At 47.7% G+C, this 115,343-nt stretch carries 91 protein-coding genes, 1 tRNA gene, 1 other RNA gene and 14 pseudogenes (2 of these 107 cut by a window edge); 51 read left to right on the plus strand and 56 right to left on the minus strand.

The window, feature by feature from the left end; genetic code table 11:
• The 3 genes from ATN88_RS23160 to ATN88_RS23170 form a co-directional block, all read left to right on the plus strand.
• A protein-coding gene (locus ATN88_RS23160) for a Mu transposase C-terminal domain-containing protein (protein WP_067419871.1) crosses the window boundary here: on the plus strand, window positions 1–943 show its 3' portion. The gene continues 938 nt to the left of window position 1, outside the view; only the last 943 of its 1,881 coding nucleotides appear in the window; its start codon lies beyond the left edge, outside the window; it ends in the stop codon at window positions 941–943.
• Window positions 944–951: 8 nt separating this feature from the next.
• Window positions 952–1,962: a TniB family NTP-binding protein gene (locus ATN88_RS23165; RefSeq protein ID WP_269748233.1), complete on the plus strand. Its 1,011-nt coding sequence runs from the start codon at window positions 952–954 to the stop codon at window positions 1,960–1,962.
• A gap of 92 nt (window positions 1,963–2,054) precedes the next feature.
• Window positions 2,055–2,357, plus strand: a complete 303-nt coding sequence (locus tag ATN88_RS23170; protein ID WP_067419873.1) for a helix-turn-helix domain-containing protein — start codon at window positions 2,055–2,057, stop codon at window positions 2,355–2,357.
• A 608-nt stretch (window positions 2,358–2,965) separates the two neighbouring features.
• Here the strand turns inward: ATN88_RS23170 and ATN88_RS23175 are convergent.
• Window positions 2,966–3,661 carry a DUF2971 domain-containing protein gene (locus tag ATN88_RS23175; protein WP_067419874.1) on the minus strand — a complete coding sequence of 232 codons (696 nt, stop codon included), beginning with the start codon at window positions 3,659–3,661 and terminating at the stop codon, window positions 2,966–2,968.
• 554 nt (window positions 3,662–4,215) lie between these two features.
• Between ATN88_RS23175 and ATN88_RS23180 the strand changes: the two genes are divergently transcribed.
• The 6 genes from ATN88_RS23180 to ffs all read left to right on the plus strand — a co-directional run bounded on the left by ATN88_RS23180 (window position 4,216) and on the right by ffs (window position 9,641).
• Complete coding sequence (locus ATN88_RS23180; RefSeq protein WP_067419875.1) at window positions 4,216–5,451, plus strand: TniQ family protein; 1,236 nt, start codon at window positions 4,216–4,218, stop codon at window positions 5,449–5,451.
• 2 nt (window positions 5,452–5,453) lie between these two features.
• On the plus strand, window positions 5,454–7,517 hold the full coding sequence (locus ATN88_RS23185) for a type I-F CRISPR-associated protein Csy2 (RefSeq protein WP_198158443.1): 2,064 nt from the start codon (window positions 5,454–5,456) through the stop codon (window positions 7,515–7,517).
• Window positions 7,518–7,526: 9 nt separating this feature from the next.
• Entirely contained in the window at window positions 7,527–8,078 is a 552-nt protein-coding gene (locus ATN88_RS29035) for a type I-F CRISPR-associated protein Cas7f/Csy3 (protein ID WP_067419877.1), read from the plus strand.
• Complete coding sequence (locus ATN88_RS28470) at window positions 8,075–8,563, plus strand: type I-F CRISPR-associated protein Cas7f/Csy3 (protein ID WP_067419878.1); 489 nt, start codon at window positions 8,075–8,077, stop codon at window positions 8,561–8,563. The genes ATN88_RS29035 and ATN88_RS28470 overlap by 4 nt, the downstream gene beginning before the upstream one ends.
• Window positions 8,560–9,162 (plus strand): type I-F CRISPR-associated endoribonuclease Cas6/Csy4, encoded by a 603-nt coding sequence (gene cas6f / locus ATN88_RS23200; RefSeq protein ID WP_067419879.1) that lies wholly within the window; start codon window positions 8,560–8,562, stop codon window positions 9,160–9,162. The genes ATN88_RS28470 and cas6f overlap by 4 nt, the downstream gene beginning before the upstream one ends.
• 382 nt (window positions 9,163–9,544) lie before the next feature.
• An RNA gene (ffs, locus tag ATN88_RS23205) (signal recognition particle sRNA small type) lies at window positions 9,545–9,641 on the plus strand.
• A 21-nt stretch (window positions 9,642–9,662) separates the two neighbouring features.
• Here ffs and ATN88_RS23210 read toward each other — a convergent pair.
• From ATN88_RS23210 to ATN88_RS23235, 6 genes are all read right to left on the minus strand, one after another.
• Complete coding sequence (locus tag ATN88_RS23210) at window positions 9,663–10,508, minus strand: hypothetical protein (protein ID WP_067419880.1); 846 nt, start codon at window positions 10,506–10,508, stop codon at window positions 9,663–9,665.
• Window positions 10,509–10,577: 69 nt separating this feature from the next.
• Window positions 10,578–10,976: a hypothetical protein gene (locus ATN88_RS23215; protein WP_232313497.1), complete on the minus strand. Its 399-nt coding sequence runs from the start codon at window positions 10,974–10,976 to the stop codon at window positions 10,578–10,580.
• A gap of 26 nt (window positions 10,977–11,002) precedes the next feature.
• Entirely contained in the window at window positions 11,003–11,929 is a 927-nt protein-coding gene (locus tag ATN88_RS23220) for a zinc dependent phospholipase C family protein (RefSeq protein ID WP_067419882.1), read from the minus strand.
• Window positions 11,930–12,047: 118 nt separating this feature from the next.
• The gene (locus tag ATN88_RS23225) at window positions 12,048–13,169 is read right to left on the minus strand and encodes an SAVED domain-containing protein (protein ID WP_067419883.1); all 1,122 of its coding nucleotides are present in this window, start codon (window positions 13,167–13,169) and stop codon (window positions 12,048–12,050) included.
• 1 nt (window position 13,170) lies between these two features.
• On the minus strand, window positions 13,171–13,644 hold the full coding sequence (locus tag ATN88_RS23230; RefSeq protein ID WP_232313498.1) for a hypothetical protein: 474 nt from the start codon (window positions 13,642–13,644) through the stop codon (window positions 13,171–13,173).
• A gap of 16 nt (window positions 13,645–13,660) precedes the next feature.
• Complete coding sequence (locus ATN88_RS23235) at window positions 13,661–14,923, minus strand: nucleotidyltransferase domain-containing protein (protein ID WP_067419885.1); 1,263 nt, start codon at window positions 14,921–14,923, stop codon at window positions 13,661–13,663.
• Between the two features lie 178 nt (window positions 14,924–15,101).
• Here ATN88_RS23235 and ATN88_RS23240 point away from each other — a divergent pair, with 178 nt between their 5' ends.
• The 3 genes from ATN88_RS23240 to focA all read left to right on the plus strand — a co-directional run bounded on the left by ATN88_RS23240 (window position 15,102) and on the right by focA (window position 18,514).
• Window positions 15,102–16,004: a WYL domain-containing protein gene (locus ATN88_RS23240; protein ID WP_067419886.1), complete on the plus strand. Its 903-nt coding sequence runs from the start codon at window positions 15,102–15,104 to the stop codon at window positions 16,002–16,004.
• 364 nt (window positions 16,005–16,368) lie between these two features.
• Window positions 16,369–17,217: an AbaSI family restriction endonuclease gene (locus ATN88_RS23245; RefSeq protein WP_067419887.1), complete on the plus strand. Its 849-nt coding sequence runs from the start codon at window positions 16,369–16,371 to the stop codon at window positions 17,215–17,217.
• 454 nt (window positions 17,218–17,671) lie between these two features.
• Entirely contained in the window at window positions 17,672–18,514 is an 843-nt protein-coding gene (focA, locus tag ATN88_RS23250; RefSeq protein WP_067419888.1) for a formate transporter FocA, read from the plus strand.
• 63 nt (window positions 18,515–18,577) lie between these two features.
• Here focA and ATN88_RS26265 read toward each other — a convergent pair whose 3' ends face one another.
• The 4 genes from ATN88_RS26265 to ATN88_RS23260 all read right to left on the minus strand — a co-directional run bounded on the left by ATN88_RS26265 (window position 18,578) and on the right by ATN88_RS23260 (window position 21,284).
• Window positions 18,578–18,724, minus strand: a complete 147-nt coding sequence (locus ATN88_RS26265; protein ID WP_198158445.1) for a hypothetical protein — start codon at window positions 18,722–18,724, stop codon at window positions 18,578–18,580.
• Window positions 18,725–18,868: 144 nt separating this feature from the next.
• The gene (locus ATN88_RS28475) at window positions 18,869–19,093 is read right to left on the minus strand and encodes a 2Fe-2S iron-sulfur cluster-binding protein (RefSeq protein ID WP_269748231.1); all 225 of its coding nucleotides are present in this window, start codon (window positions 19,091–19,093) and stop codon (window positions 18,869–18,871) included.
• Window positions 19,090–19,983: an FAD-binding oxidoreductase gene (locus ATN88_RS23255; protein ID WP_269748232.1), complete on the minus strand. Its 894-nt coding sequence runs from the start codon at window positions 19,981–19,983 to the stop codon at window positions 19,090–19,092. The genes ATN88_RS28475 and ATN88_RS23255 overlap by 4 nt, the downstream gene beginning before the upstream one ends.
• A gap of 44 nt (window positions 19,984–20,027) precedes the next feature.
• Window positions 20,028–21,284: an aromatic ring-hydroxylating oxygenase subunit alpha gene (locus tag ATN88_RS23260; protein ID WP_067419889.1), complete on the minus strand. Its 1,257-nt coding sequence runs from the start codon at window positions 21,282–21,284 to the stop codon at window positions 20,028–20,030.
• A gap of 275 nt (window positions 21,285–21,559) precedes the next feature.
• Between ATN88_RS23260 and ATN88_RS23265 the strand changes: the two genes are divergently transcribed.
• Window positions 21,560–22,528 (plus strand): hypothetical protein, encoded by a 969-nt coding sequence (locus ATN88_RS23265; protein ID WP_067419890.1) that lies wholly within the window; start codon window positions 21,560–21,562, stop codon window positions 22,526–22,528.
• Between the two features lie 68 nt (window positions 22,529–22,596).
• Here ATN88_RS23265 and ATN88_RS23270 read toward each other — a convergent pair whose 3' ends face one another.
• Entirely contained in the window at window positions 22,597–23,808 is a 1,212-nt protein-coding gene (locus ATN88_RS23270; RefSeq protein ID WP_067419891.1) for a pyridoxal-phosphate-dependent aminotransferase family protein, read from the minus strand.
• Between the two features lie 259 nt (window positions 23,809–24,067).
• On the opposite strand from ATN88_RS23270, the gene ATN88_RS23275 reads away from it, so the two are divergent.
• From ATN88_RS23275 to ATN88_RS23285, 3 genes and pseudogenes are all read left to right on the plus strand, one after another.
• Complete coding sequence (locus ATN88_RS23275; RefSeq protein ID WP_067419892.1) at window positions 24,068–24,397, plus strand: hypothetical protein; 330 nt, start codon at window positions 24,068–24,070, stop codon at window positions 24,395–24,397.
• Between the two features lie 162 nt (window positions 24,398–24,559).
• Window positions 24,560–25,405, plus strand: a complete 846-nt coding sequence (hdfR, locus tag ATN88_RS23280) for an HTH-type transcriptional regulator HdfR (RefSeq protein WP_067419893.1) — start codon at window positions 24,560–24,562, stop codon at window positions 25,403–25,405.
• A gap of 301 nt (window positions 25,406–25,706) precedes the next feature.
• Window positions 25,707–27,331 (plus strand): annotated as a pseudogene (locus tag ATN88_RS23285) (methyl-accepting chemotaxis protein).
• Between the two features lie 64 nt (window positions 27,332–27,395).
• Here the strand turns inward: ATN88_RS23285 and ATN88_RS23290 are convergent.
• Window positions 27,396–28,283 (minus strand): LysR family transcriptional regulator, encoded by an 888-nt coding sequence (locus ATN88_RS23290; protein WP_067419894.1) that lies wholly within the window; start codon window positions 28,281–28,283, stop codon window positions 27,396–27,398.
• Between the two features lie 105 nt (window positions 28,284–28,388).
• Here ATN88_RS23290 and ATN88_RS23295 point away from each other — a divergent pair, with 105 nt between their 5' ends.
• The 4 genes and pseudogenes from ATN88_RS23295 (at window position 28,389) to ATN88_RS23310 (ending at window position 33,582) form a co-directional block, all read left to right on the plus strand.
• Entirely contained in the window at window positions 28,389–28,892 is a 504-nt protein-coding gene (locus ATN88_RS23295) for a lactoylglutathione lyase family protein (protein ID WP_067419895.1), read from the plus strand.
• A gap of 169 nt (window positions 28,893–29,061) precedes the next feature.
• A pseudogene (locus ATN88_RS23300) lies at window positions 29,062–30,251 on the plus strand (putative manganese transporter).
• A 359-nt stretch (window positions 30,252–30,610) separates the two neighbouring features.
• A pseudogene (locus ATN88_RS23305) lies at window positions 30,611–31,919 on the plus strand (dicarboxylate/amino acid:cation symporter).
• 106 nt (window positions 31,920–32,025) lie between these two features.
• Complete coding sequence (locus ATN88_RS23310) at window positions 32,026–33,582, plus strand: cryptochrome/photolyase family protein (RefSeq protein ID WP_067419896.1); 1,557 nt, start codon at window positions 32,026–32,028, stop codon at window positions 33,580–33,582.
• Here the strand turns inward: ATN88_RS23310 and ATN88_RS23315 are convergent.
• Complete coding sequence (locus tag ATN88_RS23315; protein ID WP_067419897.1) at window positions 33,579–33,968, minus strand: BLUF domain-containing protein; 390 nt, start codon at window positions 33,966–33,968, stop codon at window positions 33,579–33,581. The genes ATN88_RS23310 and ATN88_RS23315 overlap by 4 nt on opposite strands.
• A 229-nt stretch (window positions 33,969–34,197) precedes the next feature.
• Here ATN88_RS23315 and ATN88_RS23320 point away from each other — a divergent pair.
• The 5 genes and pseudogenes from ATN88_RS23320 (at window position 34,198) to ATN88_RS23340 (ending at window position 41,359) form a co-directional block, all read left to right on the plus strand.
• Window positions 34,198–35,826: pseudogene (locus tag ATN88_RS23320) on the plus strand (BCCT family transporter).
• A 523-nt stretch (window positions 35,827–36,349) separates the two neighbouring features.
• The gene (locus ATN88_RS23325) at window positions 36,350–37,957 is read left to right on the plus strand and encodes a BCCT family transporter (protein ID WP_408607735.1); all 1,608 of its coding nucleotides are present in this window, start codon (window positions 36,350–36,352) and stop codon (window positions 37,955–37,957) included.
• 124 nt (window positions 37,958–38,081) lie between these two features.
• A complete protein-coding gene (locus tag ATN88_RS23330) occupies window positions 38,082–39,965 on the plus strand; it encodes a DUF294 nucleotidyltransferase-like domain-containing protein (RefSeq protein WP_067419899.1) in 1,884 nt (627 codons plus the stop codon).
• 10 nt (window positions 39,966–39,975) lie between these two features.
• Window positions 39,976–40,712 (plus strand): annotated as a pseudogene (locus ATN88_RS23335) (3'-5' exonuclease).
• A gap of 188 nt (window positions 40,713–40,900) precedes the next feature.
• Complete coding sequence (locus tag ATN88_RS23340) at window positions 40,901–41,359, plus strand: FKBP-type peptidyl-prolyl cis-trans isomerase (protein ID WP_067419900.1); 459 nt, start codon at window positions 40,901–40,903, stop codon at window positions 41,357–41,359.
• 83 nt (window positions 41,360–41,442) lie between these two features.
• On the opposite strand, the gene ATN88_RS27955 is transcribed toward ATN88_RS23340, so the two are convergent.
• Together ATN88_RS27955 and ATN88_RS27960 are read right to left on the minus strand one after the other, a co-directional pair.
• The gene (locus ATN88_RS27955) at window positions 41,443–42,003 is read right to left on the minus strand and encodes a hypothetical protein (protein WP_232313499.1); all 561 of its coding nucleotides are present in this window, start codon (window positions 42,001–42,003) and stop codon (window positions 41,443–41,445) included.
• A 5-nt stretch (window positions 42,004–42,008) separates the two neighbouring features.
• Window positions 42,009–42,857 carry a hypothetical protein gene (locus ATN88_RS27960; protein WP_232313500.1) on the minus strand — a complete coding sequence of 283 codons (849 nt, stop codon included), beginning with the start codon at window positions 42,855–42,857 and terminating at the stop codon, window positions 42,009–42,011.
• Between the two features lie 110 nt (window positions 42,858–42,967).
• Between ATN88_RS27960 and ATN88_RS23350 the strand changes: the two genes are divergently transcribed.
• Window positions 42,968–43,567, plus strand: a complete 600-nt coding sequence (locus tag ATN88_RS23350) for a sugar O-acetyltransferase (RefSeq protein WP_067419901.1) — start codon at window positions 42,968–42,970, stop codon at window positions 43,565–43,567.
• Here the strand turns inward: ATN88_RS23350 and ATN88_RS23355 are convergent.
• On the minus strand, window positions 43,550–43,798 hold the full coding sequence (locus tag ATN88_RS23355; RefSeq protein ID WP_198158448.1) for a YkgJ family cysteine cluster protein: 249 nt from the start codon (window positions 43,796–43,798) through the stop codon (window positions 43,550–43,552). The genes ATN88_RS23350 and ATN88_RS23355 overlap by 18 nt on opposite strands.
• Before the next feature lie 221 nt (window positions 43,799–44,019).
• Here ATN88_RS23355 and ATN88_RS23360 point away from each other — a divergent pair, with 221 nt between their 5' ends.
• The 5 genes from ATN88_RS23360 to dusC all read left to right on the plus strand — a co-directional run bounded on the left by ATN88_RS23360 (window position 44,020) and on the right by dusC (window position 47,775).
• The gene (locus tag ATN88_RS23360) at window positions 44,020–44,460 is read left to right on the plus strand and encodes a YcgN family cysteine cluster protein (RefSeq protein ID WP_067419903.1); all 441 of its coding nucleotides are present in this window, start codon (window positions 44,020–44,022) and stop codon (window positions 44,458–44,460) included.
• Window positions 44,461–44,746: 286 nt separating this feature from the next.
• Window positions 44,747–45,085 (plus strand): hypothetical protein, encoded by a 339-nt coding sequence (locus ATN88_RS28695; protein ID WP_332308963.1) that lies wholly within the window; start codon window positions 44,747–44,749, stop codon window positions 45,083–45,085.
• Window positions 45,082–45,630, plus strand: a complete 549-nt coding sequence (locus tag ATN88_RS28700) for a hypothetical protein (RefSeq protein ID WP_332308964.1) — start codon at window positions 45,082–45,084, stop codon at window positions 45,628–45,630. Before ATN88_RS28695 ends, ATN88_RS28700 begins: the two co-directional genes overlap by 4 nt.
• Before the next feature lie 459 nt (window positions 45,631–46,089).
• Window positions 46,090–46,518 (plus strand): helix-turn-helix transcriptional regulator, encoded by a 429-nt coding sequence (locus ATN88_RS23370; RefSeq protein ID WP_067419904.1) that lies wholly within the window; start codon window positions 46,090–46,092, stop codon window positions 46,516–46,518.
• Window positions 46,519–46,815: 297 nt separating this feature from the next.
• Window positions 46,816–47,775: a tRNA dihydrouridine(16) synthase DusC gene (dusC, locus tag ATN88_RS23375; protein ID WP_067419951.1), complete on the plus strand. Its 960-nt coding sequence runs from the start codon at window positions 46,816–46,818 to the stop codon at window positions 47,773–47,775.
• Window positions 47,776–47,862: 87 nt separating this feature from the next.
• On the opposite strand, the gene ATN88_RS23380 is transcribed toward dusC, so the two are convergent.
• A complete protein-coding gene (locus ATN88_RS23380; protein WP_067419905.1) occupies window positions 47,863–48,537 on the minus strand; it encodes a Rossmann-fold NAD(P)-binding domain-containing protein in 675 nt (224 codons plus the stop codon).
• A gap of 242 nt (window positions 48,538–48,779) precedes the next feature.
• On the opposite strand from ATN88_RS23380, the pseudogene ATN88_RS23385 reads away from it, so the two are divergent.
• Both ATN88_RS23385 and ATN88_RS23390 read left to right on the plus strand, forming a co-directional pair.
• Window positions 48,780–49,420 (plus strand): annotated as a pseudogene (locus tag ATN88_RS23385) (YecA family protein).
• 2 nt (window positions 49,421–49,422) lie between these two features.
• Window positions 49,423–49,812, plus strand: coding sequence for a (deoxy)nucleoside triphosphate pyrophosphohydrolase (locus ATN88_RS23390; protein WP_067419906.1), 390 nt, complete (start codon window positions 49,423–49,425; stop codon window positions 49,810–49,812).
• A gap of 41 nt (window positions 49,813–49,853) precedes the next feature.
• On the opposite strand, the gene dsbB is transcribed toward ATN88_RS23390, so the two are convergent.
• Both dsbB and nhaB read right to left on the minus strand, forming a co-directional pair.
• Window positions 49,854–50,393 carry a disulfide bond formation protein DsbB gene (gene dsbB, locus ATN88_RS23395; protein ID WP_067419907.1) on the minus strand — a complete coding sequence of 180 codons (540 nt, stop codon included), beginning with the start codon at window positions 50,391–50,393 and terminating at the stop codon, window positions 49,854–49,856.
• 89 nt (window positions 50,394–50,482) lie between these two features.
• Window positions 50,483–52,068, minus strand: a pseudogene (gene nhaB / locus ATN88_RS23400) (Na(+)/H(+) antiporter NhaB).
• 662 nt (window positions 52,069–52,730) lie between these two features.
• On the opposite strand from nhaB, the gene fadR reads away from it, so the two are divergent.
• Window positions 52,731–53,582, plus strand: coding sequence for a fatty acid metabolism transcriptional regulator FadR (fadR, locus tag ATN88_RS23405; RefSeq protein WP_067419908.1), 852 nt, complete (start codon window positions 52,731–52,733; stop codon window positions 53,580–53,582).
• A 68-nt stretch (window positions 53,583–53,650) separates the two neighbouring features.
• On the opposite strand, the gene ATN88_RS23410 is transcribed toward fadR, so the two are convergent.
• The 5 genes from ATN88_RS23410 to gap form a co-directional block, all read right to left on the minus strand.
• Window positions 53,651–55,195 (minus strand): SpoVR family protein, encoded by a 1,545-nt coding sequence (locus ATN88_RS23410; protein WP_067419909.1) that lies wholly within the window; start codon window positions 55,193–55,195, stop codon window positions 53,651–53,653.
• Window positions 55,196–55,241: 46 nt separating this feature from the next.
• Window positions 55,242–56,510 (minus strand): YeaH/YhbH family protein, encoded by a 1,269-nt coding sequence (locus tag ATN88_RS23415; RefSeq protein ID WP_067419910.1) that lies wholly within the window; start codon window positions 56,508–56,510, stop codon window positions 55,242–55,244.
• Between the two features lie 39 nt (window positions 56,511–56,549).
• Complete coding sequence (locus ATN88_RS23420; RefSeq protein WP_067419911.1) at window positions 56,550–58,484, minus strand: PrkA family serine protein kinase; 1,935 nt, start codon at window positions 58,482–58,484, stop codon at window positions 56,550–56,552.
• A gap of 352 nt (window positions 58,485–58,836) precedes the next feature.
• Complete coding sequence (locus ATN88_RS23425; RefSeq protein ID WP_067419912.1) at window positions 58,837–59,700, minus strand: D-hexose-6-phosphate mutarotase; 864 nt, start codon at window positions 59,698–59,700, stop codon at window positions 58,837–58,839.
• A 120-nt stretch (window positions 59,701–59,820) separates the two neighbouring features.
• Complete coding sequence (gap, locus tag ATN88_RS23430) at window positions 59,821–60,816, minus strand: type I glyceraldehyde-3-phosphate dehydrogenase (protein ID WP_067419913.1); 996 nt, start codon at window positions 60,814–60,816, stop codon at window positions 59,821–59,823.
• A 509-nt stretch (window positions 60,817–61,325) separates the two neighbouring features.
• On the opposite strand from gap, the gene msrB reads away from it, so the two are divergent.
• Window positions 61,326–61,712: a peptide-methionine (R)-S-oxide reductase MsrB gene (gene msrB / locus ATN88_RS23440; protein ID WP_067419915.1), complete on the plus strand. Its 387-nt coding sequence runs from the start codon at window positions 61,326–61,328 to the stop codon at window positions 61,710–61,712.
• Between the two features lie 44 nt (window positions 61,713–61,756).
• Here msrB and ATN88_RS23445 read toward each other — a convergent pair whose 3' ends face one another.
• A complete protein-coding gene (locus ATN88_RS23445; protein WP_067419916.1) occupies window positions 61,757–62,623 on the minus strand; it encodes a DUF2989 domain-containing protein in 867 nt (288 codons plus the stop codon).
• A 218-nt stretch (window positions 62,624–62,841) separates the two neighbouring features.
• Window positions 62,842–64,611, minus strand: coding sequence for a calcium-binding protein (locus ATN88_RS23450; RefSeq protein WP_067419917.1), 1,770 nt, complete (start codon window positions 64,609–64,611; stop codon window positions 62,842–62,844).
• 376 nt (window positions 64,612–64,987) lie between these two features.
• On the opposite strand from ATN88_RS23450, the gene ATN88_RS23455 reads away from it, so the two are divergent.
• The gene (locus ATN88_RS23455) at window positions 64,988–65,272 is read left to right on the plus strand and encodes a YeaC family protein (protein WP_067419918.1); all 285 of its coding nucleotides are present in this window, start codon (window positions 64,988–64,990) and stop codon (window positions 65,270–65,272) included.
• A 63-nt stretch (window positions 65,273–65,335) separates the two neighbouring features.
• Here the strand turns inward: ATN88_RS23455 and ansA are convergent, their stop codons facing one another.
• Together ansA and sppA are read right to left on the minus strand one after the other, a co-directional pair.
• On the minus strand, window positions 65,336–66,346 hold the full coding sequence (gene ansA / locus ATN88_RS23460; RefSeq protein ID WP_067419919.1) for an asparaginase: 1,011 nt from the start codon (window positions 66,344–66,346) through the stop codon (window positions 65,336–65,338).
• Between the two features lie 86 nt (window positions 66,347–66,432).
• Entirely contained in the window at window positions 66,433–68,289 is a 1,857-nt protein-coding gene (sppA, locus tag ATN88_RS23465; protein ID WP_067419952.1) for a signal peptide peptidase SppA, read from the minus strand.
• 161 nt (window positions 68,290–68,450) lie between these two features.
• Here sppA and ATN88_RS23470 point away from each other — a divergent pair.
• The 3 pseudogenes from ATN88_RS23470 (at window position 68,451) to ATN88_RS23480 (ending at window position 73,160) form a co-directional block, all read left to right on the plus strand.
• Window positions 68,451–70,459, plus strand: a pseudogene (locus tag ATN88_RS23470) (oxidoreductase).
• 106 nt (window positions 70,460–70,565) lie between these two features.
• A pseudogene (locus tag ATN88_RS23475) lies at window positions 70,566–71,113 on the plus strand (NAD(P)H nitroreductase).
• 114 nt (window positions 71,114–71,227) lie between these two features.
• Window positions 71,228–73,160: pseudogene (locus tag ATN88_RS23480) on the plus strand (DNA topoisomerase III).
• Here ATN88_RS23480 and ATN88_RS23485 read toward each other — a convergent pair.
• The 6 genes from ATN88_RS23485 to ATN88_RS23505 form a co-directional block, all read right to left on the minus strand.
• Window positions 73,142–74,737, minus strand: coding sequence for a diguanylate cyclase (locus ATN88_RS23485; protein WP_067419920.1), 1,596 nt, complete (start codon window positions 74,735–74,737; stop codon window positions 73,142–73,144). The pseudogene ATN88_RS23480 and the gene ATN88_RS23485 overlap by 19 nt on opposite strands.
• A 213-nt stretch (window positions 74,738–74,950) precedes the next feature.
• Window positions 74,951–75,709, minus strand: coding sequence for a sulfite exporter TauE/SafE family protein (locus ATN88_RS23490; RefSeq protein WP_067419921.1), 759 nt, complete (start codon window positions 75,707–75,709; stop codon window positions 74,951–74,953).
• Window positions 75,710–75,826: 117 nt separating this feature from the next.
• A tRNA-Pro gene (locus tag ATN88_RS23495) sits at window positions 75,827–75,903 on the minus strand.
• Window positions 75,904–76,072: 169 nt separating this feature from the next.
• Window positions 76,073–77,194, minus strand: coding sequence for a sulfatase-like hydrolase/transferase (locus tag ATN88_RS29040; protein WP_408607732.1), 1,122 nt, complete (start codon window positions 77,192–77,194; stop codon window positions 76,073–76,075).
• A complete protein-coding gene (locus tag ATN88_RS29045) occupies window positions 77,155–77,895 on the minus strand; it encodes a DUF3413 domain-containing protein (RefSeq protein ID WP_408607733.1) in 741 nt (246 codons plus the stop codon). The genes ATN88_RS29040 and ATN88_RS29045 overlap by 40 nt, the downstream gene beginning before the upstream one ends.
• Window positions 77,896–77,948: 53 nt before the next feature.
• Window positions 77,949–78,170, minus strand: coding sequence for a YejL family protein (locus ATN88_RS23505; RefSeq protein ID WP_067419922.1), 222 nt, complete (start codon window positions 78,168–78,170; stop codon window positions 77,949–77,951).
• A gap of 76 nt (window positions 78,171–78,246) precedes the next feature.
• Between ATN88_RS23505 and yejK the strand changes: the two genes are divergently transcribed.
• The 5 genes from yejK to ATN88_RS25705 all read left to right on the plus strand — a co-directional run bounded on the left by yejK (window position 78,247) and on the right by ATN88_RS25705 (window position 83,672).
• A complete protein-coding gene (yejK, locus tag ATN88_RS23510) occupies window positions 78,247–79,260 on the plus strand; it encodes a nucleoid-associated protein YejK (RefSeq protein WP_067419923.1) in 1,014 nt (337 codons plus the stop codon).
• A gap of 217 nt (window positions 79,261–79,477) precedes the next feature.
• Window positions 79,478–80,758, plus strand: a complete 1,281-nt coding sequence (locus ATN88_RS23515; RefSeq protein WP_067419924.1) for an Hpt domain-containing protein — start codon at window positions 79,478–79,480, stop codon at window positions 80,756–80,758.
• A gap of 41 nt (window positions 80,759–80,799) precedes the next feature.
• A complete protein-coding gene (locus ATN88_RS27965) occupies window positions 80,800–82,080 on the plus strand; it encodes a cache domain-containing protein (protein WP_232313501.1) in 1,281 nt (426 codons plus the stop codon).
• Entirely contained in the window at window positions 82,053–83,261 is a 1,209-nt protein-coding gene (locus tag ATN88_RS27970) for an ATP-binding protein (RefSeq protein ID WP_232313502.1), read from the plus strand. Before ATN88_RS27965 ends, ATN88_RS27970 begins: the two co-directional genes overlap by 28 nt.
• 147 nt (window positions 83,262–83,408) lie before the next feature.
• Entirely contained in the window at window positions 83,409–83,672 is a 264-nt protein-coding gene (locus ATN88_RS25705) for a nitrous oxide-stimulated promoter family protein (RefSeq protein ID WP_232313503.1), read from the plus strand.
• Between the two features lie 184 nt (window positions 83,673–83,856).
• Here the strand turns inward: ATN88_RS25705 and ATN88_RS23525 are convergent, their stop codons facing one another.
• Window positions 83,857–84,789 carry an NADP-dependent oxidoreductase gene (locus ATN88_RS23525; protein WP_067419925.1) on the minus strand — a complete coding sequence of 311 codons (933 nt, stop codon included), beginning with the start codon at window positions 84,787–84,789 and terminating at the stop codon, window positions 83,857–83,859.
• Window positions 84,790–84,934: 145 nt separating this feature from the next.
• Here ATN88_RS23525 and ATN88_RS23530 point away from each other — a divergent pair, with 145 nt between their 5' ends.
• The 4 genes from ATN88_RS23530 (at window position 84,935) to ATN88_RS23545 (ending at window position 89,018) form a co-directional block, all read left to right on the plus strand.
• Window positions 84,935–85,831 carry a LysR family transcriptional regulator gene (locus ATN88_RS23530; RefSeq protein WP_067419926.1) on the plus strand — a complete coding sequence of 299 codons (897 nt, stop codon included), beginning with the start codon at window positions 84,935–84,937 and terminating at the stop codon, window positions 85,829–85,831.
• Window positions 85,832–86,031: 200 nt separating this feature from the next.
• Entirely contained in the window at window positions 86,032–87,018 is a 987-nt protein-coding gene (locus ATN88_RS23535) for a TRAP transporter substrate-binding protein (RefSeq protein WP_067419927.1), read from the plus strand.
• A gap of 45 nt (window positions 87,019–87,063) precedes the next feature.
• Window positions 87,064–87,618 carry a TRAP transporter small permease gene (locus ATN88_RS23540; protein WP_067419928.1) on the plus strand — a complete coding sequence of 185 codons (555 nt, stop codon included), beginning with the start codon at window positions 87,064–87,066 and terminating at the stop codon, window positions 87,616–87,618.
• Window positions 87,615–89,018, plus strand: a complete 1,404-nt coding sequence (locus tag ATN88_RS23545) for a TRAP transporter large permease (protein WP_067419929.1) — start codon at window positions 87,615–87,617, stop codon at window positions 89,016–89,018. The genes ATN88_RS23540 and ATN88_RS23545 overlap by 4 nt, the downstream gene beginning before the upstream one ends.
• Window positions 89,019–89,061: 43 nt before the next feature.
• Here the strand turns inward: ATN88_RS23545 and ATN88_RS23550 are convergent, their stop codons facing one another.
• The 4 genes from ATN88_RS23550 to nhaC form a co-directional block, all read right to left on the minus strand.
• On the minus strand, window positions 89,062–90,183 hold the full coding sequence (locus ATN88_RS23550) for a M20 family metallopeptidase (protein WP_067419930.1): 1,122 nt from the start codon (window positions 90,181–90,183) through the stop codon (window positions 89,062–89,064).
• 67 nt (window positions 90,184–90,250) lie between these two features.
• Window positions 90,251–90,712, minus strand: a complete 462-nt coding sequence (locus tag ATN88_RS23555) for a YjiG family protein (RefSeq protein WP_067419931.1) — start codon at window positions 90,710–90,712, stop codon at window positions 90,251–90,253.
• Window positions 90,712–91,440, minus strand: a complete 729-nt coding sequence (locus tag ATN88_RS23560) for a nucleoside recognition domain-containing protein (RefSeq protein ID WP_067419932.1) — start codon at window positions 91,438–91,440, stop codon at window positions 90,712–90,714. Before ATN88_RS23560 ends, ATN88_RS23555 begins: the two co-directional genes overlap by 1 nt.
• Before the next feature lie 326 nt (window positions 91,441–91,766).
• Complete coding sequence (gene nhaC, locus ATN88_RS23565) at window positions 91,767–93,206, minus strand: Na+/H+ antiporter NhaC (RefSeq protein ID WP_067419933.1); 1,440 nt, start codon at window positions 93,204–93,206, stop codon at window positions 91,767–91,769.
• Window positions 93,207–93,798: 592 nt separating this feature from the next.
• On the opposite strand from nhaC, the gene asd reads away from it, so the two are divergent.
• Window positions 93,799–94,917 carry an aspartate-semialdehyde dehydrogenase gene (asd, locus tag ATN88_RS23570; RefSeq protein WP_067419934.1) on the plus strand — a complete coding sequence of 373 codons (1,119 nt, stop codon included), beginning with the start codon at window positions 93,799–93,801 and terminating at the stop codon, window positions 94,915–94,917.
• 138 nt (window positions 94,918–95,055) lie between these two features.
• Here asd and sodB read toward each other — a convergent pair whose 3' ends face one another.
• Window positions 95,056–95,640: a superoxide dismutase [Fe] gene (gene sodB, locus ATN88_RS23575; protein WP_067419935.1), complete on the minus strand. Its 585-nt coding sequence runs from the start codon at window positions 95,638–95,640 to the stop codon at window positions 95,056–95,058.
• 264 nt (window positions 95,641–95,904) lie between these two features.
• Between sodB and ATN88_RS23580 the strand changes: the two genes are divergently transcribed.
• Window positions 95,905–96,243 (plus strand): Grx4 family monothiol glutaredoxin, encoded by a 339-nt coding sequence (locus ATN88_RS23580; RefSeq protein WP_067419936.1) that lies wholly within the window; start codon window positions 95,905–95,907, stop codon window positions 96,241–96,243.
• 79 nt (window positions 96,244–96,322) lie between these two features.
• Here ATN88_RS23580 and ATN88_RS23585 read toward each other — a convergent pair whose 3' ends face one another.
• The 5 genes from ATN88_RS23585 to rnt all read right to left on the minus strand — a co-directional run bounded on the left by ATN88_RS23585 (window position 96,323) and on the right by rnt (window position 104,218).
• Entirely contained in the window at window positions 96,323–97,645 is a 1,323-nt protein-coding gene (locus tag ATN88_RS23585) for a Na+/H+ antiporter family protein (protein WP_067419937.1), read from the minus strand.
• Window positions 97,646–97,833: 188 nt separating this feature from the next.
• Window positions 97,834–100,224, minus strand: a complete 2,391-nt coding sequence (locus ATN88_RS23590; RefSeq protein ID WP_067419938.1) for a VolA/Pla-1 family phospholipase — start codon at window positions 100,222–100,224, stop codon at window positions 97,834–97,836.
• Window positions 100,225–100,257: 33 nt separating this feature from the next.
• Window positions 100,258–101,505, minus strand: coding sequence for an outer membrane protein transport protein (locus tag ATN88_RS23595; RefSeq protein WP_067419939.1), 1,248 nt, complete (start codon window positions 101,503–101,505; stop codon window positions 100,258–100,260).
• A 449-nt stretch (window positions 101,506–101,954) separates the two neighbouring features.
• Complete coding sequence (locus ATN88_RS23600; protein WP_067419940.1) at window positions 101,955–103,268, minus strand: outer membrane protein transport protein; 1,314 nt, start codon at window positions 103,266–103,268, stop codon at window positions 101,955–101,957.
• 281 nt (window positions 103,269–103,549) lie between these two features.
• Window positions 103,550–104,218 (minus strand): ribonuclease T, encoded by a 669-nt coding sequence (gene rnt, locus ATN88_RS23605; protein ID WP_067419941.1) that lies wholly within the window; start codon window positions 104,216–104,218, stop codon window positions 103,550–103,552.
• Window positions 104,219–104,384: 166 nt separating this feature from the next.
• Here rnt and motY point away from each other — a divergent pair, with 166 nt between their 5' ends.
• On the plus strand, window positions 104,385–105,272 hold the full coding sequence (gene motY, locus ATN88_RS23610; protein WP_067419942.1) for a flagellar protein MotY: 888 nt from the start codon (window positions 104,385–104,387) through the stop codon (window positions 105,270–105,272).
• Window positions 105,273–105,348: 76 nt separating this feature from the next.
• On the opposite strand, the gene ATN88_RS29115 is transcribed toward motY, so the two are convergent.
• The 10 genes and pseudogenes from ATN88_RS29115 to ATN88_RS26270 form a co-directional block, all read right to left on the minus strand.
• Window positions 105,349–105,525: a hypothetical protein gene (locus ATN88_RS29115; protein WP_232313504.1), complete on the minus strand. Its 177-nt coding sequence runs from the start codon at window positions 105,523–105,525 to the stop codon at window positions 105,349–105,351.
• Between the two features lie 33 nt (window positions 105,526–105,558).
• Window positions 105,559–108,251: pseudogene (locus ATN88_RS23615) on the minus strand (HD domain-containing phosphohydrolase); the annotation flags it as partial.
• Between the two features lie 153 nt (window positions 108,252–108,404).
• Window positions 108,405–110,764: pseudogene (locus tag ATN88_RS23620) on the minus strand (HD domain-containing phosphohydrolase).
• Window positions 110,689–111,363, minus strand: a complete 675-nt coding sequence (locus tag ATN88_RS27985; RefSeq protein ID WP_232313507.1) for a hypothetical protein — start codon at window positions 111,361–111,363, stop codon at window positions 110,689–110,691. Before ATN88_RS27985 ends, ATN88_RS23620 begins: the two are co-directional and overlap by 76 nt.
• A gap of 192 nt (window positions 111,364–111,555) precedes the next feature.
• Window positions 111,556–111,972, minus strand: a complete 417-nt coding sequence (gene gloA / locus ATN88_RS23625) for a lactoylglutathione lyase (RefSeq protein ID WP_067419943.1) — start codon at window positions 111,970–111,972, stop codon at window positions 111,556–111,558.
• Between the two features lie 58 nt (window positions 111,973–112,030).
• A complete protein-coding gene (nth, locus tag ATN88_RS23630; protein ID WP_067419944.1) occupies window positions 112,031–112,672 on the minus strand; it encodes an endonuclease III in 642 nt (213 codons plus the stop codon).
• A gap of 32 nt (window positions 112,673–112,704) precedes the next feature.
• Window positions 112,705–113,397 carry an electron transport complex subunit E gene (locus ATN88_RS23635; RefSeq protein WP_067419945.1) on the minus strand — a complete coding sequence of 231 codons (693 nt, stop codon included), beginning with the start codon at window positions 113,395–113,397 and terminating at the stop codon, window positions 112,705–112,707.
• Window positions 113,394–114,026 (minus strand): electron transport complex subunit RsxG, encoded by a 633-nt coding sequence (gene rsxG, locus ATN88_RS23640; protein ID WP_067419946.1) that lies wholly within the window; start codon window positions 114,024–114,026, stop codon window positions 113,394–113,396. Before rsxG ends, ATN88_RS23635 begins: the two co-directional genes overlap by 4 nt.
• Window positions 114,023–115,083 (minus strand): annotated as a pseudogene (gene rsxD, locus ATN88_RS23645) (electron transport complex subunit RsxD). The gene rsxG and the pseudogene rsxD overlap by 4 nt, the downstream one beginning before the upstream one ends.
• A 2-nt stretch (window positions 115,084–115,085) precedes the next feature.
• A pseudogene (locus ATN88_RS26270) lies at window positions 115,086–115,343 on the minus strand (electron transport complex subunit RsxC); its annotated part runs 96 nt beyond the window's last position; the annotation flags it as partial.

A 115,343-nucleotide genomic window follows, 5' to 3' on the forward strand; every position in this document is an offset into this window, starting at 1 on the left:
TAATGGGGCAGAGTTTTGGAGCGAGAGCTTAGCGCAAGCATGCTTGGAGTCAGGGATTAACATTCAGTTTAACCCTGTTAGGAAACCTTGGCTCAAACCATTCGTTGAACGACTGTTTGGCACGATTAACCAGAAATTTCTCGACCCTTTTCCTGGGAAAACCTTCTCCAGTGTGTTGGAAAAAGAGGAATACAACCCTGAAAAAGATGCTGTTATTCGATTCTCTACTTTCATCGAGTTATTTCATCGCTGGATAGTGGATGTGTACCATCACGACGCTGATTCCAGAAAAACTCGCATACCTGCAAAGCTTTGGCAGCAAGGATATGAAGATTATCCGCCGCTAGCCATGTCTCAGGAAGATATCGACAAACTCACCGTAGTAATGGGAGTGAAGTGGCAACCGACATTGACCAGGCTTGGTTTTAAAATTAAGCATTTGAGGTATGACTGCCCTGAGCTTTCTGAGTATCGAAAACGCTATCCCCAAACTGAAAGTAGCCGCAAGAAGTTGGTGAAAATTGACCCCGATGATATATCCAGAATATTTGTCTATCTGGAAGAGTTAGACGGCTACTTAGAAGTCCCTTGCGAAGACCCTATTGGCTATACAAAGAACCTTTCATGGCATCAACACCAAGTGCTTGCTCATTCACATCATAAGTTTATTGAAGGGAGTATTGACGTATTGAGTTTGGCGAAGGCTAGATTGGCTATTCATCAACGTGTGCAGCAAGAGCAAGAAGAATATAGGTTGTTGCCAAGCAAGGTAAAACGAGAAAGAGGGCAGAGGAAGTTGGCCGAATTTTCTGGTGTAGAGCAGGGGGGAAATTCAACCGTTGCTTTACCCTCAAAGGCCGCAAAGAAAGATTCAAAGGATGAAGGAGTTAAAGGTTTACTCGACGATTGGGACGATATGATCAGTAATTTGGATGGCTACTAGTGAAAGCGATGACAGAAGAGCAGAGCGTTAAACTCAAAGCGTTTTTGAACTGCTTTGTCGAATACCCGCTGTTGACTGAAATTATGGGGGATTTTGACAGACTTAGGCAGAATCGATTGCTCGGCGGTGACCAACAATGCATGTTACTGACGGGGGACACAGGTTGCGGTAAGTCGCATCTCATTCGGTACTATCAAAGCCGAGAGCAGTCTGAACCAAAAGGCAGATTTGATTCCTCCCCCATTCTTGTAAGCAGGATTCCCAGCAAGCTAAGCCTTGAAGAAACGGTTCTGCAGCTCTTAAAGGATCTTGGCCAATTCGGTACAACGACCCGAGGCAGATCGAGAATTACGACTGATTCCAGCCTCACACACTCGCTTGTCGAACTACTTCGAAAAAAGCAGGTTGAGCTCATTATCATCAATGAGTTTCAGGAGCTTATTGAGTACAAGTCAGCTGAGAAAAAACAGGCGATTGCTAATCGTCTGAAGTACATATCAGAAGAAGCTGGCGTTCCGATTGTTCTTGTCGGTATGCCTTGGGCTGAGATGATCGCAGAAGAACCCCAATGGTCTTCAAGATTGGTCACCCGCCGCTCTCTCCCATACTTCAAACTTTCGGAAGACCCCGTCCACTTTGTTCAATTCTTAAAAGGCTTGGCTAAAAAAATGCCCTTTGATAAGCCACCAAAGCTGGAAGATAAGAAAACATCTATCAGTCTCTTCGCTGCAAGCAGAGGTGAGCTAAGAGCCCTTAGGCATTTGATTAACGATGCTGTGAAAGATGCAGTGTTGGAAGATGAACGAGAGTTTAATGTGCAAAGGCTCCACCATTCGTTCACCAAGTTGAATCCTCAAGTGCGGAACCCTTTTGAACTCCCACTCAATGAGATAAAGCTGTCTGAAATAGAACACTACTCAGGCTACAACCCCAGAGCCATGAGCAATGACGATGCACTAACTAATCGCATGTTCAGCGAAAACATCCCACTAAAAGAGCTTTTGAAGAAAAAGGGTTAGCTAGAGACTTTAAAAGCTAAGTATTCCTTAGTACATTTGTGTGCGTGATACTAAGAAAATCTTAGTTACTTATTCTAAGTAGCTGAAGATTTATGGAATCACCTTTCCCAATTAGACTGCGTGCTGCGCGTAAAGTCGCAGGTATGACTCAACAACAGTTAGGCATAAATCTCGGTATGGATCCCAATACAGCCAGTGCGCGCCTCAATCAGTACGAAAAAGGTAAACACGCACCAGATTACCAAACAGCCAAGAGACTGGCTGATGAGCTAGGCGTGCCTGTGGCGTATCTTTATTGTGATAATGATCTGTTGGCATCACTGTTACTAGCCTTGGGCAAACTTCCCCCCAATAAACAGCAGGAGCTGCTGGATGAAATTCGGGCAGACTTCTGATCATTGTCTGCCAGAGTTGAAAAATTTAATGGCTTAAAATTGGACAGAAACGGCTTGGAGCGTGCGCACTAAACCGATAATTTCGGATAAGCTGCGTTTTGGAAGGTCTCAAATGTGTCTACTGAGTCGACGGCTATTCAGACCATGTATTTTCAGTATATTAGAAAAATCGAGTACATGATTCATGTATCAGATAGAAATTGATAAAAAACAATATCATAAACCAGATACATGTTTTATGTATCACGATTCATGTATCTACTTTTGCTAAAGTAGTAACAATAAATATAGTACCTATGCATTTACTTTAATATGCAGTAAAAACAGTATATTAAATTAAAATAGCTCCTAATAATGCGATGGGAGCGACATACAATTCTATGTGTAGATACAACCAAAGCCTAATCTAATGAAGTAGGTAGACCGATCTACTCAAGTGTAAAGAATAGGGCCTAAACGTGCCAGAATTGGTCGGACTGACACAGGTTTGGACAGGAATGTGTTTGAGTTGATGCACTAAACCGTCGGTTTCAGATAAGTATTGTTTGGGCAAATTATGACTTCCGAAATGTCTATCAATCGGTGGCTATTCACCGCCGTTTGGCAGTTCATCTATAAGAAGAGCTAGAGTCGTTTATCAATACGTGCGGGTATCCACTTTGGCGCAAAAACAATTTTAACTCCTCCTTATTACACCTGCATTTGGGTCCAAGTGTTATTGACTTTACTTCATTAGGAAAAAATCCAAACGTAAAATAGGATGCAATTGAACCACAAACGACTCTATATTTGATGTCACTTAAAGCATCTTCAAATTTAATAGAATCGACAGTTGGTGTATGAACCAAACGTGCTTCTTTTTCTTCTATGAAAGCAGGGTTTTTACAAACAAATGAACTTGAAACTATTTCATAAATTACCTTGGTCATTACTCGATGTATGTCATCTAAAGAGGGGCTATTACCATATAAGCTAACAATTTTCTCACATTGTTCAGTGACTAAATTTAGTAATGTGCTTAAGTCATAGTCAACAGGATACAAACCGACATTTGGGAGTTGATCTAGTCTATCGTATTCGATCTCAAAACCTATTGACACGCCAAAACCATCATCAGCATAACCTCGCCATTGAGAAAGCAAGTCTGAATCTGCTGAAAAAGATGCTATGTAAGCGTGTTGATGATTCGCATTCAATGAACTCAACAAGTTTTCAAACGCAAAGCTTGTTCGTGGACAATCAACTGACTGCCGATACTTCTTAACAATCCCTTCAACTGCTCGATATGTCCACAACACTTCCATATCGTCATTCATATTTCTTGTAGACGTTAACCATAAAGATTTGGAACTTAGGATTCCAATTAGGCCATTCATATCTGTGTAATGGTAAAGCAACTTTCAAGCCTCTAAATGTTTTGGATAAATTATCACATTCTGCATAAATTGGCTGCATTTGGATGATTTGCTCCCAGTAATAAATCACAGGGACAGGCGAGTAGCATTAGAGAAATGGATAACTTCTAATAAGCCAAAAGTGCATGAACCGGATATGAACGAGTAAAAGCACTAAGTGGAAATGGGGCAGAAATGAGCCAGAGCAGTTCGGTTCGACACGCTTTAGCGGTGTTTTAATCAGTATCTCAATTTGTGGTAAGTTGTGGTAAATCATTTCCCACAACTTACCACAAACCATTTTGGGACAGATTTGTTCCTGCGCCTTTAAAGGAAAATCGTCGAGTAAGCAGCTATCTAGAGTCTCATAGCGGGATTTGGCATCATAGATTTCTCAAAAATGATCCAACTTTGCTTGCTAGAGTTGATAGTCTTTACTAAGTAATCCTTAGTGTGTGGCGTGAATGTCTAAGCTTTCAATCAGAATCGAACATCGGATAGATGAGTCCCTCGAAAGTTACCTACTTCGTCTAAGCCAAGCTAACTACTTCGAGTCTTATCAATTGCTTAGTAGGGCTGTTAAAGACTGGCTGTATGAGCACGACGAAGAGGCATTTGGGGCGTTCCCACTCCAGTTCAAGACGGTGAATGTATACCACGCTGCACAAAGCAGTGGGTTTCGCGTTCGCGCTCTCCGGTTAATCGATTGGCTTGCTGATACAGAACTACCCCTGTTGCAGCTTGCCTTGTTGGGTTCCTCGACTCGCTTTTGCTTCGCTCACGCCTCCGTGTTTAGGCAAGGCACACACATTCCTTTGTGTTTTGTTCGAAAGGCTGGTGTACCGATATGTCCAGAGTGTTTAAAAGAATCGGAGCATATCCCCCAAGTCTGGCATTTCTTGCCTTATATAGCCTGCCACAAGCATCATTTGGATTTGATAGAGACATGCCCTAGTTGTGGGGCTTTGGTCGACTACTTAACGAGTGAAAAGGTTTCTGAATGCGAATGCGGTTTTGACCTTAAGAATGCGCCTACTCACAAGGCTGACCCATTGCGAGTTTTGCTAAGTTGCTTAGCCGTTGGCGATCCGTTTGATTTTGATGAAACAGCACTCGGGCAGTGCAATCAATCAACGCGATTTGGTGCGCTTCTTTGGTATCACTTGGAGTTTGTTGGAAACCTTGAGCAGGGTAACGCAATCAATGTGGAAGGCCTGAGCGGTGCTATCGGGTTCTTCAATAAATGGCCTGAGTCTTTTCATACAGCGATGGATAGAAGGCTGGCGACTTGGGAAGCGTCACGTTACATCGAATACAACCACACGCCGTTTAGAAAGATTTTTGGTGATGTATTGCTTCACTCTTCCAGACTGCCTTCAAAAGATTTGTCTCATAACTTCGTATTACGTGAGCTCCTGGCGTATCTATCTCATCTGGTTCTTCGCCACCCAAAATCAAAAACAGCGAATGCTGGCGATGTTCTTTTAACTCTATCGGAAACGGCGTCGTTGCTTTCAACCAGCTATGAGCAGGTTGAGAGGCTCTATCAAGAAGGTTTTTTAAAACTGATTTACCGACCTCATCAGCAAACAACAATCCCACCTCACAAGCCTGCATTTCGACTTCGCAATGTCATTGAGTTGGGAGTAGCTCGAATGCAGACCGACGTTTCTAGCGATGTCTATCTTCCTGCGTGGTGATGATGAAAACGCTAAGAGATGTACTGGAAGATGAAGAACCCGACATTGCGCTTCGCAAGGCGTTTGCCGCTTATTCTGAACTGGTTGATGTGACGGGTGAAGAGACTCAAACCCTAATTGTTCTGCTTAACCTAACGTTGAAACGGGATGAAGTTGAATCGTTGACCTCTCGAAAATCAGCAAGAGCAGTTTTGAAAGATGAAGCCCACATAGATTCTTGCCTTGAAGAAGTACGGTGGCTGCACAGTCACAATCTGAAATACCCAGATACACGGGTTCAGGCGCAAAGGATTCTGTGCGGTGATTTGCCTTTGATTGCGGGGGTGTTGGGCTCAGCAAACTGCGAGCGCAGACTAGGGTGGTCTCATAACTCCTCTCAGGTGAACAAGGCCAAGCTGTTTTGTTCAGGATTTATCTGGGAGGGCAGTTCGACGTGTTTGGCTGAAAGCGTTATTAAAAACAGTGATGCTTGGCGCAGAGCTTTTCGTGAGTTTGGCCTGACTAAAACTAAGTTTGAAGAATGGCGGCTACAGCTAAAACAAGTCATGAATACTGACCATTTCCCTTCGGAAGTGAGTGATTACTCCAAGCAAGTCCGTTTTCCTTGGCTGAGCGACTATTTTGCAATAACACCTGTTGTTTCCAGTGCCGTTTTGGCCAAAATCCAGCAACTCCGAACACAAAGATTGGGGCATTTTCGACAGATAGACCACTGCCATCCTGCCAGCGTTGGGGATTTTGCCGCGTCTAGGGGCGGGGGCGTAACTGTTTTGAACTATCCGTTGAACATTGTCTGGCGGAACCACGTAAGCTTGAATCAAAGTCGAATACGCCGAGTTGAGTCAGATAAATCTGCTTTTAACTCATGGGCATTGCTGAATGAACGATTCATTGGCGTTTTGAACAGCCTTATACATCTTGACGAAGAGCCTGTGCTTCGCCGACGCCGCAGACGTCGCGTTTCATTGGTTCGTCAGCTAAGGCGAGGTATTGCTGAGTGGTTGCTGCCGATAATGGAATGGAGGGATAGTCTTCGAGATGGAGCTGATACTCTAGCTGCTATTCGAGAGACTGAGCGTGCGCTTCTCACTGAACCCTTGTCAGATAATACAAAGCTCTTAAAACTTGTTAATCAGCGTTTTCATACAACATTGCAAGACGCTGGTTATCGGAATACTGAATATGCTTACCACCCCAAATTGTTAGAGCCGGTACGAAATCAACTCCGGTGGATACTGGATACGCTTGGTAATGATCAATTTGGCCAACGAAATACCCAGTTCGAGGTTATTCACTTGGAGAACCTTCGAGTGTTTGATGCGCTTTCTTTAGCGAACCCCTATTTAGTAGGTATTCCATCCTTAACGGCTCTATGGGGTTTTATTCATGCTTTTGATAGAAAGCTGAAAACCCTGTTGGGCTGTGAGTTTACGTTCGAGAGTGTGGCATGGCATGTTCGGGAATCTTCGTCCGTATCTGGCTTGAAACTGCCAAGTCCCGCATTAGAGAGAAAGCGAAGTGATCATTTGAAGCGACCAGGGATGATTGAGTCTAAACATTGCGATTTGGTCATGGACTTGGCTATTCGTGTTCATTCGACAGAGCAGTTTCTTCAAACCCGTGATGAACTGGTTGATTTGATAAAAGCGGCTCTGCCATCGCGCTTTGCAGGCGGTGTTATTCACCCGCCATCGCTTTACGAATCAAGAGACTGGTGTTCACTGCGAACAACTCAATCCCTGCATGAGCATGTTTCACGACTACCCGCGACAGGTAGGTGGATAGTACCTGCTACAACTACGCCAAAGTCTTTCGAAAACCTTTGCGAACTCGTTGAACTGAACTCCGATTTGAAGCCAGCTATGTTGGGATATCAGCTGCTGGAAGAACCCATAGAACGACCAAACAGCGTTGCTTCGCTCCACGCATATGCAGAACCGCTTATTGGTCTTTGTGATTGTAAATCTTCGATAGATATTCGGCTTAAAGGTGAGAAATACTTTAACGCGAACTTTTTTTGGAAAATGGATACGGCTACCAGTTCTATTCTAATGCGAAGAGCATAGGGGGTAGTGATGGAGCTTTGCACTCAACTTTCTTATCAAGGGTCTCTTCGGCCAAGTAAGGGCGTGTTTTTCTACGAAGAAGCAGATGGCACGATGAAGCCTTTGCCCATTGACCAGGATGCGATTGTCGGTCAGAAATGCAGTTATTCTGAAGCCTATCAACCCAGCGGTTCACCCAAAAATCTGCAACCTCAAGATTTAGCCTTCGGGAATCCCGTTCGCAGAGAATCGTGTTACGTCCCCCCGACGGTAGACAAAATCGTTTGCCGTTTCTCTTTGCGCGTTGAAGCAAACTCTTTGAGCCCTTTCGTTTGTAACAGTCAAAGTGTGGTTGAAGTACTTCGTGGTCTAGCTGCTGCTTATCAAAGAGCGGGTGGGTATGAAGTGTTAGCGCGGAGGTATTGTAAAAACCTGCTCCTAGGTCAATGGCTCTGGCGTAATCAGCGAAACATGGGTCTCTCGATAACTGTAGCCACCTCTGTGGGTAATGAATACCGAATCGATAATGTTCTTCATCTTGATTGGCATGAGCCTGGCAGGATGACTCCCAAAAAGTATTGAACGGTTTGACCGGAGAACTGGCGTCGGCCCTGTCTGGTGAAGAGCCATTTTGGCTTGCCGATATTAAAGCGAACGTTTCAGCCTCATTCATGCAAGAAATCTTTCCGAGCCAATTGTTCAGTGACGCAAAAGATGGTTCCAACCTTGGCCGTGAGTACGCAAAGGTAAGAAGTGGCGATGGTCAGATTTGGCCAAGTCTGAATGCTGAGAAAATAGGAGCCGCAATTCAGCTTATTGATGATTGGTGGGCTGATGAAGCAGATAAGCGTTTGCGGGTGCATGAGTACGGAGGTGACAAGAAATACCATATCGCTCATCGTATCCCTTCAAGTGGGATTGACGCATACAGTCTACTGAAGAGTGTTGATGATAAAGCAGCACTGTTAGATAGCTTGAAGTGTAGCGATGAGATCCCCTCGGATATCCACTACCTAATGGCCATATTGGTTAAAGGCGGTTTGTTCCAGAAGTCGAGGTCGGCGTGAAGCGTTATTACTTCGTGATCACCTATTTGCCAGAGCAGGCTAGCCAAGAGATTTTGGCGGGGCGATGCATTTCAACCCTGCATGACTTTTTAGTTTTTCACCACATTGGCGGTATCGGGGTAGGATTTCCTAAATGGACAGAGCAAAGCCTCGGCAATCAAATCATGTTTTGCTCTACCAATCAGCAGCGGTTGAGTCAGCTTCATCAATCAAAGTATTTCACAATGATGTTTGATCAAGGGCTGTTTGCGGTCACTGATGTAGAACCTGTTCCAGCAGATACCGCAGAGGTGCGATTTTACCGAAACCAGGGCATTGCCAAGCTGTTTACAGGCGAGAAAAGAAGACGGCTTGAGAGAGCCAAGCGGCGAGCTGCTGAGCGTGGTGAAATGTTTGACCCTGAAAGGATCGGAAGTAATCAGCCGATTGGAATGTTTCATCGAATACTCATGGATAGCCAGAGCACGCAACAACGATTCGTGTTGCATGTCCAAAAGGAAGATGTCGCTGAAGCTTCTGGCACAGACTTTAATGGTTATGGGCTAGCAACTAATCGAGCGTATCGAGGAACAGTGCCGGATATACGTATTCCAGTTTAACCCTTTTTTGGATTGGGATTTTGCAGCTTTAGAAATCAGAAGCTTACAAAGTTGATGTAAAAAGGGTTTTGTTGGCGAAAGTGAGTTAATCGAATGATTTACATAGAAAACTATCCGTTTGACAACGGTGTCCTGCCGCATAGGTAGCTGAGAAAATTAGGTATAGCGAACAAGCTTCCGTGTCACTGTGTCCTGCCGCATAGGTAGCTGAGAAAATCAATTCATGATGAACGGGAGCGAGTTCAGCGTGTACTGCCGCATAGGCAGTTGAGATAAGGTCTGGAAGTTAGCAACCCACACATGGAACCTAAACCTGCCGTAAGGCAGAAGTGAAAAAGCGACATGCCAGAAATTTTTAGCGTGTTTGAAACAATGGAAACCCCATAGGTTTCCTCGCAGCGTGACTGCATGTAATTGGTCAGAGCCGGAAGGCAGCAGCCAGCATACAGAAAGCGGGTGCCGAGGGTTGGCTTGTGGGGTTTCCACCTACATAGGTTCATTCATTCGCTAGGTCGCCAGCCTGCTTCAAAAGCCTTGTAGAGTTCTCTGAGGTTCTTGAATTCTCTACCAACATGCCTATTTACGCAGCGGCTACATATTTTTTTTGAGCTGGGTACGTAGTACTGGAAGCAAACCTGGCATTCGTGAGCTTGCCCGAAATTAATTTTCTCTTCCGACTTCGAATCTTCCTTTTCGGGAATCTTTTTTGGGGGGCTGGGAGCTAACCCCGTATCTTTTTCAGATACAAACTTGGAGTCTGTATTTGCTTGGTCTTCAGTTTGTGGATGTGGAAGTTCTCTATATAGCGTCGCATCTTGTCGTAACAGACTGGCTATACCTTCAATGGTTGAGCAATTTAGCAATGGTGAGTTTTTCACTTGAATGCAGCGGTGTATGTGAAAGTCTCTATCTAGTTGAATAGTTCTCTGGCTACCCGGAAATGGGACATGAACCCCGATGAGATGTCCTATATCTGTAGTACCGACGACATCTACAGTGCCATATTCTGATTGAGCATCCAGCTCCCACTTGTTGATATTCAGTGTGTACTCAAAACCGCCTTCAAAATCAAAAATGCAAATTGAGCTAAGTTTTACAAGTTCCTGTCTGACTAACAGTGCGAGAGAAGTTTCTGGAGAGTAAGAGCAAAGCTCATCTGTTTTGATATCATTATCAGTGACGTGAGCGAAGCAGTGAGCATTAACTTGACCATGTCTAGCAACGACTTGTGTTCCACAGCTAAGGCAAATGCAGTCGCACTTCAAGCCCTGCTCTACATCATCTATACAGACTATTTCATTGGTTAGAATTTTTTTCGCAAAGGCGATTTTTACTTCACCCACCATTTAAAATAATAAACTCTCTGACAATGTTGTTAATTGAAGGGCAAGGAGATGCTTGCCCCTTAGAGGTCTTTAGTTGGAGCAAACCGCAGCTGCATCAAGATTGATGCTACAGGTATTTGATCTCGGTGATTTCCAATAGGTCTTGTCAAATTCAGCGTTGCAGCCAGCGTCTTCCATAAGTGCCACATGGCCATCACATATCAGCATGACCGCATTTTCCCCTTGGAATTCCTGTAGCAGTCGATAGTTAGCCACTTTTCCTTCTTTGGCTAGCGCCTCAAGCTCAGGTAGCTGATTGGGATTGGTTGAGGTGGCACTTGATATAATCTCTTCTTGACTGAGTCCTTCGGTATTCCCCCACTTAAGTTCACCGTCAACAGCTTGGGATACATCTTTCAGAATTGAAGCCATGTCATACATGACTTCATCCGAGTATTTGGCCTGTGTTGAGCAAGATGTTAAAGCCATAAGCAATGCAAGAGTAGTAATTAATCTCATTGGTTCCCCCAAGCTGTTAGCTGTCCGTTTTCACAGAGGCCTGTATCTAAATTCCAATTTTTGAAGAAGTCTGTTTCTGCGCCGTCAAATACAGCTGCTGCGGCTTGTTCCCAAAACAGCTGGATAGTCTTAATCGCCTTATCAAAGACTTCGTCATAGTGTTTTGTCCCATCTGGCGTTTCGAGGCTTTCGATAAATGTTGTATCGACTTCCTCGTGTAGGGGATAGGTTAAGCCTTGTTTTGACGCAACATGCCGAGCCCAAGGAAACAAACGATGTGACTCCTCTGCGTTATCTACAACTGTTTGGAAACCTTTGTGCCAAGCGTTGATGTTAGGCTGACATTCACTGGCATAGTCTGGGTAGACTGCATTGAGCGCGGTGTGCCAGATGTCGCTGATAATCGGATCAATCGAACTGTCGTCATTAACATCAACGCAGCCGCCTATGTTTTCTTTTACACGGTCAGCCATGCCAATATCGCCTAGGTTCAATCGAGAAGACCAGATATAGGCATCTTGATTCATTTCACAAACACGATGGGCTTTAGCGTTTTCAGCGTAAGGGCCAACTTTCATTTCAACCACGGGATGAATGGTAATGTCAGCGGCAACGTGTGCGACGAAGCCACATAGCCACGCAAAGGCTTTTTCTTGGTGTTCGCTATTTACTGATTTCACTTGCTGAACGAGAGCGTTTATTAGCTTGCCGACATTGTTGTAATGCATTTCGTCAGCCCATTTGTTTTGGGCTGAATCCATGAGATCCAGATAAGGGTAATCAGGGCTGACGCAACCGAGTTCCAAATACCTTTTGTTTTGAGCTAAAGCCTTTTTGGCTTCTCGGGGCATATTTAGAATCATCAAAGCGTTGTTCGCAGAAGCCACGTTAACTGCGGTGATATGAGCAAAAGCGCCTGGCATAGTCATCTCCATTCATATTGAATGATGAGTTTACTATGTAATGTGCTTGTTGTTTTTCGACTCGAATCTGATAAAAGACAAAGAGTTAAACCAAGCTCTGTGTTCATCTTTATATCAATTAAAATACTGTTTCTATGGCGGCTGGTTGCTTGTTCTTTACTATGGTGGGTAATGACGATGATCTATTTGGGATACAAATTCCCCATGGATATTTTAAGGTTTGGTTTCGCTCATACTGGTAAATAGTAACAGGGGGAAGATTTCGCCGATCGTAGGCTTGTCCGAACCTGAAGGCGACACTGTTTTGTGATGCCAATATTAGGTGGATTTTCTCATATCCATCCACCAATTGAGCTTTAATGCATTCAATAAATTCATAGGCTAAGCGGTCTTGTTTTGTTTTGGACCAGTGGTTATTGAACCTTGGGTTCATAAGGCTAAGCTGAAGCAGGTTCATACCAGAGAAAGTATCTTTTATTGCTTCAATATCTGCGTGATAGGAAAATGATATAGCTACAACTAGCTCTTTTGATTCCTCGTTTTTGACAACGTTTTTCACAATAAATTTTTCATCGTCATCTTTACTTTTCAGCTCTCCCCATGATGATGACTCTCTATTCCAATCAACTACTTGGATAGATGATTCATCGTCTAGGAGATAACCTGTAAGAAAGGCAAATGGCACTGGAACAATACCTCCGTAGATGATTTCGACATCGTCCGCCCCTTTTTGGAGTCTTCGCTCTTCGATTGACCGCTCGATCCCCAATACTTTATCTAGAGCCTTAGTTGGGTTGCTGACAGCACCGTTAGTTAAGCTATCTCTTATGTCAATAACAATGCCGTTAACTTGTTTACCTTTGTTCAGGTTTCCAGCGAATGCTGAAAGAGTATCGTCTGAGGTGTTTACTAGTCCTCGTTGCTCAATAGGAATAACTACTTTTTGGGATAGCCGTTTTCGTTCTGTGATGGCATCCAAAATTAACCATATTACGCCCAATGCAATAAGGAAAACGCCAATTGCAAAAGCGATAAAAACTAGTATTTCAGGAACTTCAGAGCTCGAAAACTTAACGCCAATAGAGTCATGAGCTGAGTCGTAAGCAACAGCCAAAGCCCAATCACCTGCTAGTGATAGAGTAAGGAGAGTTATCCCACTACCTAATACTCTTGCTGCTGGCGACTTGCGTCGAAAAAGCCACTTTATCGTATTCTTTAGAACTGTATTTATGTTGGACATTTTATCCCTTCAAATGCTTATCGTTGACTACGGATAATTGAGAAAGATATTGCTCGATGGTTAGCTCTCCTGGGTGTACACCGCCACCGAGCCATTCTCCGGTAGAAAGCCACAATTCCCAATACAATAGCCATTCCATTGTCCAAGGAATGATCGACTCGGCGATTAACATTTTTGAGTGCCAATCGTTAGAACCTCTTCGGTTGAAAAGCACGCAAGGCTTCGTGTTTGAGTCCGAGTAGAATTCATGTGGTGATCGTTTCCCATCCGCCAGTTCTCTTAGATTTGGATGTAGGATTTCAATGACAGGAATGTCATTAATGCCTCTCCAAGTTACTTGTACTTCATATTTCCTACTAAGTTTTGAAGGCTGCATGTACGATCTCCACTCAAGCACAAGACCGTTTTGTCTCTTTACAACTCTCCCTTTACCTTCTGGGTAGAGGTTTTTTAGTGCCGCAAGCTGTTTATTCAAAACAAATCTCATAAAGCTAATCCGATAGCTCACCGAAAAAATTGTGCTTCGGTACTGGCTTTGCGAGGGCAACACCAGGTATCCCCAGACCCAGCCCCGTACTAGCTATAATCGCTTGGTTTAGAGCTCTTCTTGTAGTCAGAGTGTCTGCTAATATGCCAGCTAGCCCTTTAGTAGATTGAGCTCCAAATATTTTTGTTGCCGTAGCAACGGTTTGGTCTAAGCCCTGATTGAACTCCAGAATTTCAACGATGTCGTTCTTTGCGTCCTCATACCAAGCTTTGAACGATTGAGCCAAGATTGGTTTTTCTCTCCATTTATCTGCGAAATTTTCTGTTGGCAGTGATGGGTTAACGATTTCATATTGAATCGTTCCATCAGACAGAGGTTTGCCGTGGATATAGGTAGGCATACTTTCGATGACATCCAGCATAAGATCGAAGGGATTGTCATATTCTTTGCCTGAGGCAATGCAATCGTTATAGGCACGGGCTGCTAGAGTTGTCAGCACAATGCTTATTGGAGCAAAGTCTTTGTAGAAATTTCCTTCATCACTTTTCCAGATATCACGGTGTCTTTTTAAAAGCTGAACGACTATCTGAAGTACCGTTTTTCGGGTTTGGCCTGGGAGATCTTCAACAGTACCGGCTCTGAGTTCTTGCTTTGATTTATATGCGCTTCTTCTGCTCCATCGCACTTCCTTGCTACAGATTGATCTGAACCAAGCTCTGTATCCATAAGGATGAGACGGACTATTTGCCGTAAATATGTCCGCTACACGAACGCTGTTTTGTCGGCTTGGGCGAGACTGGTCTTCAGGCATGCTTGGAGTAATATCCATGTGGAAACTAGTGCCTTCTTCCGACCCATACTGCATTGTTACACATCGCCGTTTTGGTTCAGGTTCGACTTTCTCACTGTATCGACTCGACTGTTTTAATTCATGGATTAGATCTCTTAGAAGCTGATTTGCCTCATATTGATTCAAGGGGTAGCTCTGCTCGGGGAGGTGTAAAACAAGGTCAATGTCCATATCTGATTTCGCGTCTAGTGGTTTGACGGAAGTCCCAATACCCACGCTACCTTGGGCATAGATATAACAATCTTTAAGCCATCCACCCCTATTGGAAAGGTAAGAACCAATAGCTTGGTACGCGGATTTGAGTTTGCCCAACTGGGTTTCAGTAAGATCCAAATTGGATGTTATGTGAGCGATCATCTCGAAGCTAAATTCCTTGTCGCTCTGACTAAGCTGTCTTAGTGCTTTAAAGTTCTGCATGTCCAGTTGATCCTCAAATCTGCATGGAAGTAATCAAACTATATTCATATGCGACATAATTTAACGGATCGAAATGATACGATCAATAGATCGTGTTGATCTTTTTTATGTTTTCATATTACACTTGAAAAGTATCCTTGCTATGATGTTCCCAAAGAACACTAGTCGGTAATGAAAAATGACTGTGACAGATAGAGACACTGAGATGAACGAGGTCAGTGCGAGACTTGCTTATGTTGATTTTAAGCTTCGTTTTACAGGGCAGGTGACACGTGCGGATTTAAAAAGCGCTTTTGGTATAGCGGAAGCTGCCGCATCACGTGTTTTAACTGAGTACTCAAAGCAAAGGCCAAATAACAAAACACAGAAAACTAACACGATCGTTAGGGAAGGCTTCGAACCTCTGGTCGATTTTGATGCTGAACTTGCTTTAGGGATGCTTGCTAATGGGTTTAATAGCAATAAGCTTTTCGGAGTAACAGAACTAACTTATGAAAAAATTGGCAAGGTTCCCAATCAATTAAATCTTTGTGAAGTAGCCATGATTACTAGAGCAATAGCGGGAAGTTACTCGATTTCGTGTAATTACCTCTCTGAGAATAGTGGTAATCACGAAATGAGAACATTGGTTCCTCTTGCGATTATGCATGACGGGTCTAGTTGGATGTTTAGGGCTTTTGATAGATCTGAAGTAAAAAATATAAAATTCAAGAACTTCCACTTTGCAAGAGTTAGAAATGTTACCGAAAACTTTGAAGTAAAAGCAGACAAGCAAAAAGATGGTGAAGCATTGTCCAAGGATGAACATTGGAACTTAAGGTTACCTCTGATTCTGAAGCTGCATCCTACTCTCTCTGAGGCTGCGAAAAAGCAGGTGAGAACAGATTTCGGAATATCTGAAGACAAAGATGAACTGTATATCACTGAAAGAGCAGCCTTTCGATGGATTGTAGAAAAAAAATGGTTCATTGATGCTCGAACTGAAGCCCAGAAAAAAGAAGATGAAGAAAATGGTATTCGGCGGTTCTACAAATTTGAGCTTTGCAACCTAGATATGGTCCAGCAAATGGAAGGAGTCTAGTGTTAACCAAAGTTTAGGTCATAGCCTCCGTCGCGAGGTTATGACCTGATCCTGTCACACTTCTATCTAAGACTGAAGTAGTTGAACAATATCAGACATGAGGCGACATTCAGACTGTAACTTTCTTTCATAAACACAATTGCATCTTTAGTGCTAAACGGATTTGCAAACTTATGGTGCCTCACCTTGCAAACATATGGTGTCCTAAATGTCGTAACCCACTGATTATCCATACTTGGCTTTGAAGCTTTATGGTGTCGGCAACAGTTTCAAAATTCTCCTTACTTTCTCGTTGTAATCATCTTTTCCCCACCGAACCGAGCGATCCTGAGTCCGTGTCTTATTCCACGCAACCATACTCAGAATGAAAAAGCTCCATTTAACGCGTCAATTACAACGCTGCACCAGTAAACGCTTTGAGCTTTACGCTATCTCTCGCATCATCCATAAAGTCGATGATCTCGACGTTAAATTCATCACTCAGCAATATGTCGCGCGGCCAGAAGGCTTCGCTCTGACTGATTTGTACTTGCCTCAGCTTCAACTCCACATCGAAATTGACGAAGGTTTTCATAAGCAACAAGTCAATGCCGATAAAATTCGAGAGCTCGACATCGTGACGGCCACACAGCACGAGGTGTTTCGTATCGATGCATCGGTCTCGATCGAGCAAATTAATCAGCAAGTTGATGAGTTAGTAACGTTAATTAAGGCCAAAATCGCCGAAGAGAAGGGAAAAGGAACATTTGTGCCTTGGAACCCTGAGTTTGAACACTCAATTGCGCGCTTCAAGGCACTGGGATATGTGGATATTGTCGATGATGTTGCGTTTAAAACCTGCATGGAAGTGTGCAACCTTTTCGGTCACAACTACAAAGGTTTCCAAGGTTCATCAACGACGGTGCCCGGTTATCCAAATCATAAACTGTGGTTCCCAAAATTATACCCGAATGGCGAGTGGCTAAATGAGTTGAGTCAGGGCGGCAAAGAGATCCTTGAATACAACATTGAGTCGCAAGAAAAACGCGCAGCGGTGATCGAAATGAACCTTCAGCAAGACATCACTATGATTGTGTTCGCACGCGTAAAAAACGAATTGGGTCAGGTGATGTACCGTTTTCGTGGTGTGTTTGTCCAAGACAGAGAAAAAACCTCGGTTGAAGCAGGCTCTTACTGGAAGCGTGTGGCTGAAAGGATTTACATCAAGGCATAGGTCGTCAACGCACCACAATCAGTGATTAAACTTAACCGATATCAAAGTGAAAGGTGTCGGTTAATACTTACAAATCAATAGAACATATATTAGGTATCGCGTGGGAAGTGAGATTTTGTTTTCTGCTGCTATCGCCTCTCTGCGCAAGGCGGCGAGTTAGAGAGAAAATTGAGTGTCCGAACTTATTCACTGCTTTCAATCGTTCAGTGTTTATGGCTTCCTTTACATCTCTAATAGTCAGTCCTCAAAGACTCACCTCGCCATTACATGCCGCTTCTCGCGTATGATTTTTCTGTCATAGATGCAAGCGTTTGCCTCAATTTACGCGTTGAAATCTTAGTTTGACGTACCGCACACTTTTTAAGAGAAATTGGTTAAAAATAGCCCTTGAAAAAGTGCGAAAAAGGAGCGATTATCCGCGCCCTCTCTAGTTCTTTAATAGTGCAAATGCCCCATGAATTTTACGCAGTTCGATTCGCTGCCACCGCCACAGATTGCGGAGCGTGCAGCTGAGATTGGTGTTGCGAAAGCCACCAAAGATCCACATAAATCTTTCCTGCTGGCAATCTCGGCCGGTATCCATATTGGTATCGCGTTCATCTTCTACACCACGGTAACAACGGGTGCAGGAGACATGGCATGGGGCATGTCGCGTTTCATTGGTGGTCTGGCATTTAGCCTAGGTCTTATCCTAGTGATCATCACTGGTGGTGAGCTGTTTACCAGTTCTGTGTTGACACTGGTAGCGCGTGCCAACGGTAAAATCTCGTGGAAAGCACTGTTTAAAAACTGGGCTGTGGTTTATGGCGGTAACCTAGTTGGTGCGGTATTGCTGGTCATTTGTATGCTGATTGCACAGCAGTACATGTTCGGCAAGGGCGAGGTTGGCATCAACGCGATGCACATTGCGCAGCACAAGCTTCACCATAACTTCTTCCAGGCGGTTGCTCTGGGCATTATGTGTAATGTGTTGGTTTGTATTGCTGTTTGGATGACTTACAGCGGCCGCACGTTAACAGACAAAATTTTGGTGATGATCCTGCCTGTGGCCATGTTTGTTTCTGCAGGTTTTGAGCACTGTATTGCGAACATGTTCCAGGTACCGATGGCGATTGGCATCAAGTACTTTGCACCAGAGTCATTCTGGGCAATGACAGGTGCGAACATTGCAGACTTTGCTGATCTGACCATGTCGAACTTCATCATCAACAACCTGATCCCAGTGACATTGGGTAACATCATCGGTGGTGGTTTGTTCGTTGGCATGTGGTACTGGATGATTTACCTGCGCGACTAACAGAAACGAATAATGTAAGAAGGCCTGCGGCGAAAACCGCAGGCCTTTTTTCGTTAAGCCGAACTAAGAGGATGAGCCATCATCACTTTTTTGCGTCTGGCATTCCGGAGCCTCTGAGCCTTCTGTACAGTTTTTGTCGGCGTCAGAAGCCAGTGCCGTGCCAGAAAAGAATACGGCGATGGCGAATAGCAGTGATTGAAGCATATTCATTGCAAAATCTCCTTTCCTATGGAGTGTGGGTTCGGAAAATTGCTGCAGCGAATATACTGTGGCGCATTCAAGTGCCGTCAATGTTAGCTGTCTGTAAAGGCAGTGTTAGGGTGACATCTTGTCTAACTAATCAAACAGTCACTGTCAGGTTTCTATCGAGACATCATCAATGGGCTTACTGCAACAACTCAAAATGTAACCTTCATCGATTTCTTCTTCACTGATGCCGCCGTTGTGTTCCATGTTGACGTTACCGGACAGCAATTTGACTTTGCAGGATCCGCAAATCCCCATCCCACACGCTTTCGGCACATGTATACCCAATTTCGTGCTCGCCGCATGAATGGTTTCGGCCTCAGAAACTGTCACTGACATGCCTCATCGATAAACTCAACGCAAAATCCAGGCTGTGGAGTTTCTTCTGCAATGTGTGCAAGCTCTGCCGATTCTTCAGCATCTTCGATGGCATCTGGCGGTGTTTCGCCAAAGCTTTCTTCATGGTAGCGAGACATGTCATAGTCAAGGTTGCCTAGCATCTCTCGCACGGCTTTCATGTAAGGCTCTGGCCCACAGCAATACACCTCTCGCTGGAGCACGTCAGGGGCGATGAGTTCGAGCAATTGCTGGGTTAAGAATCCGCGATAGCCGTGCCAGCTTTCACCAATGTCATAGCGTTCACAGATGATGGAAAGGTCAAAGTTGTCGATGCGTGAGCTCATAAGCTCGAGTTCTTTGAGGAAGATTATGTCTTTAGGCGTTTGCGAACTATGGATAAACTTCATGTCCACGGCACTGTTGGTGTCATACCACCAACGTGTCATCGACATCACGGGCGTAATGCCGACACCGCCAGAGAGAAACAACGCTTTGTCCGTTGGAAAGTCGATGCAGTTAAAGTTGCCGATGGGGCCATGTACCGCCATTTCGTCATCAACACGAAGGTTGTCGTGAAGCCAGTTAGACACCAATCCATGCTTTTGACGTTTTACCGTGATGGAAAAGCTGTAAGGCACCGAAGGTGAGGAGGAGATGGTGTAGCTGCGCATTACCTGCTCGCCACCAATGTTTAATTCCAAGGTGACAAACTGCCCCGGTTTGAAAAAGAACATGATGGGCGTTTGGCTCATAAAGCAAAACGTTTTAACGTCATGGGTTTCCTGAACCACTTTGACGCAGCGAACGACATGGCGACCGTTTACCCAGGTTTGGGTGTTGACGGGGTTTAAGCTGTTATCTTGGAGGATGTCCGGCTCATTCATTCGCGTTTCCCCTGCAGTTCTTATTCTGTGTTTTGAGTGCCGCGTCAGTCGCCAAGGTTGGCTTCTAAACGCTCGCAGTACCAGTTGACGAAATTGATCACCCCAAACTCGTAAGTTTTGGAATAAGGGCCCGGACGATAACCGACAGAGTTGACACCACGCTGGTTATTCTCCGATAAGGTGCGGTCTTGTGCGTTGGTTGCATCCCAGACTTTTCGCACATTCTCTGGGTCGTAATCCACGCCTTCTTTGGCATCTTTGTGGACTAGCCAACGGGTGATGACTTTGGTTTCTTGTGGGCTGATAGGTAAGATCTGGAATGCTATCAGGTGGTCACCCATCCCGTGGTTCCAAGAATTTGGCAGATGGAGAATGCGCAGCGCACCTAAGTCTGGCGTCGTCACTCGTCCCAGCAATTTTGTGCACGCGACGCTGCCATCCATGGTCATTGAATGGGTGCCTTCTTTCAGCGGTGTTCGCACGACGCGGTTGCGATTGTCATAACGCATTTGATATTGAAACGGAATGTCGTGCTTGGTCCAAAACGCCTGCATTTTTTCGACGAGTGCTTTGAATTCAGGGGTTGCTCGTGGGTCGTTGTTGTCGTCCCATTCGAGCAACGAATTCAGTAACTCTGGGTGCGAGCCATCACAGTGATAGCACTCGCGGTTGTTCTCAACGACCAGCTTCCAGTTGGCTTTCTCGATAATTTCACTTTGCACCGCGACCTTCGCGTTATCGAGGTCGTAAGGTTCGAGGTAATAGGCGAGATCGTCTAAAAACGCATCAATCGGTGGTGGGGTCTCGGCCAGACATACAAAGATGTATCCGCCCGAGGCGCGGCAATGCACAGAGCCGAGAGAAAAGCCCGACTTGTCGAAGTCATCGCCCATATCACTACCGGCATACACCAAAGAGCCGTCGAGGTCATAGGCCCATTGGTGGTAAGGGCACACCAGTTTTGGCATTTTCCCGCGATGAGTCAGACAGATTTTTGAACCCCGATGGCGGCATGTGTTGTGAAAGGCGCGAAGCGCGTTTTGGTTGTCACGCACGATGATGACTGAGTTTTTGCCGATATCGACAGTGATGAAACTGCCTTTCTTGGGTAATTCACAGGTCATGCCTGCAAATATCCATTCCTTGGCAAAAATCTCTTCCATGTCCATTTGGAAGATGGCTTCACTGTTATAAAACGGCTGTTCAAGCGTGTAATCAGGAATACGTCGCTTCAACATGGCTTTCACCATCGCGTGTGGTGAGGGCTCTGCGTCTACATTCCAAATTGGCAACTGATCCATGGTGATTCCTTTCGCCTCGCGTGGGTTAAATCGGGCATGACTGCGCCGGATCCCAGTTTTTGGTGCATCATGGCAATATTGACGCGGTTTGTGTGGGTTTATTTATGTAAAAACGACCCGCTAATTGTCGTTTTACGACCCGTAGACAAGCGAGAGAAAGTCATTGGCGTTTGATGGGATCCACATGGCGCAAATCAGAGCATGGAATGCGCGCAATGATTAAATTTAAGCTACTCTTTTTAAAAACCATTTCGTTGATATTCAAAAGGTAACGCTTGGAAGCTCTCCAACCTTTGGACGTACAGTTTGAAAAAGCCCGCTGGCATGCTGACCTTGTCGGTTCGGGCATGTTTTGGTGCGATTTGCTGGTGGATGAGCGATTTTCGGCAGAACTCGGTGTGCTCAGCCAATACATTGTGGACTACCGAGTTAACCTAAAAAACGAGATGGTTCATCGTCTTGAAGACAATCTGTTGTTTTTATTCTGCCGCAGAGAAAAAGTGCGCTTCGATATCTACAAGCGCCCGAGCTATAACTTTCTCACCAAAAAAACCAAGTTCCACTTTGTGATTGGTAAAGAGCGAAGGAAAGTATCGGCAAGCGTGAGCTTGAAGTCCTTTTTCTTTGAAGACATGGCCAATCCCAAAATCCTTTATGACTCAAAATTCGTTACTTTCATCAAGAACGAAAAAGACAACATGACATTGTCAGTGCATGACTTTCTCTCTGAGGTCGGGATTGAGCTTGGCATTAAAAGTGAAGTGGTCGGCACGGGAACAAGTTCTTCGCCGTATTACGGTAATACGGAGTTTCACTTGGACTGCTTTCAGCGGGAAACAGAAGCGTATGCGGAAAAAGACACGGATCTGATCGTGTTCATGAACGAGTATCAGGTGAGAAAGTCTGAAGGCTTGGTGCAGGAAATCTCATCGCTCGAAGATGGCGATGAAGAAACACCGCCAGCCTTATCGGATACCGAGCTCTTGATGCTTTCACGCTGTTTCAGTCTGTACTTTTTAGGTGATGACACAGCAACGTCCATGCTGGTGAAAAACGCCGTGACCAACCTTAGCCGGTTTATGCGCCGCAGCGCGATCTCGCGGATCGAAGTGGATCACGCCTATGATGCCGACGGTGAATACATTCGTTTGAGCGGGCAGGAAGTGGCGTCTTCTGCAAGCCATGCCTTCGCCATTCTGTGGGACGACGAAAAGCTGGTCGTCGACCGCGGTGAAATCTACTAATACCTAAAAAACAGGCAGTCTATCGCTGCCTATCATCTCTTCAATTCATTCAAAGCTGTAACGTCAAATCACCGCTCGGAGAACTCAGGCTCGAAATCCTGCAGGGCTTTTTCGAGCATAGCGACGCCTTGGGGGAGGTTCGCCTCGCCCCCTAGTGCTTGAATCGTCGAGCCGAGCGCGTGAATAGTGCGGAAAATATTGTGCACGCGACATTGCTCACCCATCTGCCCAATTCGGATGATATCCAACCCGAACGAGCCGGAAATCTCCACTTTAAATCGTTCAGAAATATGGGTGAGGATGGCCTTTTGCTCCAGCCCTTTAGGAACGTGAATACCCACCACCGAATTGAGGCGAGAAGTGCCATGGGTATAGAGCGAGAGACCAAGCCCTTCGATCCCCGCTTGCAGTGCCTTTGAGCATTTCAAATGGCGGTCAAAGCGCGCTTCCAGTGTTTCTTCGCACACCAACCGTAATGCCTCATGAATCGCCATGATCCCAGAAACAGGTGCCGTATAATGGTAGGAGCTTTTGTACCAGAATTTGTCAGCGAGTTTGGCATCTAAACACCAATGTTTGAGAGTATCCGTACGCGCTTCAATTTTGGTCCACGCCGCTTCTGAAAACGCCACCAAGGAGACACCGGGAATGCAGCTCAGGCCTTTTTGTCCGCCCGTGATAACGGCATCGACTCCCCATTCATCCATGTTAAGTGGCATGGTGCTGAGCGTACAGACGGCATCCACAATCACCAAACAGCCCGCTTCTTTGGCTGCACGGCAGATTTCAGGCAATCCAGTGTTACAGACTGTATTGGACGTTTCCCCTTGGACGATGGTTAGCACCTGAGGACGAAAGTCTTCAATGGCTTGCGCGACGTTTTCTGGCGAAGCGGCAAATCCCTCTTCGATAGTCAGTCTACGCACATCGCCACCAACACGATCGGCCATTTCAGCGAGGCGTCCACTGAAAAAACCGTTATTGACGGACAACACGCGATCAGTCGGGGCAACGAGGTTGGCGACGGCCATTTCCATCGCGGCAGAGCCAGGGCCTGCAACCCCAAGAATGTGGCTGGAGTTGGTCTGAAACACGTAACGAGACATGGCTTTAACCTGCTCGATAATGCGCGACATGGTATCGCCGAGGTGATTAATAACAATGCCGTTGGCGGCAGCAACTTTGGCTGGAATAGGTACAGGACCGGCCCCCATCATCAAAAGTGGTTCATCAGGCAAGATGGAATCTAATGATTCAACGATCGGAGGGGAAATGCGCACGTGGAAACTCCTGTAAAACGAAACGTCCTGTTTTTATCACTCAGTCGAGAGCATGAAGAGCCATAGTAGAACACACACTTGGGCAAAGCTATGTGCTGCGCAGTCAATGTGATGTGAGCCCATTTCCGCCGCGCAATGCCAGCTAAATAGGGTTTTTCCCGAACAGTTAGAATCTGAGTGAATTCTCTTAGTTGGAACAAGTGGGTAAACAAGTTGCACATACACTGTCAAAAGGCCGGAAGCAGTATTGGGAGGCGACATGGTGTTGATGTGGAGTGATGCCTTGTGGGGCATTGCATGGGGAATGTGGCTCGCGTTCTATTTAGACAGGGTTTACCTCAAACAGGTCACGCTTATCAAGTTAGGTGTGTTTGTGTTTTGGGGGCGAAGCTTTAAAGCGAACAACATGCTGGCGACTGCTCTCAACATTCTTTTGCTTTCTGGCTTTCTGTTTTTGGCTTCTGCCGTGATTGGAAACTTTGTGTCGGCATGGATTGAATTCGTGGTCGGTTGGTTTATCGGGCAAGGCTGTTACACGTTTTTGTTTTCATCTTCCAAACAATCAGTGCCTGATCGCCAAGGTGAGTAACTGCTCTTACTTTCAGCAGAAAACATTGTGTAGCACATGAATCCTCAGTGTCAGTTGGTCGCCTGAGCGGCAAAGTCGTTGTTTTCGCATTTTTCATCTTGACCAGAGCGAGGTTTTCCCCCATAACGCCAGTTGACGTTTTTATATTGATTTAATGCTGATATGGATACCGATCTACTACGCACTTTTTTGGAAGTGAACAAAACGCGCCACTTTGGTAAAGCAGCGACAAACCTCTACCTCACCCAATCTGCGGTAAGCTTCCGTATCCGTCAGCTTGAAATAAAACTGGGCACGCCAGTCTTTACCCGTAAGCGCGGTGACTTGCGGTTAACAGCAGCAGGCGAGCGTTTTGTCCCATATGCAGAAACCATTTTGCAAACGTGGGGTCGTGCTCGCCAAGACGTGGCGTTAACCGGCTCTTATCAGCAGCAGCTCACAGTCGGTGCTGCATCTGTGATTTGGGAAATGGAAAGCTCGAACGAATGGCTCGAGGAAGTACAAACCGCCAAGCCTGAATGGGCATTGAGAACAGAGTCGCTCAGCCGCCAGCAAATCTCGAATGCGCTGATCGAGAAAATGGTCGATGTGGTCCTGACCAGTGAGCCGCCAAAACTTGCGGATATCCAGCAGACGCGTTTAAGCCACTATGAGCTGGTGCTGGTGTCTAACCTGCCAGATCAGGACATGGAATCCATTGCAGACCTTCCGCTGGTTTATCTGGATTGGGGCACGCGCTTTGGTGTTGAACACAGCCGTATTCCTGCACTTCAACGCACACCCGTTTTACACAGCCACGGTTCACAAGCCGCGCTGCGTTTTCTGCTAAATCGTGGCGGTGTTGGCTTCTTGCCTTCCACTGTAGCACAGCCTTGGATTGATGCGGGCGAGCTGCATATTGTTAAAGACAGTCCAGCAATGGCGAATGAACTTTATATGGTTTGGCTGTCTACCAATGATAAGCACGAAGATATTGAAGATCTGGTAACGAATTTAGTCGAACAATAAATACGGCAAATAGTTTTCATTGAGAAAGGCACCCATCGCGGTGTCTTTTTTTATTTTTATCGATTTTGTTTTTCAGCGTGTAACACTGACTAAAAAGCATAGAAAATAAACAAAGATTCGTATTTTCATGAGGTTAGATAAAACCAATTTTTGACGTTAATGACAATTAATTGGCGGTCAGTAAATGTAGGCAAGTTGCACAGTTTTATTTTGCAAGAGTGGTTGTTTTTTTTGATCTAAGTCTCATAATGGGCGCGATTTTTTAAGACCTCCTTTTGAATTAGCAAGGCTTGCTACGTAAATGTCACTGAAAAATATTTCTATTCGATACCAAATATTGATCCCTATTATCATGTTGGTTGTTGCCACGTTCTCGGTACTTGTTTTTGCCAAGTTTGAGGTGGAATCAGCGATTTCTTCTATCAGCAGTACCGCGCGTCAGGCCGCAGGTGACAAAGACAAAATCACCAAATTGGCAGACTTAGCATGGGCCATGCGCGTTGAGGCAATCTACGGCATTTACGACGAGCAGCGTGCGAAAGACATGGACGCAAACGTGGCGAAACTCAGCCGCGAAGCCATGGCAATCACACGTGACCTTTCTCAAACAGGTGTTCTTCGCGATTTGTCGATGCGCATCGAAACCAGTGTAAGTGATTACTCACGTTATACCCAGACACAAGCGAAACCCACCATTCTGTCTTACTTCAATGATGAGATTGGTGTGACGCGCTACAACGTGATGGTAAGCGAGTATCGCGCAAAAGGTGCGGAAATGATGGAAGACATCAACGCACTGTCTGCGTTTATCAACCCATTGGTAGATAAAGACCTTCAAGCGTCTGATGCAGAAGCTGACCAAATGATCGTGACGGCTGGTCTGGCACTGTCAGGTGCAATGCTGGCCGCATTGATTTTTGGCTGGTGGATGTCTGGTGTGATTGTGAAGCCTTTGCAAGAGCTGCAAGACGTAATGCGCAAGCTGGCGGGCGGTGATTTGAACGTGAAAGCGTCTGATGAAGCACCAACGAGCTTGCTCGTTTGGGCCGTGATGCGAACCAAACCATTGGCCAACTACGCAGCACCGTCAGCACGCTTTGCAGCATCAGTGATGAAGTGGCGGCAGCCTCGACAGAGTTGGCGACAGTGATGACGCAATCGGCAGCGAATGCGCAGCAAGAGCAAGGCGAAATCGAGCAAGTGGCGTCGGCAGTGACAGAGCTATCAAGCACGGCGAACAACGTGTCTGACAATGCGGTTAACGCTGACCACGCCGCGCGTCAAACGGACGATTTGGCTTCTCAAGGTCTGGCTATCTTCTCGCAAAGCTCACAAGCTGCGCACCAAATGGCCGAGTCGATTGAGAACACCGCAAGCGTTGTAACAACGCTGCAAGAACAATCTCAGCGCATCAGCCATGTGGTTGAAGTGATCCGCGGTATTTCAGAGCAAACCAACTTGCTGGCACTGAACGCAGCGATTGAAGCGGCACGTGCCGGTCAATCTGGCCGTGGCTTTGCGGTCGTTGCCGACGAAGTTCGCATGCTTGCAGCGCGCACAGAGTCATCAACGAAAGAAATCCAGCAAATCATCGAAGGTCTGCAAGTACAAGCGGCACAAGCAGGTGACAGCATGGGTACCTGCATGGATGTGCTGGCGCGCACTCAAGAGCTAAGTTCACAAGCGAATGATGCGCTGAATGGTATCACTCAATCTGTGGCGCAAATTACCGACATGAACACCTTGGTGGCAACGGCGGCGGAACAGCAATCAGCGGTCACGCAAGACATCAACCGTAACATCACCAACGTATCTGAAATCATTTCGCAGAACGTGGCGGGCATCAGCCAAAGTGCACAGGCGAGCCAAGAGCTGTCTCAGCTTGCCGAGAGCCAGAAACAAGAGCTGGGCTTCTTCCGCCTCTAATTGTTTGTTTTAAAACAGTAAAAGCCGTCTTCGCGACGGCTTTTTTGTTGCTCGTAAACGGGGATTAAGCCTCTGAAACTGCTTGGTGAATCAGTGCTAATACCTTGTCGTACCGGTGGGGTAGGCTGCGATGCTTTTTCTGTGAAAGAAACAGGGATTGAGATATAGGCTGGGCCAATGAAAGCTGTTTGAGCTTTTCTGGTTGCTCAAAACGGTCAATCACACTTGATGGCAACACAGTAAATCCCAGTCCTTTAGAGACAGGTAATAAGATCTGTGCGAGCTGGTTGATGTAACCACGATGGGTGAGTGTTTCTATGCCTTGGTAATCTTCTGCAAAGTTTCTTCCCAGCACCAAATCTGCGTAATGCTTTCCATCCGGATGGAAAATCATCCCAAGCTCTGCCAACGACGCCAGAATGTCCTCGCCAACTGAGAAGGAAGACGGAACGACAACGGCTAAGTGTTCCTGACCAATTTCTTTCTCTTCGATGCCTTGGTGCTCGATACGCTGTGTGCTGATCCCCAAATCTATCTCATTGTTCATCAACATTTCACGAATGCGTCCGACAGGTGCCGCCTCAAGCGAGACAGATAAACCGGGATGTTGGCTTTGTAGATCCAGCAGCATGGGATACAGCGTCATTGCCATCGTGCCGGAGCAAGCAATTTTAAGGGCACCATGATAGGCATCATCGGCTTTCAGTTTTTCGACAAAGTCCTGGTGTTGAAGCTTTTGAGTGGCGATAAAGTCCGCGAGCATTGAGCCAGCATGGGTCAACTCGAACTGTTTCCCTTCCCGATAAATCAGACTTTCACCCAGCTCTTCCTCCAGCTTTCGAACATGCTGACTGACACCGGGTTGCGTCATAAATAGCTGATTGGCCGTTTTAGTAAAACTGCGTGTTTTGACGAGATGCTCGAAGGTGGTGAGCCATTTAGGGTTAAGCATATCAATCCATAAAATTGAATTATTAATTTAATAATAATCGATAATTTTTCAGGTTGAAAGCGAGGGACTAGACTGAGCACATTCACATTGAGAGAGGACATCGTCATGAACACACCTTACCCACGTAATTTCAGCCACATTGGTATTTCAGTGCCAGACTTGGAAACAGCCGTTAAGTTCTATACCGAAGTACTTGGTTGGTACCTCATCATGGAGCCAACAGAAATTGTTGAAGATGACAGTGCGATTGGCGAAATGTGTACAGACGTCTTTGGCGAAGGATGGGAGCGTTTTCGTATCGCGCACTTGTCTACCGGTGATCGCATTGGTGTTGAGTTGTTTGAGTTTAAAAATCAGGAAAACCCTGAGAACAACTTTGAATACTGGAAGACGGGCATTTTCCACTTCTGTGTGCAGGATCCTGATGTAGAAGGACTGGCTGAGAAAATCGTTGCTGCTGGCGGTAAGAAACGCATGAAAGCCCCTCGCTTCTATTACCCAGGTGAGAAGCCTTACCGCATGATTTATATGGAAGATCCGTTCGGAAACATCCTTGAGATCTACTCGCACAGCTATGAATTACATTACGCCGCGGGTGCATACAAATAATCGACGCAGATGCCGGGTAAAAAAGCCCGGCATCGCTACAAGATGATGTTAGCTTTGTTGGACTGACAATCAGCCTTCATCTTGATTAAAAAAACCACAACGTTAGTCGTTGCATTTTCCTCGTCTTGCTTTATATTGATAATAATTCTCATTATCATAAAGTGAAAGTATGACTGAGTTCCTTGCTAGAATTCTTGCACCAGCCGCTAAAGGTCAACGTTTTAAGCCGCGTTTTCATCGGCTCGTTGCGCCTGCAATTCTTTTGGCTCTTGTCGTCGCCGAGCTACCCGCGATGTTGTACTGCCCACTTTATCAGATGCATTTTGGCAAGTGGCGGCGTATGTGGCTGTGACATTGGCTTTGTTCCACTTCCTTGCCGAAAAATTTGACCGTAACGGTGCGCTGTTAAACACCTTAATGCGCCACAAAAACCTGCAAGTGCTTTTTGCTTCCTTCATGGGCGCCTTGCCCGGTTGTGGTGGTGCGATTGTGGTGATCACCCAGTTCGTGCGAGGCAATCTGAGCTTTGGCAGTGTGGTTGCGGTACTGACCGCTACTATGGGTGATGCAGCGTTTTTGCTGCTGGCAACCAAGCCTCAAGATGGCGTGTTTATGCTGGTGCTTGGCTTCTTTGTTGGCTTGGTTTCTGGACGTGTGGTCGATGCTTTGCATGGTGACAGCTTCCTTCGACCAAAGGCAAAACAACAGGAAAACAAAGCGGCATGCAAGCAGGACTATAAAAAGCCGTACATCAGCGCGCAAGGCCGATTCTGGCAATGGGCGGTGGTGCCTGCTTTAGCAGTGGCATTGATTGGCTCGTTCCAAATGGATGTGGACACTGTCTTTAGTCTCCCTGCGGGAACGACAGAGAGCATCGGTGCGGCGTTAGCGATTTTGTCCGTGACATTTTGGGCTATGCAACGTGAAGCGAACACTTATGAGTCCGTGGTGGGTGAGGATCCAAAGTGCCAGCATGCACATCTGTTTCAGCGCGTGGCACAAGACACCAACTTTGTTACTGTTTGGGTCATTGCTGCGTTTCTGGCCTTCGAGTTAACGATTATGGTCTTTCATATCGATTTGGCAGGTGTGTTTGGACACTGGGCTCCGATGATGCCGTTGCTTGGCGTCCTTGTTGGCTTGTTGCCGGGGTGCGGGCCACAGATTCTGGTTACTAGCTTATATATAAGTGGAGCGGTGCCAATGTCCGCGCAAATAGGCAATGCGATCTCCAACGATGGTGATGCCTTGTTCCCCGCGATTGCGCTTGCACCCAAAGCCGCTTTGGTAGCGACCGTGTATTCCACCATTCCGGCACTGCTTTTTGCATACAGTTACTATTTCTTGGTGGAGATGTAAGGGTAATTTCCGCATTTCCGAACAGCTTATGTTTTTAAAGGGGAAAATATTCCCCTTTTTCTTTTCAAATTTGCCTCTGAAAACGCGTTTTGCTCGTGTGAAAAATGCCCAAATTGATTAACAAATAGTCTCTTCAGAAAATCTTCGCTTTTCTCGATGGTTGCTTTTTGAGCGAAAAGATTTCACAAATGTTTCTCACTCTTTTTCTAAATGTATATTTCACTGCTTTAAAGTGTGATCTTGACCAGATGTGCTGCCAATTTCCCCAAAAAAAGAATATATAATTTCGTAAAACCGCTGTTAATCTCCCTGCGGATTAAATGTGACAAGAAAGTAAATCTTGAAAAGGAGTATTCACGATGAATGCGGAAACAAAAAAAATGTCCCTGACGACACGTGTTTTAGTGGGCATGATTTTAGGTATTGTGACCGGATTTGTAATTCGATTGCTGTTCTCGGAAGACGGCTTCGTTAACGAATACATCGTCAATGGCCTGTTTGATGTTGGCGGCCAGATTTTCGTTGCTAGCTTGAAAATGCTGGTTGTGCCTCTCGTTTTTTCTCCCTTGTTTGTGGCACAAGCTCGCTGAAAGACATTGCAACGCTGGGTCGTCTTGGCAGCAAAACCTTGCTGTTTTATTTGGGAACCACGGCACTCGCGATCACGCTAGCATGAGTCTGGCACTGTTGTTTGGCCCGGGTAAAGGCGCAGACCTTTCTGCGGCGTCAACCTTTACCGCGGCAGAAGCCCCAACGCTGGGACAAGTTATCGTAGACATGTTCCCGACCAACCCAATCAGCTCAATGGCTGAAGGCAACACACTTCAAATCATCATTTTTGCACTGTTGTTCGGTATTGCAATCAGTGCGTCAGGTCAACCGGGTGAGCGTGTTGCGGCATTCTTCCGCGACTTGAACGAAGTGATCCTGAAGTTGGTTGCACTTTTGATGAACCTTGCGCCATACGGTGTGTTCTGTTTGATGGCGAAACTGTTCACCTCTCTGGGTCTCGGTGCCATTGTTAGCCTAGCGGAATATTTCTTCGTCTTGGCGGGTGGTCTGGTGCTGCACGCGCTGGTGACTTACAGCACGCTGTTGAAAGTGTTCAGTGGGCTTAGCCCAATTACCTTCCTGAAGAAGATGGAAGACGCAATCATGTTTGCGTTCTCTACCGCATCTTCAAATGCAACCATCCCTGTGTCGATGGAAACCACGACTCGCCGTATGGGTGCAGATAACAAGATTGCGTCATTCACCATCCCATTGGGTGCGACCATCAACATGGATGGTACTGCGATGATGCAAGGTGTTGCGACCATTTTTATCTCCCAGGCGTTTAACGTTGACCTGACGATGATGGATTACGTGACCGTTATCTTGACAGCCACACTGGCATCTATCGGTACCGCGGGTGTTCCAGGTGTGGGTCTGGTTATGCTGGCGATGGTATTGAACCAAGTTGGTCTGCCATTGGAAGGTATCGCACTGATCATGGGTGTTGACCGTTTGTTGGATATGATTCGTACCGCCGTAAACATCACGGGTGACTGTGCCGTGACGTGTATTGTTGCGAAAAGCGAAGGTGCGTTGGACGAGAAGCGTTTCAATGACATGCATGCTGCGGATGAAGACGAGAAAATCGTGTTCAAACCGTCTACCCAAGCGTAAGGCTTTCATCACGCTAACAACAAAACGCCAGCAACGCTGGCGTTTTTTGATCTAAGGTTTCTGCTGAACGTACCTAATTGATATTCAATAAGTAAGTGGAATTCCTATGCAACGCTATCACACGCTCAGGTTGATTCTCGGCGACCAGCTCAATGCCAGCCATTCGTGGTACAAGGAAAAAGACGAGGGCGTGTTGTACCTGATGGCGGAGCTTCGCCAAGAAACGGACTATGCTAAGCATCACGTTCAGAAGGTTTGCGCTTTTTTTGCCGCCATGGCTGGGTTTGCGGATGCTTTAAAGCGTGCAGGGCATCATGTTTTCTTCCTGACACTTGATGAAACGCGCTCATACCAAGGAATAGAAGACCTTCTGTATCAACAGATTGTCGAACACCACATTGGACGGTTTGAATACCAACAGCCAGACGAGTTTCGGTTGAAACAGCAACTTGCCCAGTTCACTGAAACCGTTTCGATCCCTTGCGAGGCATTTGAGACTGAGCACTTTTTATTGCGGGATTCAGCTATCGCCGAGGACTTCACCGCCAATAAGCATCATCTCATGGAAAGCTTTTACAGAAGGATGCGTAAACGCTTCAATATCTTAATGACAGAGGAAGGGAAGCCGGAAGGCGGTAAGTGGAATTGTGACAAAGAAAACCGCGCATCATTTAAAGCCGCAGATATTGCTAACATCCCAGAATCTCTGCTGTTTTCCAATGATGTTACCGATATCCTAGAAAGGCTGAAGCGGCATGACGTTAAGACTATTGGCAGGTCTTCACCTTCGTTACTTTGGCCGATAAACAGGCAACAATCACTCGAATTGCTCCAGTTCTTTTGTCGCTATCTGCTGCCGACGTTTGGCAAATTTCAAGATGCCATGACAGCTAACTCTCCGCACCAATGGTCGTTGTATCACTCCCGATTGGCCTTCGCCCTCAACAGCAAAATGCTGCATCCCCTGATGGTTATTCAGCACGCCATCGATGCCTATCGCGAGCCAGAGTTGAATATTTCATTGGCGCAAGTAGAGGGATTTGTTCGCCAGATATTGGGTTGGCGAGAGTTTATTCGCGGCATTTATTGGGCAAACATGCCTGAGTATGCCTCTAAAAATGCACTCAACGCTTCTAGACCGATACCTGACTTCTTCTGGACGGGTGACACTCAACTTAACTGCATGCACCACGCCATTACGCAGTCATTGGATTTTGCTTACGCTCATCATATTCAAAGGCTCATGATCACGGGCAACTTCGCGTTGCTCACAGGCATTCAACCAGACGATGTGGATGCGTGGTATCTCGGGATATACATAGACGCGATTGAATGGGTGGAAATGCCAAATACACGCGGGATGGCACTGTTTGCCGACGGTGGTGTGGTCGCGACCAAGCCGTATGCGGCTAGCGGAAACTATATCAATAAGATGAGCGACTACTGTGACAGTTGTGCTTACGATGTGAAAGACAAGTTGGGAGAGAATGCGTGTCCTTTCAACAGCTTGTATTGGCACTTTATGGAAACCCATCGTGCGTTAATTGCCAAAAATCCGAGGGCGGGTGTTGTTTATCGAGGGTGGGACAACAAGCCTGATGAGGAGCGCCAAGCCATTTTGGACAAGGCGCAATGGTATCTTTCTCGACTCGATGAGCTTTAGAGCAGGTCGTTTTTGAAGTCTTTCAGCAATTGATAGACCGACATCTTGTTGTATTTGATATCGGACAGCGGCCTGTTCTTCAGCTCTTCGCTTTTATCGGGGTTACACATGCCCATCGCCCAAAACGGAAAGAACCGTTTATCGATCCTTTCTTTTAAAATTGCTTCGACCCCGTCATGTCGTGGATCTGTTTTGATGTGTTTGAACGTTTCTTCGACATCTTCATCTTCGCCTTCGATGACCTGAATAAACTCTCGGTTCTTATACAACAGCAAACCGGTGACGTTCTTCTTTTTGTTATTGATGCGGCACTGCAAGAGCAAAGACTTTAATGACTCTTTATCAAAGTCTGTTGTCGCCTGGCTGGTGTAAACGATCGCGATCATTGTTGGTACACCCCTGAATGTTCTTCAAACAGTTTTCACGGAATAGAAGGTTAAAGTGGTTAATTTTTGTTTAAAAGAAGTTTAGCAGCTCAGGAGATTTGCGTAATTGATTGTTATAAACAGATATTTTTGTTTTACGCACTAAACAAAAGGTCGCATATTATAAGGTCTTTTTAGCACCTGATAGTGCTTATTTTGTAATACCTCAAAGGAAAATGGAGTTGTCGTTGTGAGTGATAAAAGCCACGATGAATTGATGGCGCCGGATGGTGCAGTGAATCCAATCGATACTGATTATCAGGTTGGCCAGGATAACATTGCACTAAAAATCGGCCTTTTGGCTAGACATTCATAACCGCGTGTTTGTCGTTTCGGGCTCAATGATTGCACTTTTTGTTGTTGTCACCCTTTTGTTCCGAAACTCAGTGGGTCCAATGTTCAGTGAACTGCGTAATACGCTCACTGCTCAAATGGACTGGTTCTTTATCGGCGCAGGTAACCTTTTTGTGTTGCTGTGTCTGATCCTCGTTGTCAGTCCTCTAGGCAAAGTTCGCCTTGGTGGTACTGAAGCAAAAGCAGATTACACCTACGTAGGTTGGTTCTCAATGCTGTTCGCGGCAGGTATGGGTATCGGCTTAATGTTCTATGGTGTGTCTGAGCCTTTGTCTCACTATGCAGCCTCACTAGGCGGTGTGGTTGACGTAAATGGCGTGCGCACTGACTGGGCTCCGCTAGGTGGCGCATTGAATGATGCAGCTGCGGCGAAAGATCTCGGTATGGCAGCCACGATTTACCACTGGGGTCTACACCCTTGGGCTATCTACGCATTGCTAGCACTGTCTTTGGCACTGTTCTCGTTTAACAAAGGCTTGCCTTTGACTATGCGCTCGGTGTTCTACCCAGTATTTGGTGAGCGCATCTGGGCTGGCCAGGTCACATCATCGATATCACTGCTGTTGTTGCGACCTTGTTTGGTTTGGCGACATCGCTTGGCTTTGGTGCATCGCAAGCGGCTGCGGGTCTGAACTTCCTGTTCGGCATTCCTGATGGCACACCAACTCAAATCGTTTTGATTATCGGTATTACCGGTCTGGCGTTGAGCTCAGTGGTTGCAGGTCTGGATGCAGGTGTTAAGCGCTTGTCAGAATTCAACATGCTGATGGCAACCTTGCTGATGGCATTCGTGATCATTGTTGGCCCAACACTGTCTATTTTCAGCAGTGTAGTGAGCAACATGGGTGCGTACTTTGAAAACCTGCCAGCGCTGTCTATGCCATTTGGCCGTGAAGATGCTAACTACTCGCAAGGTTGGACGGCGTTCTACTGGGCGTGGTGGATGTCATGGTCACCGTTCGTGGGCATGTTTATCGCGCGTGTATCACGCGGCCGTACGGTTCGTGAGTTCATCATCTGTGTATTGCTGATCCCGACATCTGTGTGTGTGTTGTGGATGACCGCGTTTGGTACAACAGCGATTGAGCAACTTCAAGACGGCTACCGTGCGGTAGTTGATGCAGATTTGCCACTGCAATTGTTCACCATGCTGGATGGCCTGCCATTGGCAAGCATCACCTCGCTGATCGGTATCATTCTGGTGGTGGTGTTCTTTGTGACCTCATCTGACTCAGGTTCTTTGGTTATCGATACCATCTCTGCGGGTGGTAAAGTGGATGCGCCAGTACCACAGCGTATCTTCTGGTGTACCTTTGTTGGTCTGGTCGCGATTTCGCTGCTGCTGGGTGGTGGTTTGTCATCGCTTCAAGCAATGGTGGTCTCAACGGGCCTGCCATTCTGTATCGTTCTGCTGATGTGTGCCTTCTCCTTGGTGAAAGGCTTGATGTCAGAACCTCGTAAGTAATGCCTGTAGAGTCCGGATGCCAGTCATCCGGACTCTTGTTTAGGGCCACAGTAAATAGTGCGCTATTGAATAGTGACTATTTGCAGTTGTCTTCTGTCTTACCCTGCCAAATAGAACCATGTTGAAACGCGTTGTATGCGTCGGCGTTGGCCTAATTTGGATCGCAATGGGCGCATTTAAGTAATTCGTCTTAACACCATTGAATAAGCTTGGTGATGGCTTGTATCCAATATTTAGAACTCAATGGTTAATAATTTCGACAAAAAGCTTTTTAACGGTGGTTTTTCGCTGTTTTTAAGCGGTTGGCTGGAGTTGATTGGACACCTATCTCATAAATTAAGCATTGAACACTAAGGATATGTTACAGTGTTTAGTTTGTTAACGTTCATCACGCATCGCAAACTTTCATCGTGAATACGATGGTTTGTTGACATTCATACGAAGAATTTAGGTGGCGTTGGCAGCTTAACTCGCGAGACGGACAAAGGAGTTTACTGTGAGCGATAAAAGTCATGAAGAGTTAATGAAGCCTGACGGCGACGTTAACCCCATTGATACTGACTACCAGGTCGGGCAAGATAACATAGCCCTAAAAATCGGTCCGTTCGGGCTAGATATCCACAACCGCGTCTTTTTGATTTCAGGCATCGCCATTGCGTTGTTTGTTTTCGTGACGTTAGCGTTCCAAAAAGAAGTTGCCCCTGTTTTCGGTGATATTCGTAGCTGGCTGACCTCAAATCTTGATTGGTTTTTCCTTACAGCTGGTGACATCTTCGTCTTGGTTTGTCTGTTCTTGATTGTTAGCCCGCTTGGCAAAGTGCGATTGGGCGGAACAGAAGCAACGCCTGATTACACCTACGCGGGATGGTTCTCCATGCTGTTTGCCGCAGGTATGGGTATCGGTTTGATGTTCTACGGCGTGTCTGAGCCACTGTCTCACTATGCGTCTGCATTTGGTGGGACGGCATCTGACGGCGGGGTACGCACAGACTGGGCACCATTAGGCGCAGCGGCTGGCGATGTTGAAGGCTCGATTGACTTGGCCATGGCCGCCACGATTTATCACTGGGGTCTACACCCTTGGGCTATCTACGCGGTATTGGCATTAGGTCTGGCACTGTTCTCATTTAACAAAGGCTTACCGCTGACGATGCGCTCAGTATTCTATCCGCTCTTTGGCGAGCGAGTATGGGGCTGGGTAGGGCATGTTATCGATATCCTTGCGGTGGTTGCGACCCTATTTGGTCTGGCGACATCCCTTGGTTTAGGGGCATCACAAGCATCAGCAGGTCTGAACTTCCTGTTTGGTACGCCACTGGGCACCTCAACGGAAATCATTCTGGTTATCTTCATCACCATTCTGGCGTTGGTTTCGGTAATGGCCGGTCTGGATGCCGGGGTGAAGCGCCTGTCTGAAATCAATATGATGCTGGCACTGGCGTTACTCATGTTTGTCATTGTGATGGGGCCTACACTTGCCATCATCACGGGGTTCTTTGGCAACCTGACGTCTTACATTGAACACTTGCCTGCGCTGTCGAATCCGTTTGGGCGGGAAGATGCTAACTTCTCCCAAGGCTGGACGGCGTTCTACTGGGCGTGGTGGATTTCATGGTCGCCATTCGTGGGTATGTTTATCGCCCGTGTATCGCGTGGTCGTTCAGTGCGTGAATTCGTTATCTGTGTCTTGCTCATTCCATCGGCGGCTTGTGTGCTTTGGATGACAGCGTTTGGCGGCACGGCTATCAGCCAAGTCGTGAACGACGGCTACACAGCCGTTACCGAAGCGGCATTGCCATTGCAGCTCTTTGCGATGCTGGATGCGTTGCCTTTCGCACAGATCACATCATTTATCGGTATTATTCTTGTCGTGGTGTTCTTTGTAACGTCATCTGACTCAGGCTCATTGGTTATCGATACCATCTCTGCGGGCGGTAAGGTCGATGCGCCTGTGCCTCAACGTGTATTCTGGTGTACGTTTGAAGGCTTAGTGGCAATCGTTCTGCTGTTGGGCGGTGGTTTGGTGGCCTTGCAGGCAATGGCGGTCTCAACGGGCTTCCCGTTCACCATTGTTTTGCTGGTCGCTTGTGTCTCGCTCATCAAAGGCTTGATGTCCGAGCCCCGAGGTTAGCCGCGACAGTGATTTAACGGGGCAGGGCAGACCAAGTGTCTGCCCTGCTTCGTCTTCCGGCGTCAGTAAGGGACTGCGCCGTAGCAATACTAACCCTTTGTGGTTACTCAGAGATTGAGAATTAATGGAAGCGGAACAAATCGAAATCGCAGCGTTTCTCAAACAATACGCGCCTTTTAAAGACTTGCCTGAAGACGCCGTGGATGACGTCGCCAGACAGGTTGAAATTTCTTACTTTCGCGCAGATACGCAAATCTTCGAATACGGTCAGCCAATCAAAGATTTGTGCATGGTGCGAAGTGGTGTTGTTGAGATTTATCGTCGTAAAGGCGAGCTGTTTAACCGACTCACTGAAGGCGATACGTTCGGCCAGTGGGGCTTGATGATGAATCGCCGCGTGCGTTTTCCGGCGAAAGCCATTGAAGACAGCTTGGTGTATTTCATCCCTGATACGGTTTTCGATGATCTGAGTGAACGTTTTGAAGCGTTCTCGGATTTCATGGAAGTTGAAGATGGAATGCGCCTGCGCAATGCCGTCGAAAACCATAGAGAAAGCAACGATCTGACCACGTCGAAAGTGAAGTCATTGATCTTGCGCGATCCGGTGACCATTGGTTGTGAATCGTCGGTGCAGCAGGCCGCGATATCGATGACCGATGAAGGGGTTTCGTCACTCTTGGTCATGACGACCGAAGAAAACGAAGACGGAGTGGAGCAGGAACGTATCGTCGGGATCATCACAGATCGAGACCTGCGCTCGCGTGTGTTGGCTGAAGGGCTTTCATATTCAACACAGGTTGCTGACATTCTCACGCCACAGCTCATCACGCTGGATTACAACGCCTACGTGTTTGAAGCCATGCTGGTGATGCTGAGAAATAACCTCCATCACTTACCGATTCTGCGCCACCACAAGCCTATCGGCGTGATTGCGATGTCTGACATTGTCCGTCACGAATCACAGAGCAGCTTGGTGATCGTCAGCAGCATCTTCAGACAACAATCAGTCGACGATTTAGAAGTGTTGGCCAAAGATGTCCCATCGTGTTTCTCTCGCATGGTGTCGGAGGATGCAAACTCACACATGATTGGCTCTGCGATGTCAGTCATTGGCCGAAGCTTCAAACAGCGATTGCTGGAGCTTGGCGAAGAAGAGCTTGGTCCACCGCCTGTTCCGTATTGTTTCTTGGCACTGGGCTCGATGGCGCGGGATGAGCAGTCAGTCGTGACCGACCAAGACAATGCGATGATCTTGGATGACAAATACGACCCTGAAGAGCATGGTGAATACTTTGCGAATCTGGCGAAGTTCGTTTCAGACGGCCTTGCACGCTGTGGTTACGCGTATTGTACCGGTAACATCATGGCGACAAATCCAGAGTGGCGTAAAACTCGTGCTGAGTGGGAAGCCACATTTGCCGATTGGATTGACCAGCCAAATCCGAAGTCGCTGCTTAACAGCAACATCTTCTTCGATCTTGATGGTGTGTACGGGGCAACAAACTGGGCGGAAACGCTCAAAGCCTTTATCGGGCGTCGTGCACGTCGCAACAACCGCTTCCTCGCCTGTATGGCGCGTAATGCCTTGAACCGCACGCCGCCGCTAGGGTTCTTTAAGAACTTCGTGATGGAACAAGATGGCGCGCACAAGAACTCGATTAACCTGAAACGCCGAGGTACTGCACCGCTGGCTGACCTTATTCGTGTTCACGCACTGGCTGTCGATTCGCGTTCTCAGAATTCGTTTGAGCGTTTGGATGACATCATTGAAGCGGGCATTTTGCCAAAGGGTCGAGGTGAAGATATTCGTGACGCAATGGAGTTCATCTCCATGGTGCGCATACGTCACCAAGCGATCGATGTTGAGCAAGGCATTGAACCTGACAACAACATCGAGCCAGAAAACTTGTCTGACTTTGAACGCAGAAACTTGAAAGATGCCTTCCAGATCTTGAGTAATGCACAGAAGTTCCTGAAATACCGCTATCAACCGAACCGCAGTAATTAGGAGATAGTCAGTGTTATTTCTTGAACCTAACAAGGGCATGCCGCTCGTGCAGGCGGGACCAGATTGGCCAACGCTGATTAAGCGTCTGAAGCAAAAAGCCAAGGTGCCACTGCTGAAGCGTTTTTATGATGCCGGTGTTGTGAGCGGCGAAACGCCCGTGTCTGAGGTGCAGTTTGTTGCGCTGGACTTAGAGACAACGGGATTAGACCCGTCGAAAAGTGACATCATCAGTATCGGGCTGGTGCCGTTTACGCTTGACCGTATTCATTGCCGCGAGTCGCGCCACTGGATAGTAAAACCACGTAAGCCGCTAAACGAAGATTCGGTGGTTTTTCATGGTATTACCCATTCGGATGTCAGCGATGCGCCCGATCTTCGCCGCATTCTGGAAGAAGTGCTGGCCGCCCTTGAAGGCAAAGTGGTGGTGGTGCATTACCGCCGGATTGAACGAGAGTTCATTGACTCAGCCATCAAGCATCGATTGGGAGAAGGCTTGGTGTTCCCTGTGGTTGATACACTGGAAATAGAGTCTTGGTATTACCGTAAGCCAAGCCAAAAGTTTTGGTCGCGAATGCTGAAAAAGCCGCTGACTTCGATTCGATTGGCTGACAGCCGTCGACGTTACAACCTCCCGTTCTACCAAGGCACAATGCACTGACGGACGCGATCGCGACGGCTGAGCTTCTTCAAGCGCAAATTGCCCACCGATTCAGACCTGATTACCCAATCAAAGGGCTTTGGCGATAACGCAATCAGACGAGAAGTGTTGCACTGGTTTTACTTCAAGAGTGCAACGCTTCACGTTTCTTAGATAGCATTCTGCTGATCTCTGCGCATATCCGTTCGCTTTTTTTTCACTGTGTTAGAGTCAATCTAAGCGGAGTATCTGTCAGTGTTTCAGATGCATACATTCATTGCCTATAAAGGACGGCAATATGATTGAAGAAAACAAAGTCGTAAAAATCGATTACACCGTGAAGAATGATGCGGGACAGGTTATCGATACGTCGGAAGGCAATGAGCCATTGGCGTACCTCCACGGCGCAAGCAACATTATTCCGGGCTTAGAAAAAGCACTGGAAGGTAAAGCGGAAGGCGAAGAGTTCAAAGCAGTAGTGCACCCTGATGACGCATACGGACAGCGTAACGAAGCACTGATCCAAACGGTAGATAAAGAAGTCTTCCAAGGCGTCGATGAAATTGAAGTCGGCATGGTCTTCAATGCGCAAGGGCCACAAGGCAATATTCAAGTGACCATTGTTGAGATTGACGGTGACAAGGTCACCATTGATGGCAACCACCCACTGGCAGGCATTGTGCTGTATTTTGAAGGTGTGGTTCGCGAAGTTCGCGATGCGACCGACGAAGAAAAAGAGCACGGCCACGCGCACTGATCTTTATCGTTATCTCAAAAAAGCGAGCCTCAGTGCTCGCTTTTTTATTGCCTGAACTTCGCTAGCTTTCACCATGAGACACATTATTCTTGCTTCAAAATGCCTTCAAACAGGAAGGCCTCATCAAAATGCCGTTCACCAATAAACGCTATCGCGTGCTGGCCTTGTTGTCTCATTGCGCCGGGTGAACGCACGCCAAACGGCCATAAGAACCAACGTTCTCCTCGCGCGCTGTCTGTAATGATTCCGTGTCGGTTAAAGGGACTTTTGTATCTGCCATCAGTGCTTTGCAACAGTGAGAGCTGCGTTAGCGATGAGGTTCTTAGGTCAATGTCTGCTTGGATGTTATCGGTAAACTCAACCTTCACAATCATGTGCTCTGCTGTCGACAGCGCAACATGCAATCGCGAGTTTGCTGTTGGCTCTGGCAATTTTACTGCAATCGGCCGCTCTCCATCTGATGCGATGAACTCAAGTGTTGGGCTTAATGCATACACCATGTGAAAGCAGCCGCATTGGTGAATGGAATCGAGAACGAGAGGGTGTCCTGCGCTGTCCAAAGTAAGCCTGAGATTTATTGCATCAAACTTGCCACCATAGGGGTCGAAATAGCCTTTTTCTGTGCGAGCCGGGAACCAAACCACGTAGTTTAACTGCGTGAGAATACCCCCTTGAAAGCGGGTATAGGTGATGCTCGGTATAGCGTCGGTGTGGCGGTATCGACAGCTAGTTTGCCATCATCACTTATCATTAGCTTGCCAGGGAGATCGTCACGCGAGCGTGTTTCGACAGAGATAACTGGTGAGAACGCATCAAGAAGTTGTTCTGTTTCCTTGGCATCAAATACTGGCCAATCAAGCTCAGAGACTGAGCGCGCACGCTTGAAAATCGCTGAGACATCAACATGGTTTTTTCTGCTCATGCCATAACGAAAAACAGGGTCTAAAGGGCGGTCAAACCCAGACATGATGTGAGCTTGCTCATCCTCAATTTGTCCAGCTGCGACGAGGCTACTGATGGGGTACACGCCCACCACACGTTTCCAGTGTTGGTAAGCCGTTTCAATGACAGGTGGATTGGATGTAAGTGTTTGCCAGAACACCGCGTTGTCCATCGTCTCTTCCGCGAGCAAGGCTTGGCATTGCTGTAATGATATTGCCGAGCTTTCCTTTGTCTCCGAAAGCGTTAATGCAGTGTCGAGTTGCTGCCTACCGAGTTGCATCACGTATGAAAGCCATTGTGATTTTTGATTTTCACTGGTGATCTCGCCGACAAGCGAGGTGCTGAACCTGTCGAATGCCAAATAGGGGAATCGCTCATCCTGAGCATAGGGAAGGGCATAAGTGCGCGTGCTATCAATCTTTTGATAGAAGGATGCCAGCGTATCTTGGCATTCTGCGTTTTTTCCTGACGGCCACAGTGCTTGGGTTTTCGAAGATGACACACAGCCCGACAATGTTGTCAGTAAAAGCGCGAAAGTCAGCAGCGATCTCAGCATTCTCATTCCTGTTTGGGTAATGTGCATCCACATAACTATAGACACGAAGCGGGCAGAGATACTTTCTGCCCAATCACGATACCTACCAGTCTGAAGAGATAGCGAAAGCAATGAAAACGCAAAAAGAAAAAATGCTAAGCGGTGAGTTGTACAGTGCAAATGATGACGAGTTGATTGCGGATAAAATGCGATGCCGCGAAGCCATGCGCCGCTTTAATCAAAGCTTGCCGGACAGCCCAGAATGGAAGCAAGCGAAAGCAGATTTACTGCCTAATGCGCATGAGAGCGTCTATATCGAACCACCATTTTTCAGCGACTACGGTATTCACACGTATATCGGTGAGTCGGTGTTTATGAACTTCAACTGTACCATTTTGGATGTGGCTCCCGTAACCATCGGCGACCGCGTGATGATGGCAACCAACGTTCAGTTACTCACTGCAACGCATCCTCTTGATATTCAACGTCGTGTACGTGAGCTAGTGGAATATGGGTTACCGATAACCATAGGTAACAATGTGTGGCTAGGCGGTGGTGTGATTGTGTTGCCGGGCGTTACCATTGGCGAGAATAGCGTCATTGGCGCAGGCAGTGTGGTGACGAAAGACATTCCAGCCAATGTGATTGCGGTTGGTAATCCTGCTAAAGTGCTTCGTGAATTGACTGACGAAGAAAAAGAAGACCGAGGCGCGTTAGGTCAGGTGCTCTAACTCGGTGAGCATATCAATGGCGTATTGATTGGTGCTACCGCAAATATCGCGGTCAGCTTTGAATTGGCTGCATACCGCAGGGCGATCAGGTTGGCCGAAGATCTTACAAAGGTTTTGATCGTTAAGCTGAATACAGCGTTGACCTGCGGGTTTACCGTTAGGCATTCCCGGAATAGGCGAAGATATGCTGGGTGCAATGCAACATGCGCCACAGCCTAAACGGCAACTGATTACTTGTTGGTTCATGATATCTGCCTACATACTTCAAGAAGGCGCGCACAGTATCACTAGTGTGCGGAGAACGCAAAGAAGTCGAAACGTGAATTTGCAAGGTGCTGATTGTGCGTCTTGTGTCCTTTAATCACCGAATGATAACGGGATAGTCCTTGAACTTTCCGGCTCTGGTGGTATAACGTCCGCCTTCTAGCAATATTGAGTAGGTACAGGTAAAAATGTCGACACCTTTCTGGGAACAAAAAACACTGACTGAGATGACGGACGCAGAGTGGGAATCACTGTGTGACGGATGCGGAAAGTGCTGCCTTCACAAGCTGATCGATGAAGATACCGAAGAGCTTTACTACACCAATATTGCCTGCAGCTTATTGGATGACAAAACCTGCTCGTGCAAAGACTACCCAAACCGCTTTAACTATGACGAAGAGTGTCTGAAATTAACGCGTGACAAAATCGACGAGTTTTACTGGCTGCCAGACACCTGTTCTTACCGACTGCTTGCTGAAGGCAAAACGCTTCCAGCATGGCACCCGCTTATCACTGGCTCTAAAGATGCTATGCATGCCGCGGATGAATCGGTTAAAGAAAAAGTGGTATATGAAATTGATGTGATTGATTGGGAAGACCATATCCTTAATCATCCAAACCGGAAGTAATATCACTTTTTGAAAGATTGAATGCTTTCGTTTCAATAAAATTTCTATAAAAAGCTGCCATATGCGATAGATAAAAATAGTCGCGCTGGTGGCTTTTATTTTATCCAAAATTTGCCTTGTATATTTAAACGAAAATTTTGAGAGAGCACTGAAGCGCGGTGAGCGTTTGCATTGGTACGAAGCGAAGTGTTTATATTGAGATGAACCTTGCAAATTAGAACGTTGAAGTTTTAAGAACAAATTTTCTGGATACTATTGGTGAAAAATATAAAACAGCAGTATCACAATGACCTTTTCAGTTGGCACAGAACAATCAGTCAGTGATGAGCACATTCAAAAGCTCAATGAGATGCTTGAGCATATCGACACCGACATCGCACTTTCCATGTCATACGTCCGTCGCGCCCACCACATGTCTTTCCCGGACCTAAAGAAAAAATTCACTGGGATTAACGTAGAAACACTTCAGAAATACATGCAGGAATCTTATCCTGCGCATCGTCCTATTCATGTCGTCGCGGCGTATTCATGGGTGATGATGGTACCTATGACGGCGTTTTACTATGGCTTGAAACTGCGCGAATACTACCGTGGCATGGATGATTTGGCGGTAGAAGCTTGGTGAGAATAGGAAAACTGCCGACAGCGCAATTCAATGCCATGCTCGATATCATCACGCATCTATATGGAGAAGACGACAAACAAGCGTTTGCGACTTTCCGTGCGGAGTTGGAGGCGACACCGGGTTATCAAGAACTGGACTACAGCGCACTCTTTCCGCCGGAGGTTTTGGATTTAGAAGCCTTTGGCGAAGATTACTATCGCTCTGTGGCGGTCTCGGCAAAAGCATTTAGAAAAGAGCATGCTCTCTCCGAAAAAACGATGGCAAAGGTATTGGGGCTATCTGCTTACCAATATGGGGTGCTAGAGAATGAAAACAAACCCGTTGCCTTTTCTGTGGCCATCGGTTTTCGCGCAAAGTTAGGGTTCAAACTGAATTCACACGTGAACTTCACCGCCGAAATGAGGCGTTTCCCTGCTTTTCATCAGCTAAGGATTGCTCAACACGTGCGGGACTCACTTATCGTAGAAGCTCTGCGTAGATTAGAGGAAAAAGAAAAAAAGAATGTATCGCAAATGCTTTTATCCCTCTCCAATATGTACATCTAGAATGTGACAAACACATATCATTGAAGATTCACCACCTCAAATACGCAATATTTTGCGTTGACCAATTTTTTGACAAGTTGAATAATTATCTGGTCAATAGACACAGAGGTATAGCTGTGTCCATCGAAACTTACTTTGTTAACGGATAGCGGCTCGCTTAACACCGCGTGATAGATATATCTGCAGTTGGTTATAAAAACCTTGGTTGTTAATTGCAACTAATGGCATGAATTAACGTGACAATCTTTCACCCATCAGCGTCGCATCATACTTATTGTGATTCCAGAAACTTAACGGGTTCAATAAGCCACATACGTTCAGCAACTCAAAAAATAGCTTCTCTTTAGCAGCTTTTTCTAACGCGAGTTTTGATTATCGAGCTTTTCATATTGGGAAAGGCAATCAAGGTTTAGAAATAGGCTGTTTATATAGAGTTGATTAGGATGATTAGGTGAGAAAATGGATATCGAGTTATCAAAACAACAAATTGCTAACAAGATAAAAACCGCAAGAGAAATGGCGCGCAAGACTCAAGTATATATGGCTAAAGAGTTAAACATCGCACGTCAAACCTATCTGGATATAGAAAACGGCAAAACGGCAGCGAAAACCACCACATTGTTAGAGATTGCGGAAATCACTAAGATGCCCATTATGTGGTTTTTGGAAGAGTCGAGAGACCAAGTGGCTTTTCAAAGTATTAGAGACAATAAAGACGTAATGGACTTTATGATGATCATCTCTAAACTGCCAGAGCCTGCGCGCTCTGAACTGCTGAAAAATAGCACGCAAATGGCCACCATGATGGTGTCTTACGGTAATAAGCTTGCCAATGAAAAAGACACGTATTCTTCCCACAGCATGCGTGCGGTGAGCACTGCTTTTTAACCCTGTTTTGCTATCGAATGCTCAATGACTTCTGCAAAAGAACTCATTGAGCATTTCAACGCGCCGCTACACGCCTCCTGCTACAACTCTTCTGTGTCGATATTCATCGTTACGTTCAAGGTACTCTTGTCGTCCGTATTGAAGTAACATACGCCCTCTTTGCTGGAGGAGTGTTTGTGGCTCATTCAGTGGTTACCATGCTTTTTGATGAATGCTTTTGAATATCAATATGAATGAAGTGATGAGCACTGCGTTGCGCGGTTTCACCTTGAAGGCTGTGTGCCGAGGATCGTGCGTTTGAAACTGATCCTAGGTCCGATGGAGGGTGTACTTGACCCTCTGATGCGTCAGATTTTGACCGAACTTAACCCATACGATCTGTGTGTGACGGAGTTTGTTCGCGTCGTTGATGCCAAACTTCCTCCGCGTGTTTTTCACAAACTCAGCCCTGAATTGCACAATGGTGGCAAAACGCTATCAGGTACGCCTGTGCGTGTTCAATTACTGGGTCAAGCACCTGAATATATGGCGGAAAATGCGGCCTTAGCAACGGAGCTGGGTTCATCAGGTATTGATATCAACTTTGGCTGTCCCTCGAAAACAGTTAACGGTAACAAAGGCGGCGCGGCTCTACTGAAAGAGCCTGAATTGATGTATCAGGTGGTGCGAACGGTACGCAATGCAGTCGCTGCGGAGCATGTCGTGAGTGCCAAGGTGCGTCTGGGCTTTGATGATTGTTCCCGCTATCGCGAAATCGTGGATGCCGTGCAATTGGGTGGTGCGGATGAAATCGTCGTGCATGGTCGCAGTAAAGCCGACGCTTATAAGCCGGGCACCGTGCGTTGGGATTTGATTGGTGATATTACTCAACGTCTTCGCATTCCGGTCACCGCAAATGGTGATATTTGGAATCGCGATGATGCGATAAAGTGCGCCGAAATCACAGGCAGTGACAAGCTTATGGTCTGTCGTGGTGCGTTGAATATGCCAAACCTAGCGGCGCACATTAAAAATGATGTGGCACCAATGAGCTGGCATGAGGTCCTTGTGCTGCTGGTTCGCTACTCTGAATTTGAAATTAAAGGCGACAAAGGTCTTTACTATCCAAACCGCGTTAAGCAGTGGTTCCGATACTTGCAAGCAGAGTATCCAGAAGCACGCGAGCTATTCACCCATATTCGCGCGCTGAAGAATAAACAGCAGATTTTAGGCATTATCACCACTGCCTTAAGAGACAGTGAAAAAGCGTTAGCCTGATAGGTTGCCAACAACTTTAAGCGACTCGTTTCTTCTTCTGGAAAGCAAAAAAGGCAGACCCAGTCTGCCTTTTTCGTCGGTGGTCGTTTAACTTTCGTTCAGGATTTTCCCGGGCAATATCCTGAAATCAAATCGGCCTGGCCATTTCTCTTCTGACAGCGCTTTTATCATCGCTCTCGCGACACGCACACCTTCTACTGGCTCAAAGTTTGCCAAAGGGCCAGCGAGAAACGGAGAAATAAACGGCAACATGCGTTTCAAGGCTTGCTCATCTTTTCTTGGCACATCTCTTTCACCAAGCAAAGGACCTGGACGGGCAAATAACAGCCTTTCAAAGCCCATGTCAGATAACGCTCTTTCCATCTTACCTTTACAGCGCAGGTAATGTGATGGTGACCAAGGGTGGGCGCCCATACTTGAAACTACCGCGAGGTGCTTCACGCCAACAACCGCCATCATTCGTGCCACTTTCACGACCAAGTGTAAGTCCACGTCTTCCAACGCCTTCTTTGAGCCTGCTTGTTTGAGGGTCGTCCCCAACGCGATGTAGCCTTGAAGTGGAACGGGCCATTGTGGTTGCCAATGCGTCACAGAAAGGTCCGGACTTTGGTGAACGATGATCTTCTCAGAGGTTATTGATACGGGACGACGTGTGACGACATGGATATGCGACACGTCAGGATCACCAAGAAGTTGATGAAGTAACTCATCACCGACCAAACCCGTTGCTCCAGCGATAATAACGCTTCTAGACGAAGACACTGCATTTTTCCTCAATAAGCAATTGCGCCTAGGCTACCATGATTTGCGCAAACATATTCAACATCTTAGACAGAATATTAGATGAAACTCATAGCCTGAAATGCTCATTTCCCGTCAATATATGATAAACGTCTACTGTATAAGTGAAGCCTAAGAAGGAACGGGTCGTCACTGCTTTCTTGTACTGGACTTAACGGGGTGGATGTATATGATCCACGTTTTTGGTGAAACCGAGATTCGCGATGAACACATTGATTGAAATGCCACAAGATTGGGAAGGCATGCCTGCAAGTTTTATTGAAGGGGCGTTACTGGCAGCAAACCTGTCTCCAGCACCTCTTGACCCAGAGGTTTGGATGCCTGTTTTGCAAACGGGTGGCATGGATGAAGACGATGTTGAAGCTATCACTGCGGATCAGAAGAAAGCCATCATGGTGGCTTCGAGCAGCAATACGCATTGCTCATGCGCCATGAATATGTGTTGCCAGAAAGTTTGTCGCTAGACGGTGAACGTAACGAAGCACATCAAGCGTTTTCAGAGGGTTTCCTAGCGGTTTGGCCTCACATTGAGCCAGCTTGGCAGGAAGTGACTGTGTCTGACGGTAGTCGCCGTATGCTGTCTGCGTTGATGACGACCATGCTGTTCCTTCACGATGAAGAAGGTACTTTGGTGCAAATGCAGGAAGCGGGCTTGTCATCACTGCCATCACCAGAAAAATACTACAAGCAAGTTGAGCTGATGATTAACGAAGTGGCACTGGCTGCAGACGAAGTTCAGCAAGGCTCTGGCGCACAAGCCGTCAATCCATACAAATCAGTGGGTCGCAACGACCCTTGTCCTTGTGGCAGTGGTAAGAAATTTAAAAAGTGCTGCGGTAAGTAACAGTGTCTGATACCGCGATTCTTGTTGTTGCTGGCGTGATACGCGAAGGGAAGAAAATTCTGATCACCCAGCGATTTGATTCAGAAGACGGTGCAGGTCTTTGGGAGTTCCCCGGTGGAAAGGTGGAAGCGGGCGAAACCGAGCCAGACGCTTTGGCAAGGGAGCTTCATGAGGAGTTGGGTGTGGCTGTTGCGGTTAATGACTTTCAATTGGAAACGCTTCACGCCTATCCGACCAAGACGATTTGCCTGAGAAGTTATGAATGCGAGCTTGTTTCCGGCGAACTGACCTTGCATTGCCATCAACGCATGGCATGGGTTGAGCCACAAGAACTGGTGGACTATACATTCAGTGCTGCGGATGAACCGCTTGTTGCGCTGCTACAGAAATAAAAAATCCCAGCTTAGGCTGGGATTTTTTCTAAATAGACGGCTTAGCTAAACATGCGACGTTGACGCTTCCCGATAAACTGGGACAGCACCACAATTGCCAGAACAACCAACATACCGCTGAAAATAACCACCAACCATTGTGGCATCGACAGGGTTAAGAATTGCCAAACCACTTTGCTGCAATCACCGCTGGCTTCAAACACAGAAGGGACCCATTGATTCAGCGGTGCCCATGAAGGGAATGAGACAAAGATGTCGCAGGTTGCACCAAACAATTCGTTTGGATCAGGGAACTGGTAGCCGACATGTTCAATGGATAGCTTTAAGCCCCAACCTGCTGAAACACCCCACGCCGTCAAGCTCAACCAGCGCATCAAACCGTTTGATGGCGCAATCATGCCGAGCAAACCGGCACCAACAACGCCCAACATCGCGACACGTTCATAAATACACATAACGCATGGTGCTAGGTCCATAACGTGCTGGAAGAATAAGGCACAAGCTTCAAATGCCAATGCTGACAGCATTAACAAAAACCATGCACCGCGGCCCCGCGAAATTTCATTGAAGTAGGAGAACATAAATAGCGAATCCATTTAAAAAAAACGAAGCCCTGCATTTCAAGCAGGACTTCGCTATTCAAAGGCTTAATCGATCTAAGATCAACCTTTTAGTGACCAATGCTCGCAGCTGCTGCAGAAGTAACCTCACCGATTGAGATCCAGCCCGCATCGTAGAACCATTCTGTCATCGGTACTAGGAAGAACTCGATACCTGCCAGACCAATAAGTCCCAGAACCAGCGTATACGGCAATGCCATGTATACCATCTTGCCGTATGACAAGCGCAGTAACGGTGCCAGCGTCGACGTCAGCAGGAACAGGAATGCCGCCTGACCGTTTGGTGTTGCAACAGATGGCAGGTTAGTACCGGTGTTGATAGCTACCGCCAGCAGCTCAAATTGTTCGCGGGAAATTGCACCTTCCATCAACGCTGCTTTTACTTCGTTGATGTAAACCGTACCCACGAATACGTTATCAGACACCATAGATAGCAAACCGTTCGCAATATAGAACATGGTTAGCTGGTCGCTACCCTCAAGGCGCAGTACTGCTGCGATTACAGGGGTGAACAATTCTTGGTCAACGATAACCGCAACCACTGAGAAGAATACCGCCAGCAGAGCTGTAAATGGCAAGGCTTCTTCAAACGCTTTACCGATTTGGTGCTCGTCGATAACGCCGGTGAAAGAGGTTGCAAAGATGATAACGGTCAGGCCAATCAAGCTACTGCTGCAAGGTGCATAGCAAGTGCCAGAATCAGCCATACTGCGATAATAGCTTGAACAATCAGTTTCGCGACGTCGTAGTTAGTGCGTTTTGCACGCTCTGCTTGGTCAAACTCCACCAGAATTTGGCGAACGTTTTCTGGTAGCTCTGTACCGTAGTCAAACAGACGGAATTTCTCGACCAGTACACAGGTCAGCAAACCACAGATAAGAACAGGCAGGGTAACTGGCAGCATGCGGATGATAAATTCACCGAAGTACCAGCCCGCTTTCTCAGCGATGATCAGGTTTTGCGGCTCACCCACCATGGTCATTACGCCACCCAGTGCCGTACCCACACCTGCATGCATCAGCAGGCTGCGCAGGAACGCACGGTAGTTTTCGAGGTCATCACGGCTCAGGTCATCACGCACTGAATCATCAGAGTTGATGTCGTGAGACGAGGTGAAGTCTGCACCTGATGCAACACGGTGGTAGATGCCGTAGAAGCCTACTGCCACGCTGATAACAACAGCGATAACTGTCAGCGCATCCAAGAATGCTGACAGGAACGCGGCCATAGAACAGAACGCCAGAGAAAGAAGAACTTTAGAACGGATGCCCAGCAGTATTTTGGTGAAGATGAACAGCAGAAGCTGCTTCATGAAGTAGATACCTGCCACCATGAAGATAAGGAGCAGCAGAACTTCAAAGTTGGCAACCAGCTCGTGTTTAACCGTTGCTGGGCTTGTCATGCCAATGGCAACCGCTTCAATCGCGAGCAGACCACCTGGCTGTAGAGGGTAACATTTTAGTGCCATCGCCAAGGTGAAGATGAACTCAACAACGAGTACCCAACCCGCCACAAATGGGTCGATAGCAAAAAGTATCGGGTTGATGATTAAAAACGCGATGATCGCTGCTTTGTACCAGTCTGGCGCTTTACCAAGAAAATTCTTGATAAATGCGTTCCTTAGCGTAATGGCCATGTATTAGTCTCTGTTCTTTCTAATGCAAGTATTCTTGGGGGCTTGAAATGGTTGTAAATAAGCTGTTACCGAGGACAGAGGAGGAGTGATCTTATTTCGCGACGCGATGAAATAACCAATTCCCATTATGAAACCGCCCAATAGTTGACGCTTTGTACCTCAATTGTCCACGGGTCAGACAAATTTGGTGCACACAATACAGCGACTTTTCAAACAGTCAACAATCCAATGCATGTTAATTAAATTACTGGAGTTTGTTACGAAAAAATCAAACTCAAGCACATTAAAAATGAAACGATATGTAACATTTGAGCGCGCTTATTCTATGCGCGAGATCTGATGCAAACTGTGATGTTCGTCAAGGTTAATTCGTGAGCTAAAAAAATGAGGGAATTTGTTCGACACCCTGCGAGAAAACGGCCTTCTACATCTTGAAGAACTTCGCATTTCAACTGTTGACTGAGTTGTTAATAGTCAGATAAAAAGCATGTTTAATCGGGTAAAAAAGCATGACAATTCGAGGACAATTTGAGTATCTGTGACATGCGCCGTTAATTCTGCGTCAAATCCACGCAAACGATATCACTGACAGGTTTCTAGGTTGTGACCATAAGTGGTATGATGAGTTATTAATCAAGATAAGAAGCAATTTGGAACACTCAATGGTTATTAAGGCGGACAGCCCGGCAACTTTTGCTGAAAAATATATTATCGAGAGCATTTGGAATAACCACTTTCCACAAGGCTCCATCCTGCCAGCAGAGCGTGAGTTGTCAGAACTGATCGGTGTAACGCGTACGACTTTGCGAGAAGTGCTACAGCGACTGGCGCGTGATGGATGGTTGACCATTCAACACGGTAAGCCTACCCGTGTAAATGACTACATGAACACTTCAGGTCTGAACATTCTGGACACACTTGTTACGCTGGAAGGTGAAGATGTTCAGGGCGTACTGGAAAACCTGCTTTCTGCTCGTACTGACATTAGCGGCGTTTACATGCGCTATGCCGTGAAGAACGACCCGCAACAGTGTGCTGCACTGATTGAAAAAGTCATCGGTCGTTGTGAAGAGTTGCTGGCAAGCGAGAGCTACGCAAGCTTTGTTGAAAGCATCGAAGAAAAAGATGCGATTCAACAAGACGTGAAGAAAATCTTCGATTCCTTCGGTAAAACCGACATGGAACTGTGTGAAGCAGTGTGCCGTGCTCGTGCATTTAACCATTTTGACTACATGTTGTTCCAAGGCATGGCTCAACGCTCAGGTAACAAAGTCTACGTATTGACCATGAACGGCATGCGCAAGATTTACTCGCGTGTTGGTGGCTACTACTTCATGGACAAGCGCGCGTGTGAGCTAGCACTTCAGTTCTACCGTGACTTGCTGGCGATTACCGTTGAAGGTCGTCACAACGAAGTGGCTGATCGTATCAAGCAGTACGGTCGTGAGAGTGGCGCAATGTGGTTTGTAAACCGTGAAAACATCGCCAAACTGATGGAGCAAGAAGAAGCCTAATCTTCTTTAAAAAGTCCAAGAAAAAAACCGCCGATTTGGCGGTTTTTTGTTTTCTGGCTTTGGCTACATTAAGCCCCAGGGATCAGGTCAGGATCAAACTGCGGCCTTTTCGGACACGTTGAAATGATCTTGCTCTTGCCGTCAGGTAGCTCTTCTTCCAACACCACCTCAAAGCCCCACAATCGGTGCACATGTTTCAGCACTTCTTGGTAGGAGTCATTCAGCGGAATGCGGTTGTGTGGCACATAGCGCAATGTCAAAGATCGATTGCCTCGTAAGTCGACATCGAATACTTGGATGTTCGGCTCATGGTTGCTCAAGTTGTATTGCGCTGAAAGTCTCTCACGAATCTGGCGATAGCCTTCTTCATTGTGAATGCTGGTTACTTCAATGTAGTTGTGTCTGTCATCGTCATTGATGGCGAAGAACTTCATGTCTCGCATGACTTTAGGCGACAGGAACTGGCTAATGAAGCTCTCATCCTTAAAGTTCTGCATGGCAAAGTGAAGGGTTTCAAGCCAATCACTGCCAGCAATATCTGGGAACCAGTATTTGTCTTCTTCCGTTGGGTCTTCACAAATCCTGCGGATGTCCTGCATCATCGCAAAGCCAAGTGCATATGGGTTAATACCGCTGTAGAAACGGCTGTTGTATGGCGGCTGTGCAACAACGTTGGTATGGCTGTGCAAGAACTCCATGATAAAGCGGTCAGTCACCAAGCCTTCGTCATACAGGTGATTCAAGATGGTGTAGTGCCAGAAGGTCGCCCAACCCTCGTTCATCACTTGAGTTTGTTTTTGTGGGTAGAAGTACTGGCTGACTTTTCTGACGATTCGAATCACCTCGCGCTGCCAAGGCTCTAGCAGTGGCGAGTGTTTTTCGAAGAAGTAGAGAATGTTCTCCTGTGGCTCGGCAGGGAAGCGGTCCACTTCTTTCTCACGTTTTTTCTCGCTGGTAGGAATGGTTCGCCACAGCGCATTGACCTGCGTTTGCAGGTAATCTTCACGGGCTTTTTGGCGTGCCTTTTCTTCAGCCATGGAGATTTTCTGCGGGCGCTTGTAACGGTCAACGCCGTAATTCATTAGCGCATGACAGGAATCGAGCAGTTTCTCGACTTCATCCACACCGTACTTTTCTTCGCATTCGCTGATGTATTTCTTGGCAAACAGCAGGTAGTCGATGATGGAGCCCGCATCGGTCCACGTCTGGAACAGGTAGTTGCCTTTAAAGAAAGAGTTATGACCATAACAGGCGTGTGCCATGACAAGGGCTTGCATGGTGATGGTATTTTCTTCCATCAGGTACGCGATACAAGGGTCAGAGTTGATAACAATCTCGTAGGCCAACCCCATATGCCCATGTTTGTACCCGCGTTCGGTTTCGATGAACTTTTTGCCGAAAGACCAGTGGCTGTAGTTGATCGGCATGCCAACGCTTGAGTAGGCATCCATCATTTGTTCAGCGGTAATGATTTCAATCTGGTTGACGTAAGTGTCGAGGCGGTAATGTTCCGCCACGCGTTTGATTTCGACGTGGTACTTCTCCAGCAGATCAAATGTCCAGTCTGGACCATCACTGAGGGTCTTTTTCTTGTTTTTCGCTGCGACAGTCATAAGTCCTCCTTGGATCCCAACCCGATAAGACGAGAAACGGTAAGCCTTAACTTACCTGTTTCTTAAATAGCTCTCGGAAGACGGGGAAGATGTCGTCTGCAGTGCGGATATTCTGCATCGCAAAGTTTTCGTACTTCTCATCCAGCACTTCATATTCACGCCACAAGGTTTGGTGTGCGCGACGAGTAATTTCGATGTACGCGTAGTAGCGAGAGAAAGGTAACAAGCTGCTCTCCAACAGCTCTCGACAACCCGGAGAATCATCTGCCCAGTTGTCGCCATCCGATGCTTGCGCCGCGTAGATATTCCACTCGTTTGACGGATATCTTTCCTTCACGATTTCGTTCATCAAACGAAGCGCACTGGAAACAATGGTGCCGCCAGTTTCTTGCGAGTAGAAGAACTCGTGCTCGTCGACTTCTTTCGCTTGTGTGTGGTGACGGATAAAGACCACCTCAACGTTCTTGTATGTTCGCGTCAAGAAGAGGTACAGCAAGATGTAGAAGCGCTTAGCGATGTCTTTGGTCGCTTGGTCCATCGACCCGGAGACGTCCATCAAACAGAACATCACAGCTTGGCTGCTTGGTTGAGGTCGCTTCTCGTAGTTTTTGAAACGCAGGTCGAAGGTATCGATAAACGGCACTGCAGCGATTTTCTCTTTCAGTGCTTCGATTTCTTCCTGAATACGTTTTTCTTCCAGCGGCTGTGCAGGCTCAGTGCTTTTCAATGCTTCGAGCTCTGCTTCCAGCTCACGCAGCTTGCGACGTTTGCCTGCACTCATGGCAGTACGACGCGCCAACGAGTTTTGCAGCGATCGCACGATGGCAATGTTCGCCGGTACACCCGTTGCTTTGAAGCCAGAGCGGTGGGTCTTGTACTCGACCAACTTGGTCATCTGGTTTTTTTGTAGGTTTGGAAGCTCGAGATCTTCGAACAGCAGATCCAGATATTCATCCTTTGAAATCTGGAATACGAAATCGTCCTGACCCTCACCATCAGGGCTTGCTTGCCCTTCGCCCGCACCACCACCGGCACCGCCGGGTGGACGTTCAATACGATCGCCAGGGATGAACTGGTCATTGCCGGGATGGACAGCATCACGCTGTCCGCCCTTACCTTGTCGGAATACAGGCTCTCGGATGTCACGAGAGGGGATAGTGACGCTCTCGCCACTATCCACATCGGTGATTGAGCGTTTGTTTACTGCATCCGCAATCGACTCTTTGATCTGTCGCTTGTGGCGGCGTAAAAAACGCTGACGGTTAACCGTGCTCTTGTTCTTTCCGTTGAGCCTTCGATCTATAAAATGCGCCATAAGCCCCCCGTATAATCTGTAACTACCTAGACTGCCTGTTTACGACGACTTGCGTACGCGTAAATACCACTCAGACAGCAGTCTTACTTGTTTGCGGGTGTAGCCTTTTTCCATCATGCGAGCGACAAAATCGTCGTGCTTTTTCTGCTCTTCGGTTGATGTCTTGGCATTGAAGGAAATAACGGGAAGCAGCTCTTCGGTGTTCGAGAACATTTTCTTCTCGATAACAGTGCGAAGCTTCTCGTAGCTCGTCCACACGGGGTTCTTACCTTCGTTATTTGCACGTGCACGCAGTACAAAGTTCACGATTTCATTTCGGAAGTCTTTCGGATTGCTAATACCTGCAGGCTTCTCGATCTTCTCAAGCTCACTGTTCAGGGCTGAGCGGTCGAACAGCTGGCCTGTATCAGGGTCACGGTACTCTTGGTCCTGAATCCAGAAGTCAGCATACGTCACGTAGCGGTCAAAGATGTTTTGCCCGTACTCAGAATACGACTCGAGGTAGGCGGTTTGGATCTCTTTACCGATAAACTCTACGTATTTAGGGATGAGATACCCTTTGAGGTGTTCAAGGTATTTCTCCGCCACATCTTGTGGAAACTGCTCACGTTCAATTTGCTGTTCAAGCACATAGAACAGGTGAACCGGGTTCGCCGCCACTTCTGAATGGTCGAAGTTAAACACGCGAGACAGGATCTTGAACGCGAAGCGCGTAGACAGACCGTTCATGCCTTCGTCCACACCCGCATAGTCGCGGTATTCTTGGTAGGACTTGGCTTTTGGATCGGTGTCTTTCAAGGTTTCGCCGTCGTAGACACGCATCTTCGAGAACAAGCTGGAGTTTTCTGGCTCTTTCAAGCGTGACAGGACGCTGAAGCGAGCAAGAATGTCCAAGGTGCTTGGTGAACATGGTGCAGCTGACAGTTCACTGCTTTGCAGCAGCTTGTCGTAGATTTTCATTTCTTCTGAAACACGCAAGCAGTAAGGCACTTTGACGATGTAAACACGGTCAAGGAATGCTTCGTTGTTCTTGTTGTTTCTGAATGTTTGCCACTCTGATTCATTCGAGTGCGCGAGGATCATGCCATCAAATGGCAGTGCAGACAGGCCTTCGGTGCCGTTGTAGTTACCTTCTTGCGTCGCTGTCAGCAGTGGGTGCAGCACTTTTATAGGTGCTTTAAACATCTCCACGAATTCCATCAGACCTTGGTTGGCTTTACACAGTGCGCCAGAGTAGCTGTAAGCATCTGGGTCATCTTGTGCAAAATGTTCAAGCTGACGAATGTCGACTTTACCAACCAGCGATGAGATGTCCTGGTTGTTTTCATCGCCCGGCTCAGTTTTAGCCACGGCAACTTGGTCAAGGATGGATGGGCGTACTTTGACGACTTTAAACTTGCTGATGTCGCCACCAAACTCGTGGAGGCGCTTCGCGGCCCAAGGCGACATGATAGAGCGCAGGTAACGCTGCGGAATACCGTATTCACTCTCCAGCAGTGCGCCATCTTCTGTGGCGTCGAACAGGCAGAAAGGATGGTCATTCACAGGGCTACGTTCGCCGTCTGCTGTTAGAATGTAAACAGGTACCTTTTGCATCAAGCTTTTTAGCTTTTCTGCGAGTGAAGATTTACCGCCACCCACAGGGCCAAGCAAATAGAGTATTTGTTTGCGCTCTTCTAAACCTTGCGCGGCGTGTTTTAAGTAGGAAACGATTTGTTCTATGGATTCTTCCATGCCATAGAAATCTTCGAACGTTTTGTAGCGTGAAATCACGCGGTTCGAAAAGAGTCGGCTCAGTCGAGGATCGAGTGCTGTGTCGATCATTTCTGGCTCTCCAATTGCCATCAGCAAACGCTCTGCGGCATTGGCATAAACGCTGCGATCTTCGCGGCATAGGTCCAGAAACTCCTGAAGGCTCAGCTCTTCGTCTTTTGCTTCTTCGTAGCGCTGACGATAGTGGTCGAAAATACTCATGGTCCTGCCCCCTAAATCGTGCTGTTATCCATTGAGAAAGGATATAAACGCAGATGCTTTCATATCCTCGCTCTTTTAAGACTAGTAGCAACTGATCAATTTGCGTCGTTGAATTACTTGTTTTTTAAATATTTTTCCCTTTTGTGATAGCGCTTTGCATTCAAGATGTAACTTTCAATTGATGCAGTTGTCGCTGCTGTGTCGCAAGAACGAAGCGGATTTCTCTGGCAAATTTCACAGAGGCAACTGAATTTGCTGTGGAATAAGGCGTGAATGAGAGAGCAAAGGAGAGGGCAGAAATAAAAAACCGACGCAAGAGAATGGCGTCGGTTTTGATTGTGATGCGGTTAGATTATTGGCACGCAATCAGGGTTGTCAGCGTGTGCTTTTCGCCAGCAGCAAGTGTCACGCTTCGGTCATACACGGTTGACTCTACGCACACCATGGTTTTGTAGCTGTCATCGGCCATGTCGCCCATGCTGATTGATAGGGCTTCCCAAGGATTCCAAACCACAACGGCGTTGTTACCTGAGTTGGTCACTGTCATGCGACGTTGATACGCAGGGTCTTCAATAACAACGGTTTCTGCTGCGTGTGGGTAGATACGATCCACTTCTTGATCAAAACCTGTGTTGCCAGTGCTTGGTTTACGCTCACCCGCTTCGATGAATTCGTTGCCCAGTTCGGAAACGATGGTCTCGGTAACATCCCCAATATTCAGGTAGGTATGCAGCGCGCCGCCAATAACTATGTCTGATTCACCTGTGTTGGTTGATACCAGGCTTACCTTCAAAGTGTCAGTCACTTCAATCAAGAGCTCCGCATGGAATGCGTGTGGCCAGATAGCACGTGTTTCAGCACTGTCTTCCAGCGTCAGGCTGATGATGACACCCTCTTCATTCTCACGGTGCTCGTTCAGTGTCCAAATGCTGTTGCGTGCAAAGCCGTGTGACGGCTCAGCCGCTTTACCAAACCAAGGCCAGCAAACTGGAATGCCGCCACGAATCGCTTTCGTGCCAGAGAAATCAGCTTTCTCACTCATCCAGATAAGGTCTTTTTTACCAGCAGGTTGGAAACTCAGTACATGCGCACCGAACAGAGAAATCGCTGCAGTTGCCTTTGGGTGGATAACACGCACGACTTTTAAACCGTCCAGTTCGCAGACGGTGACAAAATCAGAAAGAACAGCAGTAGTAGGAAGCTGTTTAACGTCCATGAATATGCCTTTTACTATCAAAACGAATGCGATGGGGCATCGCACAGGAAATTCAGATACAAAAAAGGCGGCCAATAAGCCGCCTTTTCGTCACTCATGCCTTAACGGAATCCGGATTGATTACTTAGAGATGTGAGCAATCAGATCCAGAACTTTGTTTGAGTAACCGATTTCGTTGTCGTACCAAGATACAACTTTAACGAATTTGTCAGTCAGAGCAACACCTGCTTTCGCGTCGAATACAGAAGTTTGAGTTTCGCCGATGAAATCTTGAGAAACAACTTCGTCTTCAGTGTAACCCAGAACGCCAGCCATCTCGCCTTCTGAAGCAGCTTTCATTGCCGCACAGATTTCTGCGTAAGTAGCAGCTTCTTTCAGGTTAACAGTCAGGTCAACTACAGAAACGTTTGCAGTTGGAACGCGGAATGCCATACCAGTCAGTTTGCCGTTCAGTTCTGGAAGAACTACGCCAACAGCTTTAGCAGCACCAGTTGAAGATGGGATGATGTTCTGAGAAGCACCACGACCACCACGCCAGTCTTTCGCAGAAGGACCGTCAACAGTTTTCTGAGTTGCAGTAGTAGCGTGAACAGTAGTCATCAGACCAGATTCGATGCCCCACTTGTCGTTCAGTACTTTAGCGATTGGCGCCAGACAGTTAGTAGTACAAGAAGCGTTAGAAACGATGTCTTGACCTTCGTAAGAGTTGTGGTTAACACCCATTACGAACATTGGAGTCGCATCTTTAGAAGGACCAGTCAGAACAACTTTCTTCGCACCTGCAGTGATGTGCTGGCGAGCAGTTTCGTCAGTCAGGAAGATACCAGTTGCTTCTGCAACTACGTCAACGCCAACTTCGTCCCACTTCAGGTCAGTAGGGTTACGCTCAGCAGTTACGCGAACAGTTTTACCGTTAACGATCAGGTTACCACCTTCAACTTCAACAGTACCGTTGAAACGGCCGTGAGTTGAGTCGTACTTCAGCATGTACGCCATGTAGTCAACGTCGATCAGGTCGTTGATTGCTACAACTTCGATGTCGTTACGCTCAACAGATGCACGGAAAACGAAACGGCCGATACGGCCAAAACCGTTAATACCTACTTTGATAGTCATTATGTTGCTCCACAACTTAATATCTAGTGAAAGGAAATTGGTAGTAAAATTACAGAATCGGTACCACCCATGCAAGTAAAAAACCCATCTAAATTGCTTAAAGTCAAAAATACTACGGATTAAATTTACAATACCTAAACATCTTTTTGGGGTGTTGTAGGAAAAGTTGAATTTCCTTGTAGATGTTAGGGTTAGGTTGATTTTTGAACGATACGTCGGCGGGGCCTTTCATTCTTTGGATAGTATGACGATCAATGCCCGAATGTCGCGTGCGAATAATGAGAATCGCGGCGACATAGTGAACGTGAATAGATAAAGTGAATTGCATCTGGTGAATAAATTAGATTCTTGTAATTTTTCTCCATAATTAAAACAATCTGTTGCGGTTAAAATGCGCAATATATCGTCAAAGCCTCATCCAGTTCACACCATGGGTATGCAACGGGCGAATTCCGTGTGATAACGTGGAATCATTAGCTGTCGACTATCACGCGTCTATGGGGAGAGAAATGACAACGAATGCAAACGAAAAGTGGAAGGAATCACTCTCTGATATCGAGTACAGAGTGTGTCGGTTAGGAGAAACCGAAGCCCCATTTTCTGGTGCGCTGTTGTATAACCATGAGGCCGGTTCTTATCATTGCGTGTGCTGCAATGCACTGTTGTTCCAATCGGGTGCGAAGTTCGATTCGGGGTGTGGTTGGCCAAGCTTTGATGCGTCAGAAAAAGAGGCTGTGAAATACCTCGTAGACCATAGCCACGGGATGGTGAGAACGGAAATTCGCTGTGCAAATTGTGACAGCCACTTGGGCCATGTGTTTGATGATGGTCCCACGGAAAGCGGGCAACGCTACTGTGTGAATTCGGTTTCCCTGTTGTTCAAAGAAACCCAATAAAAAAATCGCGCCAAAGGGCGCGATTTTTCGTTTTGTTTTCTCAATTACGTGGGGTCAGGAAGGTTGCGAACCGGCTCCAGCAAGTCTCGGTCAAAGTCCCCATCTTCAATGGCGGAAGCGATGTCTTCTGCAATATCTAACAAGGTCGCGCGTCTGCCGTCAGTCATTGGATACAGCAACTTGAGTTGAGGCTCTTTCGCGATAGGCAGGCCTAACTCTCCACCGACCATTGCCCACATGTAGGCTTCATCCAAAAAGCCCAGAGAGTGGTTAGTGGTGGCCAGCGATTTAATGGCTTCGGGCACGGTTTTGTCGCGAGTATTACCTGCTCTTCCGTCATAAAAAGACAACGATTTCAAAAGGATATTTATGGTGTGTTCTTTGTCTTTGTCCACGTAGTAGGTCGCCAAACCCAGTTGCAGTTCAGGCGTGTCGAGATATTCGGTTTCTTCTAGGCGTAGGAATTGATCCAGTGCTTCATTGTCGCCCTGTGTCCAGCGGTAATAAATAATCGCTGGCTGATACGAGGTTTGCAACTCTTGCTCAATGCGCTCGATAGAATCGTAGGCGTGAAAAACCGCTTCCGTACGTTTGGTTTTTCTTTCTTTTAGCGTGGTGGTTTCGATCTGCGCTGACAACTCCATGCATTTGGCATATTTTTTCGTCAAAAGCAGTTCATCGAATTTGTTCAGATCCGACGGCTTTTTCTCAACTTCATATCTCATCCATATGAGATCCGTTCGTTCGTGGCGGCACTGTCCATCGCGCACGTTCAGCTTGTCACAGATCTGTGGGTAGTTTTCACAAAGCTGTGCGGTGCTTCGGTTGCTCTCAAAGCAGCCTGTCAGCAACAAAGAGCCGAAGGCAATAGAGGCAAGTTTTAACGAAACGGGAATTCTTCCTGTTGTCATGTATAGCGGGCTCGTCAATTCTAGGTTTTCCAAATAAGGATACGCATGACTTATAACATAAACACTCATAGAGAGTTTATGTCTGATTGCCGAGTTTTGCGTGATACCACATACCCGAAAGAAATTATCGCGATTAGTGCATCATCGCGCAGGAAGAAGATGTTGGCTGGGGTAGGACAACCTGAAGGGGTATCCTTCAGGTTGCTGTGAGGTAGTTTCTATAAAATCGTGGTGCCGAGGTAGTCGATGTTATCCGCATCCGTCCAAATGGTGATTTGCGCATCACTGTACATGTCATCGAACACATAGGCTTGTAGATCGCTGACCTGACCAGCGGTGAGCCCCATTTTCGCAATCATGTCAGGGGTGATGGTGGCTGCTGGTGTGGCGGAGGCATTGTATTCCCAGTTGATGCCCGTGAAGTTAAGCGTATCGTCGCCATCTCCTAGCCAAGCAACAAAACCTTGCCAATCTGCATTGTTGGTATCGTCAGATTGTTCATCAATCTCATGAAGGTTGATGGTAACGGTTTGGGCACTGCTGTCGCCAATTACCGCTTCTACACCCGCGATCACATTGCCAGTGATACTCGGATCAGACTGATAGGTTGCACCCGTAAAATCTGCGTGCTGCTCACCCACAATTTTCATGGTGTCGAAGCCTGATGAGGCATCATAACGGTGTTCATTGATTTGTGTTCCACCGGGCAGCGTTTTGGTTTGCCCCTGAAAATCGTTGGCATCGAAGATGAGGGTGTCAGAGTTGATGCTCCCCGTCAGGCTATCGACGCCGCCTTGTCCATCCAGAATATTGTCTGCACTGAACCAGCCTGCGACGAGTAAATCATCGCCGTCTCCGCCATAGAGTTGATTGCTGCCAACGTTGCCGTAAAGCTCATCGTTGCCGACGCCACCATAAAGCGTGTCGTTACCTTGCTTGCCGTACAGCTTGTCGTCGCCTTCGCCACCGTAAATCTCGTCGTCACCCGCATTGCCGCGAAGATCATCATCACCATCATCGCCGTAGATTTCATCATCGCCTGTGCCGCCGAAGACAAGGTCATTGCCATCACCGGCTTCGATGTAATCATTGCCGCCGTCGCCATAGATTTTGTCTACACCTTCCTCTCCGAAGATGTCATCGTTACCGGCACCGCCGCGCAGTTCATCATCGCCTTGTTGACCTTCCAGTAGATCGTCACCAGCACCGCCATGAAGCTCGTCGTTATCAAAGCCGCCCCAAAGCTCGTCGTCTCCGTCACCGCCTTCAAGTTTGTCGTCGCCATTCTGGCCGTAGAGCTTGTCGTCACCGTCTCCACCATGAAGGTGGTCATTGTCGTTGCCACCCCACGCACGGTCGTTACCATCGCCGCCGGAGATAACGTCATTGCCGTTTCCGCCAGTAAGTGCATCGTCACCGCCTTCTCCGATGAGATAATCATCGCCGTCATAGCCAAACAAAGAGTCATTGCCGTGGGTGGAGGTGTCGCCTGATGCAATTTCTTCAACGTTGATTGCCACATCGTCAGACGAAATGTCAGTGTTTACGTCAGCAAGGTTGAACGGGGTCCATTCAAACGAGGGTAGGTCAGTGGCCGGAATGGTGAAGAAAACCAGCTTGGCACCGTCAGGCACATTTATGTCGATGGCAGAGCCGCGCTCGGCAGTCGTTACTGCATCCACAACGATTTCGCGGCTAACTACGTTGCCGCTGCTATCTAAAATGGCATAACCGAGACTTTGTTCTTCGGTTACATCGAAGTCGAATTGTGACAATGTGACAGTCAGGAAGGTATTTTCAGTGATATCGTAGCTTCCGTCAGTGTTTGCCGTGAGCGAGGTGATGTCATCCGCGGAAGAGTCACCATAGGCTCGGTCGTCGCCGCCGTAACCGCGTAAGATATCGTTGTCACCGAGACCATAAAGTGTGTCGTTGTCTGAGGTGCCCGCGAGATCGTCCTGCGAGCTGCTACCAGTGATTGTGGCCATGCTTGAGTACCCTGTATTCTGGAGGCTGGGGTGACAGTGTTAAGCCAGGCCGATTGGCAAACACAAATAGGAAAGAGCCGCACAGAAAACAGCTGATTGCGGGAAAACATGTTTTAGTGAAACTGGTTTCTGTCACCTGCCAGATGCTGACAAAGGTGGCAAATTGCCGCACAGTACTCAAGGTGGTAGGTGCGTATTCATATTAAAATCAGTAATATTGTGTTTACATTCATGCCGGATGTTGCACTAAAGCACGTAGAAAGAATGGTTCTGAGTATGATGAACGACTGACAGTGAAAATTTTTTGAACGTACAGTTGTTAAGTCAGCGTACTCACTAAAACGCGCGTATTGAAAGTAAAGGATTATAAGAAACTATGGATATTGAACAGCTGTTATCCAACGTGACCCCAGAAGTGTTTGAGCGTTTGAGTTATGCCGTGGAAACAGGGAAATGGCCTGAAGGCACACCGTTAACGCCAGAGCAGCGTGACAATGCGATGCAACTTGTCATGTTGTACCAATCTCGCCACAACACTGACCCACAGCACATGAGTGTGGCCGCGGGCGGAGATATCAAACTCAAATCGAAAGCTGAGCTGAAGCGAGAGTTTGCGGCGGGGCAGGATACGATTGTCCAGACAAAGCTGGATGATGCTTAAGAAAACAAAAAAACGGCCTGATGGCCGTTTTTTATATCGGTGCGTTAGCAGTAACGGATTCGCTTAGTGGGTGAGCTCACCACGCAGGTTTGCCTGCAATTGGGTGCGAATTTCCGTCATCGGCAAATCTTGACTGAGCAAGAAGTGCAGTTTCGCCAACGCCGATTCTGGCGTCATGTCGTAGCCGCTCAACACGCCAGCATCTGCAAGCGCACAGCCCGTCGCATAACCGCCCATATTCACTTTACCCGCCAGACATTGCGTGAGGTTTAACACAACCACACCTCGGTCAGTCGCTTCTCGAAGAAGACCCAGCAGCTCTTTGTTCTGAGGCGCATTGCCGACACCAAAGGTCAGCAAAATCATCGCATTAACCGGTTGTTTAAGAGCATTGCGGATCACTTCTGGTGAGATGCCTGGGTACATCATGATGATGGCGACAGGCTGCTCAGTGATGGTGTGAACCTTGAAAGCACCTTCTGGTTTCTTGTCAATTTCACCGCCCAGCAGCTGGATGTTGATACCTGCTTCCAAAAGTGGTGGCAGGTTTGGCGACGTGAATGCATTGAAGCCATCTGCATGTGACTTGGTGCTGCGGTTACCGCGAAGCAATTGGTTATTAAAGAACAGTGTCACTTCGTTGATCGGGTAATTTGCAGCAATATGCAGCGCGTTCAGCAAGTTTGCCTGACCGTCTGAGCGAAGCTCGGCCAAGGGAATTTGAGAGCCCGTGATGATGACTGGCTTGTCGAGATTTTCCAGCATGAAAGACAGGGCAGAAGCCGTGTACGCCATGGTGTCAGTACCATGAAGGATCACAAAGCCGTCGTACTTGTCGTAGTTGTCACGGATGTCATCCGCGATACGTTGCCACTCCGCAGGTGTCATATCGGCAGAGTCGATAAGCGGACTGTATTCATGGATGGTGAATTCTGGCATCTCTGGACGATGGAATTCCGGCATCTGTTGAAGCTGTTGCTGCATAAAACCGGACACAGGAATATAACCCTGCTCTGACTTCAACATGCCAATCGTGCCGCCTGTATAGGCGATATAAATATGTTTTCTTTCCATCTTCACAACATCAATCTGTTCGTGGGTGTGGGCGCATTATACGTACCACAACCGCGAAAAAAACCCCGGCATGCGCCGGGGTTCTCTCAGTTTTCAAAATAACTGCAATTTGGACACATGGCGTAGCGGCCATTCGGGTCATTAAAGTTGCTTAAGTTATTCATTTCGCTGGTGGCAACTTCGGCGAAATCTTGTACCACGGAAGGCAGTTTTAAATGGGTGTTGAGGTCCAAAGCGACTGAAGCTTGGTTCATTAACTCCACGATAAATTGCTGCGCAGGAGACAGCGGCTCTTCCATCCAATTCAGTGAGTAACTGTCGATGTTCGCAAGCTCTGCTGCGGTGTTGATGGCATCATCAAAATCACCAAGCTGGTCAACTAAGCCGCGCTTCATGGCATCGTAACCGGTCCAAACGCGACCCTGCGCCACCAAATCCACGTCTTCGAGTGACAAGTTACGTTGGTTTGCGACAAGGCTGATAAAGCGTTGGTAACCGTTTTCGATACCCAGTTGCATCATCTCACCGATTTCTTCTGGCAGCGCGCGTGTTACGCCAACGCCAGCAAAAGGTGTGGTACCAATTCCGTCGCTGTATACACCGTATTTCGCCAGTGCATCTTCAAATGTGGTGAGGATGCCGAAAATACCGATAGAGCCAGTAATCGTGGTTGGCTGAGCAATGATCTTGTTAGCACTGGTTGAAATCCAGTAACCACCAGATGCGGCCACGGATGACATTGAAACAACAACGGGTTTGCCCGCTTCTTTCAATGCTTCCACTTCGTTACGAATAACTTCAGACGCAAAGGCACTGCCACCTGCACTGTCGACACGCAGCACAACGGCTTTGATTGCATCGTTTAATCGTGCATCACGAAGCAGGGCCGCCGTGGTGTCACCACCAACAGTCCCTTCGGTTTCAAAGCCATCAACAATGGCACCGCTTGCCACGATAACGGCAATTTGATTGGCATTCGGTAAGGTGAAGTTCAGCGGCGCATAGTCGTAAATGCTGACGTAGTTAAAGCTGTCTTTGCCATTGCTGCCAAACACTTCAGCCAGTTTTGCGCGAATTTGTTGGCGAGTCAGCAGTTCATCTACCAAGCCCATTTGTTGGGTTAGCATGGCGAAATCACCATCGACCGCTTCGAGGTTGCGAAGCAAGGTATCTGTGTCTGGCGACAGAGACTCTGGTGTGATGCCACGGTTCGCCGCAACGTCATCAACATAAGCTCCCCAAAGCTGGTTTAGCCAGACAGCATTTGACTCTTTCGCTTCGTTTGACATGTCGGTGCGCGTATACGGCTCGACGAAAGACTTGTAGGTACCAACGCGGAAAACATGGGTCGTGATATCCAGCTTCTTCAAAAGATCTTTGAAGTACAGGTTGTACGTCCCATAGCCACGCAATAATACCGCACCGTCTGGAGCCATAAGCACTTCGTCAGCGTAGCTCGCTAAGTAGTATTGGCTTTGACTATAGTGACCACCGATTGCCACCACATGCTTGCCAGTTGCTTTGAACTCATTGATGGCTTTAGCGATGTAACGAAGCTTGGTCAGGCTGGTTTCCTGCATATCGGCAAGGCTCAGCACCATCCCGTTGATCTTGTCGTCTTTGGCTGCCGCTCGGATTTGGTCGACCACGTCATAAAGGACATTTTCAAATTGAATCTGTTGGCCGAAGAGGTTGCGCGTGGCGTAATCGTAAGGGTCTAGGCGACGTTGTTTTTCAACAATGGGGCCAGACAAGTCAACCAACAGCGCACGGGCTGGTTGTTCTTGTGGCTTTGGAGCCGGTGTGTGTTCGGCAGTGAAGGCAAAGTAAATCGCCACCAATATCCCGATAAAAATCAGATTTAGCAGCAATTGGCGTGCGAAAGTGATGGTCTTCCAGATCCACTTCAGCACATTACCGATAAATTTAAAAAGCGTTTTCATTTGGTTATCCAGCTTCTTGTCCTGACTGTAATCGTAACGAATCCTGTTTAGTTTACCTAGCTTTGATTTGTGTTGTGAAAATGTAAACAGTTGTTTGAATTTTTGCTTAAGTGGGGTTATGTTGGTCAGACCAGAACTAATAATTATCATGGATGCATTTTATGAGCTCGCCGTACCCACATTTACTTGCTCCACTGGATCTTGGTTTTACTACGTTGAAAAATCGTGTGTTGATGGGATCGATGCACACAGGCCTTGAAGAATCCAACGATGGATTCCAAAAACTCGCCGCGTTTTACGCAGAGCGCGCCAAAGGTGGCGTTGGCCTTATCGTCACGGGAGGCTTCTCTCCAAATTTCCGAGGGCGTTTGCACCCACTCAGTGCACAATTTAGCAGTGGAAGAGCGGCCAGAGCTCATCGCACCATCACCGACGCTGTACACGAGCATGGCGGGAAAATTGCCCTTCAATTGCTGCATGCCGGGCGCTATGCGATGCACCCTTTTGCGGTGAGTGCATCGGATACTCGGTCACCTATCTCCAAGTTTGCGCCATCCGCCATGAGCGAGCGTCAGATCCGAAACACCATCAATGATTTTGCCAAAAGCGCAGAGCTGGCGCGTGAAGCCGGCTACGACGGCGTGGAAATCATGGGGTCTGAAGGGTATCTCATCAATCAGTTTATCTGTGTTCGCGCCAACACCCGCTACGATGACTGGGGCGGAAGCTATGAGAACCGTATTCGTTTCCCCATCGAAATCGTAAAAGCGGTGCGCGAGCGCGTTGGCCGAGATTTCATCATCGTATTTCGTCTCTCTATGCTGGATCTGGTTGAGCAAGGCAGCACCAAAGAAGAAGTGGTGCAACTGGCGAAAGCGTTGGAGCAAGCCGGTGTCACCATTCTCAATACCGGTATTGGCTGGCATGAAGCGCGTATTCCTACCATTGCAACGCAAGTGCCGCGCGCTGCATTTAGCTGGGTAACGGAGAAGCTCAAAGGTGAAGTGTCGATTCCCTTGGTGACCTGTAACCGTATCAACACGCCAGAAGTCGCGGAGTCGATTCTGGAAAAAGGACAGGCAGATATGGTCTCGATGGCGCGTCCGTTTCTGGCTGATGCCAACTTTGTGGCTAAGGCAGAAGCGAATCAATCTGATGACATCAACACCTGTATTGCCTGTAATCAGGCGTGTTTGGACCATGTCTTTAAAGGTAAGCGGGCGAGCTGTCTGGTGAACCCACAAGCCTGTTATGAAACCGAATTGACAGTGACACCCGCTGCGCAAAAACGCCGCGTCGCTGTGGTGGGCGGTGGCATGGCGGGGATGTCTTTCGCCGTTACGGCTGCAGAGCGAGGCTTTGATGTCGTGATCTTCGAGGCCAGAGAAACCTTGGGTGGCCAGTTTAACCTCGCGATGCAAATTCCAGGTAAAGAGGAATTCAAAGAATCTATCCGTTATTTCACCAAGAAAGTGGCCGACTGGGGCATTGATGTGCGCTTGAACACAAAGGCTACTGCACAAGATCTTGAAGGTTTCGACGAAGTGGTTGTCGCGACGGGAGTGAAGCCGCGCATGCCGGGTATTCCGGGGGTGGAACATGAAAAAGTGATTGATTATCAAACCTTGATTCGTGAACAGCCCAAGCTTGGAAACCGTGTTGCTGTTATTGGTGCTGGCGGTATCGGGATTGATGTCGCACCATGATCACTGAGCCTGAAAACCAAACGCTGGATGAGTGGTTGCAAGATTGGGGTATCGATAAATCTTTGGGTCACGAAGGTGGTTTGTTACCTCAAGCGCATTACATATCTCAGCGTCAGGTGTGGTTGCTCCAACGCCGTCCAGGACGAGTGGGGAAAGGCCCCGGTAAAACAACTGGCTGGATACACAGAAAAACGTTGGAGAAACGTGGCGTTGAATTGATGGGCGGTGTCAGCTACGAAAAAATTGATGACGAAGGCCTGCACATTTCGCTCGAAGGCCAGCCGCATATATTGCCCGCAGACCATATTATTCTTTGCGCTGGACAGGAGTCGGTTAATGACCTTGCCAATGAGCTCAAAGATAAAGGCCAAACCGTTCACATTATCGGTGGTGCGGAGAAGGCTGGCGAACTCGATGCGAAACGCGCGATTCGCCAAGGGGTCAAACTCGCTATTTCACTTTAATCGTTTTCCACTGTGCGATTACCACAAAATCTGAAGGGAGTTACCCCTTCAGTTTTGTGGTATTTTTGTTTGTGAGTTCAATTGTTTTTTCTATCTCGGGATTTTTATGGACGCTCTCAGTCTTCTTACGCAACGCCGTTCCATTCCACGTCTTCTTGCGCCTGCGCCTGAAGGGGAAGCTTTGCAGAATATGCTCGCAGCGGGTCTTCGTGCTCCAGACCATGGTGCATTAACGCCATGGGAATTTGTGATTGCGACTGGCGAAGGCTAGATAAGCTTTCTGGGATTTTGAAAGCGGCGGCTGAAGCGGATAATGAAGATGCTGCTGTGGTAGAAAAGGCCACCAATGCACCTTACCGCGCGCCTATGGTTATCACTGTGATTGCCCGTACGAAACAACACGATAAAGTGCCAGTTATCGAACAACATATCTCTGCAGGCTGTGCAGCACAAGCTATGCAGATGGCTGCGGTCGCGCAGGGTTTTCAAGGCTTTTGGCGCACGGGTAAGTGGGCGTACCACGCAAGTGTTCGTGAAGCGTTTGGCGTGTCAGGCAACGATGAGATTGTCGGCTTCTTGTATGTCGGAACACCAGATTGCACGCCAGCAAACGCGCCGAAGCGTGACACTGACAAGTACGTAAAATACCTCTGATTTTCCGCTGAAAACCTGATCTTGAGATTTAACTGGATGTATATCCAGTTAAATCTTGTGTGACTTGCCCTTTTTCGTTAGATTTAATGCCATTACTTTTCTGTCAGAGTTCTTATGGCACGCCTGTTTATCGCCGAAAAACCGAGCCTCGGCCGCGCAATCGTCGCTGCATTGCCAAAACCCCACAAAAATAACGAAGGTTACGTGGTTGCCGGAAACGGTGACACGGTGACTTGGTGTATCGGCCATTTGCTAGAGCAGGCTGAGCCAGATGCTTACGATGAGAAATATAAGGTCTGGCGGCTTGAACATCTTCCTATCTTGCCTGAGCAGTGGATCCTCAAACCGCGTAAATCGGCAGCAAAACAGCTTTCTGTGGTTAAGAAACTGCTTAAGCAATTCGATGATATCGTGCACGCGGGTGACCCTGATAGGGAAGGGCAATTGCTGGTGGATGAGGTGCTTAGCTTTGCCAAGTTACCCGCAGCCAAAAAGCAGCGTATTCAGCGTTTGTTGATCAACGATCTCAACACCTCGGCCGTGAAAAAAGCCCTGTCAGCACTCAAAAGTAACCTGGATTTTGTGCCACTGTCGGTGTCTGCACTGGCACGCTCTCGTGCAGATTGGCTTTACGGTATGAATATGTCTCGTGCTTACACCTTGCTTGGCAAGCAAGCTGGGTATCAAGGCGTACTTTCTGTTGGCCGAGTACAGACGCCAGTCTTGGGGTTGGTCGTAAGGCGAGACAGGGAAATTGCAAACTTTATTCCTAAGCCGTTTTACCAGTTAGATGCGGTCATACCTTGTAATGGCAGCGACATTCTCGCGCGTTGGCAGCCAAGTGAATCATGCCAGCTTGGCAGGATGAAGACGGGCGTATGCTGTCACGAAAGCTCGTTGAAAATGTCGCTAAGCGTATTGAAGGACAACCTGCGCATGTCACTGATGCTGAGCGTAAAAGTACCAAGCAGGCTCCGCCATTACCTTACAGCTTGTCAGCACTGCAAATCGACGCAGCAAAAAGCTTTAACATGAGCGCGGCAGACGTGCTGGCGTGTTGTCAGGCTTTATATGAAAAGCACAAGGTCATCACCTATCCGCGCTCGGATTGTCGTTACTTACCTAAAGATCATTTCAAAGAGGCATCTTCAGTTGTTCAGGCTGTGAAGAAGACGGCTTCTTCGTTGGCGAGTGCGGTCGATGGGGCTAACACGTCACTGAAATCCAAAGCATGGAATGACAGTAAGGTTGAAGCGCACCATGCCATTATTCCCACGGGGAAAAGCACGGTATCGCTTAGTGGTAGAGAGCTGAGTGTTTACGAGCTCATTGCCCGTCAATACTTGATGCAGTTCTATCCTTCTGCCGAATATGCAGAAGCGAAATTGACCTTTGATATTGCAGGCGGCGTGTTTATCGCTAAAGGCAAAAAGCTAATGCTGGAAGGGTGGCGAGCACTGATTGCGAGAGATTCTGCCAGTCAAAAAGAAGATTTAGAGAGCCTAGTGCCACCGTTAGACAAGGGCACAGTGTTAACTTGTCTGCGTGGCGATATCAAAGACTGTATGACAGAGCCGCCACGCTACTTTACTGAAGCAACGCTCTTGCAGGCCATGACAGGGATTGCGCGGTTTGTTCAAGACAACTCGTTGAAAAAAATTCTGCGTGATACCGATGGGCTGGGTACAGAAGCACGCGCGCGGGGATTATGGACTTGCTGTTCAAACGTGGCTTGTTAGCGCGAGAAGGGAAACAAATTCGCGCCACGCCGTCCGGCTTTGGTTTGATTGATGCTTTGCCAGCAAAAGCCTCGTATCCCGACATGACGGCACAATGGGAAAGACAGCTACACGATATGGCAGAGAAAAAGTCTGCTTATCAGCCATTTATGGGCGCGTTGGAATCCGAACTTAAAAGCTTGATGGAAGAAGTCAGAAACGGGCCATTGCCAGAGAGTTTGCGTTCGCTTCCGGCACAGCCCTCAAGATTTGCAAAGAAAAAAGGTAAAAGTGGCTTTCGTAAGAAACGCTATAAAACGAAAGCCTGATCTTTCCCTTTGCTCTTCGCTTCATAGAGCGCGACATCCGCATCGGTAAACAATTGCTGTTGGCCATTCACTTTTTCGGGAATGACCGATTTGCCACCAATGCTGACGGTGACATACGGAGAGACTGGTGACCCTTTGTGCTCGATCTTGAGCGCGCGAATAGCCGCCAATGCCCTATCGGCGACTGCCAACGCACCTTCTTGGTCGCAATGCGGCAGTAAGTAAACAAACTCTTCACCGCCAAAGCGCGCAAGCACAGTACCTGCACGGCGATCGACTTCACTCAGCGCTTGTGCGACTTCAAACAGACACTTGTCGCCCAATGAATGGCCGTATTCGTCGTTGTATTGTTTGAAATGGTCGATATCGACAATCAGAATGCTCACTGGCGTTTGATGTCGTAACGCACGGCGCCATTCTTCTTCAATTTTCTCATCGAGCATCCGACGGTTTGGTACCATGGTCAGGCTGTCTTCGCGAGAGATACGGTTCAGCCTTTTGTTGGCTTCTTCAAGCTGGGCGGTGCGCTCTGTAACGCGATGCTCCAACGATAAGTTTAGGGCTTTGAGCTCGTCTTGCGCGCGGCGTTGGATGAGATGCTGTGACATGGTCACACCCAATAGCTTCAACAATTCGCCGTGGTAGCTTTTTAGCGGCGTCCCGGTGATCAGGTTGTCACACGCAATCCAACCGATGGGATCGTCGCCATCCCAAAGCGAAATCGTCGCATTCCAGCCAATCCCAATCTCTTTGCTGTCATGGTACAGCGGCGCATTGTCGTTGATGGTGATGTGCTTTCTGCGGTCAAGCGTGCTCTTAGCATGAAAATGCTCGTGTATGGCGGTGCAATACCACTGTTCGTTGGTCACAGACCCATCGATGTCTGTGCCGTAGGTTCCTCTCATCAAGCCTGTGCGGGTGTTGAGAAGGAAGATCGCCATGCGATCGAGGTCTAGGGCATGGATGCACTCGTAAACCGCGGTATGCAGCATGTTATCGAGAGAGTGCGTGTGCCATAGACGCAGAGAAATTTTATGAAGAATATGGAGTTGCTCAAGCAGTCCCTTTTGAGAACACACTTCCTGAACACGTTTTTGTTCGGTTTGTTTATGCGCTTCTTGTTCTTCAATACAGGCTTCGTGCTGCAAATGACTATCGAGCGCACCTGAGATCAGCAGAGAGAGCATATCCAGCGAGTGACCATCAATATTGATGGTTTCTGCCAAAGACAGCACGAAATAGCCATAGTTTTTGCCACGCACGGTTAAACGGACCAGCTGATGGAAGCGGTCTGACTGGATGCGCAATTCACTAGATAGGAGAAGTCGATTCAATAGCGCGTTGAACTGAATATCTGTGGAGGTCGCAGGGGTGTAGACATTGGCACTTTCTACCGACATTTCAGCGAGCAGTTGCCACTGAGTATCACCTTCACCCGCAATCAACAATTGGCAATGCGCGTCGGGAAACGTGTCAGTAAAAACCTGACCCAGAGCCATGCAAAACGACTCGATGTCTTCTTGAGGGCAAATTGCCTCTCCGACTTTCAAACAGAATGAATAATCAAGAGCATTCATGCTCTGTGACTCCCCTAATTTAGCTAGCGTTAAAATGTGACGTTGGTTCTAATAATGTTTCAGCCAGTATGACAGTAATTAGTCTTAGGAATGTCTGAATTTCTTTCATCTTCGACTCAGGTCACAGGGGTTGTTAGTAGGGTGTGACTTGGCTTCTAGCACGGGGCTTTGGAAATAATAATTTAACAAAAACAGAGGGGTAGGTGATTCCCACTAACTCAAGTAGGCGGAGACGCATCCGACCAGTGTCATGATAAATAGAAACCATTTTAATGTCTGAGGATTTGCCTTTATGGCAAATTTAACCGCGAGCCAAGCACCAAACATTGAGCCGACTGCCAGCAGTAGTCCCGGCAGCCAAAGAATGAGATCTTGCCAAATGAAAATAGCGAGAGAGACGGCAGTAAAGGCCAATGTGCAGACCAGTTTTAGCGCGTTACCGCGCACCAGATCGTAACGAAGCGTGCCGCAAAGTGCGGCGATAAGCACAAAGCCGACACCCGCTTGAACAAAGCCCCCGTAAAAACCAGCGATGGTAAGACCTAGCCAGGAGGCAGGCGTGTCTTTGACTTTCTTAAACGGTGTATCTGGGTCTGGTGCAATGGCACTTGGCTTGACCAACATGATGAAGGCCATCAATAACATGGTGCCAAGCAAAAGGGGTTTGATGATGTCTGATGGAAGCCACGCAGCTGCACTTGCACCGACAAGGCCGCCAATGACCATAGGAATAAGAATGCCGACTAAGTCGCTACTTTCTAGGCGGTTGTGATGGCGAAACCCGGCAACGCCACTGACGCTTTGCATCAATACGCCAACACGGTTGGTCGCGTTGGCCACTTCGGCTGGCATGCCAAGAACGATGAGTGCCGGAATGGTGAGGTTTGACCCGCCGCCCGCAAGCGTATTGATAATGCCCGCGACAAAGCCTAGAACGACCAGCAGTACACCGAAACCGAGCGAGATATCCATATCTTTACATCCGTATGATTTGAGTTGGCAGGCGAAGAAAATCAACGCCCTAGCATCATAGCGAAATGTATAGAAACGAAAAAGCCCGCAGCATAAATGCTGCGGGCTTTGAATAAATGGTCGGTCTGACTGGATTTGAACCAGCGACCCCTGACACCCCATGACAGTGCGCTACCAGGCTGCGCTACAGACCGATACTATGTACTCATGGTACGAAGCTAGATCTTCACTGTCAATTGCCTTTCAGAATTAAATCCGTGAAATTCAATTGGTTGGCTAAAATTGATTCACCAATGAGATCGCTGTTTTACTATCAGTTTTCTTCTGGATAGTAGAAACGCTTCAGCTCATGCATCACTTGCATCAGCACAGAAAGCTGTGGTTTCCCTTCTGGCTGTAGCTTGTAGTTACTGTCATAAACGCGGTAGTTACCGAATTTGTCGACCACTGTCGTTTTGTCAGGTTGCACCACAACGATGTCGCGGCTGTCACCTGCCAGTACCCATTTTCTTGGTTTGTCGGCCAAGTCGAACAGGTTCTGACCACTGGTGTAAGACTCAGAAGGCTATCAACTGCCAGCATGCTTTCCATCAGTGTCGGCACGACATCAAGATGAGAGCTGTAAATGTCCACTTCCGTTGGCGATTGATTTGGCCAATGGATGACCAGCGGTACCTGGATTTGGTACTTGCTGTAATTAGAGTTTGAGCCCCAGCTATTCGAGCCTGTTTCATTGAACTCGATGCCATGGTTGGCAGTGACAATCACAATGGTGTTATCTAGCTGGCCTTTGGCTTCCAAGGTATCAAACAACTCGCCCAGCAGGCTGTCGACATAATACGCCGCGTTGTTGTAGCTGTTTTTCAGCACCAACGTGGTGTGTTCACCAACGTTTGCCAGATCGTTGTCGAGCGATGGTTGGAATGGACGTTCATAATCGCCGCCTTGTTCGTACTCAGTCACGCTTTTCAGCTCTAAGTAGGCAAACCAAGGTTTGCTCGGCGTTTTATCATTTAGCCAAGTTTCAAGGTTATCTGTGGCTTTGTGGTCAGCAACCCATGCCTCGTCAGCGCTGATTTTGGTGGCGTCATTAAGGTGCTTACCAAAAATGCTTTGATAGTAAATCGGGTTTTCGAAGTTATCGGCACTGAACAAACCGAAATCGTAATTACGTTTTTCCAGCGTATCGAGAAGCAGCGGGCTTAATCCTTCGGTACGTGCGCTTTGTGCATAGCTACCTGGCAAGCCATAAAACAGACCAAACAGACCTGCCATGGAATCGTTACTGGTGCTGTAGTGGTGCATGAATTTCACGTTGTTAGACGCGAAATCTTCAAGGTTTGGCATCACGACGGGATCGAGCATGTCTGCGCGCAGACTCTCAACCATAACGACCAATAAATTCGGGTTGTAGCTTGCCGCTTTAGACGAGAAAGAGAGTTTCTCTAGCGGATAACGAATAACTTCGCTTTCTTGATTTCCCATTTCGTCTCTGCGGCGCTGATATTCTTGGCGATCAAGTAGGCCGTATTTCTCCATGAAGGTTTTAGCGTCATAGGGTATGAGATCGGGAAGTTAGAGCGTTGTGATGTCACTGGGCTGTAGAGGAATGCATCCGCCCAGATGTGAATCAAGTGGCTACCAATGAAACATACTGCGAATACGCTGGCAATTGGCACGCCTACACGCTTGCGAGAGAGTTTACGTAGCTTGCGCCAAACCCATTCAGACATGATGAGTTCAAGCAAGAAGATAGCAGGCACCACGACAAACAAGTATTGCCAGTGGGCATTCATGTCAGTCTTTTCGCCGCTAAGCAGCAAATCCCAAACCAGAGGGTTCAGGTGAAGGTGCAAAGTTTCATAAGCGTAGATGTCCAACAACAGGAGCGTCATGCCTGCTGTGGCCACAAAAACAGCAAACAGCCTCATCAACCTTTGAGAAGGAATGATAAAGCTGGCTGGGAATATGATCAGAATATAAACAGCGAAAACCAGAAAACCAAAGTGACCGAGCCATGTCAGCAATTGATAGGTTTGTCCGAGCAATGTCTCTGGCCAACCGGATTGCGCGATATAGCGCGTGCCCAGCAACATGGCCGCAATAATATTGAAAAAGCTAAACCAGTGTCCCCAGCTAATGAGCTGCGACACTTTATCCCTGTAGGTATTTCCGCTGTCTACCATAAAAGGTCAATTCTTCTCTTTTATTCTACTTCGCGCAATTTGATGACGCGTTATTACTCTGTATCGATAGATGACAGCAGAGCTTGAGCAAATTTTTCAGCGATGATTTTGCGCTGTTCAGCAGGCATCTTGCTGCTGTTGATCAAATTTGTCGCGATGTTGCCAACGATCATCAGCGAAAGTTCGTTAGAAGCTTTGTGCTTTTCAAGAACATTGACCACATCTGAAAGGATCTGTTCAACGTTTTTATCTTGATATTTAGAAGTAACAGGCATAGAAACTCTTGTCTTGTATCAACGGAAGCCGCGTATAATAACCCACACTCTAGTCTGACGAAAAATGTTTTCAATTATGAGCCTCACGCTTTCCAACGTTATTCTTCACCAATTAAAAAAAGAGGGTGAAGACTCACTGGTTGTTCATCTACGCGAGCAGCCTCTAACTCATTCTACATCAACAGAAAATCTTGTAAGTGAAATCCATCGCGTCTACAACGCAAAAGCGGGTAAAGGCTTTGGTCAATTTGCGGAAGAAAGTGAATTCTGCGGCTGGTTGAAAGCATGTCGTAAGCAAGAAATGGACTTTTTGTCGTTTTCTTCGCAAGCAACTGAGCGTCTTAAGGAAGAACTTTCTAAGTACCCATTTGCTGATGAAGGCGTGTTAGTGATTGCGGAGTACCGCTCACTGGCGACCGAATATCTGTTCATTGGTTTATTAGAATCTAAAGCGAGCATGAAAGTCACTGACGACCTGGAAATCGGCACGACCGACTACTTGGATGTGGCGAAAATGGACATCGCAGCGCGTATCGACCTTTCTACGTGGGAAAGTGACGCGGACTCGAATCGCTATCTGACTTACATCAAAGGACGTGTTGGCCGCAAAGTGGCAGATTTCTTCCTCGATTTCATGCAAGCAGAAGTGGGTATGGACACCAAGCAGCAGAACTTGGTGTTGATGCAAGCGGTGGAAGACTACTGTGCTGACTCACGTTTAGATAAAGAAGAAAAACAGCAATACCGCAAGCAAGTCTATGACTACTGTAACGGTCAGCTTCAAGCGGGCGATGAAGTCGTCGTAAAGGAACTGGCGCAAGAGCTGCCTTCTAACGAAGCAGGTGTGGACTTCTACCAATTCGCGTCTGAACAAGGCTATGAGCTGGAAGAGAGCTTCCCAGCTGACCGTACGTCTATGCGTAAACTGACCAAATTTGTTGGCGGCGGTGGTGGTCTTTCCATCAACTTCGACAGCATGTTGCTGGGTGAGCGTGTTTTCTACGATCAAGCGACAGACACCTTGACGATCAAAGGTACGCCACCAAACCTTCGCGATCAGTTGACGCGCCGTTTGAACGTCGACGAATAATCTCGATTTAAACAGTGATTTAAAACACACGCCGTTTCTTCGCTTTGCGTAGGAACGGCATGCTGTGTATAGACAACTTACACTTTAATGTTTGCAAAGTAAGACAGGTTTTCTAACTTATAAGAAACGCCAATCTTTCTCTTTCACAAACATCACCACGTTTCAGTCTTGGACAGCAGTAAGCCTTATAACGTGTTAGCTTATTTGAGGGACACCTGTGACATCGATATCCGCAAGACTAGGTTTTCGTAACCAGTTGGATAATAACGGTAATTTGGTACTTCATCGAATCTCGTATGCGCTTTGGGGCGTGTTCGTGTTGGCGCTTGGGTATGCGTTTTACGCGTATCAGGACATGAATCACGTAAAAGATCATGCAGCTCAGGTTGTTAAACTCAATAATGCGGCACAGCAACTCAGGCAAACTGTGTCTGCGTCCATGCTGAATCAAGAGCGAGAGCTCACTCAAATTGAGAAAGAAGTTCAGCATTTCCGCTATCTGCTGTTACGCACCAAATCACTCACCATTGAAGATGAATGGGAAGACATTCAAAGCACACTGATTGATGCAGACGCGTTCGTCGAAGATGTCGATAACCTGCTTGCGTCGATTTACTCGGTTTCAAAGGTGACCAAACAATTGAAGTCACTGACGGAAACCCAACGTTCGCCTGAACTTATCCGTCTTTTTGAATCGATAAGTAGTTACTTACTCTTCGAATTTCACGGGCTCAATGGCGACAGAGAAACCAGCGTTCAGCGCTTCAATGAATACATCGACGCGATTGAGCGTCAGCTGTCCAGCTCATCCTCCAACGTGGTGAGTGTGGAGCTTTACACCTTATACACTGGGCTGATTCGCTTAAATCGTCAGCTCGAGAGCCTGGATAACGTCATCAACCACAAGTTTGTCCGTGCGATGACCCAGCAACAGCAGTATTGGACCAATCGCGTCATTGTTTTGCTAGACAATATTCTCTTGGCACTGGCTGTGGCATTTGTTGCTCTTGGTGCGCAAGTCGTTATCCGCTATCAACTGGAACAACGTGCTTATGGCTACACACCGGTTTCACGTAAATCGGCAGTGAAAGCGAAGAAAGATGAATCAAAAGCCACCGAGAAAGCAGAGATGATTCCGGAAGGGGAATTGTTTGATGCGAGCATCTTAATCGAGCAGCTAGAAGGGGATTTTGATGCCATTGATTCGGTGCTGACCATGTTTGTTGCTGAACACCAAAACGATGCTCTGAAAGTCAGAACACAGAACGAGCAGGGCGAAATCGCAAAAAACAGTGCGCTGATCCACAACTTAAAAGGGGTGGCGGGCAACATTGGTGCTGCTGTCTTAGAGCGTTTTTGCAAAGAGATAGAAGTGTCGTTGAAAGATGGGCAGGTTTTGTCTGAAGACACTCTCGTGAAGTTTGAAAAACTGCTGACCATGACCATTCAAAGTGTGCTCAAAGAAATGGAGCAACTTCGTCGAACTCTGGCTACGTGAGGAACCCTGTGTCCACCAACGATTTACCTTGGTATAGAACCATGAGTTTTAAGGCCCTTTGGATATTGGGCCTTATGCTTGCTGTGGTTGTCATTACGATTGCCTACGTGATGGAAACTACTGGCGACAGTATGGTGCGTGACAGTGCGAACCAACGTGTCGAAGCGCAAGTGGAAAACGTTGCGCGAACGCTTGGTCAGCTTTCTAACAACGTTAGTACCGTTGCCTTGTCATTGGCCGATACGCTGGAGCTTTCGGATTCCCCCGAAGAAATCGAACACAAATTGGCAGTGATGCTCAGTAACGAAAACATTCGTAGCGTGGTGGCAAGCGGCGGTTTTTGGCCTGAGCCAAATATCTATTCGCCGGGTGATGCCAAAGCGTCAGTCTTCATTGCCTTTAACGAAGATGGCTCATATCACCGTATTGATGATTACAACTCTGATACTGCGCGTCCTTATCACGTTGAAGAATGGTATGCGCCGACGAGATTTGTCAGAGGTGCGGCTTACTGGTCTCGTGCTTATGTTGATCCATACACCAACGAGCCTATGGTGACCTGCAGTGTTCCAATCATCAAAAATGATGAGTTTCGCGGCGTCGTCACCATCGACGTGCGTCTTGCGGAGTTGCGCGTCTTCCTCTCAAGAAGTGGCCAAAAGCTGGGCGGCTATTTAGCGATGCTCGACCGCGGCGGACGCTTAATGTCCTACCCCGATTCGGTGAAGCCTGTAGCGTCCGGCACGCATCAACTGCCGAGTGTTTTGGAGATTGCTTACAGGGACAGTCGATTCAATGAATTGGCATTGGCCATCAGCTCTGCATTGCAAGGTGAGCGGTTGGCATTGCAAAGCAATGCGAATGTGCAGGATTTGGCTGAGCAGATTGTCATGGCGACACCTGACATTGATTTGGGCTACGCGCTTTCGATTGCCGCAGAACTGGACCCAGACCAAAGTGTCTTTCGAGGTACTGAAAAGCTCTTTATCCATCAACTTGATGTAGACCCTGTTCTCGATGAACCAACGCTCGTTTTAGCGCGCGTGCTGCCGGGCACCAACTGGATGCTAATTGGCGCGTTGCCTGAACGTTTGCTCAAAGTTGAAGCCACCACGCTAAAAAATGATCTGTTCTTTGCGATGGCATTTGTGGGGCTTTTACTGGTTGTCGTGACCTATTTGGCGATTCATTTTCATATCGTTAGGCCAATGGCGCGGGTTAGACACGCCTTGGAAACACAGGCACAGACGGGCCATTTTCACCGATTGACTACAAAGAGAAAGATGAACTCGGCATGTTGGTGCAGGAGTTCAACCAACTGAGTACGAATCTGGTTGAGACGCGTGAACGAGCAGTCGAGGCGGCAAGAACCAAGCAGCTATTCCTCGCTAACATCAGTCACGAAATCCGTACGCCGATGAATGGCATACTTGGCGCAACCTCCTTGATGCAAGATGAAGGCATGTCAGGCAAACAAGCGGAATACCTGTCTGTGATTGCACACTCTTCACGCGGATTAATGTCGCTTATCAATAACATTCTTGATTTCAGTAAGATGGAATCAAATCACCTCAAGTTGGAAGAGGCCCCGTTCGATTTACAGGAAGTCGGACGTTACGTGCGTGAGTTGTTGTTGCCGACCATTCAGAACAAGCCTCAGTTAGCGTTTGATTTCCATTACGACAGAGATTGTCCTCATCGTTTTATTGGTGACGCGCACCGCATCGAACAGGTGATGCTGAACTTGGTATCCAATGCGCTGAAGTTCACGGAAACAGGCTTGGTAACACTGAGAATTGGCATAAATCGCCAGCAAGACCGTTATGTAGGGGTGGTGATCAGTGTCGTCGATACGGGGGTGGGTATTGCGCCAGATAAGTTTGACCTGATTTTTGATGAGTTCCAGCAAGCGGATACGTCAACCACACGACAATTTGGTGGTTCTGGTTTGGGTCTGGCCATCACCAAGCAGCTTGTAGAGTTGATGGGCGGCGAAATCTTTGTAAACAGTGAAGTGGGACGAGGAAGTCAGTTTGATGTGACGTTACCGCTGCAAATCGAAGAGCATTCCAGCGATGAAAAAGGCCGTGAAATGCTTCGTGAGCATACCGATGCGTTCAAAGGTAAGCACTGTTTGCTGGTGGAAGATAACGCCATCAACATGATGATTGCTGAGAAGATGTTGTCGAAGTTTGGTTTCACAGTGGACAAAGCCGTCGACGGTGTAGAAGCGATCGACAAAGTTTCCATGCAAGGCTATGACATCATCTTCATGGATATCCAGATGCCAAGGATGGACGGACTGGAAGCCACCCGACAGATCCGCGCTAACGATAACTTTAATAAACGGACGCCTATCGTTGCGATGACGGCCAACGTTCTGAAAGATGATATTTGGCGTTGCATCAGCAATGGAATGCAGGGGCACATAGGTAAGCCATTGCGCGAAAATGAGATTTTTGCAGTTTGCGTCAAAGCATTGTCGACCGAGGTAGAAGCGTAAAGAGACGTGATGAGATTGACCATTTGATGCGCGAAGGTTGATCTGAATCAAAGGTTTTTCATGGCGACTGAGGAAAATAGCGCGCCTATGAAAACTGTATCTAATTCGTCTGGCCCCCGACGCCAACCTCTTTGGCTCGTGCGCGCAATGACGACGCTTTATTGTAAGCATATTCACCGCGGCAGCCAGTTGTGCCCGCAATGTACAGCACTACTCGCATTTGAAGAAACAAGAACCTCTCAATGCGCAGAAGAAGGAAGCAAATCAGCCTGCAAAGAGTGTGACCGCCAGTGTTATCCCGATGCAACGAGATTGGAGATCAACCATATTACTCGTTGGGCGGCACCGAAACTGAGATGGCGTAAGCCATTGCTTGTCGCTAGACATTACGTTAGTACCATTCTGAATTAGTTCTACATTCATTCAACCAAACACTGCAACGCGCCCTGACGGGCGCGTTTTGCATTCTTCTTCCTCGTCTTATGCCAGCAAAAAAGAACCACACCGCAAGCGGCGTGGTGCAACTGTGCAAAGCGATACGTATCGAAAGAACAACTCACGTTATAAACAAAGGGCTTTCTGTCAAAAAGACGGACTAATCCATCGTGACAGCAATCTTGCCGCGCGTCCTTCCACTTTCACTTTGGTCAAATCCCTTCTGGAAGTCTGTCAGGGAAATGGTTTGTGAAATAAACGGTTTGATGTCACCTCTCGCAATGAATTCTGTTGCGCGTTTAAGGAGTGATGCATCGCCTTGCACGAAGACAAATGAGGCGTCGACACCGGCTTCTTTCGCTGCCGCTTCTGTCTCTGGAAGTAGGCCACTGATACTGACTAGCTTTCCACCCGGTTTTAGCACGCGAATGGCTTGTGTTTGTGCTTCTCCGTAAAGCGATTCGAGAACGAGGTCGACGGGCTTTTCTGCTAAATAGCTGACGACATCTTGTTTCTCGTAATCAATGACTTCATCGGCTCCTAGTGACTCGACAAACGCTTTGTTTTTACTTGAGGTCATCACAATCACATGCGCGCCCATGATTTTGGCGAGCTGAATGGCAATATGACCCACTCCGCCAGCCCCTTGTTGGATGAGCAATCGTTGATTTCGATGCAGGTTGCCTTCGGTGATTAAGGCTTGCCATGCGGTCAGCAACACCATAGGCAGGGCACCCGCATCTTCATAGCTGATGCTTTCAGGCAGTAAGGCTAAGTGGTCGCGTTTCACGACGCAGTATTCTGCTAAGGTGCCATCCAAGCCAATTTCCGCCATCGCGAACACGCGATCGCCGGGGTTAAAGGCCTTGGAAAACGCACCAGTCTCTATCACGTCACCCGCAACGTCCCAACCCAAAACAAGTGGCATGGGTTGCTTGGCAAGAAAACTCAGCATGCCATTACCAATTTTGTAGTCGACAGGGTTGATGGAGGAAGCGCGCACTCTCACGAGCACTTCATCAGGCTTTGGTTTCGGAATTTCAATGTCTTGTAAAGTGACATCACCAAAATTGTCCATTCGTACTGCTTTCATTGTCATCTCCGTCCGTGTTGATGAAAAAAGCTTAAGCGTTTCCATTTGAGACAAAAATAACGTTATCCGAATAAGACTGTTTCCAAATTGGAAAATGTTTGATTGCATGGCGTCGTTACCCAAGTGCTCATGAGTAGGAAGATTTATGGACAAATTGACAGCCATGCACTTTTTTACGCGCGTTGCCTATCTTGGGAGCTTTTCGAAAGTTGCCAAGGAGCTGCATACCTCACCGTCCAATGTCAGTAAGCACATTGCGGATTTGGAGAGTCGACTGGGTGTCAGACTGTTGCAGCGTACGACACGAGTCACCACGCTGACCTTAGCTGGCGAGAAGTACCTCAAGCAGTGCGAGAATATTCTGGATTTAATTGGCACGGCTGAGAACGAGGTACTGGCGCAAAAGGAGCGCGTATCTGGCCTTATGCGGGTAAGTCTCCCCAGCCTTTTCGCGAACGCGGACACCAGCAGGATGCTCGCAGAGTTTATGGAAAAATACCCCGATTTGGATATCGAACTACACCTGAATGACAGGTTCGTGGACTTGGTGGATGAGGGATATGACCTCAGCGTCAGGGCGAGCTTTGTTCAACCGGATTCCAGTCTGATTTACCGTTTTGTGGGGAAAATTTGTATCGACCTGGTTGGCGCAAAAGGCTACTTCGAGAAACATGGATACCCGAAAAATGCCGCAGACCTTCAGCACCATGATTTCATCGATCACGGCAACAGTGCAGCAGGAACGGTTATCCTCAGCAAAGCCGGTGTGCTCGAGCGCGTGAACGTTCACCAGCGTGTTCGCGCCAACAACACCCATATGGTGAGGGATTTGGTCGTCCAAGAGCAGGGCATCGCCTTTATTCCAAGGCTGGCTACCCTCTATCATCCAGACCTTGAACGCGTTTTGACGGACTACGACCCCGGTTATCTGACGCTCAGTGTGGTGTACCCAGAGCGGCGCCACACGCCGCAGAAAGTCTACAAGTTCGTTGAGTTTCTTGCTGCTTGGTTCGAGCGCGAACGTCAAACACCTTGGCATTAACCGTCGCATAGAAGCGTCACACTTCCTTTTATCTATGGGTGGTTTTTCACCCATTTCATTTTAACCACCTCTCAGTTCTGTTAATGCCTTGTTAATCCTTTTCCGCTAACGCTGCCGTCCATCGCGTGATGGGCTAGTTAGTTAAAGGATTCGTTGGACATGCAGACGCATGTGAAATACATGGAAAGAGAGGGATTGTTATGAAAATGCTCAACAGAGTGCTTTGTGCATTAGCACTCTTTGCCGGCTTGTCGGCATTTGTACATGCCGCACCAGAAACCATCAAATTCTCACACGTTGTTGCAGAGAACACCCCAAAAGGGCAGATGGCACTGAAGTTCAGAGACTTGGTGGCAGAGCGCATCGGTGACAAATATGTGGTGGAGGTGTATCCAAACTCCCAATTGTTTGGTGACGGTAAAGAGATGGAAGCCTTACTGCTAGGTGATGTGCAGTTTATTGCGCCATCGTTGTCGAAGTTTTCCAAGTACACCAAACAGCTTCAACTTTACGATCTGCCCTTCCTGTTCAAAGACATGGAGGCTGTTGATCGCTTCCAACGCAGCGAAGCCGGTCAGGCATTACTGGAGTCTGTGAAGGGCAAAGGCATGGTTGGCTTGGGATATTTGCACAATGGCTTGAAGCAACTGTCTGCGAACGATCCATTGCGCGTGCCGGCCGATGCTGATGGCAAAAAATTCCGCATCATGAGCTCTGATGTACTGGCAGCACAGTTTGAGGCCGTAGAAGCCGTTCCGTTGAAAAAGCCATTCTCAGAGGTGTTTACGCTGCTCCAAACCCGCGCCATTGACGGGCAGGAGAACACCTGGTCAAACATCTATTCCAAAAAATTCTTTGAAGTTCAGCCATATATCACGGAGTCGAACCACGGTGTGTTGGATTACATGGTGACAACATCCACAGAGTTTTGGATGCAGCTGCCGGATGAAGATCGTGAGGTTTTACAAACGGCACTAGCAGAAGCCGTTGCCCACGGTAACAAGATTGCGAACGAGAAAGCGATGAAAGATCGTCAGAACATCATCGATTCAGGTCGCAGCCAAATTATCACCCTGACGGACGATCAACGTCAGCAATGGGTGGAAGTGATGAAGCCGGTTTGGACGGAGTTCCAAGAGCAAATCGGTCCAGAGCTTATTGAAGCTGCTGTTGCGTCAAATCAGTAATACAAGAAGCCCGGCGTTCTGTCGGGCTTTTTCATGGAGTTTGCAATGATTCGGTTATTACACCGCTTTGAAGAGGCTGGGATTGGCCTCTTACTGGTGGCAATGACACTGTTGGTGTTTATGGAAGTGATTCTGCGCTTCTTCTTCAACGAAGGCCTCCTTTGGGCGCAAGAATTAACACTGTATCTTTCGGCTTGGATGGTTTTAATGGGCGCATCGTGGGGACTTCGCGAAGGCGCGCATATTGGCGTAGATGCTGCCATCAAGCACCTTTCCCCAGAGTTACAAAAAGTTGTCACGCTTATCGCCTTGGCATTGTGCCTTGCCTACTGTGGCCTGTTTCTCTATGGCTCATGGATTTATCTCAGCAAGATGAAAATGATCGGTATTGAGATGGAAGACATGCCGATTGAAAAATGGAAAGCCATGTCCTGTCTGATATTAGGTTTCGGCTTGCTGGCCTTGAGGGTTTGCACCATTGCCTATGAAGTGACGAAAGGCACACGCAAAGGCTTCGGCTTTGTCGATGAAGCGGAAGAAAGTATGCATTTGGCAGAAGAAATAGCGGAGGAAGCGGCTGACAAGGAGAGTAACAAATGACCATCGCAGTACTGTTTGGATTACTTTTCCTGTGCATGTTTATGGGAATGCCGATTGCGATAGCTCTGGGGCTATCAAGTGTGGCAACCATATTGATGTTCTCGAACGATTCTCTGGCGTCAATTTCACTCAAGCTCTTTGAGGCAACCAGTGAACACTACACGCTGCTTGCCATTCCGTTTTTTATTTTGTCTTCGGCCTTCCTCTCGACGGGTGGCGTGGCAAGACGCCTGATTAACTTTGCGATTGATTCCGTCGGTCATGTGAAAGGCGGCTTGGCGATGGCATCTGTCATGGCGTGTATGCTCTTTGCTGCCGTGTCAGGAAGCTCGCCAGCAACGGTGGCGGCCATCGGTTCTATCGTGATTGTCGGCATGGTGAAAGCGGGTTACCCCAAAGCGTTTGCCGCAGGGGTAATTGCCAATGCGGGTACGCTCGGCATTTTAATTCCACCTTCCATCGTGATGCTGGTTTATGCCGCGGCGACAGAAGTGTCTGCGTCACGAATGTTTATGGCAGGTTTCATTCCTGGGCTGATGATGGGTGGCATTTTGATGCTGGCGATATATATCGTTGCCCGCATCAAAGGATTGCCATCTCAACCGTTCCCCGGCTTTGCGGCACTGGCATTTTCAGGTGCCCGCGCACTTGGCGGTTTGATGCTTATCATCATCGTGCTGGGTTCTATTTACGGCGGTGTGGCAAGTCCAACAGAAGCGGCGTCCGTGGCGGCGGTTTACGCTTGGCTCGTCAGTGTGTGGGGTTATCGCGATATTGGCCCGCTCAAAGACGTAGCGTGGCGCAAAGAGGGCGAGAATGCGCTCGCGATGTTGGCGAGAAACCTCGTCTTACTCCCTGTGGTCATGGTGCGCTCTTTCACCGACAAAGAAGTGAACCATGTCGTTAAGGATGCCGCGAAAGTCAGCATCATGCTGCTTTTCATCATCGCTAACGCCATGCTGTTCGCTCATGTGCTGACGACAGAGCGCATCCCACACACGATTGCGGAAACGATTGTGGCGTGGGGGTTACCTGCGTGGGGCTTTTTGATCGTGGTGAACATTTTGCTGCTCATCGCGGGCAACTTTATGGAACCGTCCGCGATCCTTTTGATCATGGCACCGATCTTGTTCCCGATTGCAGTACAGCTTGGGATCGACCCGATTCACCTTGGGATCATCATGGTAGTCAACATGGAAATTGGCATGCTGACGCCACCGGTCGGGTTGAATCTGTTTGTGACGGCGGGTATCACGGGAGAGAGCATGGGCTGGGCGATAAAAGCGGCGTTGCCTTGGCTGGGACTGCTTTTGATCTTCCTGATATTGATCACCTACATTCCACAAATATCGCTGTTCTTGCCAGATTATCTCGACTCGCTACGGGGCTATAAGTCGTAAATAAAAAGGGCGCAAATTGCGCCCTTTTTCATGCTGTTAGCGATTACGCCAGTTTCGCGATAACGCGTTGCAGCATTTGGATACGTGGCTCGATAGAGTCCAAGTCTAGGTATTCTGCATCGCTGTGGAAACCTGCGCCGATAGGGCCCAGACCGTCCAGCGTTGGAACACCCAAGATAGCTGTCAGGTTTGCGTCTGAACCGCCACCTACTGCTTGCCAAGTGATGTTCATGCCAAGCTCTGCGCCAGTTTCTTCAATCATTGCCATCAGCGATTCAGTCTTCTCGCTTGGGGTCATTGAAGGCTTGTACGCCTCACGGTCAAGAACCACAGACACACCGTCGATAAATGGCAGATCTGCCATTGCGCGCAGCTTCTCGTCAACGGCAGCGTATTCGTCGTTGTCCCAGAAACGCACGTCAACAACCGCAGTTGCCAGCTCAGGTACGATGTTCGCACCGTCACCGCCGCTGACGACGCCAACATTCAGTGTGGTGCCAGTGTCAAAGTTGGTCATGCCATTGATGGCAACAATCCACTGCGCCATTTCAGAAATCGCGCTGCGACCGTTTTGTGGTTCGTTACCCGCGTGCGCAGCTTTACCGTTGAAGGTCATCTTGTAGCGCGCCATACCTTTACGCGCTTTAACCAAAGAGCCATCAGCACGCGCCGCTTCGCAAACCAGAACGTGACGAGCATTCACCGCCACAGATTTCAGCCACTCGCTTGAGTGCAAAGAGCCGATCTCTTCATCTGGGTTCATGCAAACACAAATCGACATGTTATCCAGAACCGCTTTGTCCAGCGTGCGCAGCGCGTAAACGATGTTCAGCAGGCCAGATTTCATGTCTGATACGCCAGGGCCGAATGCACGGTTACCTTCAACGCTCATTGGGCGTTTTGCAGCGGTACCAACAGGGAATACGGTGTCCATGTGGCCGATCAGCATCAGATCGATAACGTCGTTTTCAGGCTTGTTGCGAATTTCCAGACCTGGGCCTGCAATGCCGCAATCAACGCGCTTGATGTTCCAGCCGCCCATTTCTTCGTATTTTGCAGCCATGATGTCTGCAACCACTTCAATGCCTTCAACGGTCAGTGTGCCACAGTCAACATTTACCAGTGGACGAAGTTCTTCAAGGTAAGCGTCTAATGAAAAGCTCATAATTACTCCAGAATTCCATTTGGAAAGCTGCGCTGAAAACGTGGTTTGCAGCGCAGAAAGTCAGGGATTACACCAGAATGTTCATCACGAACATTGCGCCAAAGGCATTGATCACAGAGATCAGAATCATGATTGGGATGTAGCGACCTTCGGTACCGATAGGACCCAAGATACGACCCAGATACTGAACCTGAGAACCCATCAAGTAGATAGCTGGTGCCAGAATCGCGATGTGCTCGCCATTCAAAATGCCTTGGTCAAACAGAGTGATCACTACACCTACTGCACCACCCATCGACATCCATGCGCCGATAAGTACCGCAGCGGCTTCACCCGGCAGACCGAAAATTGCCATAACAGGAGAGAATAGGGTGCCCATCATGTCCAGTGCACCGGTGATTTGCAGTGCTTTGATGATAACGAATGCCATCAGAACGTTTGGCACTGTCGACATGGTTGCGATGTTCCAGCCTTTCTTCGCGCCTTCGACGAAGATATCCGTCACCATCGGTTTTTTCGCAGTAGTCATTATGCTTTCTCCTCGGTCAGCGTTTCGTTAGCAGCTTTGTCTTCTTTACCTTCAGTGATGTTCAGGTAGATGCGGAACAGGTTTGCACCCACGAATTTGAAGATAAACATGACGCCAACTGCCAGACCGATAGAAGAGGTCACTGCCATTGAGCCGTCTGCCAGCGTCAGGGTGAACAGCACTGCACCTGATGAGAAGAAGTTAACGATGGTTGCACCAGCAGAGAACTGGAACATGGTGAAGATGTCTGCTTCACGCTTGGTGAGCTGCCCTTCATCTTTGAGCTGGCGGGTCATGGCCGCACCGGCGTCAGTACTTTGTAGTGAGGCGATCAGAGCCAGACCTGTGTTACCCGGAACGCTCATCAGCGGGCGCAGAAGTGGAGTCAAAAGTTTGCGCGCTGCTTCCAGTGCACCGTAGTGCTCTAGAACGTTGATCATGCCCAGTGCGAACATAACGGTTGGGATCAGGGTCAGAGCGAACATGAAACCGTCGCGAGCACCGCTACCGCCTTTACCGCGCATAGAGGTTGTTGCTGCTTCTACACCGTCTGCTGTATCGCTAACTGAGTAAACAACACTACCGAACGAACCGTTCAGCGTGGTGAAATCGAAAATGCCATACCATTGATTAGACTGGAGAAGGCCAGAAAAGAATACGACTGCAAATGCTAGCGCGATGTAGGCGCCAACCGTCACTTTGCGGTCTGAATTTGCCGGTTGCGACATATTGTTCCCTCAAACAAAAATAAAATTGAACGGTTCGATTTTGCTTCAGACTGGGAAACGGAAATTGACGGGGGTCAATATGGGCTACATAAAAACGCGCTGGTGACCTGAATTGCATGGAAATGAGACATGGATCGCTATTCATGCATATTTGCGTCTAATCAGTATGTTGCGGAAAGTGATGAATACTGAAATCAGTCATTTAATGAGTGAATAACTCGGTGTGATAGTTGTGCAACAGAGTTGGTTTGCGGTCGGGTTCAAAATGGATTTTGCGGGGTAAAGACAAAGAAAAAGGCGTCTTGAAGACGCCTTTCTGGGAACATTTACGCGTTTTGCATCTGTGCGGTGGATGCCGTTGCGTGAGTGCTAGAAGACGGAGCCGTTGGCTCACAAGGGTCAACAAACCAGCCCATGTAAGACGTCACAATGGTCACCAAAATACACACGAAGCTGAGCCACATAAATGGGGCATAAGACAAGGTTGCGACGCCCAGAATGCTCGCCATGTAGATGCCGTTGTCACTCCAAGGCACCATGCCTGACGTCAATGTGCCGCCAAACTCTGCGTTACGTGACAGGTTCTTGCGTTTAAAGCCCAGGCGATCGTAGTTCTTCGCACAAATCTTTGGCGTCAGGATCAGCGAAACATACATGGCAGAGCCAAAGACGTTACCGAGGAAAGCGGTAGCAATGGTTGAGGTTGCCAAGCTGCCTGCGGAGGTCACTTTGCGCTCGAAGACTTTTGCGATGGTTTCCAGTACGCCAACTTTATCCAGCAGACCACCAAAGCCTAAACCGAATACGATAACGGCGACCGATCCGAGCATAGACTCCATGCCGCCACGGTTCAAAATAGCATCGATAAAGCTCACACCCGATTCAATGGAGTACGGTGCCCACGCGGTGTTGATCGCATCCAACGGGTTCATGCCTTGAACCACAATCGCCCACACGATGCCGAGCACTGAGCCCAAAGAAATCACAGGGAACGATGGTAAGCGCAGTGCCAACAGCACCAAAACAATCGCCACAGGAATAAAGGAGAACGGCGTGATAACGAACTGTTTTTCCATCGCGACAATCACGTCAGAAACCTGCGCCATATCGACATTGCCTGCGTAGTGAAGCCCGAAAGCGGTGAAAAGCAGCGCGGTAATGATGTAGCTGATCAGGGCGATTGGCAGCATACCTTTGATGTGTTCGACGATTTCAACGCCTGACATGGAAGACGCCAAGATCACTGAGTCAGACAGGGGCGACATTTTGTCACCGAAATAGCAGCCTGAAAGCACGGCACCCGCAGTCACAGGAGCAGGTACACCCAAGCCTTGCCCAATCCCCATCATCGCGATGCCAGCTGTACCTGCCGCACCCCAAGATGTGCCGGTGGCCAATGCTGTGAGTGAGCAAATGATCATGGTGGCAGCAAGGAAGATAGAAGGGTGGATAGCTTTCAAGCCGTAATAAATGATGGTTGGGACGATACCGCCTGCAATCCAGGTACCAACAAGCGCACCGACAGCCAGCAGTATAAGCACAGCACCCAGCCCGTTTGCGATGCCTTGGGTCGCTGCGTGTTCAAGATCTTTGTAGCGATGACCCAGTTTGATGCCCAAACCGATGATCACGAACCAGCCAATGTACAGAGCCAGTTGAATTGGCAGATTGAGTTTCGCCGTGAACGAAAATGCCAGTAAGAGAAACAGACCAAGCGCAGCGAAAACTTGGAAAAGAGAAGGAAGTCGCGCCGAGTGATGTTGCATATTTCAAACCCTTGTTGAGTGTCAGGCCCTTGGCTCCTGCCGAAATATACCGATACAACCTCTAGCTGCAGGTTTAGTGGGCTTTTGTCACTACCATCCTGGCGGCGGACGCATACTTTAGCGAAATAGTCCCTACAGGGGTAACAAGTATTTCCATTTCTCTGGTCTGAGCACTGAAAGTGTTTGTTTTTGTGTGTTTATGTTTTTCTGTGGTTTCTAAGCTGTTAACGGTTGTGGTGATTAAGTGGGGTTGGTTTGTTTTGTCGATGTTTGAATAAATGTAAATATATGGCATTTAATTTTGTATAACAGGTTAACGTCGGCGTCGCGTATCGAAAAGTTAGTTGTACACAGATAGATATACAAAGTGAAAAGATGGGTGATTGATTGTGGAAATATCTCTATTCATTTCAATTTGTTAAGTGGCTTTGTGTGCGGTTTGCTTGTGCTTGCGCGGTAGCAACGGAGAAAAATTACTAAACCGTCGAAGAAAATCGCGTTTAGCTGCAAAAAGATTCAGTTTTTGCTTGTTATTTGTGTCGTTAATTTTCAAGATAGGTGCAGAAGATTAAAACATGGAGTGTGAGAACGAATGAAAAGAGTAGGTTTAGTCGGCTGGCGCGGTATGGTTGGCTCCGTACTGATGCAGCGCATGGTAGAAGAGCGTGACTTTGATGTTATTGAGCCTGTTTTCTACAGCACCTCTCAAGTAGGTATCCCTGCACCAAACTATGGAAAGGACGCGGGTCTTCTACAAAACGCATTTGATATCGAGAGTCTGAAGACGCTAGATATCATCGTTACCTGTCAAGGTGGTAGCTATACCGACGAGGTATATCCGAAGCTACTTGCTGCGGGCTGGAAAGGCTTCTGGATTGATGCCGCTTCATCTCTGCGCATGAAAGACGATTCAATCATCACGTTGGATCCTGTTAACTTCAAACAAATTCAAGAAGGCATCCACAAAGGCACGAAAGCCTATGTGGGTGGTAACTGTACCGTGAGCCTGATGCTGATGGCTGTTGGTGGCCTGTATCAAGAAGGTCTGGTTGAGTGGATGACTTCTCAGACGTACCAAGCGGCTTCTGGCGCAGGTGCGAAAAACATGCGTGAACTGATCAGCCAAATGGGTGTGATCAATGATTCAGTCAGCATGGATCTGGCAAACCCAGCAACGTCTATTTTGGATATCGACCGCAAAGTGGCTGAAACACAGCGCTCTGCGAGTTTCCCAACGTCTGAGTTTGGCGCACCACTGGCGGGCTCATTGATCCCATGGATCGATGTAAAGCGCGAAAACGGCCAGAGCAAGGAAGAATGGAAAGGCACGGTTGAAACCAACAAGATTCTGGGTCTGCAAGATAACCCAGTGCCTATCGATGGTACGTGTGTTCGTATCGGCGCGATGCGTTGTCACAGCCAAGCACTGACGCTGAAGCTGAAGAAAAACGTCCCAATGGATGAAATCGAAGGCATCATCGCCGCACACAACGATTGGGTAAAAGTGATCCCGAACGAGCGCGATATAACCGTTCAAGAGCTGTCCCCAGCGAAAGTAACAGGCACGCTGTCTATCCCAGTTGGTCGTCTGCGTAAGATGGCAATGGGTGATGACTTCCTGAATGCGTTTACGGTTGGTGACCAGCTACTTTGGGGTGCTGCGGAGCCACTGCGTCGCACACTGCGCATCATTCTGTCTGAAGTCGCATAAGACTGAATACATACGAAAAAGCCGCTGCATCAGCAGCGGCTTTTTTATTGCCTGTGACTTTCGATTGAAGACTATTTACAGACAAAAAAATACCCCGCCTTAACGAGGTATTTTCTTTCAAAGGCTTTCAGCTAGAAATTACGCAGCCAGGTTTTGTGCTACGAATTCCCAGTTAACCAGTGCCCAGAATGCATTCATGTAGTCTGGACGCAGGTTGCGGAAGTCGATGTAGTAAGCGTGTTCCCACAGGTCAACAGTCAGCAGAGGAGTAACGCCTTCTTCAGTCAGAGGAGTACCTGCGTTTGACGTGTTCACGATATCCAGAGAACCGTCAGCTTTTTTCACCAACCAAGTCCAAGAAGAACCGAAGTTGTTGATTGCTGAATCAGTGAATTTCGCTTTGAATTCTTCGAAAGAACCGAAAGATTTCGCGATTGCGTCTGCAACGTCACCCGTTGGCTCGCCGCCGCCATTTGGGCTCAGGCAGTGCCAGTAGAACGTGTGGTTCCAGATTTGAGCAGCGTTGTTGAACACACCGCCAGTAGATGTCTTGATGATCTCTTCCAGAGATTTGCTTTCAAGCTCAGTACCTTCGATCAGACCGTTCAGCTTAACAACGTAAGTGTTGTGGTGTTTGCCGTGGTGGTATTCCAGAGTCTCTTGAGAGATGTGTGGCTCTAGTGCATTTTTCTCGTAAGGAAGAGCTGGTAGTTGAAATGCCATTACTCGATTCTCCATGATAGGCGGGGTCTCCCCCTGACATTATTGCTTCCTGTAGATTTGTCGTACACTTTATGAGTGCTTACCTGTAGGTGACGTATCTACTTTATAGGCTGACTGCGGAATAGTTTAGCAAGTTTTTACTTTATTAAAAGAAGAATTTTAAAAAAATAGAGGGAATTTGCCCTTACAGTTTTTAGGCGTTTTTTTCCGAGCATTTCCCAGTTAGAATCGACGTAATCATCACACTTTGTGTTCGAGGAAGTAATGGAAACTATTGATAAAATCAAACAGCAGATCGAAGAAAACGCAATTCTGCTTTACATGAAAGGTTCGCCTAAGCTGCCAAGCTGTGGCTTCTCGTCTCAGGCTAGCCAAGCTCTGATGGCATGTGGTGAGAAATTCGCTTACGTTGATATTCTGCAAAACCCAGATATCCGTGCTGAGCTGCCAATCTACGCGCAGTGGCCAACGTTCCCACAACTGTGGATCGAAGGCGAGCTGGTCGGCGGTTGTGACATCATTCTGGAAATGTTCCAGAAAGGCGAACTACAGCCAATGATCAAAGAAGCGGCAGCGCGCCGTGACGCAGCAGAAAACGAATAAGTTTTCGAGTTGAATCAAAAAAGCCGCTGAAAATCAGCGGCTTTTTTGTATCTGTTGTTTTTAGCTTATTGACGCTGTACTACAGCATCATCGCTGCCAGCCAACCAAAGCCAATCAATGGCAGGTTGTAGTGGATAAAGGTCGGCACAACCGTATCCCAGATATGCTCATGCTGACCATCGGCATTAAGGCCAGATGTTGGACCCAGAGTCGAGTCTGAGGCAGGTGAGCCTGCATCACCCAGTGCTGCTGCTGTACCTACCAGAGCGATGGTCGCCATTGGCGAGAAGCCAAAAGCCAGTGCCAGCGGTACATAAATGGTCGCGATAATTGGAATGGTCGAGAACGATGAGCCGATACCCATGGTAACCAGTAGACCAACGACCAGCATCAGTAATGCGGCCAATGGCTTGTTGTCGCCAATGCTTGAAGACAGAGAGGCAACCAGCGTCTCAACGCCGCCAGAGGCTTTCATTACCGCCGCAAAGCCTGCAGCAGAAATCATGATAAAGCCAATCATTGCCATCATGTGTACGCCGCGAGTGAATACGTCGTGAGAGTCTTTCCACTTGATGACGCCGCCAAACGTAAACACCATGAAGCCAGCCAACGCACCGACGATCATTGAGCCAGTTTTTAGCTGAACGCCCAGTGCAACCACGATTGCGATAACCGCCACCCAAACATTCCAAGGCTTGAACTGCGTCTTTTCAGGCTCTGCTGCCAAGATCAATTCTTCAGAATATTCACGCGGTTTGCGGTAGCTGATAAACACGGCCAGCAACACACCAAACAGCATGCCTGCGGCCGGTAACAACATGGCTTGTGGGACTTGCGCGGCAGTGACATCCAGACCGTTATCATGCAAGTTCTTCAGCAGAATGTTGTTGAGGAAAATACCACCGAAACCAATAGGCAGAACCATATAAGGCGTGATCAGACCAAAGGTCAGTACACATGCAACCAAACGGCGGTCCATTTTGAGTTTTGCAAACACATGTAGCAAAGGTGGAATAACAATAGGGATAAACGCAATGTGAATAGGAATGACGTTCTGAGACGACATCGCCAACAGACCCAGAGCAACCAACACTGAGTATTTCAGCGCAGAGGTAGCATTCGGGTTGTCATGGCCATTTAGCTTTTTGATAACCGCTTGCGCAAGCAAGTCAGTGATGCCAGAACGGCTGATAGCAACGGCAAAGGTACCGAGCATGGCGTAGCTAAGTGCGATTGTCGCACCGCCGCCCAAGCCACCTTCAAATGCGGAGATGGTTTCTTGCAGTGTCAAACCACTGACCACGCCGCCAAGGATGGCACTAAATGTCAGCGCGACAACAACGTTCACTCGTAAAAGAGCCAACACCAGCATCACGCAGACGGAAACGACTACTGGATTCATTACTTCTTATCCCTACAAAAAAATCGCCCAATCCCGGCGAAAAAACGTCCCAAATAGATTGATGTCACAAAAAACACAGTTTGCGCGTTTTTTTTACATTGTCGAGAGGAATTTAACGGAAAAGGAAAAAAAGAAGAAGGCCAACGCAAAGTGGCCTTCAAAGCAGGGAATATGCGGGCTACAGCCGTTTATTGGGAGGTAGAAAGAATGCTGCTGTTATCAACATCCAGTGTCTTTCCGTCGCCGCCAATAAAAGAGGCGATTTGCTTCAGCATTTGCTCGTTAGCCGCTGCACTTGGCGTGGTACTCAACAATGAAGAGTGTCCACCTTCAGTAAACAACAGGGCACTTTTGACGGTTTGGTTTGAAACCGACGTTGTAGTGGCCGTTAATCCCAAAGGCTCAATGAGAGGCAATGTGCCGCCGCTTGGAGAATAAACCTCGTAAACGGTTGAGTTGGCTTTGATTGGCGTATTCTCTTTGAGCTCATTTGGAATGGTGGCATCGCCTGCTACCGAAGACAGATAAACCGGGATATCACTACCAATTGCGCTGGCATGGTTGATTGGGTCTACTGAATCAAGAACAATTTGTGCTGCGCCAGCGTACGCGTCAAACGCAGCGTAAGCAGGTTGCAACGCGGCGTCAGGGGAGTTGGCCTGAAAGCCTGCGAAGCAGGTTCCCAAATCGTTTAACAAATTATTTTGCTGACAGAATCCAGCGAAACTTTGGTTTGCTCCCGCCAAAAGGTTGCCTTTCACAAAATTGCCAAATGCGCCTGAGTTGAGCAGTAGATACGGAATTCCGCCGCCGGGGTTAGCCAGTGCCACCGCATTGATGTTGAATAGGTACGTGTCTGCAGTCGCGTTATTGACCGAGCGGTTAGCTACGTTTCCAACGTCAACCCCAGTAATTGCCCCCAGTGAGTGACCGACAAATGCCACGCCTTTGTTCGGGTCTAGGTTATCGAGTGGGGTATTTGTCGTTCCCCCTTGCAACAAGAACAAAAACACTCGGCCGATGGAGGCGCGAAGGTTAATGACGTCAATTGCACTTTGTCTCAAGTTGTCACGTGCAACGGGCAGCGCACCAAGATTGAGATAAACAGCGGGGCTGCCTGTGGTTGCGCTGAGTTGTTGCGAGATAGCACGCTCACCGTGAAGTGGATGATCAATGGCGAAAATGGCGACACAGTTATCACCAATCAAACCATCAGCACCCGCTCCTCCGTTATCAGTAAGGGTCTCTTTACGCGATGTAATACCATGCTGGAAAATGGTGGCACGTACCTTTTCTCCCTCTGCACAGTTAGCCGAAGTCGGCATCACTAATGTAACAGGCACATCCTGCACTGAGCGCAGTTTGGGCACTGGGCTGTATTGCGTGATAAGCCGTTCTGCATCAAGTTGGCTGCCATCTGCTTTGGTCAGCGTTGCACCGACAAGTTTTGGCACCACCTCGGCCTGCTTAACGGGATCGGTAGAGACAGTAGCAAGGTCGGCTTCAGAGATGTCCAAACTGCTTAATTGGCTCAAAAGCGCGGCTTTGTCTGACGCTGAGCCACTGGATACGGTATTGGTGATCGCTGCCAGACTCGGCATACCACTTTGCCAAGGCATCGTTGAAAATGTTGCTGCGTCCTTGCTCAAGAAATAAGGGAGTTTTACGGACAGTGAAAGGACGGTATTTCCACCCGCTGTTTGGGTTGGCGCAACGGCTTGAGGAGACAGTGAGAAGAGTGCCGCCAAGTCAGCCGCATCCACACTGCTTTCAATCGCTGAACCTTTCCATACATCGGCGGGCGTACCAAGAATGGCTAGAGCGGTTGCTTGCTTGGCGGCATACAAAACGGCTCCGGCAGGCGTTGTACTGAACCAGGTTGAAAATGTGATGTCCTCCGACGGAACCCCCGCTTTTTCAAAATCGGCTTCGATAGTATGTGTAATGGATTGTGCGGGTTTTAGTGCATCACTCGGCGGTGTGGCTTTGTCTTTCAACACGGCATAGGAAGGGGTAATCCCCACGCTTTCTCCCATTACGTCTTTTAAGTCCTTGGTGACGGCATACATGTAATTAGCACCAGGGCTGAGCGGCTTTTTCAGCGTCACGGTCAACGTTTTTCCGGATGCGCTAACGGTGTAATCATCGCCTTCTGACAACAAGGTCGGGGTGACATTTGAGGACGATGACGTAGGGTTAGAGCTGGACATCAAACGAAAGCCCTGACTTGCCGTTGATGTATCTAAATCATTTCCCGTAAAAGAAATGTTGATAGGTGAGTGTGTTCCCCAGCCATCTGTTTTACCGACAGCGGTTTCTGGATTCGAAATGTCTGTGGAGTACCCGGCACTTCCAACGGAACCTTCCGCTGCAATCGTACCGTCATGCCTATCGATAGCGAGAAAGCTGGGAGTGACAACCGTTGGCACGGGATCTAACAAATCAAAGTCAACTTTTGTTGGTGCATTCAGACTATCTGCAATATCCGGATCGACCGTAGGTTCACCTGATAAACCGGAGTCATTACATGCCGATAAAAGGGCGGCAGAAACCATCATGGCTAAAATTTTCGTTTTCATAAAACGCCTCATGAACTGCAAATCGATGAAAAGTTAGAAGGTGTAGTTAGCCTGCATGGCATATATCAGGGCGTTTCCTGAACTGTCGAAGTTTTCACCGTCTTCTGAGAAGGTGCCGGATTTACTGTCGATGAGCGTAAAACCTGCATCAAAGGAAAGATCGCTGCTGTATTGATAGGTCGCACCGATGGAGTACCAGTATCGATCGGTATCAGGAATACTCAGCGTTGCTTCACCTGCTTGTTCATCAAAGGCAAAGCCAGCGCGCACTAACCATTGGTCATTGAGGTGGTGTGTTACGCCCAGCGACCAGCGAAGGGCATTTTCATAATGTTCTTCTTTGAGGAAACAAATGCCAGCACCATCAGAAGAGTTACATCGAGGGTTTGTTGCTCGAAGTTCTTTGAATTGGCTCCACTCAGTCCAAAGCACGGAGTAATGAACTGCCCATTCAGGATCAACCTGATGAAAGCCAGAAAACTCGAAAGTGGCGGGGAGGACGGCTTCCAAGTCGCCTTTAACCGTGGTGCCAGGAGGCAGACGAGCGGCGATGCCAGTGTGGTCAGTAAAATCACCTTCAAAATCCAACGTCACTTCTGAGCGGTAAGCAAACCCAAAGCGATTGTTACTATCCAGTTCATACAGCGCACCGACATTCCATCCGAAACCGAATGTGTCACCTTCCATGGTGATCAGCTTGTCTGAAGGATTACGTTGCAGAGGGACGGCCAGAATCCCAACGTGCCGGTTAAGCTCTGCAATGCCATAAACCGCACTGAGACCTGCACCTAAGCTCCAATGATCGTTGGCTTTCCACGCGATATTCGGATTAAAGGTCACGCTAACGAGCGAGGTATCGCCTGCAGAACTGCCTTGGTTGAAATCATCTGGGTAGTCGGTTGCGACCCCGTACCCCGTAAAGAGTGCCACGCCCCATGAAAATTGGTCGTTGATAGGGGAGATGTAATAGGAAGCGGGCACAATGGCGTATGGAGCGACATCTTTAGCGGATTGCTCCCTAGATGGTCCAGTGTGTGAAACGTCTACATTCGGGTCCACGAAACTGATGACACCCGATGTCGTCGCGCGGTCAAACACTGTCATGGCTGCAGGGTTACGAGATAACACGGAAGCGTTATCTGCCGTTGCGGCTTCACCTGCAAAAGCCCGGCCGAGACCACTGGCGGAATGTTCGGATACTTGGTAACCCGCACTCCATGCGAGTGATGATGTGCAAGCGACTGCGATTGCAATTGCCGTCTTCAAAAGTTTTTGTGACATACAGCCTCTCTGTCCGTTAGAGATGTCCGATGAAATACATGTGTAACTTATTGTTTTAATATGTTTAAAAGATGAGACGAGGTGAGAGTGCATTGCTGCATACAGCTGGTCGGATCTTTTCGCTGAGTAATATGGCACGCAATATCGGATTGTTAAACGTCTGTTAAATTGACGATTTTGGACAAAAATGCAGATGGAATGACGTACGGAAAAGGAAAAGAGCGTTTGAAGTGAATACTCTAAAAGTGAAATATCACTATTGAGTATAATGTTATTAGTAAGTTAGCGGATTCTATTGAGTTTTAGGAAACTAAACGGGCGTTTGAAAATAAATGAAAGGGGCAGGGTTTTTGTTCGTCACGCGATTTTTATAAAAATCTTGGATATGTGAAGAAAATAAAAAAGCCGACTGCAACGAGTCGACTTTTTATTAATTATGAAACAGATGCTTAGAATGTGTAGTTTGCGCTAATTGCGTAGATGTAAGCGTCACCGCCTGCTTCGAATGTAAATGGTACCCCACCCTCAGTTTCGGTGCCTGAGACAGTATCTCCTTTCAGGTATGCGAAGCCACCGTCGATAGTGAGATTGTCAGATGCTTTGTAAGTCGCACCGATTGAATACCAGTTACGCTCGGTATCTGGGATACTCATCGTTCTGTGAGAATCAGGCACTGGACTTTCATCTAAAGCAATACCAGCACGAAGTGTCCACTGGTTATTCAAGTAATGTGTTGCGCCAACAGCATAGCGCCAGCTGTCATCCCACTTCTCGTCTTTTTGCAAACAAACGCCTGCGCCAGCCGTGCTTGTACATGAAGAGCCTGTTGCACGTAGTTCTTGGAAAGAACTCCAGCCAATGCGCATTGCACTGTAATGAATTGCCCACTTAGGTGCTAATTTATGGTAACCAGAAAACTCAAGGATATCTGGAAGATTTAATTCCAGCTCTCCAGGCACCGTTGTGTTGTTAATCACCGTGCTAGGGCTTGATGTTCCTCTATAGTCGCCTTCTAGCGTAATGTCTGTTTCTGATCTGTAAGATAGGCCTAGTCTATTGTTTTCATTGATTTCCCAGAGAACACCAACATTCCATCCGAAGCCCCATCCATCACCTTTCAAGTTGGTCACTTGATCTGATGGAGATGTTAAACCAAGGTTTTGCAAATCTGTTGAACTGAAAGCTGCAGCACCAGCATTTCTTACCAAAGATGCATCAGCATAAATGGCGTTCAAACCGAAACCCAAGCTCCATTCAGGGGTGATCTTATAGGCATAGTTCACGTTAAAGTCGACAGTAGTGAGTTCAGTTTGACCTGCAATTAAACCTGCGGCTGAATCTGAAGGATATTCTGTTGCCAAGCCAAAGTTTGAGAATGCAGAAACACCGATGGCAGATTTTTCATTCAATGGGCGAACATAATGGATATTTGGAACGATGGCATCGGGAGCTACGCCGCTGTGATCTGACGTTGTATTGGGTATCGCAGACGCAGGATTAGTGCCTACAGTATTCACCTTCGCGTTAACATCAGGCTGTATAAAAGAAATACCACCAGAGAGCTGTGCTGAATCAAACATGGTCATTGCAGCAGGGTTACGCACAGCAACGGCAGCGTTGTCGGCGATGGCTGCTTCACCAGCGAATGCGCGGCCTAAGCCGCTGGCGGAATGCTCACTAATTTGGAATCCGGCACCGTGTGCTTGAAAAGTTGCCAGAGCAATCGCTGCGGATAGTAGGGTACGGTTTGTTACACGTTTCATCAGTCTTAGCCTCTCTGTCACTGCTTTTGTTTTGCCCGTAGCTGCATAGCCTTGTATCAAACACGCTATTACGGTTCAGTTTTAAGAGTATATTCGGCTTTCGAATGAATGTGACGGATTTGTTATCAATAGTTTGCGTTAGATCTACAATGGTATGACCACTAAATTTTCGTGAATTCATACTCTTGTTTGAAACGATTGTTTGAGCTGTGAGAGTGAGTATCGGAACGCCTTGTTTTTACTGGCGTTCCGAGGTGGGCAGATTGGAGAGAAGGAGAATGTTAGTCAGAATTTTGTTCGGATTCTTCTTCAGGCGAAATAACTGGCCAACCGCCCAATTTCTTCCATTTGTTAACGATCTCACAGAATAGTTCAGCAGTTCTTTCTGTATCGTACAGTGCAGAGTGGGCTTCGCGGTTATCAAAAGCGATACCTGCGGTTTGGCACGCTTTTGCCAAAACCGTTTGCCCCAGAGCTAGGCCGCTCAATGCTGCGGTATCAAAGGTAGCAAAAGGATGGAAAGGGTTTCGTTTCAGGTTTGCGCGCTCTGATGCTGCCATAACAAAACTGTGGTCGAAGTTGGCGTTATGAGCAACCATGATAGAACGTTGGCAGCCTTGTGCCTTTTGTTCTTTTCGGATGAGTTTGAAGATTTCTTTTAGGGCGTGTTCTTCGCTCACAGCACCGCGCAATGGACTGAATGGATCTTTAATGCCGTTAAACTCAAGTGCTTCCTTAACCAGATTCGCACCTTCAAAAGGCATAACATGAAAATGCAGAGTTTTGTCCGGTGAAATCCAACCTTCGTCGTCCATCTTTAAAGTGACGGCACAAATCTCCAGCAATGCATCGGTTTTCGCATTGAAGCCTGCAGTTTCAACGTCAATAACCACTGGGAAGTAGCCACGAAATCGTGCTTTTAAGGTGTTTAGGTTGGTTTCTTGGGTCATATTTGAGCAACTCATTAAAATCAGGCGTGCATTATGTCAGAACCAGCACTCTTTTTCATTTTCTTGTTGGGCCGATGATTATTACAATTACCACTAAAGAACTTGTATTGATGACCGATACAACAAGTAACGCTATTTAACGAAAGATATAGGAGCCAGCCAGATTATGAAAAGCGCGATTCGCCAAACGCTTCTCCCTCTGTGCATTGCTGCAGCAATCGCTCCTATCTCTGCATCTGCCAGCAAATACTATGGTGCCCAACCTACAGAATCAGTATGGCAGGTGAAGGTGGACACGCCGATTGAATGTCGCGTGGAGCATGTCATTCCTAATTTTGGTCTGGCCGCGTTCACGTCTCGCGCAAGCAAAAAGATTAACCTCGATTTTGAATTAGAAATGCGTCGCCCAATGGGGCAGACGGAAAACGTGGCACTCGTGTCTAAACCACCAGTTTGGACACCAGGTGAACCAGCAGAGTACATTGACCGCTTGAAGTTCTATCAACAGTTCGACGGTTATGTTGATGGTCAAACAGCATGGAGCATGCTTGCGGAATTAGAATCTGGCCGTTTGCCGACTTTCAGTTTCCGTGAGTGGCAAAGTCGCGGAAAGCGTGTTGAAGTTGCACTCTCACCCGTCGCTTTCCAATCTTCATACAATGAGTTCAGCGCGTGCCTATCAAGATTGCTTCCTTATTCGTTTGAGGACATTGCGTTTACCACGTTGCATTACGACGAAAACGGCGATGACCTGAATAAGCAGTCAATGGCAAAACTGGCTCAGATTGCGGAGTTTGTCCGCTATAGCCCTGATATCGACTTGGTCCTTATGGCGACATACACAGACACGCGTGGCGCAAAAGCCGCCAACCAGAGAATGTCAGAAAAGCGTGCGAAGAAACTGGAAGAGTACTTCATGTCGCTTGGCCTGCCGAAAAACCGCATCCAAGTAGAAGCATACGGTGAACGTCGTCCTATCGCGGTGAATGAAACGCCAATTGGTCGAAACAAAAACCGTCGCGTGGTGATCTCGCTGGGACGAACGATCATTTAACCCAACAAGAATCGAAAAAAGCCCCGATGCCGGGGCTTTTTTGTGTCTGGTGTCCTGTCCTAAATAAGGTTGACACTTAAACGGCTGCTTTTTCTTTGGTTTGCTCCGACGGCGTAACTATCGCCAGCAACGCTGCTTCGTCGACATCGTCGTGTTGAGAAGCGGGCAAGAAAGCATCGGCATAACGCTGGTAGACTTTCTGGTTGATAAACAGCCTAAAGAGATCAGGGTCTACGTGCTTATCTTTCGCCATAAAGGCAAGAATTTTGAGTGCTTCACTCAGCGTCTTCGCTTTCTTGTAAGGCCTATCGCTGGCTGTCAGTGCCTCAAAGATATCGGCAACCGCATAATGCGTGCGTCTATTGCAAGAGAGGTTTCATCTAGACCGTATGGATACCCTTTACCATCCAACTTCTCATGGTGGCCGCCAGCGATTTCAGGAACACGTTGTAAATGCTGAGGATAGGGGAGCTTTTTCAACATCTTGATGGTTTGTATGATGTGATCGTTAATGATGAAGCGCTCTTCATCATTCAGTGTGCCCCGCTGAATAGAAAGGTTGTAGAGTTCACCGCGATTGTGTTGAAGCTCAGGAATCGACAAGCTGAACTCCCAGTTATCAAATGTCGCTTGTTGCTTGGCAAGCCAAGGAATTTGATGATCAGTTTTGTCATCAATCACACGCTCGACACATGGAAGCACGTTATCGCCGCGTTCAGCTCGACGATCGGCTTCTTCCCATGACAACCCAAGAGAATCATCGATCGTGCGCACCCAGGTGCGTTTTGAGATCTCTTCTAAGCGCGCAATGTTGCTTTCATCCATAAACTCGCCGCCGACATTACACTTGGCGATAAACGCAAAATCGTCATCGAGTTGTTTGTGTTTAGTCTCAAGCCACTGACGCCAGATGCTTTCATCTTCGCCTTCATACCGTTTTTGCCAGTAGGTGATTTCGGCATCTCGCTTCATGACTTCAAAGCGAGTACGAACTTCATGAATGCGGTTATAAATGGTTTCCAGTTTTGTTGCTTTGTCGACCACATATTCTGGCGTTGTGACCTTGCCACAGTCGTGTAGCCAAGAGGCAAAGTGAAGCGCCTCTTTTTCCTGTTCATCCAAATTGAAGTCAGGGAAGAGCTCTTTATCTTTATTCACTTCTTCCGCCAGCATAAAGGTCAATTCTGGTACACGTTGGCAGTGACCGCCTGTATACGGCGACTTGGTATCAATCGCAGATGCCATCATCTCAATAAAGGACTTAAACAGATGTTTTTGCGCTGCAACGCGGTCCCAGTTCTCTTTAATAAGTGAAGCAAAACCGAGGAACTGGCGGATAAACAGAATCTTATCTTGCTGCGCTTTAGAGGGGCTTTCATTGAATCCGAGCAGTACATAACCCACACATGCCTTCTCGCGATTGTAGAGAGGCAATAGCCAAGCATGCTTGATGTTTTCAGGCAGACGGTTTCTTTGTATATCCGTTTCTGACGGTTTAAAACTGAAAAATGACTGGCACTCCAACGCCTTCGATATTTCAGGAGAGTCGTTGAGAAGGTTCGAGATATCGAGCTTTTGGCTTTCGATACTTGTTGGGAACTGGGCAATAAGCACCAATTCGTCTGGCGACTCTGTAGGTTTCGTCCACAAATGTACCGTATCGGCTTCTGCGGTTTGGTGACAGTGAAGAACAATGTCAGCCATCAATGCATCAAAATTTGTGCTGTTGGAAACCCGATGCAGAGTATCGAGGAAGCTGCCAATGGTTTCTGACATAAGCTGCACTGATTCAGACAATTCATGCACTTCCACGATGTTCGATTGAGGTGTAGAGACGGAGGTGAAGTCCAGTTGTCGAATCCGTTGTGTTGCTCGGCCAAGTTGTTTCAGCGGATTGGCGATTTTCTGAGAGGCCCAAAGCACCATGATTGTGCCAATCAACAAGCCAAATACGCTGATGATGATTTGGTTGTTCCTGGCTTCAATTGCACTGCCAATCAGTGCTTTTTCAGGAATCGCTTTCGCAAGCCAAAGGCCTCGTTCCGAGCCAAAGTTCATGTGCATCAGATTCAGCACCCAAGTTTGACCTTGGTGTTCGACTTTCTGATTAGACTCTTGCCACTCGGAGGTTTGGAACAACGTATTTAGCGGTGACTTCGTCAGTTCTTCCAAATAGACATTCTGGTTTGCGCCGGATGACGTACTTGGTAGGAAGCCGGTATGAGCAAAAATTCGGTGACTATCATCCAGCAACATCAATTGGGTGTCGGGTGAGTCGATAAGGGCATAGAGGAAGCGCTCCAGCGACGCGAGCGTAATGTCCGCAGCCAACACCGCACTGCCATCCGGCAATTTGCGCGATAAGGTCACGCCCATACGCTGAATGAACATGTAGTAGTAAGGGTCAGTAACATGAATGCTGCCGTCATCCGGCGCGACGTTATACCAAGGGCGGGTTGTTGGTGCGTATTCAATATTATTGGTATCAGCGGCTATGTAAGTAAGGCTTTCGTCGTAGTAGGTTCTGATTTGACGGCCTGTTGAACCATTGATGTCCACCATAATGTGGCTGTTCGATGGCGTTGAAAATTGCTCTTTCATAAAGTCAGGTTTCGTTGAGCGCACGAAGGCTGAACTTTCATCGGGGTACCCCAAATAGATAGAGAGCACGTCAGGGTTTCGCGTCATGATGGCGTTGATAGTAGAAAGCCACTGCGGATTATTAGCTGAAAAGACACTTTCTCCGAAACTGGAGGTGGCCATCATGTCCATCGAGGTGACGACGGGAGAGAGCAAGTTCTGAAAAGACGCTTTGATTTGGGCAGCGTTTTGCACGGCACGCTCAGAGGCGAGTTGTTCGTTTAAGGCTTTTGAGTTGTGGTAACTCAGAAAAATGAGGATGATGGATAGTGCTGAGACGACGACAAAAAAGATTCCAGCGATATGAATTTGGAGTGTGTAATGTCTCTTGGCGAACATGCTCTTTGTCTTATAAGTAAGATGTTACTTAGAGACTATCAGATCTAAAAAATTACAATTCCTTTGCATTCATCCCTATGAATATCATCACGAAAAAAAATCCATCGTGAGGCGTGGCTCGAAAAAAGTCGCCATTCAATACTGTCCAACTTGCTAGATAACCAAGCTTGACGTGCTACATAAATCAACAACTGTGATCGCCTTTGAAAGATCACTGTGTTTGGTGTGCGATGGCACCTTATCTTCAGGGAAAACGATCTTAAGCAATGCCAGTTCGTCCACCGTGTCATGCTGCTCAGTCGGCAAGAAGTCGTCGGCATATTTTTGGTAGATCTGCCGTTGAATGAAGATGGCAAAGAGGTTCGGGTCGATGTGTTTATCTTTGGCCATAAACGCGAGGATTTTGAGGGCTTCGCTGAGCGTCTTCGCCTTTTTGTAGGGGCGGTCGCTTGCCGTCAGGGCTTCAAAGATATCTGCCACTGCATGATTCTCGCATCAATCGGGAGTGCATCTTCATCTAACCCGTAAGGGTAGCCCTTGCCGTCTAGCTTCTCATGGTGGCCACCCGCTATTTCCGGAACACGTTTTAAGTGCTCTGGGTAGGGGAGCTTTCTCAGCATGGTAATGGTTTGGATGATGTGGTCATTGATTTTGAATCTTTCCTCATCATTCAGTGTTCCTCGGCGGATCCCAAGGTTGTAGACCTCACCACGATTGTACTGAACGGATGGAACAGGAAGCTTGAACTCCCAGTTTTCAAAGTGCTTCAGTTGCGAGTCCATCCAGTGAATTTGATGGTCGACACGGTCACTTAGCAGCTTTTCCCTGCAAGGCAGGGTTTTACCACCGCGGTGCTTCCTGCGCTCTTCTTCTTCCCATGACAGCCCCAGAGAGTCATCTAGGGTTCGAGTCCAAGTCATGTCACTGATTCGCTTCAATCGCTCTATGGAAGCATCATCCATGAATTCTCCACCAATGTTGCATTGGGCGATAAATGCAAAGTCGTCATCCAATTGCTGGTGGAGAGCCTTCAGTGCTTTCTCATCTTCAACCGTGGTTTGGTTTTTACACTTTTTCTGTAAGTAAGCGATTTCAGCGTCACGCTTAAGGACTTCAAAGCGTGTGCGGATCTCATGAATTCGGTTGTAAATCGTTTCCAGCTTGGTCGCTTTGTCTACCACATACTCAGGCGTAGTGACTTTTCCGCAGTCGTGCAGCCATGCCGCAAAATAGAGTGCCTCTCTCGATTTTTCATCAAGGGTAAAGTCGGCAAAGGTCTCGGTATCTTTGCTCACTTCCTCCGCAATCATAAACGTCAACTCTGGCACGCGCTGACAATGACCGCCGGTATACGGGGATTTGGTATCGATTGCGGATGCGAACATTTCCACGAACGATTTGAAGAGGTTTTGTTGGGCGGCAATATGATCCCAGTTTTCTTTGATGAGCGAGGCAAAACCGAGGAACTCTTGGATAAATGCGATTTTCTCTTCTTGTTCAGCAGTGACATGATGATTGAAGCCAATCAACACGTAGCCAACGCGCTCTTCGTCGCGGTTATGCAGGGGAAGTACCCAAGCCCTTTGTAAATCATCGGGCAACTGGCAAGCACGTTTAACCGCTTCATTGGGTGAAAAAGTATGGAACTGCTGATTATCTATCGCCTTCGCCATCTCTGGTTCGGCGATCAGGAGGTTAGAAATGTCGACTGTTGTTGCGCTGATTTCCTCTGGGACATGCGCTACAAGAGACAGTACCTCACGATCGTCCATGTCTGCTGCCCACATCAATACATAATCCGCACTAGCGGTTTTCTGACAATGTGACACCATATCCGCAAGCAGAGATTCAAAGTTCTGGTTATGTGAAACACGGTGAAGCGTATTGATAAAGTCACTGATGGTTTCTGACATCACGCTGATGGAATCAGACAACTCGCGCACTTCTTGAATGGTTGAGTCGGGGGTCTTAACGCCAGAGAAATCCAGATTACGAATTCTTTGAGTGGCTTGGTTCAATAGGCGCAGGGGGGCGGCAATACGGCGAGACGCCCAGAGAATAAGAATGGTGCCCAACCCTAGAACGGCAAAGCTGATGACGATTTGGTTGTTTCTCGCTTCAATGGCCGTACCGATAAGCTTGTCTTCAGGGATGGCGGTGGCAAGCCACATGCCTTCACCTTGCCCAAATGCCACGTTAACCAAGGTCGTTCGCCACAGGGTTTCATTGTGCATGGTCGTTTGCGAAGACTCAGACCAATTTCCTGCAGTGTAAAGGTTGTTTAGCGGTGAGCTTTCCAGTGCTTTGGCGTAAATGTCTTGGGTTGTGGTTTCAACCGTGGTTTCCATTACGCCGTTTTGCGCCAGCACAGTCCCATTGCTATCGAACAGCAGGACTTGCGAATCACCGGAAAAGGGCAGTGAGCGAAGAAAGTCGTTCAATGTCTCCAGCGTGATGTCCGCGGCAAGTACCCCACCGTTGGCAGGAATACGCTTGGAGATGGTGATGCCCATGCGTTTGATGAAAAGGTAAAAGTATGGGTCTGTGATAAATATCGACCCATCATTTGGCGTGTCTTTGTACCAAGGGCGAGTGGTAGGAAGATAGGAAATCTTGTTGCTTTTTCGCCGATGTAATCCAAGTTTTTGTCGTAGTAGGTTCTTACTTGGTCACCATTACTTTGGTTGATGTCGACCATGATGTAAGAGTTGTCCGGCGTGGAAAACTGGTCACGCATAAATGCAGGACGGGTAGAACGGATAAACGCAGAACTTTCGTTTTCATATCCGACGTAGATGGCCAACATGTCTGGAGAGACATCCATGATGGCACTGACCGATGCCAGCCAGTTTTTGTCATTGGAAGCATCGAGGGTATGACCAAAATCAGAGGCGGCGAGCGTCTCCAGTGCAGTAAGTACCGGTGAAACCATCTTTTCGAAAGCGAGTTTGACTTGCTCGGCGTTTTGTTCGACACGCTCTCGTGCCAATTGCTCGTTGAGTGCTTTGGAGTTTTGATAGCTGAGAATGATCAAGACCAGTGAAAGCACTGATACAACGATGAAGAAAATACTGGCGATGTGGAGTTGAAGCGTGTTCTTTTTACCAAGCATGAAAGCAGAGTCTTATTTTCGAGACAGTACTTTAAGCCTATCAGAGATAATTGAATTTGAAGGAAGAACACGGAAAGTGTGACGGTGCGAAAAATTACAGAGAAACGGTTTGCGGTACGCTGAACCATTAAAGGTGCATCTGGTTGTATATGAAAGAAAAACGCCGCAATGATTGCGGCGTTTCAATCCAGTTTAGTTACCTAAACCTTCTGATGCGCTTTTGTTTTGAATCAGCTCGATTTTGTAACCGTCTGGGTCTTCAACAAAAGCGATTTCGGTAGAACCACCTTTTACTGGGCCTGGCTCACGAGTGACGTTGCCGCCAGCTGCGCGAATCGCATCACACGTGCTGTAGATATCATCTACGCCAATCGCGATATGACCAAAAGCAGTACCTTGCTCATATTCAGTGGTGCCCCAGTTGTAGGTCAGTTCGATAACTGCACCTTGGGACTCATCGCCGTAACCAACAAACGCCAGCGTGTACTCGTACTGCTCATTCTCGTTTTTACGCAGAAGTTGCATACCCATCACGTCGGTGTAAAAAGCAATTGAACGGTCCAAATCGCCAACGCGAATCATGGTGTGAAGAATACGACCAGTGCTCATGACATTCTCCTTTACTATGTCTTTTGATTTAGAAAAAGCCACCGTGGGTGGCTTTTTGTTATTCGTCTGGATAAACCTTGTCTTTGAATTCACAAAGATCTTCGATAACACAGCTTCCACATCGCGGTTTACGCGCGACACAGGTATAGCGGCCGTGAAGGATCAGCCAGTGATGCACATCCACTTTGAACTCTTTAGGCACCACTTTCAGCAGTTTCTGCTCAACTTGATCGACGTTTTTGCCGACCGCAAACTTAGTGCGATTGGAGACACGGAATATGTGGGTATCCACCGCAATGGTTGGCCAGCCAAACGCCGTATTGAGTACCACGTTGGCGGTTTTACGGCCCACACCCGGCAATGCTTCTAAGGCTTCTCGGTTCTCAGGGACTTCACCGCCATGTTGGTCAATCAAAATCTGACAGGTTTTGATGACGTTCTCGGCCTTTGAGTTAAAAAGGCCAATGGTCTTGATGTAGTCCTTCACGCCGTCAACACCCAGTGCCAACAAGGCCGCTGGCGTATTGGCGACAGGGTAGAGTTTGTCGGTGGCTTTGTTGACACTGACATCTGTCGCTTGGGCGGAGAGTAGAACAGCGATAAGCAGCTCAAATGGCGTGCTCCAGTTCAATTCTGTTTCGGGATGCGGGTTTTCTGCGCGCAATCGCTCCAGTATTTGGACACGTTTTTCGTTGTTCATTGCTCTTCCATTGAATGCTGAGTTTTTATTTTTTAGTCAGTGGTTGTCACGCGAGCGCGTTCAATGACCACTTTTTCTTTTGGTTGTTTTTTCGCTTGGTGCTCATCCAGTGCATTTTTTGCGGCAATCAGGAACCCTACGGCTAGGAAAGCACCCGGTGGCAATAATGCCAGCAAAAAGGCGTTATCGAAGTGGAAAAGCTGCATTTTCAGACCTGCCGCCCAGTCTCCCAACAAACGATCTGCGCCATCAAACAAGGTACCGTTACCGAGGATCTCACGAATAGCACCAACAACCGTCAGTGACAGGGTGATCCCCAGTCCCATCCAAAAACCGTCAAGCACGGATGGTAGCGGTGTGTTTTTCGACGCAAAAGCTTCCGCACGACCGATGATGATACAGTTAGTCACAATCAGTGGGATGAAGATACCCAGAGATTGATAAAGGCCGTAAGCGTAAGCGTTCATCAGTAGCTGAACACAGGTTACCAGCGACGCGATGATCATCACGAAGATGGGGATACGGACTTCTTTTGGCACCCACTCACGTACCAGCGAGATAGTCAGGTTTGAACCCACTAGTACCAGCAGCGTTGCCAAGCCAAGTCCTAATGCGTTGACCACGGTTGATGAGACCGCCAATAAAGGGCACAGGCCGAGCAATTGAACGAGCGTTGGGTTATTTTTCCAAAGCCCGTTTTTCATCAATTCAATGTTTTGACTCATGATGCATCTCCACAATCTTGTGGTTGCTTAACGATGGTATCGAGGTTTTCGCTGACGTACCACGCGGCTTTGCGCGCTGCGTTTACAACCGCACGAGGCGTAATGGTCGCACCGGTAAACTGGTCAAATTGACCGCCATCTTTCTGCACGTGCCAGCGTTTGTCGTCAGCACTTTCAATTTTCTGGTTGTTGAACGACAGTGCCCAGTCGGACACGCTCAACTCAATTTTGTCGCCCAGTCCCGGAGTTTCATTTTGGCTAAGTACACGAAGGCCCAGCACGGTTTTGTTGGTGTCTACACCAACCAGAATCTTGATGGCACCGTTGTAGCCGTCAGGGGCAATGGCTTCAATCGCGATTGCTGTTGTTTTGCCGTCTTTGGTAGCAATGTATGCAGGCATGGCTGACTTAGAACCCAATTCTGGACTGGTTACCATGGTACAGCTTTTGTACAACGGGTTGTCATGCATGGACGTAGGGATCACTTGGTTCAATACGTTTAGCAACTGCAATCTTTGTTGTTCAGCAATGGTGTCTTTGGTCAGGGCATCAGTAATTGCAATCAAGCCCGTTGAAAGCAGGGCGACGAAAGCCAGAACCAACCCATTTTTTCTCATCGCGCGGATCATTTGCTTTCCTTACTGTAACCGTATGTGGTTGGCTTGGTGTAGTAGTCGATCAAGGGCACACACATGTTAGCGATCAACACGGCAAATGCCACACCGTCAGGGAAGCCACCGAACGTACGAATGAGGTAAACCAGCATGCCAATCATGGCACCAAAGACCAGTCGACCTTTTGTCGTGGTGGATGCGGAGACCGGATCGGTTGCGATGAAAAACGCCCCTAGCATGGTGGCACCGGAGAACAGGTGCAGCAGCGGAGACGCGACAGTATCTGGCTGATGGCAAAACCTACAACGCTGAACACAAGCAGTGTTGCCAGCATTGCTACAGGGATTTGCCATTGAATGACTTTTAGTTTCAGTAAAACAATACCGCCTGCAAGGAACGCGAGGTTAACCCAACCCCATCCTAAGCCCGCAAACGTGCCAAACACTGGCTCTTGAACTGCTTCTGTCACCGTTTTGCCCGCAAGCAGGGCGGTTTTTACTGTGTCGAGCGGCGTCGCCATGGTTGTGCCATCGACAGCTTGACGAAGCTGGTTGACGCTAAACCCATCAACGCTCAATCCCGTAAACACCGCGGACAGGCCATCCATAAAACTCAATGGTTGAGCTAACAAAGATGATGGCGGCAACCAGGTTGTCATTTGCACAGGGAAGGAAATCAGCAGTACAACGTACGCCACCATTGCAGGGTTAAATGGGTTTTGTCCCAAACCACCATAAAGATGCTTTGCAATAACGATAGCGAACAGAGAGCCGATCACTGCAATCCACCAAGGTGCGAAAGGCGGGATAGCAATACCAATCAAAATACCTGTCAGCAGGGCTGAGTTGTCCTGTAGGTAGCGTTTAACCGGACGACGACGCATAGCGACAATGGCAGCTTCTGCCACCATTGCCGTGATAGATGCGATGAGCACTTGAAACAACACGCCCCAACCAAAGAAGTAACACAGTGCTGCAATACCCGGAAGGGTACACAGGATCACCGTCATCATGATGTCTTTGGTGCTTCTGCGGTTATGACTATGTGGACTACTGGCTAGAAAAAAGGCCACGACTACTCATCCTCACTTTTGTTTTGCATCTGCGCTGCTTTACGTGCTTTTGCGCGCGCGACGGCAGCAGCGACAGCTGCTTTTTTCGGGTCTTCAATTGCAGGCTCTTCGGTTGAAGGAGCGTCTGACAATGCAGCTTGTGCTTCAGTGTCTTCGCTTTGTGCCTGTTGTGCGGCTTTACGTGCTTTCGCTCGCGCTACAGCAGCGGCAACGGCCGCTTTCTTTGGATCTTCCTCAGAAGGCTCAGCAACGTCAGCCGT

The organism is Enterovibrio coralii, assembly GCF_001559595.1.
Lineage (GTDB): Bacteria > Pseudomonadota > Gammaproteobacteria > Enterobacterales > Vibrionaceae > Enterovibrio > Enterovibrio coralii.

Excerpts from the sequence above, each read along its gene's own strand:
- ATN88_RS23290 (WP_067419894.1), bottom strand. The coding sequence starts at position 28,283 with ATGCTTAACCCTAAATGGCTCACCACCTTCGAGCATCTCGTCAAAACA.
- ATN88_RS23415 (WP_067419910.1), bottom strand. The coding sequence starts at position 56,510 with ATGGCGCATTTTATAGATCGAAGGCTCAACGGAAAGAACAAGAGCACG.
- msrB (WP_067419915.1), top strand. The coding sequence starts at position 61,326 with ATGACAACGAATGCAAACGAAAAGTGGAAGGAATCACTCTCTGATATC.
- rnt (WP_067419941.1), bottom strand. The coding sequence starts at position 104,218 with ATGACCCAAGAAACCAACCTAAACACCTTAAAAGCACGATTTCGTGGC.
- ATN88_RS29115 (WP_232313504.1), bottom strand. The coding sequence starts at position 105,525 with ATGGCGAAAGATAAGCACGTAGACCCTGATCTCTTTAGGCTGTTTATC.
- ATN88_RS23175 (WP_067419874.1), bottom strand. The coding sequence starts at position 3,661 with ATGGAAGTGTTGTGGACATATCGAGCAGTTGAAGGGATTGTTAAGAAG.
- ATN88_RS28695 (WP_332308963.1), top strand. The coding sequence starts at position 44,747 with ATGACCTTTTCAGTTGGCACAGAACAATCAGTCAGTGATGAGCACATT.
- ATN88_RS23560 (WP_067419932.1), bottom strand. The coding sequence starts at position 91,440 with ATGTCGCAACCGGCAAATTCAGACCGCAAAGTGACGGTTGGCGCCTAC.
- ATN88_RS23555 (WP_067419931.1), bottom strand. The coding sequence starts at position 90,712 with ATGACTACTGCGAAAAAACCGATGGTGACGGATATCTTCGTCGAAGGC.
- hdfR (WP_067419893.1), top strand. The coding sequence starts at position 24,560 with ATGGATACCGATCTACTACGCACTTTTTTGGAAGTGAACAAAACGCGC.
- ATN88_RS23170 (WP_067419873.1), top strand. The coding sequence starts at position 2,055 with ATGGAATCACCTTTCCCAATTAGACTGCGTGCTGCGCGTAAAGTCGCA.
- ATN88_RS27970 (WP_232313502.1), top strand. The coding sequence starts at position 82,053 with ATGTTGGTGCAGGAGTTCAACCAACTGAGTACGAATCTGGTTGAGACG.
- ATN88_RS23545 (WP_067419929.1), top strand. The coding sequence starts at position 87,615 with ATGACCATCGCAGTACTGTTTGGATTACTTTTCCTGTGCATGTTTATG.
- sodB (WP_067419935.1), bottom strand. The coding sequence starts at position 95,640 with ATGGCATTTCAACTACCAGCTCTTCCTTACGAGAAAAATGCACTAGAG.
- ATN88_RS23485 (WP_067419920.1), bottom strand. The coding sequence starts at position 74,737 with ATGAATGCTCTTGATTATTCATTCTGTTTGAAAGTCGGAGAGGCAATT.
- ATN88_RS23310 (WP_067419896.1), top strand. The coding sequence starts at position 32,026 with ATGCAACGCTATCACACGCTCAGGTTGATTCTCGGCGACCAGCTCAAT.
- ATN88_RS25705 (WP_232313503.1), top strand. The coding sequence starts at position 83,409 with ATGACGACGCTTTATTGTAAGCATATTCACCGCGGCAGCCAGTTGTGC.
- ATN88_RS23350 (WP_067419901.1), top strand. The coding sequence starts at position 42,968 with ATGAAAACGCAAAAAGAAAAAATGCTAAGCGGTGAGTTGTACAGTGCA.
- focA (WP_067419888.1), top strand. The coding sequence starts at position 17,672 with ATGAATTTTACGCAGTTCGATTCGCTGCCACCGCCACAGATTGCGGAG.
- ATN88_RS23550 (WP_067419930.1), bottom strand. The coding sequence starts at position 90,183 with ATGAGCTTTTCATTAGACGCTTACCTTGAAGAACTTCGTCCACTGGTA.
- ATN88_RS23635 (WP_067419945.1), bottom strand. The coding sequence starts at position 113,397 with ATGAGTCAAAACATTGAATTGATGAAAAACGGGCTTTGGAAAAATAAC.
- nth (WP_067419944.1), bottom strand. The coding sequence starts at position 112,672 with ATGAACAACGAAAAACGTGTCCAAATACTGGAGCGATTGCGCGCAGAA.
- ATN88_RS23600 (WP_067419940.1), bottom strand. The coding sequence starts at position 103,268 with ATGAAACGTGTAACAAACCGTACCCTACTATCCGCAGCGATTGCTCTG.
- fadR (WP_067419908.1), top strand. The coding sequence starts at position 52,731 with ATGGTTATTAAGGCGGACAGCCCGGCAACTTTTGCTGAAAAATATATT.
- ATN88_RS23530 (WP_067419926.1), top strand. The coding sequence starts at position 84,935 with ATGGACAAATTGACAGCCATGCACTTTTTTACGCGCGTTGCCTATCTT.
- ATN88_RS27985 (WP_232313507.1), bottom strand. The coding sequence starts at position 111,363 with ATGCTTGGTAAAAAGAACACGCTTCAACTCCACATCGCCAGTATTTTC.
- ATN88_RS23185 (WP_198158443.1), top strand. The coding sequence starts at position 5,454 with ATGAAAACGCTAAGAGATGTACTGGAAGATGAAGAACCCGACATTGCG.
- ATN88_RS23535 (WP_067419927.1), top strand. The coding sequence starts at position 86,032 with ATGAAAATGCTCAACAGAGTGCTTTGTGCATTAGCACTCTTTGCCGGC.
- ATN88_RS23210 (WP_067419880.1), bottom strand. The coding sequence starts at position 10,508 with ATGGTGGGTGAAGTAAAAATCGCCTTTGCGAAAAAAATTCTAACCAAT.
- ansA (WP_067419919.1), bottom strand. The coding sequence starts at position 66,346 with ATGGAAAGAAAACATATTTATATCGCCTATACAGGCGGCACGATTGGC.
- ATN88_RS23360 (WP_067419903.1), top strand. The coding sequence starts at position 44,020 with ATGTCGACACCTTTCTGGGAACAAAAAACACTGACTGAGATGACGGAC.
- gloA (WP_067419943.1), bottom strand. The coding sequence starts at position 111,972 with ATGAGCACTGGTCGTATTCTTCACACCATGATTCGCGTTGGCGATTTG.
- ATN88_RS23420 (WP_067419911.1), bottom strand. The coding sequence starts at position 58,484 with ATGAGTATTTTCGACCACTATCGTCAGCGCTACGAAGAAGCAAAAGAC.
- ATN88_RS23455 (WP_067419918.1), top strand. The coding sequence starts at position 64,988 with ATGGATATTGAACAGCTGTTATCCAACGTGACCCCAGAAGTGTTTGAG.
- ATN88_RS23340 (WP_067419900.1), top strand. The coding sequence starts at position 40,901 with ATGATTGAAGAAAACAAAGTCGTAAAAATCGATTACACCGTGAAGAAT.
- ATN88_RS23220 (WP_067419882.1), bottom strand. The coding sequence starts at position 11,929 with ATGCCAGGCGCTTTTGCTCATATCACCGCAGTTAACGTGGCTTCTGCG.
- ATN88_RS23590 (WP_067419938.1), bottom strand. The coding sequence starts at position 100,224 with ATGAAAACGAAAATTTTAGCCATGATGGTTTCTGCCGCCCTTTTATCG.
- ATN88_RS23540 (WP_067419928.1), top strand. The coding sequence starts at position 87,064 with ATGATTCGGTTATTACACCGCTTTGAAGAGGCTGGGATTGGCCTCTTA.
- ATN88_RS29040 (WP_408607732.1), bottom strand. The coding sequence starts at position 77,194 with ATGGGAAATCAAGAAAGCGAAGTTATTCGTTATCCGCTAGAGAAACTC.
- ATN88_RS23325 (WP_408607735.1), top strand. The coding sequence starts at position 36,350 with ATGAAGCCTGACGGCGACGTTAACCCCATTGATACTGACTACCAGGTC.
- motY (WP_067419942.1), top strand. The coding sequence starts at position 104,385 with ATGAAAAGCGCGATTCGCCAAACGCTTCTCCCTCTGTGCATTGCTGCA.
- ATN88_RS23295 (WP_067419895.1), top strand. The coding sequence starts at position 28,389 with ATGAACACACCTTACCCACGTAATTTCAGCCACATTGGTATTTCAGTG.
- ATN88_RS23330 (WP_067419899.1), top strand. The coding sequence starts at position 38,082 with ATGGAAGCGGAACAAATCGAAATCGCAGCGTTTCTCAAACAATACGCG.
- ATN88_RS23180 (WP_067419875.1), top strand. The coding sequence starts at position 4,216 with ATGTCTAAGCTTTCAATCAGAATCGAACATCGGATAGATGAGTCCCTC.
- ATN88_RS23215 (WP_232313497.1), bottom strand. The coding sequence starts at position 10,976 with ATGGCTTTAACATCTTGCTCAACACAGGCCAAATACTCGGATGAAGTC.
- ATN88_RS26265 (WP_198158445.1), bottom strand. The coding sequence starts at position 18,724 with ATGAATATGCTTCAATCACTGCTATTCGCCATCGCCGTATTCTTTTCT.
- sppA (WP_067419952.1), bottom strand. The coding sequence starts at position 68,289 with ATGAAAACGCTTTTTAAATTTATCGGTAATGTGCTGAAGTGGATCTGG.
- ATN88_RS23315 (WP_067419897.1), bottom strand. The coding sequence starts at position 33,968 with ATGATCGCGATCGTTTACACCAGCCAGGCGACAACAGACTTTGATAAA.
- ATN88_RS23410 (WP_067419909.1), bottom strand. The coding sequence starts at position 55,195 with ATGACTGTCGCAGCGAAAAACAAGAAAAAGACCCTCAGTGATGGTCCA.
- ATN88_RS23580 (WP_067419936.1), top strand. The coding sequence starts at position 95,905 with ATGGAAACTATTGATAAAATCAAACAGCAGATCGAAGAAAACGCAATT.
- rsxG (WP_067419946.1), bottom strand. The coding sequence starts at position 114,026 with ATGATCCGCGCGATGAGAAAAAATGGGTTGGTTCTGGCTTTCGTCGCC.
- asd (WP_067419934.1), top strand. The coding sequence starts at position 93,799 with ATGAAAAGAGTAGGTTTAGTCGGCTGGCGCGGTATGGTTGGCTCCGTA.
- ATN88_RS23370 (WP_067419904.1), top strand. The coding sequence starts at position 46,090 with ATGGATATCGAGTTATCAAAACAACAAATTGCTAACAAGATAAAAACC.
- ATN88_RS23275 (WP_067419892.1), top strand. The coding sequence starts at position 24,068 with ATGGTGTTGATGTGGAGTGATGCCTTGTGGGGCATTGCATGGGGAATG.
- ATN88_RS27965 (WP_232313501.1), top strand. The coding sequence starts at position 80,800 with ATGAGTTTTAAGGCCCTTTGGATATTGGGCCTTATGCTTGCTGTGGTT.
- ATN88_RS23450 (WP_067419917.1), bottom strand. The coding sequence starts at position 64,611 with ATGGCCACAATCACTGGTAGCAGCTCGCAGGACGATCTCGCGGGCACC.
- ATN88_RS23225 (WP_067419883.1), bottom strand. The coding sequence starts at position 13,169 with ATGTCCAACATAAATACAGTTCTAAAGAATACGATAAAGTGGCTTTTT.
- ATN88_RS23505 (WP_067419922.1), bottom strand. The coding sequence starts at position 78,170 with ATGCCTGTTACTTCTAAATATCAAGATAAAAACGTTGAACAGATCCTT.
- ATN88_RS23525 (WP_067419925.1), bottom strand. The coding sequence starts at position 84,789 with ATGAAAGCAGTACGAATGGACAATTTTGGTGATGTCACTTTACAAGAC.
- nhaC (WP_067419933.1), bottom strand. The coding sequence starts at position 93,206 with ATGCAACATCACTCGGCGCGACTTCCTTCTCTTTTCCAAGTTTTCGCT.
- yejK (WP_067419923.1), top strand. The coding sequence starts at position 78,247 with ATGAGCCTCACGCTTTCCAACGTTATTCTTCACCAATTAAAAAAAGAG.
- ATN88_RS23235 (WP_067419885.1), bottom strand. The coding sequence starts at position 14,923 with ATGCAGAACTTTAAAGCACTAAGACAGCTTAGTCAGAGCGACAAGGAA.
- ATN88_RS23165 (WP_269748233.1), top strand. The coding sequence starts at position 952 with ATGACAGAAGAGCAGAGCGTTAAACTCAAAGCGTTTTTGAACTGCTTT.
- ATN88_RS23490 (WP_067419921.1), bottom strand. The coding sequence starts at position 75,709 with ATGGATATCTCGCTCGGTTTCGGTGTACTGCTGGTCGTTCTAGGCTTT.
- dsbB (WP_067419907.1), bottom strand. The coding sequence starts at position 50,393 with ATGTTCTCCTACTTCAATGAAATTTCGCGGGGCCGCGGTGCATGGTTT.
- ATN88_RS23240 (WP_067419886.1), top strand. The coding sequence starts at position 15,102 with ATGACTGTGACAGATAGAGACACTGAGATGAACGAGGTCAGTGCGAGA.
- ATN88_RS27960 (WP_232313500.1), bottom strand. The coding sequence starts at position 42,857 with ATGCTGAGATCGCTGCTGACTTTCGCGCTTTTACTGACAACATTGTCG.
- ATN88_RS23255 (WP_269748232.1), bottom strand. The coding sequence starts at position 19,983 with ATGAATGAGCCGGACATCCTCCAAGATAACAGCTTAAACCCCGTCAAC.
- ATN88_RS29035 (WP_067419877.1), top strand. The coding sequence starts at position 7,527 with ATGGAGCTTTGCACTCAACTTTCTTATCAAGGGTCTCTTCGGCCAAGT.
- ATN88_RS23595 (WP_067419939.1), bottom strand. The coding sequence starts at position 101,505 with ATGTCACAAAAACTTTTGAAGACGGCAATTGCAATCGCAGTCGCTTGC.
- ATN88_RS23445 (WP_067419916.1), bottom strand. The coding sequence starts at position 62,623 with ATGACAACAGGAAGAATTCCCGTTTCGTTAAAACTTGCCTCTATTGCC.
- ATN88_RS23585 (WP_067419937.1), bottom strand. The coding sequence starts at position 97,645 with ATGAATCCAGTAGTCGTTTCCGTCTGCGTGATGCTGGTGTTGGCTCTT.
- gap (WP_067419913.1), bottom strand. The coding sequence starts at position 60,816 with ATGACTATCAAAGTAGGTATTAACGGTTTTGGCCGTATCGGCCGTTTC.
- ATN88_RS23245 (WP_067419887.1), top strand. The coding sequence starts at position 16,369 with ATGAAAAAGCTCCATTTAACGCGTCAATTACAACGCTGCACCAGTAAA.
- ATN88_RS23425 (WP_067419912.1), bottom strand. The coding sequence starts at position 59,700 with ATGGACGTTAAACAGCTTCCTACTACTGCTGTTCTTTCTGATTTTGTC.
- ATN88_RS29045 (WP_408607733.1), bottom strand. The coding sequence starts at position 77,895 with ATGGTAGACAGCGGAAATACCTACAGGGATAAAGTGTCGCAGCTCATT.
- ATN88_RS23260 (WP_067419889.1), bottom strand. The coding sequence starts at position 21,284 with ATGGATCAGTTGCCAATTTGGAATGTAGACGCAGAGCCCTCACCACAC.